Below are 109,608 nucleotides of genomic sequence, written 5' to 3' on the forward strand. Positions count from 1 at the left end.
CCCCTGCCCCGCCCCGGCCGGCGGTGCGCGCCGCCGTCCCCGACGAGGCGCAGGCCGCGCGGGCGCGCGCGCTTGCGCGCGAGGCGGGATCACTGGAGGAGTTGAAGGCGATCCTCGCCGATTTCGACGGCTGCAACCTGAAACACACCGCGAAGAACATGGTCTTCGCCGATGGCAACCCGGAGGCCGACCTGATGCTGGTGGGCGAGGCGCCGGGGCGCGACGAGGACCTGCAGGGGCTGCCTTTCGTCGGCCGTTCGGGAAAGCTGCTCGACCGCATGCTGGCGGCGATCGGCCGCGACCGCACGAGCGCCTACATCTCCAACGTCATCCCCTGGCGGCCGCCCGGCAACCGCGATCCCTCGCCGCTCGAAACCGAGATCTGCCGCCCGTTCATCGAGCGGCACATCGAACTGGTGAAGCCAAAGGTGCTGGTGACGCTGGGCAACCCATCCACCAAGCTGCTGCTCAACACGCAAACGGGCATCATGCGCATGCGCGGCACGTGGGCGATCCACGCCACCCCGGATGGGCACGAAATCCCGACGATGCCGACGCTGCATCCGGCCTATCTCTTGCGCAACCCGGCGCACAAGAAGCTCGCCTGGCGCGACTTCCTCGCCATCAAGGCGAAGCTCAAGGAGCTGGGCGGCTAGGGTGTGTCGAGAATAGTCGCATCAGGCGGCGCCGGCCGGCTACACGACGCCCTCAAGCGCTCTCTGGACTCCGAGAGCGGGCGGGGCAAGCGGTGGCTCACGCCGAAACGTTCAGAGCCACGGCGGCGCGAATGAGCGCTTTCAACGCCTCTTCATCGATCCTGCCGCCCTCGTGAAAATCGATGGCGCGGCGGGTGTTGCCTTCGAGGCTGGAGTTGAAGAGGGCCGAGGGGTCCTCAAGCGCGGCGCCTCTGGCGAAGGTCAGCTTCACCTTATCCTTGTACGTCTCGCCGGTGCAGATGATGCCGTCGTGCTCCCACACCGGCACGCCCAGCGGGTTCGACGGCTTTCGCCATTTCACCTCCTCGACCACTTCGGGGTCGGCCTCCCTGATGAGAGCCCGGACGCGCGCGAGCGTCTCGCCCCGCCAGTCGCCTAGCGCGGCGATTTTCGCGTCGATGAGCTGGGAGGGGGCGGCTTCGGCTGTTGCTTCTGTCGGGTCGCTCTTCTTCATGGTGTCATCACCTTCTTCATGGTTGTTGCCGCTCGCCCGCCATCCATTCCGCTCACAACTTCTCGCCGGGCAACGCGGCCGCCTGCTTCACCCAATCGGCGAACTGGGCTTCGTCGAACTGGCCTTCATAGATGTCGAGGTAGCGCACTTCCGGGTGTTTTGACGCGCCAGGCGGAACCGGCCGAAGCGACGTGCCGCGGAAGAAGGTCACCTTCACGTATTTCGTGAAGCAATGGTAGCTGAGGAACCAGACGTCATCCTCGATGCCGTAGAAGGGCGAGTTCCATTTGACCGCCTTCTTCACGCCGGGGACGGTGCGCGCGACGATCTCGTCGATGCGGCGCCCGACGTCGCTTTTCCAGCCCGGCATGGCCGCGATGTAGGCTTGCACGGGCGCGTCGCCGTAGCCCTTGGCGATCTGCGGGTTGCCGCCCGAGAGGAGAACCGGCTTTTCGGCCTTCGCCGAATTCTTGGACGTCTTGCCGGCCATCGCGTTCACTCCTGCCCGACGGTTCGTCCCTCGCCGCGCCACCTCGCCGCATACGGCAGCACGAACATGTAGAGGCCGGTGAACAGCTGCAGGAAGAGCGGCGGCAATGGCGAGTAGACCACCCAGGCCGGAGGCTCCCCCAGACCCATGGCGACGAAGTTTGCAATGACGGCCGCCGTGAAGACGATCGACGTCCATCGGTGAACCTGCCGAATCAAAATGTTCATTGGGACCTTCCTGTGAGACGCGCCCGCCCTACCAGCGCGCCAGCTGGGTGATTTGAACGAGGTTGCCGCAGGTGTCGTGCAGCTGGGCGATGGTCGAGCCGGTTACCTCGGTCGGCGGCATGGTGAACTCGGCGCCGCGCGCCTTGATGCGCTCGTGGTCGGCCTTGACGTCGTCGGTAAAGAACATGACGGCGGGCTGGCCCTGTTGGAATATGGCCTCCCGGTAGGCCTTGGCCGCCGGGTTGTCCGGCGCGAGTTGCAGCTCGGTTCCGTCCGGCTCTTCGGGCGAGGCCACGGTCAGCCAGCGAAACGGCCCATTGCTGAAATCGGCCTTCTTGGTGAAGCCCAGCACCTCGGTATAGAAGCGCAGAGCCTTTTCCTGGTCGTCCACGTACACGCTGGTCAACTTGATCTTCATCGGTATTCCTCCGTTGTCACGCGCGCGGTGAGTACCGCTTTGTAAACAGGGTCTTAGCTGCGATTGCTCCGGCGGGCCTCAATCCATCCGCGCCAGGACCTCTTCCAGGGCCGCGAAGAACCGCGGCCATCCGGCCTTGGCGCCCCGGTAGTAGGGCTGCTGGTCCGGCCGGAAGCCCGACTGCTCCATGCGCAGGAGGGTTCCCGTGCTCGTCGTGGTGAGCGTCCAGGTGACGACGCTCCTCAAATCCTTGGTGTCCCACGTGTAGGAGAGCGTCTTGTGCGGCTCGGCCGTCTGCACCTTTCCGTCGACCGTGCCCCAGTCCGCGCTGAGATTGAAACGGTCGCCCACGACAGGCTTGAAGTCGTTCTTCATGAGCCACTCCTCGATCAGGTGGGGTTGGGTGAGCGCGCGCCAGATCTTTTCCGGCGGATGCGAGATCTCGCGTTCGACGACGACGGAGAGCGTTTCGGGTTCGGTATTGGTCACTGGTCCATCCTATTGAGCAGATCTTCGAGGTCGTTGAACCGGCTTTGCCAGAACCCGGTCATCTGGTTCGTCCAGTCGACCAGCGGGGAAAGGGCGCCGAGCTCGGCGCTATAGTGCGTCTGGCGGCCTTCGTGGCGGTCGCGCACCAGCCCGGCCCGCTTCAGGACCCCGAGATGCTTCGAGACGGCCGGCTGCGAGATGCCGGCCTCGGCCGTCAGGGCCCGGACCGTCAGGTCTCCCTCGCGGCACAGCCGCTCGAAAATGGCGCGCCGCGTCGGATCGGCGAGCGTTCTGAAAAGGATATCGTGGGGCTGTGGCATTGCAATCGATAACCCGCTGGCTATTGATCGAAATCAATAACCGCCGGGATATGTGTGAGTCAAGCAGGCTTGTGGGGCGCGACGGGCGCCGGCGTCTCCTTGGTCCGGGAGACGCGCTATCGCCTCTCACCCACCCGGCGGCACGAACCTTCTGGCGGCGACGCGTTTTAGGCCGAGTTGGCGCTCGCGCCAGATGATGAAAAGGCCGGCGCCGACGACGATGATGCCGCCGACGAGCGTGTAGAGGGTGGGTATGTCGCCGAAGGCGAAATAGCCGACGACGATGGCGAGGATCATCGATGTGTATTCGAAGGGGGCGATGGTCGAGAGTTCGGCGTGGCGGTAGCACTGGGTCATCAGGATCTGCGCTACGCCGCCGCAGATGCCGGCGCCCGCCAGCGCCAGGAACTGCCAGCGCGTCAGCGCTTCCCAGCCGAAGGGGATCGTGAACAGCGAGACGACTGTCGCGGTGGCGGAGAACCAGAGGACGATGGTGGCCGTCTTCTCCGTCATCACCAGCCGGCGCACCAGAAGCATGGCCACAGCCGAGGCGGCAGCACCGCCGAGGATGGCGATGACGCCGAGGGCCTGGCCTTCCTCCATGCCGGTTGCCCCCGTCAGCAGCGTGAGCTTGGGCCAGGCGATGATGACGACGCCGAGGAAACCGACCAGCACGGCGCTCCAACGGTAGAGGCGCACCACCTCGCCGATGAAGACGGCGCTGAAGACGACGACGATCAGCGGCTGCGCATAGTTGAGCGTGATGGCGTCAGGCAGGGGCAGGCGCGTCAGGCCGAAGAAGCCGAGGCCCATGGCGGCGACGCCGACGAGGCCGCGCATGATGTGGCCGATGGGGCGCGTCGTGTGGAAGGCGGTCCGCAGCTCCTTCCGCCAGGCCAGCATGACGAGGATCGGGAAGATGGCGAAGAAGGAGCGGAAGAAGACGATCTGCCCGGCCGGGACGGTGCCGGCCGACTTGATCAGGGAGGACATGGCGACGAAGATCGCCACCGATATGATCTTGAGCGTTATGCCGACGAGCGGCCTTCGTTCGGTGGCAAGGTCTGTGGCGGCGACGGCCATGGCCACTCACCTGCCCGGCCGGGCTGGAACCGCCGGCCGGACGTTTTGCGTGCATTCGTCGGATGGCGGTGTCACCGCGTCCCTCGCGCCTCCGCGATCGCGTTCCACACGCGTGACGGCGTGGTGGGCATCTCGATGTGGGAGATGCCGTAGGCGCGGTAGAGCGCGTCCGTCACGGCGTTGAGCACGGCCGGGGTGGAGCCGACGGTGCCGGCCTCGCCGGCGCCCTTCATGCCAAGCGCGTTGGTGGTGGAGGGCACGTTGCGGGTCTCGAAATGGATGAGCGGCAGAAGGTCGGCGCGCGGCATTCCGTAGTCCATGAAGCTCGCGGTGATGAGCTGCCCGTCCTCCGAGTAGATCGCCTCCTCCGTCAGCGCCTGGCCGGCGCCCTGGGCGATGCCGCCGTGGATCTGGCCGGCAAGCAGGATCGGGTTGGCCGTGGCGCCGAAATCGTCGACCACCGTATAAGCCACGACCTCGGTCCTGCCTGTCGCCGGGTCGATCTCCACCTCGCAGATGTGGGTGCCGTTCGGGTAGGTCGGCTCCTCCTGGCGGAAGTCGCCGAGGCCCTTGATATCGTCGGGGTTCTTCGCCGCCTTGGCTATGCCTGAGAAATCCATCGCCCGGTCGGTGCCGACGATGCGGGCCGTGCCGTCGACCAGTTCGATGTCGGCGGGCGAGGCTTCCAGTTCGTCGGCGGCGAGCTTCCTGATCTTCTCTGCCAGGTTCTCGCCGGCGCGTGCGGCCGAGACGCCGCCGATGGGGATGGAGCGGGAGCCGCCGGTGCCGCCGCCCGATTCCAGTTCATCCGTGTCGCCCTGGTGGAGGTGGATCTTGTCGATGTCGATATTCAGCTTCTCGGCGATCAACTGGGCGTAGGCCGTGGCGTGGCCCTGGCCGTTCGACTGGGTGCCGATGGCGAGCGTCACCGTGCCGTCGCCGTTGAGGGTAAGGTGCGCGGGCTCGGAGCCGGGGAAGGCGCAGGCCTCGATATAGGTGGCCATGCCGATGCCGCGGATATGGCCGCGCTTCTTCGCCTCTTCGAGCCGCTCCTCGAAATCCGCCCAGCCGGCACGCTCCATGGCGAGCGTCATGTGCGCGTCCAGCTCGCACCGATCGTAGGTGCGGCCGCCGGGCGTGACATAGGGGAATTGCTCCGGCTTGATGAAGTTGCGGCGGCGGATCTCCTCGCGCGGGATATCGAGCTGGCGCGCGCACTCGTCGACCAGCTTCTCGATCAGGAGGGCCGCTTCCGGCCGCCCTGCCCCGCGATAGGCATCGACGGGACAGGTGTTGGTGTAGACGCCCTTCACCGTGGCGCTGAGCGGCTGGATGTCGTAGACGCCGGTCGCCATCGTCACCCCGCCGGTGGGGATGTAGGGGCCGAACTGGTGGATGTAGGCGCCCATATTGGCCAGGACCTCGATGCGCAGGCCGAGGAAACGGCCGTTGCCGTCGAGCGCCATTTCGGCGGTGACGACGTTGTCGCGGCCCTGGCTATCGGTCAGGAAATGCTCGCCGCGGTCGCCGTTCCACTTGACGGGGCGGCCGAGCTGCTTGGCCGCTTCCATCACCAGGGCATATTCGCGATAGGTGAAGGCCTTGGTGCCGAAGCCACCGCCGACGTCGGGCGTGATGACGCGCAGCTTCTCCTTCGGGAGCTTGAAGACCTGATCGGCCAGCACCGACTGCATCATGTGCACGCCCTGGGAGCCGGTGGTGAGCACGAAGCGGTCCTCGTCGTCGCGCCATTCGGCAATCGCCGCGCGCGGCTCCATGTAATTGGCGACGAGGCGGTTGTTGATGAAGGATACCTTGACGACGCGCTCGGCCTTGTCGAAGGCTTCCTTCGTCTTCTCCTTGTCGCCCTGGTGGTAGAGGAAGGCCTGGTTGGAGCCGAGCTCGGGCCACACAAGGGGTGCACCGTCCGCAAGCGCCTCGGCCGTACCGGCAACCGGCTCCTCGTCCTCGTAGTCGATCTCGATCAGCTCGGCGGCGTCCTGCGCCTCAGCCCGCGTGTCGGCGACGACGAAGGCCACCGCGTCGCCAACGTATTGCACGCGGTCGCGGCAAAGGATCGGGATGTCGCGCGTCGGGGCGCGGCTGCCGTCCGGCTGCTCCGGCATGGCGCCGGACGCAAGGTCGCCGAGATGGGCGGTGTCGGCGCCGGTCAGCACCAGGTGCACGCCGGGGGCGGCTTTTGCCGCGTCCACCGACGTTACGGTGAACCTGGCCTTGGCGACGGGCGAGCGCAGCACATAGCCGTGCAGCGTGCCCGCCGGGGTGATGTCGTCCGTGTAGCGGCCCTTACCGGTGATAAAGGTCTCGTCTTCCTTGCGCAGCACGGATGCACCCATGCCGAATTTCGGTGTGAGAACCGTCATGCCGGGATTCCTTACGATTTGTTGGGCGAGCGATTGGGCGAATGAATTGGAAACATCTGGAGACATTCCGATGCAGACAGTTTTGTCGACGGGCGGCATCGTGTAAAGAGCCACACTTGAAATTGTTGGGCCAGGCGGCGCGCGGTGCCAGTGGCCGGCAGGGGAGTAAAGCATGCGCACCGATACAGGCCAAGCATTCCACCTCGAAGACTATCGCCCGAGCGACTATCTCATTCCCGAATTGGAGATGACCTTCCGGCTGGATCCGGAAAAGACGCTGGTGACGACGAAGCTCCTGGTGGAGCGGCGGGAGGGCGTTGCGGCGGGCGCGCCGCTGGCGCTCGACGGCGACGGGCTGGCGCTGGAGACGCTGCTGATCGACGGGGAGGCCGTCGACGACGGCGCCTACGAGGCGACGCCGGACAGCCTGAGGATCACCGGATTGCCGCGGCAATCCCGCTTCGAGGTGACCATCGCCACGCGCCTTGCTCCTGCGCAGAACAAGGCGCTGATGGGTCTCTACGTCTCCAACGGGGTCTACTGCACCCAATGCGAGGCGGAAGGCTTCCGCCGCATCACCTACTGCCTCGACAGGCCGGACGTGCTCAGCACCTACCGCGTGCGCATCGAGGCGCGGGAGAAGGAAGCACCGCTCCTGCTTTCGAACGGCAATCCAGCAGAGAAGGGCGCGCTCGAGGACGGCTGGCATTACGCGGTCTGGCACGACCCCTTCCCCAAGCCCTCCTATCTCTTCGCTCTGGTGGCCGGGAGCCTGAGCGCGGTGCGCGACCGCTTCGTCACCATGTCGGGCCGCAAGGTCGACCTTGCCATCTATGTCGAACATGGAAAGGAGGAGCGGGCGGCCTATGCGATGGACGCGCTGAAGCGGTCCATGGCCTGGGACGAGGAGCGCTTCGGGCGCGAATATGACCTTAACGTCTTCAACATTGTCGCCGTCTCGGACTTCAACATGGGGGCGATGGAGAACAAGGGGCTCAACGTCTTCAACGACAAATACGTGCTGGCCGACCCGGAGACCGCCACCGACGCGGATTTCGCCAATATCGAGGCCATTATCGCGCACGAGTACTTCCACAATTGGACAGGCAACAGAATCACTTGCCGCGATTGGTTCCAGCTCTGCCTGAAGGAAGGGCTGACCGTCTACCGCGACCATGAATTCTCCGCCGACCAGCGCTCGCGCGCCGTCAAGCGCATCAGCGAGGTGCGCACCTTGCGGGCGCATCAGTTTCCCGAGGACCAGGGGCCGCTGGCGCATCCGGTGCGCCCGCGCGTCTACCGCGAGATCAACAATTTCTACACGGCCACCGTCTACGAGAAGGGCTCGGAGGTGGTGCGCATGATCCGCACAATCCTCGGGCCGGACGCCTTCCGCGCCGGCATGGACCTCTACTTCGAGCGCCACGACGGCGAGGCCGTGACCATCGAGGATTTCCTCGCCTGCTTCGAGGAAGCCTCGGGCAAGGACCTCACCCAGTTCGCGCTCTGGTACCACCAGGCGGGCACGCCGAATGTCACCGTCGCCACGAACTACGACGCGCGGGTGAGGGAATACATGCTGGAGATCGAGCAGGCGGTGCCGCCGACGCCGTCGGAGGCGCGCAAGCGGCTGATGCATATCCCCCTCGCCTTCGGCCTCGTCGGCCCGGATGGGCAGGATATGGCCTATGAGGGCGTCGATGGCGCGGAGGTGGAGGACGGCGTCATCCACCTCAAGAAGCGCCGCCACCTCATCCGCTTCAGCGGTGTGAAGGCGCGGCCCGTCGTCTCGCTCAACCGCGGGTTTTCCGCCCCCATCACGCTATCGCTGGAGATGCGTCAGAAGGACCGCCTGTTCCTTGCCCGCCACGACAGGGACCTGTTCTCGCGCTGGGAGGCGCTCAATACGCTTCTCACCGAGGCGCTGATCGAGGCATCGACGCGCGTTCGCGGCGGCAAGAGCCCGGGCTTCGACACGGTGCTGCTCGGCTATCCGGCGGAGATCGCGGCGGAGGAGAGACTGGAGGCTGCCTACCGGGCGCTGGCGCTGACGCTGCCTTCGGAAGCCGATATCGCCCGCGAGATCGGCAGCAACATCGATCCCGACGCCATCGGCGAGGCAAGGAAGGCGCTGCGAGAAGCGATCGCGCGGGAGGCGCAGGAGACATTCGCACGGATATACGAGGAGTTGGAAGACGGCGGCCCCTTCAGCCCGGACGCGACAAGCGCCGGCCGGCGGGCGTTGCGCAACGTCCTCCTCGAATACATGGCCGCGGGCTCGGGCGACCCGGCGTCCGCCGTGCGGCAGTTCGAGACGGCGGGCAGCATGACCGACCGGGCAGCCGCACTTTCGGTGCTGGCGCACCAGTTCCCGGGCAGCGATGCGGCTTGCCATGCGCTCGCCGCTTTCGAGGAGCGCTACGGCGACAATCCGCTGGTGCTCGACAAGTGGTTCATCGTCCAGGCGACCACGCCGGGCGACAAGACCGTCGACCTGGTGCGCGGCCTGATGGAACATCCGGCCTTCTCGCTCACCAACCCCAACCGCGTGCGCTCCCTCGTCGGCACCTTCGCCTCGAACAACCAGACCGGCTTCCACCGTGCCGACGGCGAGGGCTACCGCTTCCTGGCCGACATGGTGCTGGCGATTGAGAGGCACAACCCGCAGGTTGCCGCGCGCATCGCCGTCGCCTTCCGCTCCTGGCGCTCGCTGGAGAAGGGCCGGCAGGAGGAGGCGCGCAAGGCGCTTGCCCGCATTGCCGCCCAGAAGGAGCTTTCGCGTGACCTGCGCGATATTGTGGAGCGGACGCTGGCTTAGTGCAGGCCGTCGCCGTGCGCGCGTCGTCCCGGAAGCTGGAGCGATAGCGGAGGCTGTCCGGGATGACGCGCGCGGGTGGGGGATGATCGCCCTCACCCGTTCCGCCACCTCAATTTTCCCCGCCCCTCTGGACAAGGCGAATCACCTCTGATTCCTTATGGGTGATTCGCAGGGTCGGCGTAGGCGGATCAGTCAAGGGAAAAGAGAAGCGAGGGAGCCCTTCGGATGGCGAAGGCGGACACGTGGGCGATACCCACGGGGGGTATTTTCTCCAGGCGCCGGAACCGCCGCACGCATGGTATGGGGTTGGCCGGCAACGCCAAGATCATTGCCGCGCCCGCCTATGAGCGCCTGCTTGCCGTCGAGCCCTACCTGCGCCGCTCCATCCCCATCCTCGTCGTCATCTTCCTGCTGGTCATCGCCTCCGCCCGTTTCCTGTCGATGATGGAGTGGCGCGAGGAGATCGAGCGCGACACCAAGACGCTGCTCGGCATGGCGGCAAACAATCTTGCCCAGTCGATGCGGCTCGCCGCACCGGAAGGCCTGCCGCAGCCGCAGGAGGCGGGCGTGCTCATCGACGAGGTGAGCCGCCAGGGCGGCATCGGCAGCGACTGGATCCTGGCGGTGGCCGACCGGCAATTCATCGTCACCGCCGCCTCGCCGCGTGGGCAGAAGATGGCCGGGCAACCGCTGGACACCTTCGTGACCGGCGGGCAGCCGCTGTTCCTGTTCGGCGAGCGGGCTGGGGTGCTCGACGTGCGCCTCGGCGGCACGGACTGGCTGGCGGCGGTGGATATCCTGCCGGGTGGGGCGGGTGCGGCGGTGGCGCTCGCCGACCGCGACGCCATCTTCGCCGACTGGCGCCGCTCCGCCTCTCTCAACGTCACGCTCTTCGTGGTGACGGCGGGCGTTCTGATGGCCATCCTCTACGCCTATTTCAGCCAGGCGGCGCGGGCACTTGCCGCCGACCGCATCTATCTGGAGGCGCATCAGCGCGTCGACCTGGCGCTGGTGCGCGGGAAATGCGGCCTGTGGGACTGGGACATGGCGCGCGGCAAGATGTACTGGTCGCGCTCCATGTACGAGATGCTGGGCTATGAGGCGGCCGACGTGATGCTTTCCTTCGGCGACGTGTCGAGCATCATCCACCCCGACGACGGCGACCTCTTCACGCTCGCCAACCGCATCGTGGCGCGCGAGATCGACCAGATCGACCAGGTGTTCCGCATGCGCCATGCGGACGGCCGGTGGATATGGATGCGCGCGCGGGCGCAGGTGGTCGATGCGGACGCGCCGGAAATCCACCTCATCGGCATCGCCGTCGACGTGACCGAGCAGCGGACGCTGGTGCAGCAGTCGGAAGCCGCCGACCAGCGCTTGCGCACGGCGATCGAGAACATCACCGAATCCTTCGTCTTGTGGGACGCCGCCGAGCGCCTCGTCATGTGCAACACCAAGTACCAGCAGGACACGGGCCTCGACCTAAGCGAGATCGTGCCCGGCGTGCGCCGCCAGGACATCGAGAGGCGGATGAACGCCATCCGCTCGGAACGGCGGCTGATGAGCCAGGCAAACCCCGGCGCCGGCGCCACGTTCGAACGGCAGCTCGCCGACGGGCGCTGGCTGCAGGTGACGGAATTGAAGACGCGCGACGGCGGCACGGTGTCGGTCGGCACCGATATCACCCAGCTCAAGCAGCACCAGGAAAAGCTGGTCGACAGCGAGCGGCGGCTGATGGCGACCATCCACGACCTTTCCGTGGCGCGGCGCGCCGAGCAGGAGCGCGGGCATGAGCTCGTCGAGCTCAACCGCAAATACATGCGCGAGACCGAGCGGGCCGAAGCGGCCAACCGGGCGAAATCGGAATTCCTCGCCAACATGTCGCACGAGCTCAGAACCCCACTCAACGCCATCATCGGCTTTTCCGAGCTCATGCAGCAGAGCCTGTTCGGGCCGCTGGGTTCCGAGCGCTACGAGGAATATGTCGGCGATATCTATTCCAGCGGAACCTATCTCCTCGGCGTCATCAACGACATCCTCGACATGTCGAAGATCGAAGCCGGCCAGTTCTCCATCAACCGGGAGTGCATCGACCTTTGCCCGCTCATCCGTGAGACGGTGCGTGTGGTGGCGCTGCAGGCGGCCAAGAAGGACATCGAGGTGGAGACGGAAATCCCCGATTCGATCTCGCTGGTGGCCGACCGTCGCGCCATCAAGCAGATCGTCATCAACCTTCTGTCCAATGCCGTGAAGTTCACCGGCCAGGGCGGCAAGGTGACGGTCAGGGCGCGCAAGGTCTCCGGCGCGCTGACGCTGGCGATCGAGGATACGGGCTGTGGCATCCCGCGCGTGGCGCTGAAGAAGCTCGGACGCCCGTTCGAGCAGGTCCAGAACCAGTTCTCCAAGAACCACGCGGGCTCGGGCCTCGGGCTCGCCATCTCGCGCTCGCTCACGGAGCTGCATGGCGGGGCGCTGAAGATCCGCTCGAAGGAAGGCGTCGGCACCATCGTGTGCGTGCGCATTCCCGTGCTGGAGCAGGCCGAGGCGGCGTAAGGCGTAGACGAAACCTTGCCGCATTCGGCTGCTTATCTCCGCCGACTGCTCCTTCACACGATCCTATGGGGAACCCGGTCGGATGCGCACGCTGCTCACCCTTGCCGCCATTTCGGGCCTGCTCGCCTTCCCGGCGCCCGGCAGCGCGCAGGAGCCGGCGGACCCGAAAGCCGTTCTGAAGCGACTGTTCGAGGCGCCGGAGCTTGAGAGGGAGTGGTTCGCGCCGGATTTCCTGGCGCAGATACCGACGGCCCAAATCGTCGGCATCGTCGAATATCCCGAGAAGCGGTACGGCCAGCTTCGGTCGATTTCCGGCGAGGGGCAGCGCTTCACCATCGCGCTCGAGCGGGCCGAGATACCGACCCGCCTCGTGCTCGACGGGGAAGGACGTATCGCCGGGCTCCTGTTCGAGCCGGCTGTGGCGGCGGGGGCGCTGACCCAACAGGTCGATGCCGTTGCCGGACTTCCGGGCCGGACGGCGCTGCTTGTCCTGAGCGACGGAGAGGAACGGGCCGCACACAACGCCGATGAACCGCTGGCGGTCGGCTCGGCAGCCAAGCTCGCCATCCTCAAGGCGGTCACCGATGCGGTTTCGCAGGGGCGTCTGGAATGGGATCAGGTGGTCCCGCTCGACCCGGACTGGCGGTCGCTGCCCTCGGGCATCCTGCAAGCCTGGCCGGACGGGACGCCACTCACCGTCGCCACGCTCGCCAACCTGATGATCTCCATCAGCGACAACACGGCGACGGACGCGCTGATCCGGCTTGTCGGGCGCGAGGCGGTCGAGGCTATAACGCCGCGCAACACGCCTTTCCTCACGACGCGCGAGCTCTTCACGCTCAAGGCCGCGGGCAACGAGGAACTGCGCTCCGCGTGGATCGCAGGGGACGAGGAGGCGCGGCGCGATGTCCTCGAGCAGGTCGCCTCGGCGCCGCTTCCGGGCGAGGAGGCACTTCCCGCCGAGCCGACCGTCGATATCGAATGGTTCCTCTCGGCCCGCGAACTCTGCACGCTGATGGAGGAGCTTTCAGCCCTCCCCGCGCTGCACATCAATCCGGGGCTCGCGGCATCGAGGAGCTGGCGGAAGGTCGCCTACAAGGGCGGTTCCGAAGCTGGCGTCCTCAACTACACCACCTGGCTGGAAGATGGCGAGGGAACCAGCCACTGCGTTGTCGCGACGTGGAACAACGGCGATGCGGCGCTCGATGAGCGGCGGCTGGTGTCGAGTTATCGGGGGATATTGGGAGCGTTGCGGGAGGGGGAATGAGGCCGGAAAGGGCGCACCCTACCCCTTCCTCCGCAACAGCCGGTCGAAATGTCCCCTCACCCGCCGCGCGGTGTCGGCGACATGCGCCTCCAATACGCCGAGATCGGGCAGGTCGGCGCCGCGCAGGAGGGTGTCGGCGAGGCCGGGCGGTACGTCGTTGGGGTCGAGCGGGCCGGTGAGGCACAGGCGGATCACCTGGGTGAGCATCATGTAGAGCCGGTGCGCCTCCGCAAGTTCTGTGCGCGTCTGCTCATCGGCGAAGGCCGGCGCTAGGGATGAAAGGATATCGGCGGTGCCGGTGAGGGGCGGCTCGCTCGCGCAGCGGCCGGAAAGGACGGCGACCTGGGCGATGAATTCCAGGTCGATGATGCCGCCGGGGATGAGCTTGAGATCCCAGGTGTCCCTCGGCGGCTTCTCCTTTTCGATGAGATCGCGCATCTTCACCGCGTCGCGCGCCAGCTTCCCATACGAACGCGGCAGCGAGAGGATCGCCTCCACCTCCGCCCGCGCCTCCTCGCGGAGCGTCTCCTCGCCGGCCATGGGGCGCGCCCGCGTCAGCGCCATGTGCTCCCACGTCCAGGCGTCCTTGCGCTGGTATTTGCGGAAGGCGTCGATGTGGGTGGCGACCGGCCCCTTGTTGCCGGACGGGCGTAATCTCAGGTCCAGCTCGTAGAGCACGCCTTCGGCGGTGGGGGCGGAGACGGCGGCGATCAGGCGCTGGGTGAGACGGGCGTAGTAGTGGGAAGGCGCCAGGGGCTTGGCGCCGTCGGATTCGTCCGCCTCCGGCGCATGGTCGTAAAGCAGGATCAGATCGACGTCGGAGCCGGCGGTCAGCTCGCGGCTGCCGAGCTTTCCCATGCCGAGGATCGCCGCCCGCCCGCCTGGCACGCGGCCGTGGGCGAGCGCGACTTCCTCCTGCACCGCCTCGAAGGCGGCGCCGATGGTGAGGTCGGCGAGGTCTGAGAAGGCCTTGCCGGCGCGCACGGCATCGATGCTTCCCGTAAGAAGGCGGATGCCGATGAGGAACTTCTGCTCGGCGGCGAAGATGCGCAGACGGTCGAGCACCTCCTCATAGACGCGCGCCGCCTCCAGGAAGGCTTCCAGCCTTTGCGCCAGATAGGCGCGGTTGGGCAACTCGGAAAGCAGCGCCGGATCGAGAAGGCCGTCGAAGACGTGCGGGCGGCGCGTGATGACCGCCGCAAGGCGCGGGGCGGCACCCATGATCGTGGCGAGCAGTTCCAGAAGACGCGGGTTCGACTGCAGGAGGGAGAAGAGCTGGATGCCGGCGGGCAAGCCCGACAGGAACTGGTCGAAGCGCAACAGCGCCTCGTCGGCGCGGCGCGTGCTGCCGAAGGCTTCGAGCAGCGCCGGCGTGAGCTCGGTCAGCCGCTCGCGCGCTTCCGCCGAGCGGGTGGCGCGGTAGCGGCCGAAATGCCAGCCGCGGATGACGCGGCAGATATCGCTCGTCCGCTCGAAGCCGAGCCCGGAGAGGGTCTGCAGGGTGCCGGGATCGTCGACGTCGCCCGTGAAGACGAGATTGCCGACCCCGCGCGAAAGCTCCGGCGCGGTCTCGAAAAGCGCGGCGTAGTGTCCCTCGACCGTCTTCAGCGCCGCGCGGAAGGCGGCGGCGAAGGTCTCCTCGTCGGTATAGCCGAGCAGGAGGGCGATGCGCCGGAGTTCGGCGGCGTCCTCCGGCAAGGTGTGGGCCTGCTCGTCGGCGACCATCTGGATGGCGTTCTCGACGTCCCTCAGGAACCAGTACTGTTCGACCAACCCCTCGCCCACCTCCGCCGTGATCCAGCCGTGCTTGGCCAGTTGCCTCAGCATGGCTACCGTCTCGCGCTCGCGCAGCTCCGGGAAGCGGCCGCCGGCGATGAGCTGCTGGGTCTGCACGAAGAACTCGATCTCACGGATACCGCCGCGCCCCAGCTTGACGTTATGGCCGAACACGGCCACCTCGCCATGACCCTTGTGGGCGTGGATCTGCCGCTTGATGGAGTGCACGTCGGCGATCGCCGCATAGTCGAGGTACTTGCGCCAGACGTAGGGCTGCAGTTCGCGCAGGAAGGCCGCGCCCGCTTTAAGGTCGCCGGCGACGGCGCGCGCCTTGATCATGGCGGCGCGTTCCCAGTTCTGGCCGCGGCTTTCGTAATAGTTGAGCGCGGCCTCCACGGGGATGGCAAGCGGCGTCGAGCCGGGATCGGGCCTGAGCCTGAGATCGGTGCGGAAGACATAGCCGTCCTCGCTGCGGTCCTGCAGCATGCGCACCAGCCGCCGCGTCAGCCGCACGAAGAGGTCGGTCGCCTCCAGGGGATCGACGAGGGCCGGAGCGTGCGGGTCGATGAGCACGATGAGGTCGATGTCGGACGAATAGTTGAGCTCGCCGGCGCCGAGCTTGCCCATGGCGAGCACGATCCAGCCAGAGCCGGTGCCCGGCTTTTCCGGGTCCGGCAATTTCAGCTTGCCCTGGCGGTGGGCGTCGCGCAGGAGGAAATCGACCGCCGCCCCCACGCAGGCCTCGGCAAGCGCGGAAAGCCGCGCCACGGTGGCAGCGGCATCCGCTTCGCCGGCGAGGTCGCCGAGCCCGATCAGGAAATGCGCCTCGCGCTTCAGCCGCCTGAGCGCCTTCATCACCGACGCCTCGCTGGCATCCTCGGCGAAGGCCGCCGCACCGATGGCCGCGTTCAGGCTTGCCAGCCGGGCGTCGAGCTTTTCGTCGAACAGCGCCTCGAGGTTCGGCGGGTCCCGCCGGGCGCAGTCGCGCAGGTAGGGCGACAGGTCGAAGACGGCGCCGAGGAAGTTGGCGAGCGCGCTGTCGCCGGAGAGCAGTCGGGCAAGGCGCGGGCAGTCTTCTTCGGCGGCGGTTTCAGCAAGGGAGTCAAGTTCGGCGCCGGCGCGGTCGGCGTCGAGCGGAGAAAGCGCGCGGACCGGCGCGCCGAACCAGACGGAACCGTTCTCGCCTTTCAGGGTAATGTCGCTGGGCATAAGCCTCCTCATCTTCGGGGCGGCAACAAGCGCTGCCCCTTCTACCCATTCTTGCCTGCCGGAAACACCATCGCAACCGAAAGCCCCTCCCCGTCGCCGGAAAGCTCCAGCCGGCCGCCGTGGAAGGTCATCACCGCCTTGGCAAGGCTCAAGCCCAGCCCGGAGCCCGGCTGGGTGCGGCTTGCCTCCAGCCGCACGAAGCGCTCCGTCGCCCGCTCCCGGTCGGCTTCGGGAATGCCTGGGCCGTTGTCGCGCACCGTCAGCCGCACCGCGCCGGCATGTTTCTGCAACGTGACGGAGACGGCCGGACTCTCGTTGGCGCCGCCGGCGGAATATTTGATGGCGTTGTCGACGATGTTGGAGAGCGCCTGGCCGATGAGCTCGCGATTTCCGTCGATGCGCACCGCCACCTCCGCCTCCGCCTTCAGCTCCACGCCCATTTCCTCGGCCGCCGGCTCGTAAAGTTCCACCACGTCGGCAACGATGGCGCTCAGATCGACGGTCTTCGTCGTCTCCGCGGAATAGCCGGCCTCGAGCCGTGAGATCATCAGGATGGCGTTGAAGGTGCGGATGAGCTGGTCCGATTCGGCGATCGTCTGTTCCAGCGCCTCGCGGCATGCCGCCTCGTCCTCACGGCGATTGAGCGCCGCTTCGGCGCGGTTGCGCAGGCGCGTCAGCGGCGTCTTCAGATCGTGAGCGATATTGGCGGAGACCTGCTTCAGCCCCTCGTTCAAGGCGGAGATGCGGTCGAGCATCGCGTTGAGGTTTTCCGAAAGCCGGTCGAACTCGTCGCCGGCACCCGACACGGGCAGCCGGCGGGAAAGGTCACCGCCCATGATCTGCCTGCTCGCCGCAGACACGTTGTCGATGCGCTTCAGCGCCCGGCGGCCGACGAAAAACCAGATAAGAAGCGCGCCGAAGCCCATCATGCCGAGTGCCGCCATCAACGCGTTACGCACCACGTTGCGGAACCGTTCCGGCTCGCCGAGGTCGCGCCCGACGAGCAGGATCATGCGGTTGGGAAGGCGGATGACCTGCGCCACCGCCGTGTGGCGCGAATTCTCGCCGCTGTCCTCGCCATAGCGGCGGTAGGCGAAGGGGCGATCGGTCCAGCCGACCGTGTCGAGCACGCCGGGCTGAATGCTCTCCACATTGCCGGAAAGGATGAGGCCGTTGGGATCGGTGATGAGATAGAGGTTGGCGCCGGGCTGCCGGGCGCGCATCTCCATCGCCCGCACCAGCGTCGGCAGGCCGCCGCGCTGATAGGCGCGGCCGAGGCCGCTGACCTCCTCGGCAATCGCCTCCTGCGTCTGCGCGGTGATCATGCGCACGGAAAGCGAGGTGACGTAGATGACGAGTACGACGGCGCAGATGGCGAACAGGATGAGATAGAGCGCGGAAAGCCGCGCCGCAGTCGTCTTCATGATGGCCGGCATGGCAGGCATGCGGATATCAATCCGCCCGGAGCATGTAGCCGGCGCCGCGCACCGTGTGCAGGACGGGTTTGTCGAAACCCCTCTCGATCTTGCCGCGCAGGCGCGAGATGTGCACGTCGATGACGTTTGTCTGCGGGTCGAAGTGGTAGTCCCAGACGTTTTCGAGCAGCATGGTGCGGGTGACGACCTGGCCGGCGTGGCGCATGAGGTATTCGAGCAGGCGGAACTCGCGCGGCTGCAGCGTGATCTCCTGCCCGCCACGGCGCACGGCGTGGGACAGGCGGTCGAGCTCCAGGTCGCCGACGCGGTAGACCGTCTCGATATCCTTGGCGCCCGCACGGCGCTTCAGCACCTCGATGCGGGCCAGCAACTCGGAGAAGGCATAGGGCTTTGTGAGGTAGTCGTCGCCGCCAGCGCGCAGGCCCGTCACCCGATCGTCCACCTCGCCCAGCGCCGACAGGATGAGCGCCGGCGTGGCGTTGCCCTTGGAGCGCAGCTCGGCGATGATCGACAGGCCGTCACGGCGCGGCAGCATGCGGTCGATGACGAACACGTCGTAGCTGCCGGTCTCGGCAAGGGCGAAGCCGCTCTCGCCATCCGGCGCGATATCGGCGGTGTGGCCGGCCTCCGCGAAGGCCTTCTTCATGAACCCCGCCGCTTCGCGGTCGTCTTCGATAACCAGAATCTTCATGACAAGAGGTTTACACCGAACGGCCCCGCACAGGCGATAGATTCAGGCCGGTGAAAAGACGCGGCGGCGAGAGGGCCCGCCGCCGCGCTGGCTCAGGGGCGGTGGGAAAAGGGGCTAGCGCCCACCGCCCGTATCGCCAGAGGGAAATCCACGGCAGCCTGCCGATCAGCCGATCGGCAGAGCCATGAACCGGTTGGAATTTTCCCGCTCAACCTGCACCAGCACTGCACCGCGGCCCGCGTTGGAGGCCGCCTCGACAGCCGCCTTCAGGTCTTCCACGGAGCTCACGGGCTGCGAGTTGACCGAACGGATGATGTCGCCCGGTGCCACGCCGACATCCTCGGCCGCGCTGCCCGGCTCGACATCGGTCACGACCAGCCCCTCGCCATCCTCGGCCGGAGTGACCGAAAGGCCGAAGTCCGTCGAGGTGACCGAAGGTTCTGAGCTGTCGGGAGCCGCCGCCGCCAGCTGATCGGTGCTGGGCATCTCGCCGAGTTCCACATCGAGGTTGGTGGCCTCGCCGTTGCGCCACACGGTCACCTCCACTGTCTTACCGGGATCGTACTCGGCGATGCTGCGGGCCAAATCACGCGGTGAGGCGATGCTCTTGCCGTCAACGGCGACGACCACGTCGCCCGCCCGGATACCGGCCGAGCCCGCCGGCTCGTCCTTTTTGGCGTCGACGATCAGGGCACCCTTGGCCTCGTCCAGGCCGAGGGATTCGGCGATCTCGTCCGTCACGTCCTGGATCTGCACACCCAGCCAACCGCGCTCGACGGTGCCATCACGGATCAGTTCCTGGACAACCGAGTTTGCAAGCGAGGCGGGGATGGCGAAGGCAATGCCGACATTGCCGCCGGAGGGCGAGAAGATGGCCGTGTTGACGCCGACCACCTCGCCCGACAGGTTGAAGGCCGGGCCGCCGGAGTTGCCGCGGTTCACCGCCGCATCGATCTGGATGAAATCGTCATAGGGACCAGCGCCGATCTCACGGCCGCGCGCCGAGACGATGCCAGCGGTCACGGTGCCGCCGAGGCCGAAGGGATTGCCCACCGCAACCACCCAGTCGCCGACACGGACGGCGCCATCGTCGGCAAAGTCCACATAGGTGAACTTGCGGCCGTTTTCCTTGACCTTCAGCACTGCAAGGTCGGTGCGCGCGTCGGTTCCCACCAGCTCCGCATCGATCTCCGTGCCGTCATCCATGACGACCATATATTCGGAGCCACCCTGGACGACGTGGTTGTTGGTCACCAGGTAGCCATCCTCGGAGATGAAGAAGCCGGACCCCTGCGCGACGGGACGCTGGCGCAGACGGGGACCGCGACGCTCTGAGCGCCGATCCTCGCGGAACTGGTCGAAGAAGCGCTTGAGCGGATGGCCGTCGGGCAGGTTTTCCATGCCCGGCATGTCGAAGAAGGGGGAGGAAACCGTTCCCGTCTCCGCCGTCTCGCCCCTGACGCGGACGCTTACGACGGCCGGGGAGACGACCTCCACCACATCGGCGAAGCTCGGCGCCTGGACAGGCTTATCGAGCTTGACCGGCTCGGCCAGCACCGGCACCGTTCCCGTGCCTATCGCGCTGAGGCCAACGGCACTGGCGATGGCCACCGAGGCCACCGCACCGATCAGGCGCACGCGCGTTCTTGAAGTGGCTTTGTTTGAACTCATGTCGGAATTCGCTCCTTTTGCCAATCGAAGCCGCAATGACAGCGGTCTGCTCGGCACACTTTTCGTGCCGGGTTGGTTCGAAGGTAGGAGCATACACCTTACGGTGCCATTTCCGTGGCATGAAACTTTGGTAATGTTTCGCCGAGCGCGCGGCTTCAGTCGCGCTCGTCCAGAACGCTCTTGAGGGCCGCTTCCTCCTCTGCCGACAAGGTCGCGGCGCGGCGTTCCGTCCGCCGCCGCAGGTTGACGAAGGCGATGAGACCGCCGCCGATGAGGACGAGCACGGGTGTCGCCCAGAGAAGCGCGTTGCGGGCGCTCAAGCGCGGCTTCAAGAGCACGAACTCGCCATAGCGGGAGACGATGTAAGCCAGCACCTCTTCATCCGTGTCGCCCGCGCGGATGCGGTCGCGCACGAGAATGCGCAGGTCGCGGGCAAGGTCGGCATTGGAATCGTCGATCGACTGGTTCTGGCACACCATGCAGCGCAATTCGGCCGAAAGGTCGCGTGCCCGCGCTTCGAGCGCCGGATCGGCGAGCATCTCGTCGGGCTCCACCGCCGCGGCGGGCCAGGCAAGCGCCAGAAGCAGGAGAAGGAGAAGGAGGACCGTGCGGGTCACGAAGCCTCCTCGCCGGCGCTGGCGAGTGCGGCCTTGCGGCGGGCCGGTGCGCCGACACGCAATCTGCGGTCGAAGAGGGAGATGCCGCCGGCGCCCATCATCACCAGCGCGCCGATCCAGATGAGCGTGACCAGCGGCTTCCACCACATGTGCACGACAAGCCCGCCATTGTTCGTGGCGTCGCCGATGGACACGTAGAGCTGGCTGAGCCCGATGGTCCTTATGCCGGCCTCGGTGGTCGGCATGCCGCGCGCGGTGTAAAGGCGCTTGGAGGAGATAAGCTCGCCCAGCCGCAGGCTGTCGGCCCCGGTAAGGACGAAACGGGCGCGATCTTCCGTATAGTTCGGGCCCGTGAACGGCTGCAGCCCCTCAAAACGCAGCGCGTAACCGCCGATCTCGGCGGTCTGACCGGGCTGCATGGTCAAGATCCGCTCCGTCTCAAGCGTGGTGACGCAGACGACGCCGAGCGTCGTGAGCCCGAGACCAGCATGGGCCAGCGCTGTTCCGAACATGGAAAGCGGCAGGCCCCTGAACCGGCTGAATGCAGCAGCCGGCCCGACCTTGCCGACGCCGGCCTTGAGCGCCAGGTCGGTCATCGCGCCGAAGATGAGCCAGAGGCCGAGCCCGATGCCGAGAGCGGCGAAGGCCGAACCACGATTGATGAGGAAAAAGGCCAGAAACGCGCTGATGACGGCCGCCGCGAAGGCGAAATGCAGGCGCTGCGCCGCCCCCATCAGATCGCCCCGCTTCCAGGACAGGACGGGGCCGAAGGGAACGGCGGCAAGCAAAGGCAGGAAGAGCGGTACGAAGGTAAGGTTGAAGAAGGGGGCGCCGACGGAGATCTTCTCCCCCGTCACAGCCTCCAGCACGAGCGGATAGAGGGTGCCGACCAGCACCGTCGCCGCCGCGGTGGTCAGAAGCAGGTTGTTGAGGACCAGCGCCCCCTCGCGCGAGATCGGGTGGAACAGGCCACCGGGCGCCAGTGCCGCCGCGCGGAAGGCGAAGAGCGCCAGCGCGCCGCCGATGAAGAGTACCAGAATGGCCAGGATGAAGACGCCGCGGGTCGGGTCGGAGGCAAAGGCGTGCACCGAGGTCAAAACGCCGGAGCGCACCAGGAACGTGCCGAGAAGCGACAGAGAAAAAGTGAGAATGGCTAGAAGCACCGTCCAGATCTTCAAGGCCGAGCGCTTTTCCATGACGATCGCCGAGTGCAGGAGCGCAGTGCCCGCCAGCCACGGCATGAAGGAGGCGTTCTCCACCGGATCCCAGAACCAGAACCCGCCCCAGCCGAGCTCGTAATAGGCCCAGTAGGAGCCCATGGCGATGCCGCCCGTCAGAAACGCCCAGGCGGCCAGCGTCCACGGCCGTACCCAGCGCGCCCAGGCCGCATCGACACGCCCGTCGATCAGCGCGGCGGCGGCAAATGAGAACGAGATCGAGAAGCCGACATAGCCGAGATAAAGCAGCGGGGGGTGAATGGCGAGCCCGACATCCTGCAGGATGGGGTTGAGGTCGCGCCCCTCGATGGGCGCCGGCTGCAGGCGGGCGAACGGGTTCGAGGTTAGGAGGATGAAAAGCAGGAAGGCGCTGGCGATCAGCCCCTGCACGGCCAGCACATTGGCCTTCAGCGTCGGCGGCAGGTTGCGGCCGAAGGCGGCGACCAGCGCGCCGAAGAACGACAGGATCAGCACCCACAGGAGCATGGAGCCTTCATGGTTGCCCCAGGTTCCGGTGATCTTGAAGAGCAGCGGCTTGGCCGAGTGCGAGTTCTCCCACACGTTGACGACGGAAAAGTCCGACTGCACATAGGCAAGCATCAGCGCGGCGAAGGCGGCGGCGAGAAGGGCAAGGCCGGTGATGGCGGCGGGCTCACCCACGCGCATCAGCGAAAGGCTGCCGATCCGCGCGCCGACAAACGGCACGAAGAACTGCACCAGCGCCAGCGCCAGTGCCAGGACGAGAGCGAAATGGCCGAGCTCGACGCTCATGGATACCGCCTCATTCTTCCTGCCAAACGCCTCTCTCCTTCAGGCTGTCCGCCACTTCCCTGGGCATATAGGCCTCGTCATGCTTGGCCAGCACAGTATCAGCCAGGAGAACGCCGTCCTCTCCGAAGGCGCCTTCCACCACCACCCCCTGCTCCTCGCGGAAGAGGTCCGGCAGGATGCGGTCGTAGACCACGGGAACGGTATGCTCGTAGTCGGTGACGGCGAAACGCACGCGCGTCCCCTCGCCGCGCACGATCGAGCCCTTTTCCACCAGCCCGCCAAGGCGGATGCGGTCGCCGGCGCCGGCGGGCTGCGCCAAGAGATCGACAGGCATGTAAAAATAGGACGTCTGCTGACCGAGCGCATAAAACGTCAGCGCCGCTGCCAGGGCGAGGAAGCCCATCCCGGAGCCGATCACGGCCAGCCGCTTCTGCTTGCGCGTCACGTCACACCTACTCGTCTTGCGGGACGCCCAGCGTCTCCGCGTATTCCGTCAATGTCTCGGCTTCCTCGCTGCCGGCGCCGAATGCCGCCAGCGCGCGCTCCAACGCCTCGCTGGCCTCGCCCTTCCTGCCCAGAACGACATAGGAGCGCAAAAGCCGCCGCCAAGCTTCAATATCGGCCGGGTCCTCGCGCAGCCGCGCATCGAGGCTGGCCACCATTCCTTCTATCATCTCCTGACGCGCTGCGGGCGTCATCTCCTCAGCTGCAGTGATATCCGCCTCGGAGGGGCCCGGCGCCTCGCCTTCACTGCCGTTGAGGCCGGCGATTGCCTGCCCGGCGACCTCCTTCCACGGCGAATCCTCAGGAAGTCCTGCCGCCATCTTCTCCCAGATAGTGCGCGCTTCCGTCGTATTTCCCTCCTGCGCTCGCGCCATGGCGATGAAGAAGCGTGCACGAGGATTGGTCGCGTCGATCTCAAGCGCCCGTTCGAACGCCGCCTCCGCCTCCGCGGTGACGATACCGCCCGCTTCGCCCACCAGGGCCTCACCGAGAGCCGCCTCGCGCGCCGCGCTCGGTCCGGTGAGCGCGATCGTCTTGCGGTAGGCCGCCGCCGCATCGCCGTAGCGCCCCAGCCGCGTATAGATCGGCGCCAAGACCTCCCACCCCCGGGCATCCTGCGGATTGTCCGCGAGATGAGCCTCCGCGCGGGCGACCAACTCGTCGATCGAAGCCTGCGAGGGATCGACCGTCAGCCGCGCCTGCAGGGGAAGGGCAGGCATGCCCGGCGAGCCGAGGAATGCATAGAGGCCCCAGCTCACCAACGGCACCGCCAGCACGGCCGCCGCTGCGATGGTGCGGGCCGAGCGCCCGCCTCCTGCGGCGGCATCGTCCTTCCCAGTCTCGCTCAAGCGCAGGATGCGGCGCCCGATCTCGGCGCGCGCCTCGGCCGCGTCGGCCTTGGAAATCAGCCCGCGCCCGACCTCCTGCTCAAGCTCGGCAAGCTGGTCGCGATAGACGGCAAGGTCGTGCTCCATGCCCGCGCGCTGGTCCCCGCGCCGGCGCAGGAAGGGCAGCATCACCGCCAACGAGGCGATGAGCGTCAGAAGCGCGGCTAGAACCCAGAACAACATGTCTGTTCAAATATCCGTCACGCCGGGCGGTGCCAACTCCCTCGGCATGCGGCCTTTTGGCATGACCGGAGCCTTGCTGGTGTCAGTTGAGCAACGTCCAGCTTCCATCGGGATTGCGGCAGGCGGTGCCACGCACCGAGCGCGCCGATCCGCCCGCGTTCACCACGTGCGAATAGGGCCGGCAATCCTGCGAGCCCACGCGATAGGGCTGTGCCGCGGTCACCGTGCCGCCGTGGCCGGTCTTCTCGTCGCGCCAGGCCACCGGCTCGCCGGCAGGCGCCGATTCGAGCGCCCGGTACTCGGCATTGACAGCCTCAAGCCGCTCGCGCCGCGATAATTCGGCGCCTGCGCTCGCCACCAACCCGCCACCGACGATCCCGGCGACCGGCTCGCCGGAACCAGCGCCGATGGAGCGGGTGAGCCGCGCATCGGCGGTTCCGGGCAAGCCACCCATGGCGCAGCCCGAAAGCGCAAAAATTGCAAACATGACAAACGCCGGGAATTTCATCGCCGCATCAAGCCCTTCAACCCGCTCCACAAAAAGCGCCGTCGCCTATAGACCATGTTTGACGGAATTTTGTCCACCTTCCCGCCTTCCCAGTGGTCTGACCCAAACAGATGGTACCCATCTGTTTGGAGAAATCAGCCCACAAGCTATTAATCTGGTGGGGCGATTTGCCCTGACAGATGGGGACCATCTGTCAGGATCGCACCACTAGCCTCACGCGCTCAAAAGCGTCACTTCCGCTCTCAAGCCGCCAAGCTGCGAGCGTTCCAGCGAAAGCCCGCCACCGTACTCCTCCACCAGATCGGCGACAATCGCCAGGCCGAGCCCGGTTCCCGGCTTGGTTTCATCGAGCCGCCTTCCCCGCTTCAGCGCCTGCCGCGCCTGGTCTTCCGGTATCCCCGGTCCGTCATCCTCGACGACGATGCGGAAGCTGCGCTCTTCGCCCTCCTCTTGCGGCGGATGGAGCGACAGCGCGACGCGGCCGCGCGCCCATTTCATCGCGTTTTCCAGGAGGTTGCCGGTGATCTCCTCAAGGTCCTCCCGCTCGCCGGCGAACACCACGGCTTCCTCCGGCAGGCGAACCGTCAGCTTTTTCTCGGGATTGAGCTTCTCCGTTACCCGCACCATACGCTCCAGCGTCTCGTTCACCGGGCTGCGTTGGGCGAGTGCGCTGCGCTGGGCAGCAGCGCGGGCGCGCAGGAGATAGTGGTCAATCTGCTGCTGCATGGCCGAAGCCTGGGTGGAAATCAGCGTCCCCTGCCCACCGCCCATGGCGCGGCCCTCGTTCATCAACACCGCCAGCGGCGTCTTCAATGAGTGGGCGAGATTGCCCACCTGCTTGCGCGAGCGCTCGATGATACGGCGGTTGCTCTCGATCAGCGCATTGGTTTCATCCGCCAGCGGTGCGATCTCCCCGGGAAAAGGTCCGGAGAGCCGCTCCGCAGTACCGGCGCGTATATTGGCGAGCGCCCGGCGGATTCCCTGCAGCGGCCTGAGCGCAATCAGGATAGCGAAGGCGTTGATCGCCACCATGCCTAGCCCGAAAATGGCCAGATAGACAAAAAGCCGCCGCGCGAAATCGTCGATCTCCCGCTCCAATTCGCTGCGGTTGCCCATGACGCGGAAGCGGGCTATGCGGTCGGCCTCGTCGAGCACGATCTCCGCCTCCAGCACCTGGATATCGTCCCCACCCGGCCCTTTCGCCAGATAGCTGCGCTGAAATTCGCGGTTGAAGGGCACGACGTTCTGCGCCGGCGAAGGCACGCTCCCCACCAGCGACGGCGAACGCAGCAGATTGCGCAGAGCCTCGGACGCCGGCTCGACGGACCAGTACCAGCCCGATAGCGGTTCGGAAAAGCGTAGGTCCCCGAGGTTCGGACTGCCCACCAGGCTGCCCGCCCCGGACGCGCTCACCGAGGCGATCAGGTTGAAAAGATGGGCGGAGAGAACCTCCTCGAAGCCGCGGTTGCTGACCTGCCGGAACAACGTCGAGATCACGGTGGCGATAACCACCAGCGCGATGATGGCCCAAATGGAGGAGAAGGCGACGACGCGAAAGGTCACCATCCGCGGCAGCCGCCGAAGCCGCGACAAAAACGCCACCTTAGGCGATTTCACCCTTCGCTCAGCCCGTTCAGGCATTCGGCTCGCGCAAGCGGTAGCCCATTCCCCGGACGGTCTCGATGAGGTCCGAACCCAGCTTCTTACGCAGACGTCCCACAAACACTTCTATCGTGTTGGAATCACGATCGAAATCCTGATCGTACAAATGCTCGACCAGCTCGGTGCGCGAGACTACCGAGCCCTTGTGGTGCATGAGATAGGCGAGCATCCGGTACTCGTGCGAGGTCAACTTCAGCGGCACCCCGTCCACATCGGCCTTGGAGGCCTTGGTGTCGAGCCTTAGCGGTCCGCAGAAAAGCTCCGGCGAGGCATGCCCCGCCGCGCGGCGGATGAGCGCGCGCAGGCGCGCCAGGATTTCTTCCATGTGGAAGGGCTTTGTCACGTAGTCGTCGGCGCCCGCGTCGATGCCGGAGACCTTGTCGCTCCAGCGGTCGCGCGCCGTCAGGATGAGCACGGGCATCTTGCGCCCATCCTGGCGCCAGCGTTCCAGCACGCTGATGCCATCCATCTGCGGCAGGCCGATGTCGAGCACCGCGGCGTCATAGGGCTCCGTATCACCGAGAAAATGCCCCTCCTCGCCATCGAAGGCGCGGTCCACCACATAGCCGGCATCCTCCAGCGCACTTGAGATCTGCCGGTTCAGGTCCTTGTCGTCCTCGACAACGAGTATGCGCATGGTCGCTCGCTCCAGACAGAAAATCGGTGAACAGGATAGCCGATCCGCCGGAAACATCACCCCTGATTTTTATTGTGCCGGAACGGTGAACTCCGCGCGCCGCGGCCTTCCGCCGTCCTTGCCAGGCACCAGGACCACGATCCTGCAGACGGTTTGACCGCCGCGCGATTCCTCCGAGGCTTTCGCCAGTGTACCCCCCTGTTCGGCGGCGATCCGCTGGCCGATGGCATAGCAATCCGCGCCCTGGGCGAGGAGCATCGGCTTCCCGGCCTGCTCTTGGCCGGATGCACCCGTGGCAACGAACGCCACCGCCAGCGCGGCCGATGCGGTCAGAATGGATATGGAGCGAAGCTGTTTCATGCTGCCGTGTCTAGCTCACCAGGGCTGAACGGAGAATGAACAATGAAAGCGCGCCGATGCCAAGGTCGCAATTTTGGGCCGCATGCGCGGGAAGGTCCCCGCGCATGCGGCCCAGGCATCAGTTGATGCGGCGGTCGGCCGCCAGCCGGCCGAAAATCGCCAGCAGGCCGGATATGGCGGTGATCGCCTGCAGCAGCGTCTCCACCAGCGCCTGATTGTCGACCTCCTCGACAGGCATCCCCAAGAGACCGCCCGTACCGGCGACGACGGTCACCACGGACGCCCAGATGGTGCGCGACAGATACCAGGGTTTCGTTTCGTTCATAGCAAACTCCTTTCCAGCTGATCCTTACTTCCTCACGCCATTGCAACTGTCCGCCGCACGGCTAGGCCGGCGCCAATTGCAGCGCTCAGTTGACGCACCGTCACGTCGACCGCCGCCGGCAACTCGGCGAAATCCGCGGCGGCCATCGCCGCCGTGTAGGTCCATTGGGGGAGAGCCGTGTCGGTGCTGCGTACGGCAGCACCGCCCACTGGCGCGATCTCGACGCGGTAGCGCTCCTGTGCCTCTCCGAGAGGGATATCTGCACCCAGCCAGCCATCGGCATCCACGCGCCCGCGCCGCACCCAGGAAAGGGAAAGGTCGCCGCGCTCGATCCGCCCTTTAAGATGCACCGGCGACAGCGGCAGCAATGCCCGCACGCCGCCGGTAACCCGCTCAAGCAGGAAATTTTCTTCCGACGGGTTGAACCCCGCCGGCCCCACCCGCCAGTTGAGATCGAGGCCGATCTCCCCCGCCCTGAGTCCGGCCGGAGCCACCGCCTCGTCGAGAAGCACGAAGGGTGCTCCCTCCGCGGCGCCCGCCGCCATCGCATCGTTGGTTCCGAGTTGACCGCGCAGCAAGCCGGCAAGCCGCCATACCGAGGGCGAGATCTCCTCCGCCGTGTCGAACTGAAGGATCTCCCACCCCCCCGCCAGCGAGCGTACGGCCGCCGCGTTCCCACCATTCAGCACTTGAAGCCGCGACAAGCTCTGCAACTCGCCATCATAAAGCCGCACCGTCACCGCAGTCGCACTGTCCCGCCTTCCTTCCGCCGCCCCGCCGGGCAGCGCCACGACAAGCGCGCCGATCACTGCTCTAAGGCCCACGGTCGAGCGCAGGACAAATCCCGTCTCCTCCGGCGAAGCCAGCACCGCTTGGCTGCGCCAGGGCTTGGCCCGTAGGGCGAGGCGCAACTGATCCTGCGGAGCGTCCTCGCTCGTGCGCACCGGCAGGTCGAGAAAGAGCGCGTGCGGGCGCCCCGGCGCGAAGCTCTCTCCGGTCTCGCGCCGGGGAATGCCGGCCCCGGAGGCGGGTGCTGCCGCCACACGCACGATGCGCCGTGCCCTGACCAGCCGTGCCAGCCCATCTTCGATCTCCGTCGCCAGATAATCCGGCCCTTGCGGCGCATTCGGCAGCCGGAAAACGCTTCCCACCTCCAGCCGCTGTTCCGTCAACGGTATGGAAAACGCCACGCGCTCGCGCCCGTCCCAGCTGCGGCGCAGGAGGTCGCGCACCAGCCCGTTCGCCTCGTCGGCGGAAAGCACGCCGGGAAAGCTGACGAAGCTCGTCCCGCTCCCCTTCGCGCCTACATAATTCGCCGCCGCCGTTGCCGACTGGTGGTCGTTTAGCGGATTGCGGAAATCGAGTTGGGCGAGTGCCGGCAGCGCATGATCGGGTGTGCGCACCCGCTCCACCATCTCACGCCCCTCCTCCACCACCAGTTCATCGAGCAGCAGCGTTTCGCCCGCCCCCGCTCCTTCGGTGGCGAATATCAGCCCCTCCTCTCCGTCGCGCGCGCCGACGCCGAACAGTGTCGCCAGCGGCTCGATGGCCGCGCGAGCCGTTGTCGGATCGGTGACGACATAGCCCGCCACCGTCCCGTCCGCCCGCGTCGCATCGGCGGCCGGAAGCCCGTGGTCGGCAAGGATCGCCTCGATCAGCGCGCCCACCGAAACGCCGCTCAGCCGGCCGTTCAGCCAGTGCCCGTGCGCCCAGTTCTCGCCGTCACCCCAGACATCTGCGTAGGTCGGAAAGGCCGGAAATGGCCGCGCATCCCACGCCCACAGGCTGATCGCGCCGACATCCACCATCGGCCCGCCATAGACTGCCGAGATCGGGTTTGCTGCCGCTCCGCCATCCGCCCAATGCGCGTAATGAGCGGCCAGGAACCGCTGCTGCGCCAGGTCAGAGCGCCCGCCGCTGGAAAAGTGCGGAAGCACGTTCTCCGAAGACTTCGGGTCGGGAAACACGTTCGGCTGGTTCGGACCCTTGTCCACCGCGGCGCAGCCAAGCTCGGTGAAGTGGAACGGCTTCGACTGCGGCACCCAGGCCGTGGGCTCGGCTTCCTCCACCCCTCCGATGCGGTTGAAGTGGCGGTTCGACCACCAGCCCACCAGATCCTTGTAGCGGAACACCCAGTCTTTGCCGTAAGCCCCATCGCTGATGGGTGAGCGTAGCCTAGCCGCCCGATCCGCCTCACTCGCATAATACCAGTCGAACCCCTCGCCCGAGGTGATCGCGGCGCGCAGTCCCTCCAGGTCGTAGGGCCCGGCAAACCCGTCGGGGTTTTCCCCTCCCACGTCCGAATCCCGCCAGTCGGAGAGCGGCATATAATTGTCGATGCCCACCGCATCGACGTCGGCATGCGCCCACAGGCTGTCCAGGTGAAAGAACACGTCCCCCGACCCATCCGCCGGCTGATGCCCGAAATACTCGCTCCAGTCCGCCCCGTAGGTGATCGTCGTCGCCGCTCCCAGAACGCCGCGCACCTGGCCCGCGAGCTCTTGCAGGATCTCGACAAAGGGGAACCTGTTCTCCCCATCACGCACCGTCGTCAGCCCGCGCATCTCCGAACCGAGAAGAAACGTGTCCACCCCGCCGGCGGCGGCCGCCAGGTGCGCATAGTGCAGCACAAGCCGCCGGTAGCTCCATTCGTCCGGATCGCCCGCGAACCGAATCGAATCCGCCTCCGGCGAAAACTGCCCCGGCGAGGCCAGCCCCGCCAGCTCCTCGATCTGAACCCGTGCAAGGGCCGTTTTGTCGGCGGTCCCCGGCTGGCCGGGGGCGGGATAGCAGGTGATACGCCCGCGCCACGGGTAGGCCGCCTGCTCGGTGCCGCCATAGGGGTCCGGCAGGTCGTTGCCCGCCGGCACATCCATCATGATGAAGGGATAGAGCCCCACCTTCAGTCCGCGCTGCCTGATGGCGGCGATCGCCTCCATCACCGAGCGGTCCGTGGGCGTCCCGCCAAAAGCGGCCCTCCCGTCAACCTGCGAGACGACCTGTGCCTCCTCCCGGTCGATGCCCGAAACGCGCCACGGCTGCGAAAGTCCCGCCGGGTTTGTATGCGTCACCATCGGCCGGATGGTGCAGTGCCCGGCATTCAGGTCCGTCCCGAACCACGCGACCACCAGCGACACGCTCTCAAGGTTTGGGCATAGTGCCTGCAGCTCGTCGAGCGCGGCTTCGAAGTCCGTCGCCGCCGCCCGATTGTGCCGGTTCACCGCCCTGGTCTCGCCGGGATCGCCTGTCTGCTTCACCAATGTCGGCGACAGACCGTACTCGGTCGCGCCCGGTATCAGCGACACTGACCGGACGCGCCGGTTGAGCCCATCCACCGGCCGCATCACCTCGAACTGGAACTGCGGAATGCGGCGCCCGTAGTCATCGATGGGAAAGCGCTCGATCACCAGATAGGCCGTGCCGCGATAGGCCGGCGCATTGCCTGTGCCCTGCTTCGCCTCGATCAGCGGGTCCACCGGCTGGTCTTGCGAGCCCTGATAGACCCGTATCTCCAGCCGCTCGCGGTCGACCTCCTGCCCGTCGGCCCATACCCGCCGCACGCCTGCGATCTCGCCCTCGCACAGCGCAAAGGCCGCGTTGGCGAAATAGGAATAGGTCGTGACCTTCGGTCCCCCTTTTCCGCCCTGCCGCTCCGTCCTGCTCCTCTCCTCGAAGTGCGTCGCCCAGATCAGCGTCCCGCCCACACGTACAGTTCCGTAGACCCGTGGCAACGGCGCTCCTTCCTCCGCCGTCAGCGGCCGCGCCGCCGCGAGCCGCGGCCCCTCGTAGTGCTTGGTCGAGTCGATGATCGCCCGGTCGATCACGTAGCCCGCCATGGCTCCCGCTGCCGAGCCGATCGCCGAGCCAACCGGCCCCAGCACCCCGCCCAGAAAGGCGCCGGCGGCCTGCAGAACGATTGTCGCCATCTGGCCTATCTCTCTCCCGTTGCAGGAAACGCGAACACGCCGGCGATCCGCCGCCGCCACTGCGGTACGAGTTGAGACACCACCACCGCCTGCCCTTCATAGGCATGGACGAACGCGTCCTCGCCAGCGAGAATGCCCGCATGCTTGGCCGGCAGATGCGGCCGCCAGCGGAAAAGCACCACCCGCCCCGCCTCCAGCCCACCGTCCGCGCATTCCACGAAATGCCGTCGGGCAGCCGCAAAAAGCCGCTCCCCGCCCCCGGTCTCCGCCCAATCCATGCTGTAGGGGCCAGCTGCCTCCGGCTCCGCCCCATAGAGCGCCCGCCAGACCCCGCGCACCAGCCCAAGGCAATCGCAGGCAATCCCCTTGCTGCTTGCCTGGTGCCGATACGGTGTGCCCACCCAGGACAACGCCTCGTCCACCACCGCCTCGTCCAAGGCGGCCCTCTCCGCTCTGCTCATTCCACCAACGGACCGCCGTCAAACGTCTGTTCCTCGGTGACGTAGCTATAGGCAGCGTCGTTCCCCGGTAGATGCGGAAAGCCGCGAAAATTCGCGCTGTTGGCAAATTTCGCCTTGCAGGTCGAAAACCGCTTGTCGCAGCCCGCGACGACCGTCAGCGCATCCCCCGGCGCCACCGCCGCCGCCGCGTCCCACCAAAGGTCGAGCACCACGCCGTCCACCCCCTTGCGATGCGCCGCCACGCGCTCGCGGCGCCCGGCGCTCGCGCCGGACATCCAGGTCACAACCCCATTCGTGAACCAGCCCGTTTCAAACGCATCGAGCCCGGAGACGATGACGCTGTTGCCGTTCACCCCCTCCAGAATTCCGTTGCCCTGGAATCCCCCTGCATCGAGATCGACCCCGCACCGCGCATCCCCCAGTTCCGCATCGCAGCTCCGCCGTACGGTGCGCCCGTTGGTCTGGTCCAGCGCCCGCTCCGGGCTTTCCAGTTCCGCCACGAAGCGTCCGTCGCGCCGGGCGATCTGCCCGATCACCGCGCGGCGCAGCCGCGCGAACTGGCTGGCGTCCTGCCAGTTGACCAGCAGCGTCTCCACTCTTGCCCCGTCATAGACCCCCGCCAGGATGTCGGCCTCCTCGATATCCAGTGCCGACAGCGCCCCCTCCACGTCCACGGTGTCCACCGCCAGCCCCAGTGAACGCCGCGCTTCGCTCGCCGAAAGCCCCGTCTCCGGCATAAACGCCATGCCGTCGCAGACGACCTCGCGGTCATGATCGGTAAAACCCATTACGGTGCCGTCGCTGCGGGTCAGCCGCCAGCAATGGCACAGCGTCGTAACCTCGCCTTCCAGATGCGCCGCAAGGGCCGCCGCCACGGGCATCACAACACCTCCACCAGTGGAATGGATGGGATCTGCCCCGCCTTGAACGTCGTCACGCTCGCCGATAACCGTTCGATGTCGAAGCGCACCGGAACGTCGAACTCGTATCCCGCCGTCACTTCCTCGCCGTCCGCCGGAACGGCTCCGGCAACGAAGACCACCTCCCCCGTCTCCGCGTCGATCGAATAATCGGCTGAGATCACCTTCGGCTCCCCCGCCACCGCGACAAGGACGCTCCCCGCCACCGGCCTGGCGATCACCCGCTCATAAGCGTCTGCTCCCTCTCCATAGGTCTTCACCATGCGAAATCGCTCCCGCACCCCATCGCCCACGCCAATCACCTGATCGAACGCGGAAGGCGCCTCCTGCGGACCGCACGACCTCCAATCGAACGGATCGCGAAACCGAAAGGCATGCAACGATCCCCGCCGCGCCTCGAAGAAGCCCAGCACCGCGTACAGGTCCTCGATCGAGCGCACTCCCGTTCCCGCATCGTAATGCCGGCGCGAACGGCTAACTCGCGCATTGCGCTTCTCCCGCCCCGAGGAAAGCTGCACGATTTCGTTGCGCCGCTCCGGCCCGCCGGTCGCGCCAAAAGAGACGCCGAGCGGAAAGCGGACGTCGTGAAAGCTCTGCATTGGCTCCTGCCTCACTTCAGATATGCATTTTTTAGGAGGCTGTTTTCCGTACGGTTTGAATCCCTTGGCCACGGATCCTCAGATCTGACCCGAGGATAAGCGGCCAAGAGATGGAAGCGCCGACTCATCCGCCTCACAACCCACGTGTCCCCCTTGTGACCACCCGCGTCAGCATTCCCGCGACCTGTGCCTCCGACTTGCGGAAGGAGGCCGCATCCTGCGTCGTCACATTGAACACGATGGTCGGCGCCGCCGCGCCGCCGCCCGACGCCACGCCAAGCCGTCCGTCCGCCGTCCTTTGCAGGGGCAAGATCGCTTCCGCCCCCGCCTCCCCCATCAGCCCGATGTTCCGCCCGGCCGGAAAATAGGTCGGCGCCGAAACCACACCCCCGCCCGCAAAGGGCACGACCCCGCCCTTGGCAAAAGGCAGCACACCGCCGAGGAGCCCACCGAGCAGCCCGCCCGCCAGGCTCTGCAACGGTCGCAGTCCCTGCTCCAGCGCCATGCCTGCCAGATTGAGCCCGATCTTGCGCAGCACGTCCTCCAGCGACTTGCCGCTCACCACCGCGCCCTTCAGCGCCCCCGTCAGTTGCGTCCCAAAGCTCTCCGAAAGCCCTGTCAGGTTCTCCAGTGCCGCCTCGAATGGCGCCGTATCGGCGACGATCGGCACCCGCACTTCATCCGCCATCCCATGTCTCCTGATTGTCCGGGAAAAGCCGCATCAGCCGGTGAAGCTCCGCCCGACCGGGCGCTTGCTCCCTTGCAAGCCCCAGCGCCTCCAGCGCGGCGTTGAATTCGAGCGGCGTCATCGCCCAGAAGGCGGCCGGCGACAGCCGCAGCAGGCCGAAGGCCGTCCCCATCACCTCCCGCCAGGGAAAGGGGGGCCTCCTTGCTCCCGCTGCGGCGTCTAAGGGTTTTCGCCCCGACCTCCCTCCGGCGCCCCCGCCCCGAACGTCACGGAGAGCAATTCTCCGACAAGCGCTGCAAAACCCGCCGCGCCTCCCTCGCAGCGCATGGCCCGCACGTCCTCGTCGCTCACCTCGTGGCCGCCGCCGCGCAGACCCGCGGCAATCACCGCCGCCATATCCCGTGCCGAAAGCCGGCCGCTCGAAAACCGCTCCACCAGCCGGTTCAGGTCCTCGGCTTCGAATGCCGCCTCCAGCTCCGCCAGCGCCCCCAGTGTCAAGCACAGCCGATACTCACGTCCGTCGAGCCTGGCCGCCACCTCGCCGCGCCGCCTGTTCACGCTCATGGTGCCACCGCGAAGCTCACCGGCCCCGCCGATTCCAGCGCGATCTCGAACGTCACTTCCCCGTCGTGACTGCCCGAATACTCAAGCGCGGTGATCTGAAAGCCCCCTGAAACGGTTCCGAAATCGGGAATGGCGAACTGCCAGGCCGCGATCTCGCCGGCAAAGAACCGGCCCCTGATCATCGCGTCCGATTGTGCGTCCTTAAATATCCCCGACCCGCTGACGGAGGCCCGCTGCACGCCACTACCGGCGAGCAGCTCCCGCCACCTGCCCACCGAATCCGCATCGGTGATGTCCACCGTCTCGCTGTTGAAGGCCAGCCTCTTCGTCCGCAGTCCCGCCACGGTGACGAAACGCCCCTGCCCGTCCTCGTCCAGCTTGAGGAGCAGGTCCTTCCCCTTCTGCGCACCCATCCATGGGCCTCCTTCGATGTGAGTGAAATGCTCTCAAGGGTGGCGCGGGAAGCTACGCCTCCACCACCGCCCGAAAATGCAGCGCCCCGTGATAGGCGCCGAGGTCCTCGTCGTACCTGACCTCCGAGGACTCCAGCCGCAGATTGACAAGCCGATGCCCCGCCAACCCCAACTCCTCCCCGTGCAGCGCGCCGCGCACCAGTTCCATCAGCGCCAGCACCTCCCGCCGCCCCTTCCTCTTCGACCAAGTGTTGAGCGTGAAGAAGTGCTCGCTTCCCTCCTCCGTTCCCGTGCTCCAGTCATAGGCCGTCGCTCGACCGAAGGTGACGTACGGAAAGGAAAGCCCCGCCGGCGTCAGGTCATGAAACCGCACCCCGCCAAGCGCGGCCACCAGCGCGGCGTCGTTCGTGAGCGCGGCGAATACCGCCTCCTGCAGATCAAGTGTCGCTGCGCTCATGCCTTCCTCCCCGCCTGCGCGTATTCGCCCGCCGGAGCGCTTCGCGGCGCATCCGCACCGCCCTTCCGGCGTCCGGCCGTGCCCCGCTCTCAACAGTGCCCGCCACGGTGTGCACTTTCGTCCGCATAGCCCGCACCAGCCCGTCCAGCGTCAGCCGCATCGTCACCTTCATCGTCCCTCCTCCCGCACACGACAGACGAGATAGCGTCCCGTCTCGTCGGCATCCCGCACCGTGACGATCTCCAGCACCCGCCCCTCCTTCACGAAACGCATGCCGCTTGCCACGTCGTCGCGAAAACGCAGCGTTACCCGGTGCGTCACCTCTTCATGCGCCTGCCCGGCGCCGAAAAAGTTTGTCGCCCTTACCGGCTCGACATGCGCAAACACCGTCGCCACCTCCTGCCAGCTTTCCGTGTGTCCGCCGGCGCCGTCCGCCGCCGTCACCGCTGCCTCCAGCACCAGCTCGGTGCGCAGCCGTCCCGGATCGATAAACATGACACCCATCAAAGCCTCGGCCCCCGCCAGGCGGCGATCAGCCGCCGATATTCGTCGGGAATGGACACGGGTTGGCCATCGGCGCCGAAAGCACCTCGGAACTCATACCAATGCGCCATCAGGATCAGCATCGCCCGCTTCAGAAGATCCGGAACGTCCGTCCCCGCCTCGCCGAAACCTGCCGAAAAATCGATCTCGATCCCGTTCAGCGCCAGCCCCGGCGCTGGCCTTTCCTCGAGATGGAGCCGCGCCGGAGAAGACACCGCGTCGAGCTGATGGTCTTCCGGCGCCAGCACCGTCGCCGCCCCGTCGCCGTCGAACACGGTCACCGACAACACCTCCCGCACCGGCGTGCGCCTGAGAAGCACGATCCCGCCTAGTGGCCACCGGTCGAGCACCAACCGCCAGGCCTGGTCGATCAGTGCCATGCCTGCCACCCGCTCCACCTCTTCGCGCGCAGCGCGGATAAGCCCGGAAATCAGCCCGTCCTCGCTGTCGTGGGCAATGCGCAAATGCGCCTTCGCCTCGACAAGCGAGACCGGCTCGGCGGCCGGCTCGACCGTTCGAAACAGCGTCATAAAATGTCTCTCTTTGGGATGATCGAATGGATGACGGCCCCGGCGGGAGGAGACCGGGGCCGTCAAGGGCAACTCACCGCTCCGGCGCCGTCATCCCGGAAATCGGAGCAAAGCGGAGACTATCCGGGACCCATTCTCGCCTCGCTGAAGCTCCGGCGAAGCTGGCCGGAACCTCGACGTCACGGAATGGACCCGGCTCTCGCTTCGCTCGGCCGGGATGACGCGCGCCGCAGGCACGAGCGCCCACCTGCATCGCCGCTAGGCTTCCACCTTCAAGAGCTTGATCGCCTCAAAGTTCTGGATGCCCCCGCCCACGCGCTTGGTCGTGTAGAACAGCACGTAGGGCTTCGCCGAATAGGGATCGCGCAGAACCCGCACGCCCGTCCGGTCGACCACCAGATAACCGCGCCCGAAGTCACCGAAGGCGATCGGCGTGGCATTCGCCGCAATGTCCGGCATCTCCTCGGCCTCCACCACCGGAAAGCCGGCCAGCATCGCCCGGCTGCCGGGGGTAGCCGGCGGCTGCCACAGGTAATTGTCGTCGGCGTCCTTCAGCTTGCGCAGCGTGGCTTGGGTTTTGCGGTTCATCACCCAATCCGCGTTCTGGCGGTAACCCGCCTTCAACGCATAGATCAGGTCGATGAGCTTGTCCGACGGTGCCATCGACGGCAACCCGGCTGCATTCCCTGTCGCCAGATAACCGACATTCCCCCAGTTCCAGGCCTCGTCCGCAACCTGCGGATAGTCGAGGAAGCCGCGCGGCTTGTTCGTCCCGTCTCCGTTGACGAACGCCGCCCCCTCCTGCTCGGCGAACGCTGTCTCGATCTCGCCTGCGATCCACGCGTCGAGATCGACCACGCTGTCCTCCAGAAGGGCGGCGGTCGCCGCCGGCATGGCGTAAAGCTCGGCCGTCGGGAAGGAAAGCTCGTCCAGCGTGCTCGACGCCGTCTCCGGCCGAGGCGCCGTCTCGCCCACCCAGCCCGTCGCCGGCCCGGTGACGGCGAACGGCTTCTTCAACACCGCCGTGGACACCTTCCGCACGGAAGCGATCGAGCGGATCGGCGAAATCTCGGCAAGCCTCCTGCCGATCATCGCCTCCGTCTCCTCCGGCACCAGATAGCCGCCGTCCTGGCCGGAGCCGTAGGACATCGCCTTCTCCTCGAGTGCGCGCAGCTGCCGCTCGTCGCCGGTGCGGATGTAGCTCTCGAAGCCCTGCTTGTGCTCCAGATGCTCAAGCGCGCCGACGGCATCGCGCTGCCCGAGCGCCGGCCGCGCCCGCTTCAGTACGACCCGGTCCAGCACCTTCTTATGCTCGTCGAGCGCCTGCGAGATGCGGTCCACCTTTTCGCTCGTCACCGGGTCAGCGGCAGAGCGCCGCTCGATCTCGGCCAACCGCTCATCGTTCGCCTCCCTGAAGGCCTCGAAGGAGGTCATGAAGTCCTCGAAGGCGCCGCTCACGTCGCCGATCGGCCCCGCCGACTTCACTTCCAGGACGCCCTTGTTCGTCTCAGTCATTTTCCGATCCTCGTTGGTGAAAAAGTCTGGCCGCCCGGCGGATGGTCGCCGCCAGGCGCTCCGGCGTTCCCGGCGCGGCGTCCCGCTCGCGCAGGAGATGGGCGAAGCCGCGCGCAATCACCGTCTTGGCCTCGCTCCGCGTCAGCCCCGCATCCCGCGTCAGCCAACGTTCGAATTCGCGCGGGCTCGGAAGGCCGGTGAAATCCTTCACCGCCTCCACCCGCGCCTCCGGCAGCATGGGAAACGTCACCACGGAAATCTCCCAAAGGTCCGCCTTTTTGATGCGCCTGATCCCAGTCCGCGGCTCGTTGACGGCCCGCACCGTGCGGAACCCGATGGAAAGCCCGTCCAGCGCCCCGTCGCGCATCAGCTCCAGCACCTCGCGCGCCTTGCTCACCCCGGCCGCCAGCTTGCCGCGCACGAACAATCCCCGCGCGTCCTCGCGGATCTCCTTCCAGGCTCCGATCGGCTGGTTCGGATCGTGCTGAAACAGCATCCTGATCCCGCCTGCCCCGCGCTTTTCGAGGGATTCGGCGAACGCCCCCCGCTCCACGACGTCGCGGCCCAGATCCACGCGCCCGAACAGGCTCGCATAACCGGAGAACGATCCGTCGCGCTCCACCTGCTCCACGTCGAGCCCCGCATATTTGCGCTCGTCCGCCCCGATAGAGATGCTCATCGCACGTTCCTCGCTTCCCGCCGTCTCGCGGCGTTCGCAAAAAGCCGCATCACGAAGCCGATGGCGCTCCAGGCGCACAAGCTCGCCGCCGCCGAGCCTATAAGCACCACCTCGCCCGGCGCCAGCTTGCCGGCAAGCCCCAGCTCGGCGGCGATCTTCAGCCCCGCCGCGCCGCCGAAGATAACGCCGCAGACCACGCCAACGGCGAAGCGGATCGCCGCCTCCCGCCGGCCGCTCGGCAGCAGGTATGCGAGGGAGATCGCCGATCCGGCAATCGCCCCTCCGGCCTTGGCCACCCACAGCCAGGCCGCCTCGCTCAGTCCGATCATCCCTTGATCCTTCATTTCGTCATCCCAGCCCCACGAACGCCCTTGCTCTTACGCTCAACCGCCCACAGCGCCGTACCCCACGGCCTCGCGCTTCTCGTCGTCGCTCAGGAAGCTCGCCTCGCTCACCCGCGCCCACAGCGCCTCGCGCTCGGCCGAAAGCCCCTCCACCTGGTCTGCGTCGAACCACAGCCGCACATCGCCGCCGAAGCGGGGCGCGAGGAACCCGCCCAGCTCCTTGGCTATCCTTCCGACCAGCGGCAGCACGGTCAGCCGGTAGAAGGCGCGGTTCGCCTCCTGGTAGTTCGCGTAGGTATTGTCGCCGGGGATCCCCAAAAGCATTGGCGGCACGCCGAGCGCCAGGGCGATGTCGCGCGCTGCGCCGTTCCTGGCCTCCATGAAGTCCATGTCGCGTGGGGAAAGGCTCATCGCCTTCCAGTCGAGCCCGCCTTCGAGCAGCAGCGGCCGCCCGGCCTTCGCCGCCCCGGAGTACCCGTGTTCGAGTTCCGCCTTCAGCCGGTCGAACTGCTCGTTGGAAAGGTTTGCGCCTTCCTTCGTCGCATAGACCAGCGCGCCGGAAGGCCGTGCCGAGTTGTCCAGGAGTGCCTTGTTCCACCGCGCCGCGGCATTGTGGGTGTCGAGCGCCTGCAGGGCGGCCGCCAGCGGCGCGAATCCGTAGTGGTCGTCGAGCGGATGAAAGAGCGTCAGATGCAGCCCCGCGCCTTCCTCCTCCAGCGACACCCGCCGCTTGACGGTTCCCGCCCGATGCTCCAGCGCCACCGGCCAACCGGCGCTGTCGGCGACCACCGTCACCCGGTCCGGGCGCAGCAGGTGCATCTCGCGTGCGCCCGTCGCCGCCTCGACAAGCTCCACATAGGCGTTGCCGGAAAGGACCAGGTGCCCGTAAAGCACCTCCATGAACGTCGTCCCCGCTTGGCCGTGGTTCGGCCGCGCCAGAAGCTCGAGCAGCGGATGCCGGTCAAGCTCCGCCTCCCCCTCATATGCCAGCCACGGCACCGCCGCAGCGGCTTCCGCGATCAGCCGCACCGCCCTGTGGGCGACGGGATTGCGCATGAACCCCTCGCGTGCCAGCGAGGCATAGTCGCGCCGCGTCCACAGGGCCTCACCCTCCCGGTGAAGTGCCACGAAGCCGTAGCCTGCCGCCTGCTTGCGCTCGACGGCAACTTCCTTCTCCCCCCGGATTCGTGCCCAGGGCCAATTCCAAGCCATATGCGGTTCCTATCGGATTAGATCGGGTCGGCGCCGGCAGGCCGCGCTTCAGACCTGCACGGCCACGCCGGCGCTCGGGCAGCGCGTCATGCGGGCTTGGGCGCTCCCGTCCCGGCATCCGCCTCCGCAGCAGGTTGCTTCAAACCCTGAGAACGCACGTCGAGCGCCTGACCGTTAACGGTCTGCCCGTCGCCCTTCGCCGAGTTCGACGGCAGCGGCACGATACCCGCCCGCACCGCATTCACCGCAAAACGTTTTCCGCATCCACAACCCATGTGAGACTCCTTTCCTGGTTAGTTCACGAAGATTCCGATCAGCAGCCCGAGCGCAAACCCGCCCACCGCGCCGATCGTCATGAAACGAAACCCGAGACAACACGGGCAGTCCGCCCACAGAAGCTCGGTCATGCGCACCGTCCAATGGCTTTCGACGGCGCACCAGCGGGGCAGCGCGTGCACGGCCGCCCATGCCATGAAGTTGGAGAGGCGGTTGTCCGCCCAGTCCTCTTCTCCATCCGCCCCCGGCCGATGCTCGGGCCGGAAGCGGAACGGATCGGTCATCGGGAAATGACGGCTCACGGCACGCGCGCGGCAAGATGCGCGGAAACCCCGCGGAAGGCGCTAGGCGCACCCAGATCCATGACCCCGAGCGGCGACACGCCGCCCGCACACGGGACGCTGCGGGTTTTGTCGCCGGGAAGAAAGCCTTTCCCTTCATGCATACGGAGGGCCTCTGCCATGTCCTCTCGCTCCTTTCAGCTGAGAATGATCGATGAGCCGGGCCGCCTGTCGTCGGCCCGGCGATGCTCTCGTTTCAGGAAAAGTTGCCTGTGCGCGGCTCGCCGGGGCGGCCGGCATCAGTTCCCTGCTGGCTTGAACGGGGGCGTCCACCTGTCAGGCGAACGCCCCGCGATGGCCATCAACGCTAAAGCCGCACGTCTCGTCCCGCGATAAGGAACGGCGCCGTGTGGCGCGATGGCCCTTGCCCGCTCAATCGCAGAACTGGACCTGACCGCGTGGATGGTACGGGGCGCCATCCAGCCACACATCTGCGGTAGAAAGAACGTTTCCACCGCAATCGAGCGTGGTGTGCCGCAGGAATTGCACGGGATCGGGAGTGATGACCGCTGGCGTCACCGTCAGTCCGACCATCGCCCAGCCGTTCAGCGTGGTACCGGGGCTTGGAGAGAGGTCAAGGCTTAGGGTATTCCGAAGCCGGAACCGGTTGGAACGTTTGATGTCGGCTCCGCTGCCGGGTTGGCGGTGCAGCCGGTGCGTGGTAGCGTCCCAGAAGACAAGCGGCTGCGTCACCTCGAGCATTTCCACGTCCACCTGAAACTGCAGGTATTTGGGATCTACCCCAAACTCGATCTCGCGAATATCGAATTCCAGATCGACCGGCCCGTTGTGGAAGTGCCACACATGGTGATTGGTCTCGTCGCCCAAGAGAAAGAGGCCTGGGGTGACGGTTGCTGGGCCAAACCATATGCCCTGATTGATCGAATATACCACCCCGTTTTCGGCGGTGGCCTCCGTCACGGGCGTGGATGTTATCCCTTCGTTGTTCGTGGCAAAATCAAATGTATACGGGGCAACAGCGGGCGTGGGCAGCACATCGCAAAGCACCTGCGTCGTCGTCACACAATCGCTGCAAAGCTGAACCTGCCCCTGCGGCTGGTACTCGCTGCTGCCGTCCAGCGTCCAGTCCGTCACGGCAAGCACATTCCCACCGCAATCGGTGGAGGTATGCCGCATGAACTGTACGGGCGCGGGAGTGTCGACCACCGGCGTCATCGTGAGGCTCATCATCCCCCACTGGCTCAGCGTGGTCTGGTCGCCTGCAGTGAAGGCAAGGCTTGTGACATTCCGAAGCCGGAACCGGTTGGGATAATGGATGTTGGTCGCGCCGCCGGATCGGCGGTACAGCCGGTACGTGACAGGGTCCCAGTAAAAATACGGCTGTGTCACCTGCATCGCTTCCGTGCCTTCCGGAAACTGCAGATATTTGGCGTTATTCGAAACATGCATCCCGCGAACATCGAATTCCAGATCGACGGGCCCGTTGTGGAAGGTCCACAAGTGCTCGGGGTCCTTGCCGCTGCCCAGGATAAACGCGCTCGTTTCAGTGTCGAACCATATGCCCTGGTTGATCGAATATACCACCCCGTTGGGGGCGGTGGCCTCCGTCACCGGCGTGGATGTTATCCCCGCATCGCTCTCAGTGAAATCAAATGTATACGGGGTGACAGCGGTGGCGGGCTGCACATCGCAGAGCACCTGCGTCGTCGCCGTCACACAATCCGATCCGCCCCCGCCGCCGGAGCAGCCGCAATTGCAGTAGGGGCCGGAAGCGTAAGTCAGACCCTGGAAAGCTGCGGCATGGCAGGCGACGCCGCCGCCCGCATTGCGGTAGAGGTGCGTGATGGTGGCCGGCGGATTGTCGTAGTAGGCACGTGCGGTGATGTTCTGGACGAGAGCATCGATGTCGCCGGTTCCAGGCACCCATACGCCTTCGCCGTCGATGAACTCCACGCGGTCTGGCACCGGATCGAGGCTCCGCACGCCCTCCCAAGGGTCGATGTCGATAAAGTCGAGGCGCAGGCTCGTCATGCGCTGCGCCACCTCGTCGAGCGTGAAAGTAAATCGGCTTTCGGGATTTGCATGGCCGAGCGGCGCGTTCACCGACACATTCTGCCCGGGTTGCCAATTGGCGCCGCAAGGAGTGCTCCCACCCGGGGCCGTTACGGTGTTGAACTTGATCCGCGCTTCCTCGCCCGTCCTGGGATTGGTCACGGTATAGATGTAATCGTGTCCTTCCTGCCCATCCGGGTCAGCGATGACATTCGTCTGTGGCCATTCAAGCTCCACCAGGGACGGTATGCCATCAGTGGTGTCGGCGACCGCGATCGGCGTATATGGTTGCCCTTCGGCATCCGTGTCGTAGTGCCGTACGAAGTTGCCTTCACAGTCATAGACATAGTTGCGGAAGAACGGCACCGCGCAGCGCTGCCCCTCTTCGTTGGGCTCGACATCGGGCCTCAGGTCGCGCATCTCGCGGGCGTGCACTGTCGAGGCACAGGCCGGCGGCTGGGGCACCACTTGCCCGTTGGGGTCGACTACATAGTCCTGCCCGTCGAGCGTGGTGTCGTTGGAAGACAGAATGTTGCCCTCGCAGTCCACTACCGTGTCGCGCCGGAACGGCACAACCGTGCCGTCGGCACGGATGTCGTAGAGAAGCTGCGTTGTCGCCGTCGGCTCACAGTTTTCACACTCGATGCAATTGCAGGCGGGGCCGGAAGCGTAGGTGATGCCCTGGAAGGCAGCGGCATGGCAGGCGAAGCCGCCTCCCGCATTGCGGTAGAGGTGCGTTATGGTAGCCGGCGGATTGTCATAATAGGCATGTGCCGTGACGTTCTCGCCAATAGCGTCGATGTCGCCGGTCCCAGGCACCCATACGCCTTCGCCGTCGCTGAAATCCACGCGGTCTGGCACCGGATCGAGGCTCCGCACGCCCTCCCAATGGTCGAGGTCGACAAAGTCGAGGCGCAGGCTTGTCATGCGCTGCGCTACCTCGTCGAGCGTGAAAGTGAATCGGCTTTCGGGCTCTCCGTGGCCGATCGGCGCGTTCACCACCACATTGTTCCCGGGCTGCCACGCTTCACACTCCCCTCCTGGGGTTGTGGAGGCAGCCGTGACCGTGTTGAGCTTGATCTGTGCTTCCTCGCCCGTCCTGGGATTGGTCACGGTATAAATGTAATCGTGTCCTTCCTGCCCAGCCGGGTCAGCGATGACATTCGTCTGTGGCCATTCAAGCTCTACCAAAGATGGTGTGAGGCCGTTGGGGCAGTCGGCCCCCGCGACCGGCTGATATGGTTGTCCTTCGGCATCCGTGTCGTAGTGCCGTACAAAGTTGCCTTCACAGTCATAGACATAGTTGCGGAAGAACCGCACCGCGCAGCGCTGCCCCTCCTCGTTGGGCTCGACATCGGGCCTCAGGTCGCACATCTCGCGGGCATGCACCGTCGCGGCACATGGCTCCTCCGCCGGCGGCTGGGCCACCACCTCGCCGTTCGGGTCGACGATATAGTCCTGCCCGTCGAGCCCGGTGTCGTGGGTCTCGATGACATTGCCCTCGCAGTCCACCACCATGTGCCGCAGGAACGGCACAACCGTCCCGTCGGCACGGATGTCGTAGAGAAGCTGCGTCGTCGGCGTCGGCGCGCATTCCGCATCCTGCGGGCATGGGCCGACGCTCACCGCCGCGGTCGGGGCGTAGGCCACGCCGTCAAGGTCGGTGTCGAAGAACTGGCCCGTCGGCTGCCCGTCCTGCGATACATACCAGCGCAGGAAGCTCACCGTCCCGCCGTCGCACATGACCTTCATCTCAAGGTCGGTGCCGTTCTCGCAGCTTCCGACCGCTCCCTGCACCTGGTAGGCGGCGCCGTCCAGATCGGTGTCCTCGGGCGGCTGGATGGTGCCGTCGGCATCCCTGCAGATCCTGCGGATGAACGGCGTCGAGGCCGTCCCCACCTTGTCGCACAAAAGGAGGGCCTCGCACTTCGGCGCCCCCGGCGCCTGCGCCGCCACCTCGCCGTTGGGGTCGACGACATAGTCCTGCCCGTCGAGCCCGGTGTCGTGGGTCTCAAGGACATTGCCCTCGCAATCCACCACCATGTGCCGCAGGAACGGCACAACCGTGCCGTCAGCCCGGATGTCGTAGAGGAGCTGCGTCGTCGGCGTCGGCGCGCATTCGGGGTCCTGCGGGCACGGGCCGACGCTCACCGCCGCGGTCGGAACATAGGCCACGCCGTCAAGGTCGGTGTCGAAGAACTGGCCCGTCGGCTGCCCGTCCTGCGATACATACCAGCGCAGGAAGCTCACCGTCCCGCCGTCGCACATGACCTTCATCTCAAGGTCGGTGCCGTTCTCGCAGCTTCCAACTTCACCCTGAATCAGATAGGCCGCGCCGTCGAGATCGGTGTCCTCGGGCGGCTGGATGGTGCCGTCGGCATCCCTGCAGATCCTGCGGATGAACGGCGTCGAGGCCGTCCCCACCTTGTCGCACAAAAGGAGGGCCTCGCACTTCGGCGCCCCCGGCGGCTGCGCCACCACCTCGCCGTTGGGGTCGACGACATAGTCCTGCTCGTCGAGCCCGGTGTCGTGGGTCTCAAGGACATTGCCCTCGCAATCCACCACCATGTGCCGCAGGAACGGCACAACCGTGCCGTCGGAACGGATGTCGTAGAGGAGCTGCGTCGTCGGCGTCGGCGCGCATTCGGGGTCCTGCGGGCATGGGCCGACGCTTACCGCCGCGGGGTCCGAGGGGGTATAGGCCACGCCGTCAAGGTCGGTGTCGAAGAACTGGCCCGTCGGCTGCCCGTCCTGCGATACATACCAGCGCAGGAAGCTCACCGTGCCATCGTCGCACATGACCTTCATCTCAAGGTCGGTGCCGTTCTCGCAGCTTCCGACCGTACCCTGCACCTGGTAGGCGGCGCCGTCCAGATCGGTGTCCTCGGGCGGCTGGATGGTGCCGTCGGCATCCCTGCAGATCCTGCGGATGAACGGCGTCGAGGCCGTCCCCACCTTGTCACAAAGCAGGAAGGTCTCGCATTCGGTGTATACGCATGTGGTCCTAGCCATTTCGGGCCGCTCCAGTAAATTGGGGGAGAAATTGGAAAGGGCGGCACTCGGGCCGCCCAGCTCGGATTGCTTGCGATTGGAAAGTCACGATACCGGCGCGGGCTATCGGGCAGCCATCGCGCGGTCGTCGATCTTCAATCGTCATAGTGATATTGCCGCAGGGATTTCCCTTGCGCGGCTAGCCGCAAAGCTGAACCTGCCCCTGTACCTGGTAGGCCGTGCCGTCCAGATTCACATCCACGACAGAAAGAACGTCTCCACCGCTGTCGAACGTGATGTGCCGCAGGAACTGCACCGGATCAGGGCCGCTGCTCCGTGGCGTAACCGTCAGCCCGAACAATCCCCAGGAAGCCAATGCATTGGGGGCGCTGAGAGCAAGACTGGTGACATTCGTCAGCCGGAAACGATTGGGGGATGCGGTATTCGTGAAGAGGGGGTCGCGGCGCAGTCGTTTGGCGACGTCATCCCAGGTAACATTGGGTTGCGTCACCTCCAGCATCACCGTGTCCTGTGGGAACTGCAGATACTTGGAAAGCAGCGTAAGCTGCGTATCACGGATATCGAATTCCAGATCGACGGGCCCGTTGTGGAAGGTCCACTGGTGCGTATCGGTGTTGTTGCCAAGGGAAAAATAGCCCGGGTCACCGCCGTTGGGCGACCAGGAGCCCTGGTTGATCGAATATACGACCCCGTTGGGGGCGGTGGCCTGCGTCACCGGCGTGGATGTTATCCCCTCGTTGCTCGCGGCGAAATCAAATGTATACGGGGCAACAGGGGGCGTGGGCAGTACATCGCAAAGCGCCTGCGTCGTCGAAGTGATACCGTCGGAATCGCTGGAACTGGAGCACTCGCCGACGTTCACCTCCCCTTGCGGAGTATAGTCACTACCGTCAATCGTGGTGTCGGTGAAAGAGAGCACGTTGCCATCGCAATCGAGGCAGAGATGCCTTAGAAATTGGATAGGCCCAGATGCTGCGGGTGCTACGGTCAGCCCAACCAGCCCCCACGAGGCCGCCCCCAAATCAAGCGCGTTGAGAGTAAAGCTGGTAATATTCTCAATTCGAAAGCGGTTCGCTGCTCTAAACGATGTGTTGGCGGTGCTGCACGCCTGCCTGGTGGCCGGGTCCCATGTCATGCCCCCTACCGGATCAAGCTGTACAACCTCGGTCCCCGGCGGCAACTCGACGCAGCCAACAGCGCCGGATGTCGAGGGGCGCAGGTCGAATTCCAGATCGACCGCGCGGTCGAATGTCCATGTCTGCACTGGACCGTCACCTGCCTGGCCGAGAAGCAGTATTTCCGTCGGGGGCTGGCCGATCTGGGTGGAGTCGCACTGGTCCACCTGCCAATTGACGCTGTTGGACGACGTCCCGTTTGCTGGGCAGGACAGCCCAGAGAGACTGAGGTTAACCGGCTCTTCCGCGGGTGTCCCCGCATCGCACATCGGTTGCGTCGTCGAAGTTGCGCAACCGCAGCAATCGCCCACCTTTACGGGATCGGTGGGCACGACGTCGGCGCCGGCAAGATCGGTATCGAAGAATTCGCCGGTCGCCTCCCCGTCACGCGTGACGTACCATCGCAGGAAGGTCATCCCCGCGCTGTCGCACATGACCTGCTTTTCAAGATCGTGCCTGTCTCCGCAAGCGCCGATCTCGCCCTGAATAGTGTAGACACTTCCGTCTAGATCGAGATCTTCGACCCGAACGCTCCCATCGGCTTCCTCGCAGAACCTGCGGATGAAGGGGGTCGTCGACGATGCTGTTTTGTCGCAGAGAAGAATGCTTTCGCACTCCTCATGCGTACAGATGACCTCTGCCATTTCAGATCGCTCCTTTGGGTAAGTGATGGACAATGCTCCAAGCCCGCACGAGATCGGGCTTGGCTTTCACCTTTGATTTCAAAGAAAATTCCGTATGCGCGGCACGCCTGTGCGCCCAAGCATGAGTTCCGTGATCGCCCAGACAAGCGCATCCACCCGGTCGGGCGAGCGCCCCTGCGACAGGCCGTCCGTGCCGAAGTCGCACATCTCGTCTTCCAGTTCGGGAAGCCGCCGCGCATGCCGCACCCGCCCCTGCGCGTAAAGCGCTGCCACCGGCTCGGCCCTCAGCCATTTCCCCCGGTTCGCCCGCACCGCCTTCACGGGGACGGTGGCATCCACCGTGCCGATCACGCTTCTCACCATGTCGCCGCCCTGGTTCACCTCGGCAACGATCATGTCGGCCTGGAACCGGCGATAGAGCGCGACCGCCCGCGCCGCCCAGACCTCGGGCTTCACCGCCCGCACCGTGCCGTCTTCCAGCACCCAGGCCGCCCCGTCAGCGCCGAGCCCGGCCACCACGATCCCGCAGGCATCCGAGGTGCGCCGCCCGCTCGCTGGCGGGTCCACCGCCACGACGATGCGGCGCAACGGACCCGCCTCGCCCCAGCGCCCCGTCGCCGTCTCTATTTCCGCGCGCGTCCACAGCGCGTCCTCGCGGTCCTCGATCAGTTCGCCGTCCAGTTCCTGCCGCCCCAGCCGCGTGCCGGCATAGCTCCGCTCCACCGAGCGCAGGAACCGCCGCGCCAGGTTCTGCGCATTCTCCTCCGTGCGCATCCGCGTCACGGTCACGTCCGGGCTTGCCAGCAGCCGCCGGATCAGCGGCACCGGCTTCGGCGTCGTCGTCAGCATCTGCACGGGCCGGCTCCCCAGCCGCAGCCCGAACTGCAGCATGTCGAAACACGCTTCCCCGTTCTTCCACTTGGCAAGTTCGTCGCACCATGCCGCCTCGAATTGCGGCCCGCGCAGGCTGTCCGGGTCCTCGGCGGAAAACACCTGCGCCACCGCCCCATTGTCCCAGACGAGCCGCCGCCGGCTCGGCTCATAGCGCGGCCGGTTTCCGCGCGAGATCGAAAGCAGCCCCGAAGTCCCCTCGATCATCACCTCGCGCACGTCCGCAAACGTCTCCCCCACCAGTGCGATGCGCTTATATTCATGGTTTGAAAAAGGCGGCAGCCCCCGCACCAGCCCGTTCACCCATTCCGCCCCCAGCCGTGTCTTGCCGGAGCCGCGCCCGCCCATCACCAGCCAGGTGTCGCAAAGCCGCGCCCCCACCGGATATTGCGGCAGCCGTCCAAAGCCGAACCACTCAGCCAGCGCCCTCTCCGCCATCGGTTGGGTCAGGTTCTCCACAGCCCATGGTGGCAGCGAGTTCACAAGCAAGCTCCACGATACGGGCATCGATAAGGGCGAGCGTGGCGGCCAGTTCTTCATCGCTTTTCTTCTGCCTTTCCGCCGCGCGCTCGGGCACGCGGGTCATCTCGCCGATCTTCTCGACCATCCTCAGCATGGCAGACAGCGCATCGATCCTCCCCTTGTCGTAGCTGCCGGACGCCCGCCCCTCGCCGACCGCCACCTCCAATTCGCTCACCAGCTCGTCCGAGAGCGCCAGCAGCCGCGTCTCCAGCGCCTCCGGGTCCGTCTCGGCAGGTGGCTCGGGGGCCTTCTCGTCAGGCCGCTCGGCATTCGCCATGCGCCAGCCCTCGACCCTGGCGACGTTCAGCCAATGCTTTGCCGACCGTCCGGTAAGTTCGGCCAAGTCCTCGGGCGTTATCCGCCCACTCTCCATGACCTTCCTCGCCCTCCTGCTCACGCGCATCGACGGCACATATCTCAACGGCATCCCGTCTCTCCCCGAAATCCGCGCAACAAAAAAGCGCCGGAGCCCAAGGCGCCGACGCTCACGAAAACCCAGCCGAAAAGAAGATCGAGGCCCGGCCACCGACCGAACCCCCAAAAGCGGCTCCCGCCGCCGAACCCACTTTTCCGACGATGCCTGAACCCTAGCAAAGGGCCGTTACGGTGTCAAGGACTAAATTCCTAATTATATACTTGACGTACCACTGCTGATTTGTTATGGTTAAGTCAACTGGTCGGGAGTGCGTCATGTCAAACCGAGAGACCTCAATACGCTACGAAGCAACCGACGCGGAAGTTGTCGTTGCTGGCGATTTGACCGTGATCGTATTTGAGACTGTGACTCACGGTCGGGTTGGCGTGCAGATGCCGCGCTCTGCCTGCGAGCGTCTAAGCGAGCAATTGCAATACGCTCTAGCTCAAGCAAACGATCCTTCTGCTCAGGGGTAAAAATCGTAGCCATGTTTGACATCACCAATCCAATTTACACCGACGCCGACAAGGCCCGCGAGCATCTGGAGGCCATCCATTGGCCGAACGGTCCTATCTGCCCGCATTGCGGTAACGTCGATCCTGCCCGCATCACGAAGATGCAGGGAAAATCCACGCGCCCCGGCGTCTACAAGTGCAATGAATGCCGCAAGCCGTTCTCCGTGACGGTCGGCACCGTCTTCGAGCGCTCCCATATTCCGATCAACAAATGGGTGCTGGCTTCGCATCTCATGGCCGCATCGAAGAAGGGCATGAGCGCCCATCAGCTACACCGTATGCTCGGCGTCACCTACAAAACCGCTTGGTTCATGGCACACCGCATTCGCGAAGCCATGAAGGAGGACAACGACACGTCCGGCCCACTTGGTGGCGAAGGTAAAACCATCGAAGCCGATGAGACCTACATCGGCAAGCGCGAGACACCACGCAACTATGCTCGCCCGCGTGCTCGCAAGAACTGGAAGCCAACAAAATCAGGCAAGGCCGGTGGCGCACAGAAGCGCATCGTGGTTGGTCTTGTCGAGCGTGGCGGCAAGTCCCGCATGTTCCATCTGAATGACGCCACCAAGGCCACTGTGCGCGAAGTGCTGGTGCGCAACGCTGATCGCCAGTCCATCCTCTACACGGACGAAAGCCGCCTCTACACAGAGACCGGCGCGGAATACGCCAAGCACGGCACCACCAAGCATTCCGCCGGGGAATACGTTCGCTACGAGGACGGCGCGGTCATCCACTCTAACACGATTGAAAGCGTCTTCTCCGTCTTCAAGCGCGGCATGGTCGGCGTCTACCAGCATTGCGGCGAGGCTCACTTGCACCGCTACCTTGCCGAATTCGATTTCCGCTACAACCGCCGCGCCGCGCTCAAGATCAGCGATGCAGAGCGCGCCGAAGACCTGCTCCGTGGTGCCCGCGACAAGCGTCTTACTTATCGGCGGATTGGTGAAGCCACGTACTCGTAAGCAGAAAGCGCGCAGGCTTCTCCACAAGCGCAAGTCGAAGCGATTCGACTCCAAGAAATAGAGCGGTGTACCATCCGAATCACTGCGACGGTCTGCTTGATCCAGAGCGGCACTCTGGGCAACCAAGCGGGAAGTGATCGCAGCCTGTGCCGGTCATGGCGTCAGGACTCGGCCCACGAAGTGAGGCAGAAACCCCGGCCATGAAGCGGGGCCACACAGGGGTACCGGATGTGGCACGTGACGCGGATGGTACACCGATGCTGCCATGAAGGACCGGGTGAATGTCCTTCGATGGACCGGATGGTTTCAACCTTTTGGGGTTGTCACCGGTGATACCCCGATAGGAGCCTTCCCGATGCGGAAGCGAATATCGGTCAACATAGAGGTGACAGTGGATGCCGCAAAATGCCTTCGGGTCTTAGCGTTTGTCCTTTTTGTCATTCTCATCTGAAGCGGGGCGGCGGCTTCGGTCGTCGCCCTTTTTCTTCCCGCCTCTGGGATCAGGCGGGGTCTTCAGCAGGCGGCGCAATATCTCATCGCCCTTTTCCTGGTCTTTGTCTTTGGGGGGGTTCGACATGGCTCATGATCCAGAAACGGAAGCGTTGATCCAGCGCATCGGAAAAGAGCAAGACGACATCATAACTGGGATTGGTCTCGCAACAACTGCATGGTCAGCGCTCGAATCAGGGTTAAGCGATTGCTTCTCACTTATGGCGTTCAACGCGTACGGCAACGACAAAGCCGGCATCATCTTTTACAGCCCGAGCAACTTCGAAACTAGGCTCCGTTTGGTCGGCGATCTAGTAGCTTTCACGTTGGCGGGCAACGAAACCCTCGCGTCGCGTTGGGCAACGATCAAGGGACGCATCCAGCGAAAGCAGGGAGTGCGAAATGCAATTGCCCACGGCTCGCTGATAAACTCCGGCAACCGCATGCTTCTCACCCCGGCATTTGGTGACAGACTACGCTGGCAAGGCGGACGGGGTAAAACCGGGATGAAGGGCACGGACATTCAGCAGTTCGCCGCCGCCGTTTGGCACCTGTCCGGCATCATGGTGCACTACAATCGAGCCCTTGCGCGATATCTTGGGGCTCCCAGTTACTATCAGCCGGACCTTGGCGAAACATATAGCGAACTAGTTCGCGAACTAGATAATCAGATTCAGGCCCGAAGTAATCAAAATCCCAACTCGCCAGAAAGCGGCTCCCGCGCCTAATCATCTCTGGCGTGATCTCGATCTCATCTTCGTTTTGTGCCGGCCTGTCAGCCGAATCAGTACTCATTTCATCCTCGGTACGTCAAGTATATAATTAGGACTAAATTCCTAATTGTGTGCGTGACCTACCGAGATTGGAAATGCGCGATTATTCGCGACAGGCTGGCACTGAGCATCGCGGGGCCCCCTGCTCGAAGGGATATCGATGAACTGGCAAGGATTATCAACCGCCACCAACGGGACGATAACGACGACTTGGACGCGGAATGCGCGATCAAGGTGTTCGCAGTTGTGCGAGCGCATCTTTCGTGAAGATGGCCTGTGAGATCGTGGATAGGTAGCGGTTGGACATTGCGGTCAATTCGGCAACGGTCTCGATCCCCTCAATCGTATATTCATGGTTCGAGAGATTGAATTCGTCGTCGCCGATGAATTTTAGAGTTCGCAGCACGCACGTTTTGGTGGCGGCATCCCAACTGTCAAGCACGCCATGAATCAGGTTGTTCCTGTGCGGGCTCAGTTCCTTCAATTTGGTCGTCAGTGTGCGAATGTCCACGGTCAAGTTCGCGAGGGCCGGGTGCTGATTAAACCAGCGCTTCAGCAGCTTGATTTTGGCCTGAAAACTGATCGGGTGTTTAGCATCGAAAATGGTGTCTGAGTGCTCGCGGTTGTTGACGTGGATTAGGACCGCATCAATATGTTGCTCTAGTCGCGCCCACTGAGCGGAAGCGAAGCCAAGAGCGCGGAAAAGGTCGTCCAAACCATCGGGCGCATCAAGCGGCCCGCCGACAAAAACGAAATCGCGGTTTAGGCCGCCCTTGTCCAAGGTGACGCGGTATTCTTCCATGATAGAATCCCCCATGGATAAAGACCAGGAAAAGGGCGACGAGGTGTTGCGCCGCCTGTTGAAGACCTCTTCCGATCCGAGGAAGGCACGAACGGATCGAAAGGGTGCGCTTCCAAAGGACCTGGATGTATCGGCCCCGGCTGGTACAACTGGAACCAGCCGGGGCGACACAAAGTCCTAGCTCGGGCCGTTCTGTGTTTGGATCAACAGCTTCCAGCGTATCGCACCCGTAGAGGGGTTGTGTTGGCGATGGTTTTGCGGAGGCAACGGATCGCCCGCATTGCAGGCATATTCGTCTCTGCAATTGGCGCAGATGTATATGCCGGAATAGGGCGCGGCGGTGCCCGGCGAGTGCACCTTGTCGAAACAGGCGTCCACCTTGTGGGCCAGTTCGTCGCCATTCTGATAAAGTGCCATGTCATAATTTTCCTGTATGAGGCCACAGGAAGGCTTGACGGAATCACCTGGAGAATTAGTGTGGTGATTGTTCTTCAAGGTCGAGCCTCTCAGTGGCTTGGTTGACGATAATGGCGGTGATTCGTGGTCACCGCAGCCATCCATTTGAGGGGAGTCCAGAGCGTGAAAGCAAGGACGTTCCCGTTCCGTCCACTGGAATCAGAGGTTGTTCCCACGCTTTTTGCGCAACCAGAGAGAGTCGGTGCGCTTTCTGCTTAGGCGTAACCGGTCTCACCAATCCGCCGATCGGTGACGCGCTTGTCGCGAGCCATGAGATTAAATTCCTAACTACGTGCGTGACAAACAAGGGAGCAAGCCGGTCAGGCGGCGTTAAGCGTCGGAAGGTCGCTGACATCAACTTCGCGCTCCGCATGCCAGGCGTCGTAAGCGGCCTGCATGCGCAGCCACGAGGCGGCGCCTCCGCCAAATACCTTGCCAACCTTCACGGCAATAGTCGGGGAAAGCGGCTTGCGCTCGGCAAGAATGTCATGCAGGTGCTGGCGCGAAATGCCAAGCATGCCGGCAATCTCGCTCTTCGTCACATTGAGATCGATCAGGATATCATCCAGGACCGCCCCTGGATGCGAGGGGCAGCGATCAGGGTCTCTGATAGCGGGATACACAGTCATGGCAGTGCCTCCTAATGGTACTGTTCGAAATCGACGTGGAGCGCATCACTGTCTTCGAACTCGAACGTGATGCACCACGGCCCGTTCACATGGATCGTGTACCGCGTCGGGTTAACGCCCTTGAGGGCGTGGAAGTCAAAGCCGGGATGGTTCACATCCTCCGGCGCTCCGGCTGCCTCAAGCCTTTCAAGGCGCAGAAGGATGCGCTTGTGCATTCTGGCGTCAATCTTCGCTGTACGGCCCTTCGACCACAGTTCCGCCAGCGCCTTTGATTTGAACGACTTGATCACAAGTGTAAGCTATCAGGCTACACATCAATGTCAACAGATAGCTTACACACAGCAGGAGATGAGTCGAGATGTCTTCTTCTGCCTGCGCAGCGCGGCGGTTGTAGCGGAAATCGAACTCGGCAAGGTAGGTGGCTTCACCGCGATGCTGCTGGACGCCGATCACGCTTTGGCGATATTTACCTTCTCGTACACAGTTTAGCTTACCAACAATTTCCCCAACACCCCATTCCCCAAAATGTGCTAAACCTCTCCCAGGGGGACGACTTTGCGCACTTGCCGCGGCTTTTTCCGCGGCAGGTCGACAAGCAAGGGGAAGAGGCCGGGCGGTCCAGCAATGGAAGAGAAGCGCACGAAAAAGGGGCGGGCGCCGAGGGCAACGAGGCTCCTCGAGGTCGATGCATGGATCGATTCCACGCTCTATGAAGCGGGCTTCAAGCTTTCGGAAGCCTGGGAAAACGTCACCATCTTCTTCCGCCGCTTCCGCCTTTACGGGGCAAAGCGCGCCGCGATCGAGCTCTTCAGCGAAAGCCTTACCCTTGCCACCGTCGGCGCCGTCCTCATGCTGGCGCTCGCCATCCCCGCCTTCGAGGAGACCTCGGCCAACTGGCGCGCCCAGGACGACTATGCCGTCACCTTCCTCGACCGCTACGGCAACGAGATCGGCCAGCGCGGCGTCATCCAGCGCGATTCCGTCCCCGTCGACGAGATGCCCGACCATGTGGTCAAGGCGGTGCTCGCCACCGAGGACCGCCGCTTCTTCGAGCATTTCGGCATCGATTATCTCGGCCTCGTGCGCGCCATGACGGAGAACGTGCGCGCCAACACCATCGTCCAGGGCGGCTCCACCCTCACCCAGCAGCTGGCCAAGAACCTCTTCCTCACCAACGAGCGCACGGTCGAGCGCAAGGTCAAGGAAGCCTTCCTGGCGCTGTGGCTGGAGGCGAACCTTTCCAAGAAGGAGATCCTGCAGCTCTATCTCGACCGCGTCTATCTCGGCGGCGGCACCTTCGGCATCTCGGCCGCGGCCGATTTCTATTTCGACAAGCAGGTGCAGGACCTGACCCTCGCCGAGGCGGCGATGATCGCCGGCCTCTTCAAGGCGCCGGCCCGCTATGCCCCGCATATCAACCTGCCGGCCGCCCGCGCGCGCGCCAACGAGGTGCTCACCAACCTCGTCCAGTCCGGCCTCATGACCGAGGGACAGGTGCTGCCGGCCCGCCTCAACCCGGCCAGCGCCGTCGACCGGGGCGAACGCGACAGCCCGGATTATTTCCTCGACTGGGCGTTCGAGGAGGTCAAGAAGATCGTCCCCGACGGCGCCACCCATTCGCTGGTGGCACGCACCACCCTTGATCCCGACCTGCAGCAGGCCGTCGCCGAATCGATGGAGTACCACCTGCGCCAGCACGGCAAGGATTACGACGTCACCGAAGGCGCTGCCGTGGTCATGGAGACCGACGGCGCCGTGCGCGCCATCGTCGGCGGGCGTGATTACGGCCAGAGCCAGTTCAACCGCGCCACCCAGGCGCTGCGCCAGTCCGGCTCCTCCTTCAAGCCCTATGTCTACGCCGCCGCCATGGAAGCCGGCTTCGAGCCCGGCTCGGTGATCTCCGACGCGCCGATCTCGTGGGGCGGCTGGGCGCCGCAGAACTACACCCGCCGCTATGCCGGCCGCGTCGACCTCGCCACCGCGCTTATCCATTCCTACAACACGGTGCCGGTCCGCCTCGCCCACGACCATCTCGGCCTCGAGCCGATCGAAAAGCTGGTGGTGGCGATGGGCGTGGAGTCGGAATTGAACGGCCACAAGACGATGGTGCTCGGCACCTCCGGCATGACGGTCATGGACCAGGCCACCGGCTACAGCGTCTTCGCCAGCGGCGGCTATGCCGGCATCCGACACGGGATCCTGCAGCTCACCACCCATTCGGGCACGGTCCTCTACGATTTCGCCCGCGACGCCACGCCGCCACGCCGCGTCCTTTCCGAAAAGGCCGTCTCCGCCATGAACAGCATCCTCGTCCAGGTGCCCGAGCGCGGCACCGGGCGGCGCGCCGCCCTTCCGGGCGTGCGTTCGGCCGGCAAGACCGGCACCACCCAGTCCTACCGCGATGCCTGGTATGTCGGCTACACGGGCAACTACGTCGCCGCCGTCTGGCTCGGCAACGACGATTACCGCCCCACGCGCCGCATGACCGGCGGCTCTCTGCCGGCCATGGTGTGGCAGCGCTTCATGGCCTACGCGCATCAGAACGCGGAACTCAGGCCCATCCCCGGCATAGACGACCCGCTACCCGAACTCGACGCCACCACGGTTGCCACCGCCAGCGAGGCGGAAGGCCAGATAAACGGCCTCGCCCGGCCGCCCCGCACGATGCCGACAGCCACCAGCAACGTCTTGAAGGGCATGGCGGAACATTTCCGCCGCGCCCCACCGCTGAAACCGACCGCCGGACCGGAGACCCTGTCGGCCCTTTGAGGATATTGCACCGGGCAGGGTGAGGTTTCGGTTGAATCGGAAAGGTGCATGAAAGTATCACGAGCGTCGCCCACCACCGCAGATACCGGCCTCCCATGCTGAAGACGCTTTTCCTGACCCTCCTCGCGCTCACCATCGCGGTCGGCGGCGGTGCCGCCAGCGTTTGGATGATGCTCGAGGAAGCACGCCCCGTGGGCGCCGTCAACGCCGGCCCGTGGACGGCGTTTCCGAGTGTGGGAACGCGCGAGGCCGATCCCTATTCGCGCGCCCGCTTCGCCCGCCAGGGCGGCATTCCGCTGGGCCGCTCGGAGGGCATCACGTTCACCGCCCGGCGGGATTCGAACGGCCGTAGTCTGCGGCGCGAGTGCGCCTATAGGATCGAAGGGCCGATGCCCACCTCCCGTTTCTGGACCCTTTATGCGGCCGGCCCGGAAGGCGCGTTGCTGCCGCCCTTCAAGCGTCGCCGGGCCGCTCTTCATTCGCAGATGGTGCTGCGCCATTCCGACAACGGCTTTTCCATCGCCGTCTCCCGCCATCCGGTGCCATCCAACTGGCTGGCCGTCACCGGCGACGGGCCGATGCAGCTTGTGCTGACCCTGTTCGACACCCCTGTCGCTTCCGGCGCGCGGGTCGAGGAGCTCTCCCTGCCGAGGATCACCAGGACGGCTTGCGATGGCTAGACTTCCCTACGCCCTCCTCCTCGGTCTCGTCGGCGCCGGCATCGTTCACCTCGCCATCCTTTTCCTGTTGCCGAGCTATTCGGTGCGCGACGCGTGGTCGCGGCTTTCGGCGGTCGCCGAGCCCTATGATACCGTGCGGTTCGACCGCGAAAAGCTCGCCCAACAGGTGCCCATCCCCGCCGATCCCTTTATCGAGGCAGCCGCCTGCCGCTTCGACCTTTCGCGCGGCTCGCTCCATGTGCACGGCGAAGGCTCGGTGCCCTTCTGGTCCATGTCCGTCTATGACCACCAGGGCCTCAACGTCTACTCCATCAGCGACCGGGCGACGCCCGACGGGGCGCTCGACTTCACGGTCCTCACGCAGGCGCAAATGCAGCGCATGCGTACCAACGTTGCCGCCGACCTCGGCCAGTCCGTCTTCATCGAGACCGATGTTGAGGAGGGCATCGTCTTGTTGCGCGTCTTCGTGCCCGACGAAACCTGGGAAGGTGCCGCCACCGCCTTCCTCAACGGCATAAGCTGCGAGCCGCGGCCCTTGGGCTGAAATTCAGCGGCGCTTGCACTCCTGGTGCGGGCGGAAGGGGGTTTCCTTGCCGCCGTCCCTGCGCTCGTAGCGCACACCGGGAAAAATGATGATCGCCGCACCGCCCTTCGGGACTGGCAGCCGCCGGTTTGGCCGCGGCGCCACGCGCTTGAAGTTCAGGATAGTTGCCATGCTTACGTCCCCCGCTTCGGGCCGGAATGGTACGCAACGCCTCCCTCGCCATGAAACGCCTCTCATGGTTAACGGCTCCTTAACGCCAAATAGTGAACGCAACCCTTAATTTCGCGGTTAATGGGTCGCTAACGCATTACCGATAATTTGAACGACGAGCCGGGAGGCCGCCTGCGCAGAAAGGCCGCATCCCACCGACACAAGTGTTCTTGAGTATCAGGCGTTAAGCGTGTCCACCGCGGACTTCAGGCATATCGCGTTCGGAGGGGGCCCGCGCAACTGTGAGCGGCTGTTTCGTGCCGCCGTCTCCGCCTTCTGCACGCTCTCCCGTCCCACGAAGCGCGAGCTCGCGCAACTCGACGATCTGGCGCTCGGCCTGTTCGACGCCGTGCCCGCCGAGGCGCGCCGGTACGCCGCCGCCGCACTTTCCGAGTGCGACCCCGCCCCCAGGGACCTCGTCCGGCGGCTCGCCGAAGAGCCGGTGGAAACTTCAGCCCCCCTCCTCGTGCGCTCAGGTGCGCTCTCCGACGTCGACCTCATTGCCCTGATCGGCCGCCACGGCCTGCCGCACGCCAAGGCCATTGCCCGCCGCGACGGCCTCAACCCGGTCATCGCCGCCCTCATCCGGGCGCTCGTCGCCCGCGCCGAAAGCGAAGCCGAGATCGCCGAAAGGGCAGAGCCGGAAGTCGATGCGCTGGAGGCCATCCGCTGCCAGCTCCGCGACCTGATGCAGGAAGCACCGCCGGCGGGCGATCCGTCAGAGAGTGGCAAAGCAGGTGAAGAACAGCCAGCCCCCGACCCTGACCAGACCTATACCGCGCTGCGCGAGGCCGCGCTTTCCGACGACAGGCAGGTCTTCGCTACCACTCTCGCCCGCCTCCTCGGGGTCTCGGCGGAGCGGACCCGTCGGCTGACCTCCGGCATCGGCTACGCCGATCTGCTCACAGGCCTCTGCGCACTGAAATTGACCGTGGAGCAGGCTTTCCTCGTCACCGCCGCCGTCTTCCCGGGCCAGGTCGCCCACGCCGCCGCGATTCGCCTCTTCATCGAGCGCTACACCACCATCAGCACGGAGGCGGCCCGGAAAAAGGTCGAGGACTGGCGCTGTCAGGACCGGCCGGAAGACCGGCGCCCCGCTGCAGCTCACTCGGTGGCAACCGCCAGATAGCCGTCGATCTCGTCCGCCGTCTCCACCTCCACCACCCAGACATCCGGATCGAAGCGCATCTCGCGCTCCAGCCGCTTCTCCACCGCGTCCTCCTCGGTGGCCGCCGCCACACGAACGAACTGCCGTTCGCTGGGCCGCGCATCATCGTAGCTCGTCTGTGGCGCGGGAGCATAAAACTCCAACTCCCCCAGCCGCGTGCGCCGGATGATGAAGATCGCCCCCGCCTCCCGCGCTCCCTTGCGTCTCACCGCTGCAAAGCCGCCATCGGCGAAAACGCGCCTCACCAGCGCTGAAACCCACAATTCGCTGGTCACACGCATGACGACGCGGTCTTCCCGTTGGTGCTCGCTGATTTAAGCATGTGATCCAGGATACCGGCTGCACTTGCAAGGCAATTCCGGCAGCGAACGGAGGCGCCGACGCGCTTGGCCAAAGCCTGAATTGTCCTTGCGGTAGAATCATTTATCCACATATCTTCAACTTCACCCTTAGGTTGAATGTACGCAGATAACTGCAACCATAGATACAGGTACCGCTCATCAATTCGTCAGGCCGATCTCCCGCATCTTGGCCAGGAACGCCTGGTCGGGTTCGCCGGTCACCGGCAGGCCGAACAGCGATTGGAACTCGCGGATCGCCGAGCGTGTGTTCTCGCCCATCACACCATCCACTTCGATGCCGTCATTGCCGAAAGCTTTCAGCCCGGCCTGGACGCGCTTGATCACCGGGTCGCCGCCGGCTGCTGCTACAGCCCCGCCGTCGAGCGAAGCCGTCTGCACCGGATCGCTCTGCTCGCGCGGCCGTGGTGCCGGCTTTGGTGCCGGCACTGCCGCTTCCACCGTCGCCGCCGGCCCTTCCAGCCCGAGCTGGCTCAGCAGAGGCGAATCGATCTCCGTACTGGGCTCCAGCCCGACGATGCGGCGGTAGTTTTCCACTGCCCCACGCGTTTGTGGCCCCGTCAGCCCGTCCACGGGTCCGCGATAAAGCCCCAGATCGCTCAGAACCCTCTGAACGGAGCGCACGGTGGCATCGCCGCTGTCCTCCGCCACCGAACCCGTCGATTCCGGTGCCGGCTCAGCCTCGACCTTCGGCGCTCCCTCGCCATCCGTCACCGCGCGCACCTCCTCGCGGGGGGCGGCGGCAGGACGCGGCGTCTCCTCCGGCGCGATCTCCGGCGCGGGCGCCGCGGTGAAAGCCGGCGCCCGCGTCGACACGAAAGCGCTGGGGTGCACCTGCGGCTGATACCAAAGCGCATTTGCCGAAACGAAGGCCAGCGACACAAAAAAGGCCGTCGTCCCACCGACCGCAGCCGGATTGCGCGCGACCACCGCACCCAGTCCGGAAAGCCCGGCGCGCAGCCATCCCCCTTCGTCTCCGCCGTGTTCAGGCCGTCTTGCGTAACGCGTCATCGTTCCACTCACTGTTGAAGTTCGCTCCGCCTATCGCGGTGTATTCTTCCTCCCCGCCATCGTCCTCCACGCCGCCCGCCGGCAGCGTGACGTGCACCCGCGTGCCCGTGCCCGGCGCGCTCTCGATGCTCATGGCACCGCCGGAGAGCTTCACCAGCCCCTTCACCAGCGCCAGACCGAGCCCCGTGCCCTGGCGCGTATAGCTGTTCTGTACCTGTGTGAAGGGCGTGCCGACACGCTCCAGGTCCTCCGCCGACATACCAATGCCCGTATCGCTTACATCGAGCTCCAGCCGGCCGCCGCTGCGCCGCGCCGTCACCCTTACCTCGCCCGCCGGCGTGAACTTCACCGCATTGGACAAAAGGTTGATGAGCACCTGCTGGACGGCGCGGCGATCACAGTTCACCACGCCGATGTCTTCGGCGATATCGGCCTTCAGCGCCACCGACTTCGCCTCCGCCTCACGCGCCGACATCGCAAGGCAGAACTGCAACGCTTCCTCGAAGCGGAACGGATGCGACTCCAGCGCATAGGCGCCGGACTGCAGCTTCGAGACATCCAGAATGGCGTTCACCACCGACAGGAGGTGCCCGCTCGCCTCGCGGATGAGGCCGACATACTCGCGCTGCCTGTCGTTGGCGAAACGGCCGAACATCTCGTTCGCCAGCACATCGGAGAAGCCAAGAATGGCGTTGAGCGGCGAGCGCAGTTCATGGCTGACGGAAGCGAGATAACGATCCTTCGCCAACGTGGCGCTATCGGCGGCATCCTTGGCGCTCGCAAGTGCGGCCTCCAATTCGGTCGTCGCGGCGTCGTCGCGCACGACGGCGACAAGCCCGCTCCCGTCCGGCTCGGCGGCGATATCGGCGATCAGCGCACGAAAGCAAGCTCCCGCCGGTACGCCGGCTTGTGCCGGTGTGCGCATGCGCATGCGTACAACGCGCCGGTCTGCCCCCTCGCGCAGGTCGGCCAGCGCTTGCAGATAGGCGATGCGGTCGGCCACGTGGATACGGTCGAAAAATCCTGTTCCCAAAAGCATCTCCGGCGCCACGGCAAACAAGTCTTCCGCCTGCGGCGAAGCCTCAACCACGTCGCCGCCCTGCTGCATGCGCAGGACCGCCGCGCCAATGACCTCCTCGACAGACCGGCCCTTCGGTCCGCCAGCGGCCTCGCGCTCGCCGGCTAGCGGCAGCCGGGCGAGAAGTGTCGCCATATAAAGAAGCGGCACCGCCCACAGCCACGCCGAGGCAGGCACCGCGCCGGCAAAGACCGTCGCGCTCAACGCCGCGCCGAACCCGATGGCCGAGCCGGCCGCCATCAACCCGAAGCCGAGCGCCCTCTTCGTTCGCCCAATCCAGCCCGCCTCGACGGCAAGTGCAGCCGCCATCGCCGTCAGCGGCGAGGAAAGCCCGCCGCCGGCGGCCGTCAAGACACCGACCGCCACAGCCGCGAGCACGAGCGAGGCAGGTTCGACCAGCCGTCGGCGGCCGGTGACGATCAGCGCGAAGGCCGCCAGAAGGCCGGCACCGAATACCATGAATACGGAAGCGAGCGCACCTGCTCCACCTCCAATGAGCGGCATCGCCTGCGCGGTGGCGATCGCCGCAAGCACCGGCCCCACCAAAAGCGCTGCCAACAGCCGCCGCTGCCGCGCGCGCTCATCCGCCCCCATGACGGAGGGATGCAGCAGGCGTTCGCAGGCCGCTTTCAGGCTCTCGGGCCAGTTCGTGGAAAGGGACGCTCGTGTACTCAACTCGACGCGCTCGCTCGTGTCCGTTTGACGGGCTCTTGTTCTGGTCGGACACTCGCATCCAGCCTTTAAGGAAAGGATAAACGGGCGCCCGGGAAAGGCACCGCAAGGCCTGAAACGTGGCCGATCTGGGGAAATGCGGGCAAGGGAATGCGTACATGGTTAACAAAAGATCGCCGGATTCGGGCTGTCACGCGCCCACCTCCGCCACTCGCGGAGAAGCCGCTCGGGCCGAATCCCGCAATCCGCGCAATTCCTTAGATGCTTACGCAGAGGTTGCAGCCACGACGCGTCTTTGAAAGAAATTCGTTTCGAATCCCGACATTTTCGAATTTTCCAGCCATTTGCCTCCAATTTTAGCCAATTTCTCAAGAGCTCTTTTGCGCGCCGATGCCATTGTCGCTACCAGGGAAGCCCCGGATCCAAGGGGCGGCTATTGAGGACTGAAGCCATGGGATTCCTGATCCGTTGTGCCTTCTGGCTTTCGCTGGTGCTTCTTTTCATCCCGCTCAACACGGGTGAAGGGCCGGAGGCCGAAAAGGTCGGTCCGCTGCAGGCACTGGCGGCGGCCCGTGACGCGGTGCGCGACGTCGCCGGCATCTGCGAACGCCAGCCCGAGGTCTGCGCCACCGCCAAGACCGCCGTGCACACCATCACCGCGCGAGCAAGGGAAGGCATGCGCATCGCTCAAGGCCTGATCGACGACAAGGCCGTGCCCCAGGCGGACATCGTCGAAGAACCGGGGGAAGAACCGCAGGTGACCGCCACCGGCAGCATCGCCCCGGCCGAATAATCCGGCCTCACGCGCTTCAAAAACCGGACTTTTCCCGTGACGCCCGCCCGCATAATCACTATATGCGGGCTATGACGACTGGTATCGACACCATCCGCGACGACTTCGCCTTCCTCGACGATTGGCAGGAGCGCTACCGCTATATCATCGAGCTCGGCAACGACCTGCCGGTGTTTCCCGAAGCCTCGCGCGACGACCGCCACAAGGTGCGCGGCTGCGTCAGCCAGGTCTGGCTTCATACCGAGATCGGCGAGGGCCGCGATCCGCTTATCACCTTCAAGGGCGATTCCGACGCGCACATCGTTCGCGGGCTGGTGGCGATCATGATGGCGCTCTTCAGCGGCCGCCGCGCCAGCGAGATCCTGACCACCGACGCCGAGGATACACTGCGTGCGCTCGGCCTCGACGAACACCTCACCCCGCAGCGCGCCAACGGCCTGCGCGCCATGATCCAGCGTATCCGCCAGGAGGCGGAGATGGCGATGGCCGCGGCGTAGCGGTTCGCACGTGGTGCGTCCCTTCATCCTTGTTGCTCGACATTCGGCAAGCTCAGAGAACAAAGGATACGAGGGTGCTTGGCCTCACCGCTCCTCGAAATCCAGCGCGTGCCCGTTCATGCAGTAGCGCAGCCCCGTCGGCTCCGGCCCGTCGTTGAAGACATGGCCCAAATGCGCGTCGCAATCCGCGCAGCGCACCTCCGTGCGCGTGGAAAACCATGAGCGGTCCTCGTTGAGCGATACCGCCTCATCCTCCACCGGCGCATAGAAGCTCGGCCAGCCCGTGCCGGAATCGTATTTCGTCTTAGAATCAAAGAGCGGCCGTCCGCAATTCACGCAGTGATAAAGGCCCGGGAGCTTGTTGTCCCAGTAAGGGCCGGTAAAGGCACGCTCGGTGCCGTCCTCCCGCGTCACGTGATACTGCTCGGGCGTAAGCTGTTCGCGCCACTCGGCGTCCGACTTCTCAACCTTCAACCGCGTTTTGCTCGTCATGATCGATGCTCCCGTTCGTGCCGCCGCTTATATGGGGTCCAAACACTCGCTTTTGCAGCCGTCCATCTTGCAATTGGCGCCGACAATTCGTGAATAACCGCGCGGATTGCCGCGCCCTCCTTGCCCCGCTTGACGCGAACGTCTATGTCACGGCGGCGATCGAAGCGTATTCATCGGCTTACCCGGATCGCAGGCTGCAAAAACATCGAACGAGGGGAACCAATGGCAGCGGACGGGCAGTGGTTGACATTCCTTGTGCTGATCCTGCCCTTTCTCGGCGCCGCTGCAGCCCCGTTCCTGACCCGCGCCTTCGGGCATAACGCCGCCTGGGTCCTGGCGCTCGTTCCTGCGTTCATCTTTTACCACTTCACCGGCTTCCTGGGGGCGGTCTCGGAAGGGGAGACGGTCGCCGGCGGCTACGCCTGGATCGAAAGCCTCGACGTCGACTTCTCCTGGTATCTCGACGGCCTGTCGCTCACCTTCGCACTCCTGATCTCCGGCATCGGCACGCTCATCGTTCTCTATTCGGGCGGCTATCTCAAGGGCCACCCGCATCTGGGGCGCTTCTTCTCCTTCATCCTCATGTTCATGGGGTCGATGCAGGGGCTGGTGGTGGCCGATTCCTTTCTGACGCTGTTCGTCTTCTGGGAACTCACCTCGATCACCTCCTTCCTCCTGATCGGCTTCGACCATTCGCGCGAGGCCGCGCGTCGCGCCGCGCTCCAGGCGCTGGTGGTGACGGGGCTCGGCGGGCTGTCGCTGCTGGCGGGGCTTCTGGTCATTGCCAACATCACCGGCGCCACTTCCCTCTCGGCGCTCCTTTCCGAGGGCGAGGTCCTGCGTGCGGCGCCGCTCTACATGGCGGCGCTGCTCCTGGTTCTGGGCGGTGCGTTCACCAAGTCGGCGCAGTTCCCGTTCCATTTCTGGCTACCCAACGCCATGGAAGCGCCCACCCCGGTTTCCGCCTACCTGCATTCGGCCACCATGGTGAAGGCGGGCGTCTATCTCGTGATGCGCCTTAACCCGGTGATGGGTGAAACGCTGGCTTGGGAGACGATCCTGCCCGTCTTCGGCGGTACGACGCTCATCATCGGCACACTTCTGGCGCTGCGTCAGACCGACCTCAAGCTGATGCTCGCCTATACGACGGTCGCTTCGCTGGGGCTGCTCGTCGTGCTGACCGGCTTCGGCTCCGAGGTCGCGGTGGAGGCCGCAGTGCTCTATCTGGTGGCGCACTCTATGTTCAAGGGCGCGCTCTTCATGATCGCCGGCGCCATCGATCATGAGACGGGCTCCCGCGACATCACCAAGCTCGGCGGCATCGGCCGTGCCATGCCTGTCACCTTCGTTGCGGCCGTGCTCGCCGCGCTTTCGATGGGCGGTCTTGGCCCGTTCTTCGGGTTCCTGGCCAAGGAAGAGATCTATGCCGGTCTCGGCTTTGCCAGCGGCTGGAGCATATTGCTCACGCTCACCGCAGTGCTGGGCAACGCCCTGATGTTCGCCATCGGTTTCGCGGTAGCGCTCAAACCCTTCACCGGCGTGCGGGTGAAGATGCCGAAGACGCCGCACGAAGGGCCGGTGTTGTTGTGGCTTGGACCGCTGGTGCTGGCCGCGGACGGCCTCTTGGCCGCGCTTTTTTCGGACCTTAGCCACCGTTTCGTCTCCAGCCCCATGGCTAGCGCCGTGGCGGGTGAACCTCTTTCCGTGTCAATTTCCGTGATCCCGCATATCGGCCTGCCGCTTCTTCTGTCGGTGCTCACCATTGCCCTCGGCATCGCCTTCTACCTGACGCTGGAGCGCGGACGCGCGGCGATGGCAGCGACGCTCACCGCCATCGGCTGGGGCCCGGACCGCGGCTTCGACCAGGCCGTGCGCGGCACGGTGCGGCTCTCGACCTTCGTCACCGGCATCGTCCAGGGCGGGCGCCTCGATGTCTACATGACCGCGACCTTCATCGCGCTGGCCGCCGCCCTTTTCCTGCCGATGGTCATCTTCGACGAATTACCGGCGATGCCCGTGCTACCCTCCCTGCCGTTCTACGAACTGGCGGTGCTCGCCATCGGCTTCATCGGCCTTGCCGCGGTCCTCCACGCACGCGACCGGTTGACGGCCATCGTCTCGCTCGGCATCCAGGGCTTCGCCGTGGCGCTGATCTTCATGCTGCTCGGCGCGCCCGACCTCTCCTTCACCCAATTCATGGTGGAGACGTTGTCGGTGGTCATCCTGGCCCTCGTGATGACGCGGCTAAGGCTATCGCCGGCCGATCACCGGCCGACCGGCCAAAAGATGCTCGACATCTCGATCGCCGCCGTGTGCGGCGCCGGCCTCGGCCTCATCCTGCTGCGCGTCACGCAGGTACCGTTCGACGACGCCCTCAGCGTCTTCTTCGCCGAAAACGCCCGCGTCATCGCCCACGGCCGCAACATCGTCAACGTCATCATCGTCGACTTCCGCGGCCTCGACACGCTGGGCGAGATCGCCGTGGTGATGATCGCCGGGCTCGCCATCCTGGCGCTGGTGCGCATCCGCCCGGGGGTTGCCCCTATCAAGGCAGAAAAAAAGCAGCGGGCCAGGGCCGTGGAAAAGGTGGAGGCGTGACATGCACACCCTGATCTTCCGCACCATCGCGCCTTATCTCGCCAGCCTCATGGTGCTGTTCTCCATCTTTGTGCTCCTGCGCGGTCACAACGAGCCGGGCGGCGGATTCATCGGTGGCCTGATCGCCGCCTCCGCCTTCGCCATCTACGGCATCGCCTGCGGCGTGGCGCCGGTGCGCCGCGCGCTCTACTTCCACCCGATGGCCATCTCTGGCTTCGGCCTGCTCGTTTCGGCGCTGTCGGGAGCGGTGTCGCTGTTCATGGACATGCCCTTCCTGACCGGCCAATGGACCGAGATCGACGTTCTGGGGCTGCCCGTCGACATCTCGACGGTGCTTGCCTTCGACGTCGGCGTCTATTTCGTCGTCGTCGGCTCGATCACCTCCATCGCGCTGGCGCTTGAGGAAAGGGAGCACGCGTGATGGAAACCATCCTTGCCGCCACGGTCGCCGTCTTCTTCGCAGTATCGATCTATCTGATGCTGTCCAAGCACATCATCCGCATCCTTCTCGGCGTGTCGATCTTCTCGAACGCCGTGAACCTGACGATCTTCACGGCAGGCCGCGTGGTGCGCGAAGTGCCGCCCATCATCCCCGAGGGCCTCGACATACCCGACAGGGTGACGGCCAACCCACTGCCGCAGGCGCTCATCCTGACGGCGATCGTCATCTCCTTCTCCATTTTCGCTTTCCTCCTGGTGCTGGCCTTCCGCGCCTATCAGGAACTCGGCACCGACGACACCGACGGCATGCGGGTCGCCGAGCCCGAGGGCGAAGACCTCCCGCCGCTCGGATATTGAGGCGCCAATGGCAATCGAACCCGGTCAAGCAGTCGATCTTTCGGGAGCCATGGTGCTGGCGCCTGCCACGCCCGCCGATTGGCTGGTGGTGGGGCCGGTGGCAATCCCCATCGTCACCGGCGCCATCCTGTTGATGGTGCGTCACGAGACGCGGCTGCATGCGGGCCTTGCCGTGGCCGGCCTCCTTGCCGCCCTTCTGTGCAATATCGGTCTTCTGGCGCGCGTCCTCGACCAAGGCCCGCTGGTGATGACCATGGGGCGCTGGCTGCCGCCCTTCGGCATTTCGTTCGCGGCCGATGCGCTCGGCGCATCCCTTGCCCTGGTCGCCACGCTGGTGGCAGTCGTCTGCGCGCTCTTCGCCACCGCCGACATCGGAGCGGTGGGCCGGCGCTACGGCTTCTATCCCTTCATGATGCTGATGATGGCCGGCGTCAGCGGCTCTTTCCTGACCGGCGACATCTTCAACCTATACGTGTGGTTCGAGGTCTTCCTCATCTCCTCATTCGGCCTCCTGGTGCTGGGCTCGCAGCACAAGCAGCTCGACGGGGCGACCAAATACGCCATCCTCAACCTCGTCGGCACAACGCTGTTCCTCACCGCCACAGCCCTCCTCTACGGCACCTTCGGCACGCTCAACATGGCCGATATCGCCCGCAAGGCGGACGGGCTGCGGGAGAACGCGCCACTCACCACGCTTGCCGTACTCTACCTGCTCGCCTTCGGCATGAAGGCGGCCGCCTTCCCGGTCAATTTCTGGCTGCCCGCCTCCTACCATACGCCGCGGATCGTCACCGCCGCGCTCTTCGGCGGCGTACTGACCAAGGTCGGCGTCTACGCGCTGCTGCGCACGCTGGTGATGCTCTTCCCGCCGGAACTCGAGCTCCTGTCCGGCCTCATCGCCTGGGTGGCGGCGGCAACGATGGTGATCGGCATCATGGGCGCGCTCGCACAGACGGATTTGCGCCGCGTGCTCGGCTTCGTCGTCATCTCCGGCGTCGGCGTCATGTTGGCGGGCCTCGCACTCGGCACCTCGGAGGGCCTTACCGGCACAATATTCTACGCTTTCCATTCGATGATCGTCATGACGGCGCTTTACCTGCTCGCCGGGGTGATGAACGGCCTTGGCGGCAGCTATTCGCTCAGCAAGCTTTCCGGCCTCTACACCTCAAATCCACTGGTCGCCGCCTTTGCGCTGCTCTTGATGCTGGCGGTGGCCGGTCTGCCGCCGGCCTCGGGGCTGTGGCCGAAGGTGATGCTGGTGCGGGCCTCGCTCGATTCCGGCCAGCCCTGGCTTGCCTTCGCTATCCTGGCCACCGGCTTTCTCACCACGCTGGCGCTCGGCCGTGTCTTCATCCTCGCCGTCTGGCGGCCGCGGGTGGCGGCGGACCCAGAGGCTCCGGCCTCGCCGTATCTGGGCTATGTGGCGCTTGCCGCGCTTTCCCTGCCGGTGGTGGTCATGGGCCTTTATCCCGACCCGGTGATCAGCGTAGCGGAACGGGCGGCGAACGCCATCCTCGACGCGCCGGCCTATATCGGCACTGTCTTCCCCGAGGAGGCGGCGCAATGACCCTTTATCTCATCAACATCCTCCTGGCGCTGATCTGGACGGCGATCACCGGCTCTTTCACGCTCGCCAATATCGTCTTCGGCTTCCTGCTCGGCGCGCTGGCGCTTTATCTCATACGCGAGCAGGTGGGTTCGCTCGGCTATTTTCGGCGCGGCTTCAAGCTGATCGCGCTCGCCGCCCTGTTCCTCTACGAACTGGTGCTTTCGGCCTGGCGGGTGGCGGTGCTCGTGCTTTCGCCGCGCATGGAGCTGAAGCCCGGTATTTTCGCCTTTCCGCTGAAGGCCGACCGCGATTTCGAGATCACGCTTCTCGCCAACCTCATCACGCTGACGCCGGGCACGTTGTCGGTTGACGTCTCGGAGGACCGCAAGTTCCTCTATATCCACGCCATCGACTGCTCCGATCCGGATGCGCTCAGGCGCGACATCGCGCAGGGCTTCGAACGCAGGATCATGGAGGCGTTCCGATGATTACCGGACAGGATTTCCTTGCCTTCGCTGAGCAGGCGGCGCTCGCCATACTGAGCCTGTCTTTCCTGCTCACCGTGCTGCGCGTCGTCATCGGACCCAGCCTGCCCGACCGGGTCCTGGGGCTCGACATGCTGGTGTCGATCGCCATCGGCTTCATCGTCGTCATCGGCATCCGCACCGGCTACACACTCTATCTCGATATCGCCATCGCGCTCGGCCTCGTCGGCTTCCTGGCCACCGTCGCCTTCGCCCGCTTCGTAATGAGCCGACGTTTCGAGGAAGAGTTCATCTCGGACGAGGCACGCGGGCAATTCGTGGAGAAGAGCGATGATTGAGCTTGTGCAAAACCTCCTCGTGGGCTCGCTGATGCTCGTCGGCTCCTTCTTCACCTTCGCCGCCGCCATCGGTCTTCTGCGCCTGCCGGATCTCTATTCGCGTATGCATGCCGCCTCGAAGGCAGGCATGCTGGGCGCCGGCGTGCTTCTGCTGGCCCTGGCGCTGTTCGCGCAGGATCATTCGACGGTGACGCGTGCGCTGGCGGCGATCGTCTTCCTCCTGCTGACGGCGCCCATCTCCGCCCATCTCCTGGCCAAGGCCGCCTATGCTGCCGGCTACCGCCTGTGGGAAGGTTCGGTGCACGACGAAATGGCCGAAGCGCCGGACGGAAAGAAACAGCCCAAGCGCCGCTCTTTCTGACCCGTCGCGGCCACAGTCCGGCTCTAATCGTAGAGATGTTGGCCAATGCCAAGGCAACGGCCAAACCGAAATTCATCAAAACTGGAAGCAAGTATAACAAATATAGAGCATGCCGGTGCCCGATAGAAATTGTGAGTTGACGGGATATATCAAAGCGTGAATAACCCGTTGTGCTTGTATGCTGGCACTGATAAGACTAAGTAAATGGGTGTTTGAATGCCGCCGTATGTAGAAGGCGCGGTGTCGGATCATTGATGACATTGGGGTAGGGTAGTGAACATGGACGAACCACAGACAAAAAATGATGAAGTGCTTATCGAACTGACGGCAGATGTTGTCGCTGCTTATGTCAGCAACAATCCTGTTCCCGTTTCGGAGCTATCGAACCTGATTGCCGACGTTCATACGGCGCTGGGCAAGGTGAACCGCACCAGCGAGCAGGCACCGACTGAGAAGCCGAAGCCGGCAGTCAATCCGAAGCGTTCGGTGCACGACGATTACATCATCTGCCTTGAAGACGGTAAGAAATTCAAGTCGTTGAAGCGCCACCTTATGACGCACTACAGCCTGACGCCGGAGCAGTATCGCGAGAAGTGGGGTCTCGACCCCAGTTATCCGATGGTTGCTCCTAGCTATGCCGTGGCCCGCTCGCAGTTGGCGAAGAAGATGGGCCTCGGGCGCAAGCCGAAGAAGAAGTAGCGCTTCATCGCAGCTGAGTGCTTTCGAAAGGCGGCGCCTCAGGGTGCCGCTTTTGCCTTTTTTGAGCCCGCACCGAGCTAAATCGGCGCCGGGGAGGTTTTTTTTCAGCCTCCGATTCCCTTGCCCCGGCGACGCCCGCCTTCAACCGGTCATAGACCTGCTTGAGAGCGATGTGGCGGTTGAGGTCATAGCTCCAGTGCCGCCGCATGCCCTTCAGCCGCTCCCGTTCGATCAGCCGGGTAAGCCGTGCCAGGATCGCCGCCCTTTTCTTTCCCGAGGACTTTAGGGCCGCCGCCAGGTCTATCCCCGAAACGAGGAAGAATACCGCGCATTGACGCGCCTCCGCTGCCTCGAGTTCCTTTACTTGCCGGAATGCCTTGGCCTCTTCCTGAAACACGCTCATGCACGCACCTCCATCTGTTGGAGCCCCAGTGTGCGAGGGATGCGCGCCGCGGGGATAAAATCGCTGTATTTTTTTCGCAAAAAAATAAAATTCCCTTCTAAAACAATAGGATATGATAACACGCTTCGATTTTTGTTCCTTTTTTGTTCACGCCCGCAGCCGGCAACGGTATAAGGAATTTATTCCTTTTTTTTCAGCGGGAGGGATCCGTTCCGTGCTTTTGACTGCCGCAAGCCCGATACCGGACGAAAACGAATTGCAGGATCCGACTGCGCTCGCCCAAGCCTATACACGCAAGCTAAGCCCGGTGACCGACGAGCGGGTGATGGACGTCTGCGAATGCGTGATGGACATCGTCGCCGCCCTTTTCAATGTCAGCGGACGCGAGCTGCGCCGGCCCGGCAGGAGTACTGAAAGCGTGACACGGGTGCGGCAGATCGGCATGTATGTGACCCACGTGGTGCTGGGGCTTTCAATGACGGAGGTCGGCCAAGGCTTCGGGCGCGACCGCACCACGGTCAAGCATGCCTGCCACTTCGTCGAAGACATGCGTGACGACGCAGATCTCGACCGCATCATCCACATGGTCGAGCGCGTCACGGCGGCGGCCTTCCGGCAGACGGAGGTGTTTCCTTGAGACGGGCGGAGATCGGTTCGGCGCGTGCGCGCAAGGAACGGGCGCGTGTTGTGCGCTTCCTCGCCGCGGGTCCCGTCGCCCTGCGCGCGGCAGCCAAGGAGGGCGCGGTCCTGCTCGACGGCGGCGAGCGCGGCATGGTATCGGCCACCTCGGCAACGCTGGCCGCGCTGGTGCGTGACGGCGTGATACGGAGAGAAGGTGCGGGGCTTGCGCTCTCACCGGAGGGCCGGGCGCTCGCAAAACGCACGGAAGCGGGCGATACGCCTTTTCGCGCTCAGCACATGGATCTCGGCACCCGCACGCTGCAGACCGAGACAGGTGCGCATACGGTCCAGGTTGATTTCTCCGAATCCCCATTGGCGCAACTGGCCCGGAGGCGGACGAAGAACGGCACACCTTTCCTCGACGACAACGAGTTCCGCGCCGGCGAACGCCTGCGCGCCGACTATACGCGCGGTCGCATCATGCCGCGGCTTGGCGCCAACTGGAGTGCGGCGGTGGCGGATGGCCGGCGCGGCGGCGGCGACAACGGCATCGCCGACCTCACGGACGCCGCCCTTGCCGCGCGCCAGCGGGTCGACCAGGCGCTTGTCGCGGTGGGGCCGGAGCTCTCGGGTGTGCTCGTCGATGTCTGCTGTTTCCTGAAAGGGCTGGAGCGCGTCGAAGCCGAACGCGGCTGGCCGGTGCGCTCCGCCAAGGTGGTGCTAAAGACCGCGCTTGCCGCTCTCAGCCGCCATTACGAGCCACAGTCCCGCCCGCGCAGGCGCTCGGTACTGCACTGGGGGGCGGAGGACTATCGGCCGAGGATAAGGCGGTAGTGCTGGGCGTGATTGAGTGGGGTGACGAAGCTTTGAGCAACCGCGCCCCCTCTTCGGGCCTACCGTCTTGCACCTCTCACCCTCGCCACAAATCTCGCGCATAGCCCCTTGAACCGAAGCCAAAGGCCCTGTTCATTCTCATACGACTCGGCACCTCAGATTGTCCCCTTCGACAAGGATCCCACCCACCATGCCGCAGAAGGCCGCCTTTCCCTCTCTCCCCGCGCCCCGTCCGGAAAAGCGCCCGCGCCAGGACACCCGCCACGGCATCACCCGCACGGACGACTATGGCTGGCTGAGGGCCGAGAACTGGCAGGAGGTGCTGAAGGACCCGTCCCTGCTCGCTGCCGACATCCGCATGCATCTGGAGGCGGAGAATGCTTATCACGAGCAGCTCATGGCCGGCACCGAGGCGCTGCAGAAGACGCTCTTTGCCGAGATGAGAGGCCGCATCAAGGAGGACGATTCCTCCGTTCCCATGAAGGATGGCCCTTATGCCTATGGCAGCGCTTACCGGGAGGGCGGAGAGCATCCGCGCTTCTTCCGCACGCCGCGCGAAGGCGGCGCGGAGGAGGTGTTGCTCGATGGCGACAAGGAGGCTGAAGGCAAAGCCTATTTCCATATCGGCGGCATCGGCCATTCGCCCGACCACAAGCACCTTCTGTGGGGAGCGGACGAGAAAGGCTCGGAGTTCTACACGCTCAGGGTCCGCGACCTCTCCTCTATGAGCGATCTTGAAGACCGGGTGGAAAATGCCAGCGGCTCCGGCACCTTCAATGCCGACGGCGGCGGCTTCTACTATACGCGGCTCGACGACAACCACCGTCCCTCCAAGGTCTTCTTCCACGCGCTGGGCGAAGATGCCGCAAAAGACCGGCTCATCTACGAGGAAGCCGATCCCGGTTTCTTCATGAACGTCTTCGGCAGCCGGCTCGACGACTGGATATTCATCAGCGTTCACGACCACGAGACAACCGAGTACCGCATTCTGCCGGCGAACGATCCGAGCGCTGCTCCACGCGTTGTGGCGGCACGCGAGACCGGCGTGCAATACGACATGGAGCCGGCGGGGGAGGAATTCTTCATCCTCACCAATGCAGACGGCGCCAAGGACTTCAAGGTCATGACCGCGCCTGCCGCCGACCCGTCGCGCGCCAACTGGCGCGATGTGGTGGCGCACGAGCCGGGGCGGCTGATCCTGTCGATCCTCGCCTTCAGGCATTATCTCGTGCGCCTCGAGCGCAAGGACGGCCTGCCGCGCATCGTCGTGCGCGAGCGGGAAAGCGGCGACGAGCATGTGATTGACTTCGGCGAGGAGGCGTATTCGCTGGGCCTCGGCGGCTCCCTCGAATACGACACGGAGACCTTCCGCTTCACCTACTCCTCGATGACGACGCCGGCGCAGGAATTCGACTACGACATGCGCACACGCCAGCGCACTCTCCTGAAAACACAGGAGGTGCCCTCCGGCCACAATCCCGAGGACTATGTCACGCGCCGCCTGATGGCGGCGGCACCCGACGGCGAACTTGTGCCGATCTCCCTCGTCCACCGCCGCGGTATTGAGCTCGACGGTACCGCCCCCTGCCTGCTCTACGGCTACGGTGCCTACGGCATCACCATCCCCGCCGCCTTCCGCACCAACTGCCTGTCACTGGTCGACCGCGGCTTCGTCTACGCCATCGCCCATGTCCGCGGCGGTAAAGACAAGGGCTATGCCTGGTACGAGGAGGGAAAACGGGAGAAGAAGCCGAACACCTTCACCGACTTCATCGCCTGCGCCCGCCATCTGGTGGCGGCAGGCTACACCGGTCACGACCGGCTCGTCGCCGAAGGAGGCTCGGCCGGCGGCATGCTGATGGGCGCCATCGCCAACATGGCCCCGCAGGACTTTCGTGCCATCGTGGCGGCCGTGCCGTTCGTCGACGTGCTCGAGACCATGCTCGACGACACGCTGCCGCTCACCCCGCCAGAATGGCCCGAATGGGGAAATCCCATCGCCAAAGAGGAAGACTATCGGACCATCGCCGCCTATTCGCCCTACGACAATTTGCGCGAACAGCCCTACCCCGCCATCCTGGCGCTGGCCGGCCTCACAGACCCGCGCGTGACCTATTGGGAGCCGGCGAAATGGGTGGCGTGCCTGCGTGACAACAATACGGGCGACAATCCGATCATGCTGAAGATCAACCTCGACGCCGGCCACGCCGGCGCCTCGGGCCGTTTTTCAAGGCTGGAGGAGGTGGCGTTCAGCTATGCATTCATGCTGAAGGCGGTGGGAAAAGAAGTGAATAGCGAATAGTGAGTAGTGATTAGTGAACGGGCACCGACGCTGAACACTACTCACTACTCACTACTCACTACTCACTCTTCCCCACTTCCGGCACCGCTTTCAAATACGCCGCAATCGCTTCCCGGTCCTCCGCGGGCAGCTTCGCCAGGTTCTCCTGCACAGCGGCCATGGTGCCGCCGACGGAATCGAAGTCGGGTGTGAAGCCGGTTTCGAAGTAGTAGACGATATCGGCAGGGGACCACGAACCGAGGCCGTCCCGGCTCGGCGTGATGTTGGGCACGGTCCCTTCCCTCTCCAGTGCCGGCGCACCCGCAAGCCACCGATCATCCTTCAAGCCGCCGATGAAGGAGCGCGGGGTGTGGCACTCGCCGCAGTGCCCCGCCCCCTCCACCAGATAGCGCCCGCGCAGCACCTCTTCCGGCGCGCCGGTGGCAAAGCTGATCACCGGCTCCTCGCTCAGGTATAGGCGCTTCCACAGCCCGAGGCCGCGCCGCAGCGTAAAAGGGAAGGAAAGCGTATGGGCCGCCGCATTCTCGGCGACCGGCGGCAGCGTCTTCAAGTAGGCGAAGAGGTCGGCCACGTCCTGCGGCTCCATGCGCGCGTAGGACGTATAGGGAAACGCCGGATAATAGTGCTCGCCCTCGGGTGAGACGCCGCGCATCACGGCGTTGATGAAATCAGCTTCCTCCCAGGTGCCGATGCCATGCTCCGGGTCCGGCGATATGTTCGGCGCCACGAAAGTGCCGAAGCTGGTCTCGAGCGCAAGACCACCGGCAAGCTCCAGTTCCGCCGCGCCCTTGGCGCCCCGGCGTGCGTGACAGGAGGCGCAGCCGCCGATCTGGAAAATGCGCTCTCCGCGCTCAGGATCGCCCGGCCGCAGACCGGCAAGGGTTGCCGCGTCAAGCCGCTCCGGCTCCGTGACAAGCCAGAACACGCCGCCCGCGACCAGAATCAGGGCAACGGCATAAAGCAGCTTGCGCAGCATGGGTCATCAGTCGTTCTGGATGCGGAAATCCTCGTGACAGCTTCGGCAGTTGGAAAGCACCGGACCGACCGCTTGCTGAAAGGCGGCAAGGTCCGCAGGGCCGCCCTTGCCGGAAGCCTCGAGCGCCGCAGCCACATCCGCCTGAAACTTGCCCAGCGCCTCCTGATATCCTTCCGGATCTTCCCAGATCGCCGGTGCGGCCGTCGTGTCCCCGCCGTTCTCCGAGCCTTCAGGGAAATAGTCGCCATAGGCTTGCGCGGTTGCGTTGAAAGTGGCGAGCGCGGCCTTCGCGACGGCCGGGTTGTAGTCGAGCTCCCCCTTCAGCATGGCGCCCGATGCCGCCGCCGAGGCCGCATTCGACTGCATCAACGCCTTGCGCACCGCAATGGGATCGTCCGCAGCCGTCACGGCGGCGGCAGAAATGAAGAGGGCGCAAAGCGCCGAAGCGTAAACCACGAATCGTTTCATCAGCAATCTCCGAAGGTCACCCCATCGCAACCATACCGACCGCTGCGTGGGATTGGCTCAAATGTGGGCCTGTCTCAATCACGCTTTCGTGAGATGCCGATGAATGAGGCCGCTCAAATACCAGCAAAAGAAAACCCGGCGCAAAGGCCGGGTTTTGCAAACACTCCGCTGGCGCCTCGCGCTCAGATCGCCTTCTCGTAGCACTCCAGGACATAGTCCCAGTTGACGAGGTTATCGACGAAGGCCTCCAGATATTTCGGCCGCGCGTTGCGGTAGTCGATGTAGTAGGAATGCTCCCAAACGTCGACGCCGAGGATCGGCGTGCCGCCGTGGACCAGCGGGTTCTCGCCGTTGGGCGTCTTCATGATTTCAAGCTTGCCGTCCTTCACCGCAAGCCATGCCCAGCCGGAGCCGAACTGGGTGACGCCGGCGTTGATGAAGTCGGCCTTGAACTTGTCGTAGCCGCCAAGGTCGCTATCGACGGCCTTCTGAAGCGCACCGGGCAGGCTGGTGCCGCCGCCGCCCTTCTTCATCCACTTCCAGAAGTGAATGTGGTTGAAGTGCTGGCCGGCATTGTTAAAGAGGGTCTGGTGCTTGCCGAAGGACTGCTTGACGACCTCTTCCACCGACAGGTTGTCCATGCCGGCTTCCGCCGCCAGCTTGTTGCCGGTGTCGACATAGGCCTTGTGGTGCTTGTCGTGGTGGAACTCGAGCGTCTCCCTCGACATGTAGGGCTGCAACGCCTCGTAGTCATAGGGCAGGTCTGGCAGTTCAAAGGCCATATTCGGTCTCCCTCGTAACAGCAGTTGAAAATCTAGCGACTCGCAGATGGGGTCGGGTGTGCGCTTTGACAACTCCGGCCCGCGCCGATCGTTCCTAACAGGTCAGCCGGCAGGCGTCGAATGCGCCCATTCCCAATAAAGCTCGCGCGCCTTCTTGGCCACAGGGCCCGGCTGAAGTTCCCGATCCTCGATGCGGGTGACCGGCACAACCTTCGAGTGGTTGCCGGTGGAGAAGATTTCATCGGCGTCGAGAAAGTCCTGAACGCTCAAAGTCTTCTCAACCACCGGCGAGCCGGCATCGGCAAGCAGGGTCATGACGCGGGCGCGCGTGATGCCGGAGAGAAATGTGCCGTTCGGCGCCGGGGTGAAGACCTGGCCATCCTTGACGAGGAAGATGTTGGAGGTGCCGGTCTCGGCGACGTTGCCCAGCATGTCGAGCACCAGCGCATTGTCGAAGCCGCGCGCCTTGGCATCGAGGATCGCTCGCCCATTGTTCGGGTAGAGGCAGCCGGCCTTGGCGTTGGTCGGCATGGTCTCGAGCGTCGGGCGGCGGAAACGGGAGACGCCAATGGAGAAGCCTTTCGGCGAGATCATCGGCGCCTCGTAGAGGCATAGGCAGAAACGCGTGGAGGAAGGTTCCGCCGGCACGCTCATGTAGCCGCCATGCTCGGCCCAGTACATGGGTCGGATATAGACGGCCGTCTTGCCGTCGAACTTCTTCAGCCCTTCCCAGGTCAGCCCAAAGATTTCCTCCGCCGGCTTCAGCGCATTGAGGCCCATGACGCGCGCCGAGGCGTTCACCCGCGCGGCGTGGCGGTCGAGATCGGGCGCGACGTCCTCGAACCAGCGCGCGCCGTCGAAGACGGACGAGCCCAGCCACATGGCGTGGGTGCGCGGCCCGGCGATTGCCACGTTGCCCTCGTGCCAGTCTCCGTCGAGGAAGGTCCAGGTGGTGGATTGCGCCTCCGGCAGGGCATTCATGGCGTTTCGCCTCCTTGTTCTTTCCATGGGCGATAGGGATAGCACCCGGAAAGGCGCCGTCAATTGTCACATCCACCCACGCGTCGGTCCAGCCGTTCTTGACCGCAGGCGGCACTTGCGGTCAAGTGGGGTTGTTTCCAAAGGTTTGGACATGCGCTTTTCCACTTTCGCTTTCGATGCTTACGGCACGCTATTCGACGTGCACGCCGCCGTGCGCAAGCACGCCGGCGAGATCGGCCCCGAGGGGCAGCTTCTTTCTGATATATGGCGCGCCAAACAGCTGGAGTATTCCTGGGTCGGCACGCTGATGGGCGAGCATGTCGATTTCTGGACGCTCACCGAGCGGGCGCTCGACTACGCCTTCCGCAAGGTCCCTTCGGCAGACACCGGCCTCAGGGACAAGCTCCTGGAGGCCTATTGGCATCTCGATTGCTATCCGGAGGTGCCGAGCGTACTCAGGGCGCTGAAGGCCGCGGGCGCGCGGCTTGCCATCCTTTCCAACGGCTCCAAGGCGATGCTCGAGGCGGCTGTGCGCTCGGCGGCGCTGGAGACCGTTCTCGACGACGTCTTCTCGGCGGACGATGCCCGCAAGTTCAAGACGGATCCCGCCGTTTACGACTTGGTAACCATGTCGTGGCGTATTTATCCGAGCGCCGTCTCCTTCCAGTCATCGAACCGTTGGGACATTGCCGGTGCCACCCGCTGCGGTTTTCGCACCGTGTGGATCAATCGCACACAACAGCCGGACGAATATGCCGACCATCAACCGGAGCTCATCCTGCCCTCTCTCGAGGGCCTTATCACGGCAAGTTGATGGAGATCGGCCTGCATCAACGCGTTACAAATCGTAAGCGGTCGGATCGATAATGCGGCGCTGCCTTGCCAAATTCACCCTCCCGCCCGAATTACAGGCTTATGCTTGTTCGCTTAGCCGACTCAGCCGTTCCTTGCGTAGGTTTCCACCGGATTGCACGAAGCCTTTTTGACCGAATAGAAGAGACCCATGTCCACCTTTGAGCCCTTCTCCCCCGCCATGACCCGCCGCCGGTTCCTTTCTGCCACGGCGGCCAGCGCCGCCACAGCGGCACTTGCCGGCTGCGTTTCGGTGCCTTCCACCCAGACGGCGTATGCGCCGGCCCGCCTGGCGTCGTTGCGCCCGCCGCCGGCGCCCGGCGTCTCCGATTTTCGTGCCATGTACGGCGCGAGGGTGGATAACGGCAACGAGATCCCCCCCGTCCCCATCGAGAAGCTGGACCCACGGCTCTACCGCCAGGAAGTGGCCGACCCGACGGGCGAACAGCCCGGCACGATCGTCGTCGATACCTCGCAGCACTTCCTCTACCTCGTGCGCGGCGGCGGCCGGGCCTTGCGCTATGGCGTCGGCCTTGGACGCGCCGGATTCGCCTGGGCGGGCCGGGCGGACATCGAAAGAAAGCGGGTGTGGCCGAAGTGGCACCCGCCGGAGGAGATGATCGAGCGGCAGCCGGAGCTGGAGAAATACCGCACGGAGTTCGACAAGGCCACCGGCGAATGGAACGGCGGCATGGAAGGCGGCATCATGAACCCGCTCGGCGCCCGCGCGCTCTATCTCTACGAGGGCGGCAAGGACACGCTCTACCGTATCCACGGTTCGCCGGAGTGGTGGACGATCGGCAAGTCCGTGTCATCGGGCTGCGTGCGCATGATGAATCAGGACGTGATCGACCTTTATGACCGCGTTCCGGAGGGAACGCCGGTCCTGGTAACCGACGGGGTCTACGCGGTGTAGCCGGGTAATCCCCTCCCCTTCCTGACCTTGTCGATGGAGGGAGGGCTTCAACGCCGCCTCAAACTCCCCAGAACCCCGCGGATAATTTCCCGCCCCAGCGTCGTACCGACCGAGCGGATGATGGACTTGACGGCGGCTTCCGTCACCGATTGGCGCCGGTAGGAGCTCTTGCTGCCGGACGAGCGGCCGCCAAAACCCGGCAGTGACCAGCCCGATCCTCCCGCCTCCGCGGTTTCCTTGGGCGGCTGCTCCTCTTCCATGGCCTTCTCGGCAGTGCGCTTCTGCAGCTTCTCGAAGGCCGACTCCCGGTCGACCTCCTTGTCGTACTGCGCGGCGACCGGGCTTTGTCCAATAACCGTCTGACGTTCGGCATCGGTGATCGTGCCCATGCGCGAGGACGGCGGGCGGATGAGCGTGCGCTGGACGATCGAGGGAACAGCCTTCGCCTCGAGCGTGGAGACCAGCGCCTCCCCTACGCCCAGCTTCGTGATCGCCTCGAAACAGTCGAAGTCAGGATTGGGGCGAAAAGTGTCGGCCGCTGTCTTCACCGCCTTCTGCTCGCGCGGGGTGTAGGCACGTAGCGCGTGCTGCACGCGGTTACCGAGCTGCGCCAGAACGCTGTCGGGCACGTCGAGCGGGTTCTGCGTGACGAAGTAGACGCCCACGCCCTTTGAGCGGATGAGGCGCACCACCTGCTCGACACGATCGATCAGTGCCTTCGGCGCCTCGTCGAAAAGCAGGTGCGCCTCGTCGAAGAAGAAGACGAGATTCGGCTTGTCCGGATCGCCCACCTCGGGCAGTTCCTCGAACAGCTCCGACAGGAGCCACAGCAGGAATGTGGCGTAAAGCCGCGGATTCATCATCAGCTTGTCGGCGGCAAGCACGCTGACATAGCCACGCCCGTCGCGGGTGGTGCGCATCAGGTCGGCGATCTGAAGCGCCGGCTCGCCGAAGAAGTGCTCCCCACCCTGCTGTTCGAGCACCAGGAGCGAGCGCTGGATAGCGCCGACAGACTGCTTCGACACGTTGCCGTAGCGCGCGCCGATCTCGTCGGACCGTTCGGCGATATGGGCGAGCAGCGCCTGCAGGTCCTTGAGGTCGAGCAGCAGCAGCCCCTCTTCGTCGGCAATGCGGAAGGCGATGTTCATGACACCCTCCTGCGCATCCGACAGGTTCATGAGCCGCGACAGAAGCAGCGGTCCCATCTCGGAGATGGTGGCGCGAATCGGGTGTCCCTTCTCGCCGAACAGATCCCAGAAGATGACCGGCGTCTCGCGGAACTCGTATGGTTCCAGCTTAATCGTCTCGGCGCGCTTCAAGAGGAAATCCATCTCCTCGCCCTTCATGGCGATGCCGGAGAGATCGCCCTTGATGTCAGCACAGAAGACGGGAACACCGGCATTGGAGAAGCCCTCGGCCAGGATCTGCAGCGACACGGTCTTGCCTGTGCCGGTGGCGCCGGTGACGAGGCCGTGCCGATTTGCGTATTTCAGCAGGAGCTGCTCGGCCTGCTGATAGCTATCGTCGTTGTGCCGACTGGCGCCGAGAAAAATGCTATCTTCGCCGCTCATGCCCTCTCCTTTTTTCTTTCCCATGCCGCAGCCGGCATGCGGTCAGGTATAACATGCGGTCAGGTATAATCGGCGGTGCCCGATGCCACAATGTCTTGTTCTTGAGGGGGTCTTGTTCTTGAGGGGGCCTTCTCACGCCCTATTTACGACGTTCAAGAAAAGCGATTGCAGGCCGAAGGGTGCATTGCGGCAAAAGGTACGTCATCCTAAACTCAGAACATGGCCGCGCGCATACGAAGGGACAGGGGACAAAGATGGATCGAACGATCCTGACAGAGTCGGAATTTCCCGATGTCGACAGGAAGCAATGGCTGGAACTCGTTGCCCGCTCGCTGGGCAAGGACACCGACTATAGTTCTCTTGGCCATCGCAGCGACGACGGCATCGGCATCGAGCCGCTTTACGAGCGCGCCGCTGGCGCATCGCCCCTGCCGCGTCTCGAACCGGGCGCCTCCTGGACGCTCGTCCAGCGCATGGATGACCCCGACCCGGCACGGGCCGCAGCCCAGGCGAAGGAGGACCTGGCGCAGGGCGCTACCGGCCTCTCCCTCATCTTTGCCGGCGCACCCAACGCCTTCGGCTACGGTCTGCCGGCAAGCCCGGAAGGGCTGCGCGCCGCGCTTACCGACGTGCTTTTGAGGAACGTCCATCTGCGCATCGATGTGCATCCGAACAGCCGCGCCTCCATCGACTGGCTGGTGCAGGTGCTGCGCGACAAGCGCGCCGATCCCGCCCGCCTCAGCCTCTCCTTCGGTATCGACCCGGCCTCGCTCTTCGCCGGCACGGGGAGGCTGCGCATGTCGATCGAGGCGCTGGAGGCTTCGATGCCGCAGTCGCTGGCCGGCTTCTTTGCGCTGGCGCTGCCCGGCATCCTGCTCGAGGCGGACGGGCGCGTTTTCCACAATGCCGGGGCGACCGAGGCGCAGGAGCTCGGCATCATGCTGGCTTCCGCCGTCTCGCACTTGAGGATGTTCGAAGAAGCGCGCCAGCCGCTGGTCTATGCCGCCCCGCATATCGGCTTCGCGCTCAGCGTCGACCAGGACCAGTTCCTGTCGATGGCCAAGATCAGAGCGCTGCGCAAACTATGGACACGCATGCTGGAGGCCTGCGCCATCGACCCTATGCCGGTCGCCATCCACGCCGAGACTTCCTACCGCATGATGACGGCACGCGACCCCGAGACAAACATCCTGCGCACCACCATCGCCGCTTTCGCGGCGGCCACGGGGGGTGCCGATTCCATCTCGGTCGTGCCGCACACCATCACCCACGGCCTGCCCGACGCCTTCGCGCGAAGGCTGGCGCGCAACACGCAGCTTATCCTCGAAAAGGAATGCCGGCTTGATTTCGTCGCCGATCCGGCCGCCGGCTCCGGCGGTATCGAGGCGCTGACGGACGGGCTGTGCGAGAAGGCGTGGGAGGAGTTCCGCCGCATCGAGGCCGAAGGCGGGGTCTTGAGAAGCCTCGCCGCCGGCCATATCCAGAAGCGCGTCGCGAGCGCCCGCATGGAGCGGCTCGGCAAGGTTCGCGAGGGCGAGCACAAGATCATCGGCACGACGGTCTACACGATGGACCGGGAGCGCCCCGTCACCACGCTTGCCGCCGAGAGGCAGCCCATGCCGCGCGACGGGGCGGTGGCCTGCGATCCCTTGCCCGCCTCGCGCCTCGACGAGGGGCTTGGAGAACCGAATGATCCCTGACTTCTCCGCCCTTGCCTGGTCCCCACCGGCGAAGGCGAGTGGCGAGCGGCCGCAAGGCCGCCGCGACACGCCGGAGGGCATCCCCATCCGCCGCGCCTATGGCGAGGACGACCTGAAGGACCTGCCCTTCCTCGACACCTATCCAGGCCTGCCGCCATTTGTCCGCGGCCCCTACCCTACCATGTATGTCCGCCACCCGTGGACGATCCGCCAATATGCGGGCTTCTCGACGGCGGAGGAATCGAACGCCTTCTACCGCCGCAACCTCGCCGCCGGCCAAAAGGGCCTTTCCGTCGCTTTCGACCTTGCCACCCATCGCGGCTACGACAGCGACCATCCGCGCGTGGCTGGCGATGTCGGCATGGCGGGCGTGGCGATCGATTCCATCCTCGACATGCGCCAGCTCTTCGACGGCATCCCGCTCGACAAGATGACGGTGTCGATGACCATGAACGGCGCCGTGCTTCCGATCATGGCGCTCTACATCGTCGCCGCGGAGGAGCAGGGCGTCGCCCAGAAAGACCTTGCGGGCACCATCCAGAACGACATCCTCAAGGAGTTCATGGTCCGCAACACCTATATCTACCCGCCCAAGCCCTCGATGCGGATCATCTCGGACATCTTCGCCTATACGGCGCAGCACATGCCGAAATTCAACTCCATCTCCATCTCCGGCTACCATATGCAGGAAGCCGGCGCGACGGCGGACCTGGAGCTGGCCTACACCATCGCCGACGGCATCGAATACGCCCGCGCCGGCCTTGCCGCCGGCCTCGACATCGACCACTTCGCCCCGCGTGTTTCCTTCTTCTGGGCCATCGGCATGAACTTCTTCATGGAAGTGGCCAAGATGCGGTCGGCGCGGATGCTGTGGGCAACCCTCGTCAAGAAGAATTTCGCACCGAAGGACCCCCGCTCCCTGTCGCTGCGCACCCACTGCCAGACGTCCGGCTGGTCTCTCACCGCGCAAGACCCCTACAACAACATCGTGCGCACCATGGTGGAGGCAATGGCGGCCACCCAGGGCCATACGCAGTCGCTCCACACCAACTCCTTCGACGAGGCGCTGGCGCTGCCGACGGACCATTCCGCCCGCATCGCGCGAAACACGCAGCTCGTGCTGCAGGCCGAATCCGGCACCACGCGCATCGTCGATCCGTGGGGCGGCTCGGCGTTCGTGGAGCGGCTGACGCATGACCTCGCCGCCCGCGCGCTTTCCCATATCGAGGAGGTGGAAAGCCTCGGCGGCATGGCCGCGGCCATCGAGAAGGGCGTGCCCAAGCTGCGCATCGAGGAGGCGGCCGCCCGCACCCAGGCGCGGATCGATTCCGGCGAGCAGGCCGTCATCGGCGTCAACCAGTTCCGGCCCGCGAGCGACCACGAGGTTGATGTTCTCAAGATCGACAATGCCGAGGTGCGTGCGCGCCAGCTCTCCAAGCTGCAGCAGTTGAAGGGGACGCGCGACGTGGCGGGCGTGGAAAGCGCCCTTAATGCGCTCACCAAGGCTGCCGAACAGGGCCAGAATCTGCTCGAATTCGCTGTTCGCGCCGCCCGCGCCCAGGCAACGGTCGGTGAGATCTCTTCCGCGCTGGAGAAGGTCTTCGGCCGCCACGTGGTGGAAATCCGCACCATCTCCGGCGTCTATCGAAAGGAGATCGGCGAGAACGAGGCTGTCGCCGAGGTCGAGGCGAAGGTCGCCGCCTTCCGCGAGAAATCCGGCGGGCCGCCTCGCATACTCGTCGCCAAGATCGGTCAGGACGGCCACGATCGGGGCCAGAAGGTCATTGCCACGGCCTTCGGCGATCTCGGCTTCGACGTCACGGTGGGCGCCATGTTCCAGACGCCGGAAGAGGTGGCGAAGCTCGCCGACGAGAAGGACGTGCACGTCATCGGCGTCTCCTCGCTGGCCGCCGGCCACCTCACCCTCATCCCCGAGATGAAAGAGGTGCTGCAAAAGCGCAGCCGCGGCGATATCCTGATCGTCGCCGGCGGCGTCATCCCGCCGGACGACCTTGACGCCGTACGGCAAGCCGGTGTGGCCGAGATCTTCCCGCCCGGCACCGCGCTCGCGGATGCGGCGGGACGGTTGGTCGATAGGTTGCTTGAACGTCTCTGAAACTTTCAGCCGCGATAATGGTCTGATATTCAGCCTCGGCGCGTCTTTCGAGGAGACAACGCCATGATCCAGGTCTTTTGCATCGAAGGCGACCACCTTCGCCGGGTCGACCCGAAGCCGGGCGAGGCCCTCCCCGCCGGCACGTTGTGGATCGACCTCCTCAACCCCTCCGCAGAGGAGGACAAGGCGGTGGAAGCCTGGACGGGGGCCGCCATCCCGACCACCGAAGACATGGCCGAGATCGAGGAATCGAGCCGCTTCTACACGGAAGGGGGCGTGAAGTATCTGACCGTGCCCATCCTCCACAAGGTCGACATGGGGCACCGGAAGATCGCCCCCGTTTCCTTCGTGCTCACCGATAGGCTGCTTGTCACCGTGCGCTACAGCGAGCCCAAGGCAATCGATCTCTATATCGGCCGCGCCACGAAACCCGGCAGCGGCCTTCTCGGCCCCAGGTGCAGCGGCCGCTCGGTCATGCTCGGCATCATCGAGGCGACCACCGACCGGCTGGCGGACATCCTGGAAGGCGTGACGGAGGAGATCGAGACCGCCTCGCAGGCGATCTTGCATAAACAGGCCGCTGAACGCCCCATGAGCACCAAGGAGTTCCGCCGCCTGCTGACGCGCATCGGCAGCCAGGGCACCTTTCTGTCCAAGGTGCGTGAGAGCCTGTCGGGAATCAGCCGGCTGCTCGCCTATATCCAGGTGGGCGTTGAGGCCGGTGAGCCCCGCAAGGAGACGCGTGCCTGGATCAAGTCGCTGGAGCGCGATACGCAGTCGCTGGAAAACTATGTCGACTTTCTATCGAACAAGATCACGTTCCTGCTCGACACCGTCGTCGGGCTCATCTCGGTCGAGCAGAACGCGATCATCAAGATCTTCTCTGTCGCCGCCGTCGGCCTGATGCCGCCGACGCTGATCGCCTCCATCTACGGAATGAACTTCCATTTCATGCCGGAACTCGGCGAGCCCTGGGGTTATCCAGTAGCGCTGGGGATCATGGTCCTGTCGGCCATCCTGCCGCTGTTCTACTTCCGCAGGAAAGGATGGTTGTGAGGAAGGCGCATGCCTTCCCCTCGCGCTTCGACAAGCTCGGGTGAGGGCGAGGCGCAACGGTATGCGCCTCCCTTCCCCTCACGCCGCCAGCGGCTCCACCTCTATGGTCACATGGGAGAGTTCGCGGATGGGTCGCATCGCGACGCATTTGCGCCGCCATGGCGGCGCCCATGGCATCCGTGACGACAACGCCCTCGAATCAGCGCTTGCGCGTGCCAAGAACAAGGCTGTCTATGGCGAGCCAGATATTTTCGCGCTGGCGGCGGCTTATGCTTTCGGCCTTGCACGCAACCATGCATTCGTGGACGGCAACAAGCGCACGGCAATCGTTGCGGCAGGCACTTTCCTGCTCCTGAACGGCTACCGCATGACCGCTGATAACGGCACGGTTTACGCATTTGCCATGTCGCTGGCGGCCGGCGAGGTCGATGAGGATGGCGCGGCGGCTTTCTTCCGCGACTATGCAGTTGCCGCGAGTATCGACCTAGACCGGTGAGATGCAGTGGGGGTGACCCTCGCCGCCCCTACTGCAGCATATTCTTGACGATGCCGCTCGCCTTACCAAGGTCCATGCGGCCGGGGAACTTTTCCTTGAGCGCGTTCATGCAGCGGCGCATGTCGCGCAGCCCGTCGGCGCCCACCTCGTGGACAACTTCGGCGCAGGCCTTCTTCATGTCGTCCTCGCCAAGGGGCCGGGGCAGGAATTCGGCAATGATGCCGATTTCCTCGCGCTCTTGCTCGGCGAGTTCGAGGCGGTTTCCCTCCTCGAAGCCCTTGGCCGATTCCTTGCGCTGCTTCACCATGCGGATGAGGATATCCATGATGTCCTCGTCGCTCACCGGGTCCTTGCCGGCTCCGCGATTGGCGATGTCGCGATCCTTGATGGCCGTCTGGATCAGACGCAACGTCGAGATGCGTCGTTTGTCCTGTTCCTTAACGGCGTCTTTCAGCGCCTGGGCGATTTTCTCGCGCATGGCATTCATCTCCCGTCGCAGTGGCGACCATACCGCCGACTGACTTGTGACGCAAACCGTTTCGCTATCTTGTAAGTTGCTGGGATTCTTATGTTAATCGGACACAAGCAATTCCAGGGCGGTAATTGACCGCTTGCTGGCCTTCGTCTATCGTCCGCGCCTTGCATGGACATTAACTGTGTTGGCAAGGGACTGCGGCTTTACGCCATCTCCCTTCGCATGTCGCCGGGCGATATGGCGCACGGCGGAACATATTTCAAGGCCTCCCTGTAGATGGAGATTCTAAATGGCAATGACAAGCGCGCCCTGGGGTGAGACCAAGCCGACGGCGCTGCTCGTCTTGGCCGACGGTACGGTGATCGAAGGATACGGGCTCGGTGCCGTAGGCTCCGCCGTGGGCGAGGTGTGCTTCAACACGGCGCTCACCGGTTACCAGGAAATCCTCACCGATCCCTCCTACGCCGGCCAGATCGTCACCTTCACCTTCCCGCATATCGGCAATGTCGGCGCCAATCGCGAGGACATCGAAGACCTGACGCCGGCTGCCCGCGCCGGCGCGGTGGGCGCCATCTTCCGTGCCGACATCACCGAACCGTCCAACTACCGCTCGGCCGAACACCTCGACGAATGGCTGAAGCGCCGCGGCATCGTTGCCCTGTCGGGGGTGGATACGCGGGCGCTGACCGCGCTCCTGCGCGAGAAGGGCGCCGCCAACGCGGTCATCGCCCACGCGCCGGACGGAGCGTTCGACGTCGAAGCACTCAAGGCCGAGGCGAAGGCCTGGAGCGGGCTCGTCGGCCTGGATCTCGCCAAGCAGGTCACCTCCGGCCAGTCCTCCACCTGGCGCGAGACGCCCTGGGTCTGGGACGAAGGCTTTGGTACCACCGGTGAGACCGCGCTGCATATCGTCGCCGTCGATTACGGCGTCAAGCGCAACATCCTGCGCCTGCTTTCAAGCCTCGGCGCCGAGGTAACGGTGGTGCCGGCCACCAGCACGGCCGAGGACATCCTGGCCATGCATCCGGACGGTATCTTCCTGTCCAACGGGCCGGGCGATCCGGAGGCGACGGGCGAATATGCCGTGCCGATGATTCGCGAGCTCTTGAAGAGCGACGTTCCCATCTTCGGCATCTGCCTCGGCCATCAGATGCTGGCTCTGGCGCTCGGCGCCAGAACCGTCAAGATGCACCAGGGCCACCATGGCGCCAATCATCCGGTCAAGGATTTCACCACCGGTAAGGTGGAGATCGTCTCCATGAACCACGGCTTCGCGGTCGACAGCGACAGCCTGCCCGAAGGCGTCGAGGAAACACATGTTTCGCTCTTCGACGGCTCCAACTGCGGCATCAGCCTCGTCGGCCGTCCCGTCTTCTCGGTCCAGCACCACCCGGAAGCTTCCCCCGGCCCGCAGGATTCACACTATCTCTTCCGCCGCTTCGTCAACCTGATCCGCGAGAAGAAGGGCGAGCCTGCGCTGGCCGAGCGTTAGCTTCTAACGCTCTGCAACTCGCGCCGCCCGGCGGCGCCTGAAGGGGAAGGCCAGCGTCTTGTAAAGGCCGAAGCCGGCGAGCAGCCCGGAGACAGTCCAGATCATGCCATGCGCCGTCAGCGGCACCGCCGGCTCGAAGTCCTCTACCGCGCCCTTCAAAACGTCACCATCCGGATTGACGAAAACCGCCAGGGGGCGCAGCGAGAGCGGCCACTCGGCGAGGCGCACGGCCTGCTGTTCCAGATGCTCGAAGCGCTCGATGACCCGGCGCATGGACAGGCCGCGATCGCGCAGGAAGGGCTCCTCGGCATCGCTGTAGGCGGCCAGCGCCTCCTCGCGCCGCATCTCGTGGCGGGCGGCATCCTCCTCGAACCGCGCCACGACCTGGGCCAGCTCCTCCAGCGCCCCGTGGAGCCGCTGGCGATACTGCTGCGCCAGTTCAGGCGCCTGCGAGGTCGCCGCCCCACCGGCGAGCGAGACCAGGAGGGCCAGAACCGTTCCAACTCTCATCATTCGGCAATCCCCCTTCGGAGTAATCGATGATCAAATGGGTCCGTTGAACGTGTCGCAATCCGTCGGCCGGCCGCTTTCGATCCCGCGCGCGAACCAGCGCTGCCGCTGTTCCGACGTACCGTGATTGAAGCTTTCCGGCACCACATAACCCTGGGTTCGCCGCTGCAAGGTGTCGTCGCCGATCTGGTTGGCCGCGTTCAACGCCTCCTCGATGTCGCCCTCCTCCAGAAGGCCTTTCTGCGCCGTGTGATGCGCCCAGACGCCGGCGAAGCAGTCGGCCTGCAGTTCGACGCGGATGGACATGGCGTTGGCCTCGGCCTGGCTCATGCGCTGGCGCATCTGGTTGAAGCGCGGCAGCACGCCGATCACGTTCTGCACATGGTGGCCCACCTCGTGCGCCACAACATAGGCGCGGGCGAAATCGCCGGCCGCGCCGAAGCGGTTGGCAAGTTCGCTGAAGAAATTGAGGTCGAGATAGACCTTCTTGTCGCCTGGGCAATAGAACGGGCCGCTGGCGGAAGAAGCGAAGCCGCAGGCCGATCTGATCTGCCCTCCGAAAAGCACCAGCGAGGGTTCGGGATAGCTGTTGCCTTCGGCCTCGAAGAGGTCGGTCCAGACATCTTCCGTCTCGGCAAGGACCACGCGCACGAACTGGCTCATCTCATCGTTCGCGGTACTGCTCTCCACGGTCCCGCCACTGGGCGCGCCGGGGCCTTCGGCCAGCATCTCCATCGGATCGATGCCCAAGGCGCGCAGGCCGAAAAACAGGACGACGAGAATGATGAGGGAGGACAAGGACAGACCGCCCCCACGCCCCGCCCGCCCTATGGGCAGGCGTATCCGACCGCCGGGAAATGCACTTGCGCCGGACCGCCCTCGCCGGTCCTCGACATTCGCGCTTTGGCGGCGCCCTCTCCAGCGCATTAAGATTACTCCCGATTTCCACGCCCGCCGCCCGACGGGGTGAAGGTTAGCCGAAGCGGCTTACGAAGTCATGGCCGTTGTTTACCTCACCCGCTCAAGCCGGGCGGCCGCGTTTGGCGCGATGTCGTGCAAAGCGGAGACGGGCTTCCACATGGCGGCATGGACCTCCTCGCGCTGCGCTCTCAACGGCAGGCGCGGGTCGGCCGTGAAAAGATACTGCAGGTCGTGGTGGAGATGTGGTGCCTCGCCGCGCGCGGCCTTGCCCGGCACCTCATGACTGTCGATGTTGAAGGGCAGATCCCCATCCCGGTGCCAGCCATGCAACGCAAGGCCGGCGATGCCGGTCTCCTCCACCGCCTCGCGCGCCGCCGACCGGCAGAACTGTTCCGCCGGCTCATAGTGCCCGCCCGGCTGCAGCCAGCGGCGGAGGTGGATGTGGTCGATCAGGAGAACCTGCGCATGGTCGGGCGAGACGACGATGGCGCTGGTGGTCACATGCCCTGGCATGGTGGCGCGGTCGTCGAGCGCATGCCGCTCGGCCATCTGCCAGCGCAGCACGGCCAGATGCTCGTGCGGCGCGGCAACTTCAGCGCAATAGCGGGAAACGAGGGCTTCGAGGCGGCTGAGGAAGTCGGAGGTGGAGGCCATTGCCGGTTGATAGCCGATTCTGTCGCGGCGGGTGAATTGATCGATGTTATTGCGATGGCTGTCTCTTCACCTAACCTTCCAAAACACCGTTCTGTGGGAGACAACAAAATGGAGATGTACAGTGTCCGGCTACTGGTGCAGGATTTCGGCGCCTGCTTCAGGTTCTACCGAGACGTTATCGGACTTGCGCCGGTTTGGGGAGATGAAGCGGGACCCTATGCCGACTTCCCGGCTGGGGACGAAACTATGATCTCCCTATTCTCCCGTGATTTGATGGCAGAAGCCGTTGGCACGACGGACCTTCCGTCCGCAGCACGCGAACAGGATCGTTTCGTGGTCGTTTTGCAAGTCGATGATGTGGATGCCGTTCACAAGCGCCTTGCAGAGAAGGGCGCCGATTTCGTGAACGGGCCGAAAGACTACCCCGCCTGGACGATCCGGGCGGCCCACTTGCGCGACCCGGATGGCAATCTCCTGGAACTGTTCTCCCCTCTTGCGCGCCAGCAGTGGACTGAAGAGGTCGAGCAGAAGGATCCGCAGACGGTGATCCAAGGCTGATCCACGGCGAACCGCTGGACATCTTGATCCGGCAGTCTGCGTGTCTCATCCACGCATTGCAGCGGTTCGTGTGAATGCTCTCTCACCCGCCCAGCGCCCCCGCCGGCCTGAGAGCACCGACCTCGATGCCGCGCCAGTTCTTCAGCGCCGGGCGCGCCATCGCCGCAAGTACGGCGCGCAGCGGGTCGCCCTCGGGAAGGAGGTCGTGCAGCACGGCGGCCACCATCACTTCGGCCGCACGTCCGGCACCGTCGTCGCATTTGAGCGCGATGCCGAGGCCGCGTTCGGGGATGGCGGCACAGAAGACGCCCTCCGCACCCCCCTTGGTGAAAAGACGCCCCCTGCCCGCCTCCATCATCGCCGTGTCGGCGCGGCCCGTGCCGGCGACGTAGAAGGGCTCGGCCGTGCAGGCGGCGAAGATGCGCCTTGCAGCGGCGGCACGTGTGCTGGAAAGGCCCTTGCCGGTCGCCATGCGGGCGAAGCCCTGAGCGAGGTTCTTCAGCGGCACCGCATAGGTGGGTATGGAGCAGCCGTCCGTGCCGCAGGCGTCGACGCCGTGGGCTGCGCCCGTCACCGCTTCCAGCGCCTCGCGCACCATCTCCTGAACCGCATGATCGTGGCCGACATAGCCACGGTGGTCAATGCCACTGTGAACACACGTGCACAGGAAGCCGGCATGCTTGCCGGAGCAATTGTTGTGGAGTTGCGTCGGCGCGCCGCCTGTGCGGGCGAGCATGAGCGTGGTCTCATGGTTCGTCGGCCAGTGGGCGCCGCATTCATAGGCCGTCTCGTCGAGACCGGCCCTCGCGAGCATCGCTTGCGCCAGTTCGATATGCGCCGGCTCGCCGGAATGGGAAGCCGAGGCGAGCGCGATTTCGCGGTTGCCGAAGCGATAGGCATCGGCCGTGCCGCTCTCGATGAGCGGCAGAGCCTGGATCGCTTTCACCGCCGAGCGGGGGAAGACGGGCCGCTCGACGTCGCCAATGGCGACAACCTGCCCGCCGTCGGCATCGACCACCGCCACCGCGCCGCGATGCCTGCTTTCCACCACGCCGCCGCGCAGCGCCTCGACCAGAACCGGATTTGCCATGCTCTTACCAATATTGCCGGGATCAATTGTTGCCGGGATCAATCACTGCCGCACCATCGGCGGTTGGGGTTAAAGAGCGGGCGTCGTGCGGAAAATCAAGCATCTTGCCAGTTTTATTTTTGTCGCCTTCCTCCTGCCTGCCGGCGTTTTCGCCGGCTGGTGGTGGCTCGAAGAGCGGCCTTCCTCCTGGGGCGCCGCCGACTGGAGCGCGACCGGCATGCTGCCGCCGGCCTCGATAAGCGGGGAAGCGGCCATCTATGTGCTCGCCGCCCGCACCGGCGGCATGAAAGGCGCCCTCTCCGTTCACACCTGGATCGTGCTCAAGCCGGAAGGCGGAGACTACGAGCGCTATGAAAAGGTCGGCTGGGGTATGCCCGTGCGCCGGAACGCCTATCCGCCGGACGGGCGCTGGTATTCCAACCCGCCCTATGTGGTGAAGGCGCTTTACGATGCCGAGGCCGAACGGCTGATCCCCGCGGTGCGCGCTGCCATCGACAGCTATCCCTATTCCCACAGAGGCGACTACGTCATCTGGCCGGGGCCCAATTCCAATTCCTTCGTCGCCCATGTGGCAAGCCAGGTACCTGAACTCGGCGCCTCGATACCGCCCAACGCCATCGGCCGCGACTACCGGCCCGGCCTGTTCGTCTTCGAGCACGATGCGGACTGGACGGACTACCGCCTCTTTCTCGGCGGCTATGCCGGGCTGGCGCTCGGGCGGGATACGGGGCTGGAGCTCAACCTTCTGGGCCTCGTCGCCGGCTTCGACCTCCTGCAGCCGGCGATCAAGCTTCCCGGCTTCGGCCGTATCGACTTCTGGGCCACCGCCTCGGCTCAACCGTCACGCGGCAATCCAGCGACCGAGAATCCTCCGTCCACCACCAATGTGTGGCCCGTGATGAAGCCGGCCTCCGGCGAAAGCAGATAGGCCACCGCCGCGGCGATGTCGCGCGGCTCGGCGGCGCGGTGCTGCGGCGTCGCCTCCAGCCAGGCACGGCGGCGCTCCATGTCCTCGTCGAAGGCGGCGGTGGACGCTTCCACAAGGCCCGCCGCCACGCAATTGACACGCACGCCACGGCCGGCAAGCTCCAGCGCCATCACCTCGCTCATCAGCTTCACGCCCGCCTTCGAGGCACCATAGGCAGCATGGCCGCCATTGGCGCGCAGGCCGCTGACGGAGGTGAGGTTGACGATGACAAGCCCCTGGCCCATGCGCGCGAGCGCCGCCTGGGAGGCAATGAAGGCGCCCGCCAGATTGATGTCGAGGACCTGCCGGAAAAGCTCCGCGCTCGTTTCCTCGAACGGCGCCTCGCGCCGTATGCCGGCACAATTGACAAGGGCGGCAAGAAGCCCCTGCGCGCCCACGGCCGCGTCGAAGGCCTCGGCGACCTCATCCTCGTCCGTAACATCGGCGGCAAGGAAGATCGCCTCCTCCCCGGCCAGAAGATCCTCCGCCTCGGCCAAGGCCGTACGGTCGCTGTCGACCACCGCGACGTACCAGCCATCGTCCAGAAGGCGCTCGGCCACAGCAAGGCCCACGCCCGAAGCGCCGCCGGTGATGATGGCCGCCGGGTTCATCCTATGCGTCCCCCAGCGGAGAACCGTACCGCTGTCGCCATTGCCGACTCCTTAGCCACCCCATTGATAGCACATCCTGAGGAGGCGGTCGCGGGGGCTGAAGTTGGAACGGATGGCCGGCATGCACCGCTCTTCATACTTCTCAATATTTTTCTTGATTGATCACTCAATCAAAAATAGACTGCCCTCCATGCCTAAGATCGGAATGGAACCCCTGCGCCGCCGGGCGCTCATCGACGCCGCTATCCACGCCATCGGCGAGCGCGGCTCTCTCGATGTCACCATGTCGGAGATCGCCGGCCGCGCCGGTGTCTCGGCGGCCCTTGCACACCACTATTTCGGCGCCAAGGAAGACCTGCTCTTCGCAACCATGCGCCATATCCTGGCCGAACTCGGGCGCGACCTGAGCCAGGCGGTGGAGGGATGCGCCGGCCTTACCCGCGTGCGCGCCATCATCGCCGTGAACTTTTCGCAAAAGCAGTTCCGGCCGGAGATCATCGCCGCCTGGCTCGCCTTCTATGTGGAGGCGCAGCGCGCGCCGGCGCTCAGGCGCCTCTTGCGCGTCTATGCGCGACGGCTCCACTCCAACCTGATCTTCGCGCTCACACCCCTTCTGCCGCGCGCGGAAGCCGAGCGCACGGCCGAGGGCATCGCCGCGCTCATCGACGGGCTCTACATCCGCCGCGCCCTCAAGGACGGCCCGCCGGACGCGGCGTCGGCCATTGCGCTGGTGGAGGATTATGTGACGCTGCGGCTCGGAGGGCGGCATCATGCTTGAGGCCGACTACGTCGTCGTCGGCGCGGGCTCCGCCGGCTCCGCGCTCGCCTACCGCCTGTCGGAGGGCGGCAAATATTCGGTGATCGTCATCGAGCATGGCGGCAGCGATTTCGGCCCCTTCATCCAGATGCCGGCCGCCCTCTCCTTCCCCATGAACATGGCCCGATACGACTGGGGCTTTCGCACCGGGCCCGAGCCGCATCTCGCCGGCCGCTCCCTCGCCACGCCACGCGGCAAGGTCGTCGGCGGCTCCTCCTCCATCAACGGCATGGTCTATGTGCGCGGCCATGCCCTTGACTTCGACCACTGGGCCGAAGCCGGCGCCAAGGGCTGGGCCTTCGCGGACGTGCTGCCCTATTTCAAGCGCATGGAAAACACGAAGGACGGCGAGGATGGCTGGCGCGGCACCGATGGGCCGCTGCACGTACAGCGCGGCCCGCGGCTCAATCCGCTCTACCAGACCTTTGTCGAAGCGGGCCGCGAAGCGGGCTTCGAATTGACCGAAGACTACAACGGCGCCAAGCAGGAAGGCTTCGGGCCGATGGAGCAGACCATCCATCGCGGCCGTCGCTGGTCCGCCGCCAACGCCTATCTGAAGCCGGCGCTCAAGCGGCAAAACGTGAGTCTCGTCAGAGGCTTCGCGCGGCGCATTGTGATAGAGAATCAACGCGCCGTCGGCGTAGAGATCGAAGTTGAGAAAGTGATTCAAGTTGTTAAAGCACAACTTGAAGTTGTTGTTGCCGCCTCCGCGATCAACTCGCCGAAACTGCTCAAGCTGTCGGGCATCGGCCCGGCCGAGGAACTTATCCGCAACGGCATTAGGGTTGTCGCCGACCGGCCGGGCGTCGGCCAGAACCTGCAGGACCACCTGGAGCTCTATATCCAGCAGGAGTGCGTCAAGCCGATCACGCTCTATTCCAAGCTCGGCCTCTTTTCCAAGGCGCTGATCGGCGCCGAGTGGTTGCTCTTCAAGACCGGGCTCGGCGCCTCCAACCATTTCGAGGCGGCTGCCTTCGTGCGCTCCCGCCCCGGCGTCGACTATCCCGATATCCAGTACCACTTCCTGCCCGCCGCGATCCGCTACGACGGCAAGGCCGCGGCCGAGGTGCACGGCTTCCAGGCCCATGTCGGGCCGATGCGCTCGAAGTCGCGCGGCTCGGTCACCCTTGCCTCGCCCGATCCTTGGCAGGCGCCGAAGATCCGTTTCAACTACATGGCGCATGAGGAAGACTGGGCCGACTTCCGCCACTGCATCCGGCTCACGCGCGAAATCTTCGCCCAGGACGCCTTCGCACCCTATCGCGGGCAGGAGATCTCGCCGGGCGGGCACGTGACATCCGACGAGGCCCTGGACGATTTCATCCGCGAGCACGCGGAGAGCGCCTACCACCCCTGCGGAACCTGCCGCATGGGCGACAGGGGCGACCCCATGAGTGTCGTCGATCCGGAACTGAAGGTGATCGGCGTGGAGGGCCTCAGGGTGGCCGATTCCTCTGTCTTCCCGCGCATCACCAACGGCAACCTCAACGCGCCCTCGATCATGGTGGGCGAAAAGGCCGCCGATCATATCCTCGGCAAGCCCCTCCTGCCGCCGTCGAACCAACAGCCGTGGATCAACCCGCGCTGGCAGGTTTCCGACCGCTAACCCCGTGGAGAAGAATATGCGCGCCCAGCCAAAGGCCTCGCACTACATCAATGGCGACTTCGCCGAGGATACGCGAGGCGCAAGCCTCGATGTCATCTACCCCGCGACGGCCGAGACGATCGCCCGGCTGCATCTGGCGACGCCCAATGTCGTCGAGCTGGCGGTGGGCTCCGCGCGCGCCGCCCAGGCTGCCTGGGCGCGGCTGAAGCCCATGGAGCGTGGGCGAATCCTGAGAAAGGCGGCGGACATCCTGCGCGCCCGCAACGCCGAGCTGGCGCGGCTCGAGACGCTGGATACCGGAAAGGCCATCCAGGAGACGCTGGTTGCCGACGCGGCGTCCGCCGCCGATGCGCTGGAATTCTTCGGTTGCGCCGTCGCCGCCCACAATGGCGAGCATATCGAGCTCGGCGGCCCCTTCGGCTATACAAGGCGCGAGCCGCTCGGCGTCGCCGTCGGCATCGGCGCCTGGAACTACCCCATCCAGATCGCCGCCTGGAAGGCGGCCCCGGCGCTCGCCGCCGGTAACGCCATGGTCTTCAAACCGTCGGAGAACACCCCGCTTTCCGCCCTGGCGCTCGCGGAGATCCTCACCGAGGCCGGCCTGCCGGACGGCCTCTTCAACGTCGTGCAAGGGGCGGGCGAGGTGGGCGCGCAACTGGTAGGCCATCCAGCGGTAGCGAAGGTCTCCCTCACCGGCTCCGTCGCCACGGGCAAAAAGGTGATGGCGCTTGCCGGCAGCCAGATGAAGCACGGCACCATGGAGCTCGGCGGCAAGTCGCCCATCATTATCTTCGACGACGCGGATGTGGAAAACGCCGTCGGCGGCGCCATGCTCGGCAATTTCTGTTCCACCGGCCAGATCTGCTCCAACGGCACCCGCGTCTTCCTGCAGAAAGGCATCTACGATCGCTTCCTCGACCGGCTGAGCGAGCGCACGCGCGCCATCCGGCTGGGAGACCCGCTCGATCCGGACACGCATCTGGGCCCGCTCGTCTCCGCCGAGCAGCGCGAGCGCGTCTTGTCATACATCGCGCTCGGTGTGGAGGAAGGCGCGCATCTGCACCTCGGGGGCGGCGCTCCCAGCCTGCAGGGCTTCGAGAAGGGCTTCTTCGTGGAGCCCACCATCTTCACCGGGGTGCGCGACGACATGCGCATCGCCCGCGAAGAAATCTTCGGGCCAGTGATGTGCGTCTTCTCCTTCGATACGGAGGAAGAAGCCATCGCGCGAGCCAACGACACGGAGTTCGGGCTGGCCGCCGGCGTCTTCACGCGCGACATGGCGCGCGCTCATCGCGTCGTCGGCCAGTTGCAGGCGGGAAGCTGCTGGATCAACGCCTATAACCTGACACCGGTGGAGCTTCCCTTCGGCGGCTTCAAAAGTTCCGGCATCGGCCGAGAGAACGCCCTTGCAGCGCTCGACCACTATTCCCAGATCAAGGCGGTCTATGTGGAAACCGGAAATGTCGAAAGCCCCTATTGAGGGCACGGTTTCAGCTTGCGAAGGCGCGGCGTGCCCGTTATAAGCCGCCGTCGGGTCACGGAGTGTAGCGCAGTCTGGTAGCGCACCTCGTTCGGGACGAGGGGGTCGCAGGTTCGAATCCTGCCACTCCGACCAGCCAAATCAAGCGCTTAGCGACCCTCCGCAAAATCCACGGCAATGAAACACGTTGCCCCTCCCTGCTCTACTGCTGGTGAACGCATCTCCAATCTCGGCATAATGGCCGGGATGATGGTGTCCATAAGACATCAATGCGAAGCCTTGGCCCGATTTCACAAATCATTTCCTGTGCCAAGATTGCTGAAACGGGGTCATTTTCCAAGGCTGCGCGTGAACTGAACCTGACACCATCAGCAGTCAGCAAATCGCTTTCGCTACGAGCAGGCCCGCCTGGAGGCGGCGTTTGCCTGCGGCTCAGCCCAGTTGCTCGTAGGCTTGCGTCGCGATCTCGCGCAGCCGGTCGCGGGAAAGGTCGCCGACGAGCGCGCAACTGATCCCCTCGTCCGTCCAGAAAAATGCCTCCAGCCGATCGAGCGAGACATAGCGGAACGCGGTCTCACGTCCCTCTTCGGCGGTGATGATGTAGAGCGTCACCCGATGCCCGGCCTCGTCCTCGTACATGAACTGCGCGGCCGGCCCTCTTGCAGACGGCAAAAGCCGTCCCCCGACGAGGTTGAGCCCGTCATCCCTGAGGTCGGGCACGTTGATTGACCGGTCGAGGCGCTTGGAAAGCCATGTCTGCAAATGGTCTTTCTCATCCGCCCAGACCTCCACGGGATGGATGACCTCGCTGGCATAGATCCTGTGGGCTTCCATCGCCGTGGCGGCGAGGTCAGCCCGCGTCGATATGGAGGGCGCCAGTATATCGCGTCCGTACCAGCCTGCCGTTCCGCTGATGGCCACCAGAATCACGGCAGCCGCGACCGCCCGGCCCCAACGTCCGGCCGCTGCCCGGCGCTCCCGCTCGATGCGGTAGACGCCGAGCCGCGGCGGCATCGGCTCGGCCGCCATGTGTCCGTAGAGTGCGCGCAGTGTCTCGTTCTGGTGCCGCCAAGCCTCCACCTCCCCGGCCACTGCCGGATTCTCCGCCAGATAAGCCTCGACCGCCGCGCGCGCCCGCCCGTCGAGCGCGCCGTCGACATAGGCGTGCAGCTCGTGCTCTGTGATCTTGCGCTGCTCCCGGCTCATTTCACGGACCTCAGTCTCGGCGTTCCCGTTTCCGTCAAGCGGCGCAGCGCCGCGCGCGCCCGCCCCAAGCGCGACATCAGTGTGCCGATGGGAATGGCAAGTACGGCCGCCGCTTCCGCATAGCTCATCTCCTCGACGGCCACGAGAAGCAGCGCCTCGCGCTGCTCCATGGGCAGTTCCTGTATCGCCCGAGCCGTCTCGGCAAGCGCCAGCCGGCCAGGCTGAGCATCAAGGCCAGGTGGATCGCCCGGCAGGGCGTCGAGAGGAAGCGGAGCGGGCGCGCGCCTTCTCCTCCTCGCCTCGTTGCGGTGGATGTTCAGGAGGATCCGGAACATCCAGGAGCGGACGGAGCCCGACGGCCTCCATAGGCCGCGTTTGCGGATCGCCCGCTCCAGACAGTCCTGGACGAGATCGTCGGCAAGATCGGGATCGTGCGTAAGGGCCCGCGCATAGCGCCTGAGCGCCGGCACGCATTCCTCGATCTCATCCAGGAACTGCGACATCGGCTACTCTTTGGCGACGTGCCAGACATCGCCCACGCCGTCTCCGGTCATGTCGCCCGGTTTCTGGTCGTTCACCCACAGATAGAGCGGCTCGCCCTTGTATGCCCACTGCATTGTGCCGTCCTTGCGCTCCACCAGCGTGTAATCTCCTTCCGCCGTCGCGCCCGCATCGGCGATGAGCGGCGGCCATTTCGCGGCGCAGTCATCATAGCAGTTCGACATGCCCGCCGTATCCTTGTCGAAGGTGTAGAGCGTCATGCCGTTGGCATCGGTGAGAATCTCGCTGCCTTCGGTTTCCATCGACTTGATGGCGCCGCCGGCATAGTCGTCGGCATAGGCGAGCGGCATTGCAATCGCCATCGCGGCGGCGGTCAGTATGAGAGAACGCATGATCTGAAACCCTCTGTTTTGATCCTCAAACGTGCGGACCTTGTGCCCGCATTACGAAGAACACCTTTGGACAGCAAATAATCCCGGCGGAAGAAAACTTTCCGGTTACGCAAGCGGCTGCCGCACCACTCAAGGAACATTGATGGAGGCTCCAGCTCGGCAGGAAGTCAAGGCGGAGGCGACCACTAGCCGGGTCACCCGATAGAGTGACGGCCCCCGCGCCGATGCCGAGCACCATCACGAGGACTGCGCCAGTCGACGCGCCGGCCGAGATGCCGAGCAAGTAAGGCTCCGCCAGCTGGTTGCGCAGCACCCTGAGGACCTCGGCCGGCATCACCAGCGGGGTGGAGGCGCTGATGCTGACGAGCGGCCTGACGTCGCGGGCCGCTCGTGCAAACAGCGCTACATGGCTTGCAGAGGTACACCACGAATGCGACGCCACAGCAGCGCCGCCAGCGTGATCGCCGCCATGACGGCTGAATAGGCGGCCAAGGGCCAAGCGGTGTCGCCATTCAGCACAATAACGAAGCTGGTGCCGATAACACCGACAATGAGGCTCTGGATGCAGAAATGCAGAGCGACGGCGGTGCCGGCGATGTCACCGAACTCCCGCAACGCGCCCTCGGCCGTCACCGAGATGGTGAACACAATTCCGACCGCCATCAGCCACATCGGCAGAATGAACGACCAGAAGGATGGCGGCAGCGAGAGTTGACCCAACAGCAGCGCACAGGCACCCAGGATCAGAAGCGCCATGCCACGGACAGCACTCCCGGCTATTCCCCACCGCTCCACGAAGAACTTCGCGAAACGTGTCGTGGCGATCATGACGAGAGCTACCGTCGCGAAGGCCAGGCTGAAGCCGAGCTCGGAGAATCCAGCGCCGTCGATCAAGACACGCGGTGCCGTCGAGAAGAACACGAAGAACGTGCCCATCGCTGTGCCGAAGCCCAACGTGTAGGTCCAGAAGGCAAGGCTCTTCACCACCAGGCCGAACGACGCCCTACGCGGCGTTTCATCGACCGGTCGCGTTTCATGCCACGCGGGCAGCGCGCAGACCAGCATCACCAAGGCCGGGAGGCCCAAAGCCACGAAGATGAAACGCCATCCTAGCGAACCGGCAATAACCGCTCCGGCAATGGGTCCGAGCGCCGGCACGAAGGCCAGCATCGCGTTCATGAGGCTGTAGACGACAGCGCTTTCCGGCCTTTGTGCGTAAACATCGCGAACGGTCGCGAACAGGGTGACCAACGTTGCCGACGCGCCTACCGCCTGGACCAACCGCAGCGTCACGAATAGATATGACGAGGACGTCGTTGCCAAGGCAAACGAGGACAACGCAAACAACACTGCGCCGCCGATCAGGACGGGACGGCGGCCAGCCCGGTCGGAGAGCGGACCGAAGGCGATCTGCCCGACGCCGAGCATGATCATGTAGAAGGTGAGGGTTAGCTGGACCACTGCCGGCGTGGTCCCCAGGATTTCCGGCATTGCTGGGACAACCGGCAGATATATGTCCATGCCGAGCGAGGCGAGGATGTTGAAGGGTGCCAGAAGCATCAAGGCAACTGGCAGGCTGTACGTCCACAGCCGTGGATTCCGAGTAGGCATGACGAAGCATCCGCTCAAATGAGTGACATCTGGCGGCGGTCTGCGCTGTCATGATTTGAAAGAAGTGGAACCGTGCAGACTGCCGCAACAACTTGGCAAACGTTGTTGCGGCCTAACGGTCGGATTGCTTCGGTTCCATGGGATCGAGCCTCAGGGATGTGGTCGATAAGCGGTGGCTATCCCTTACCAATCGTGATTTGACCTGGCAACCGCCAGCTCCGGTCGTGGCGATACTAGGCACCAACACCGCTAATTGCTCGACACCGCTGCCGGTTTGGCGGCAGAACGCGCACTGAAGACGATGCGCTCTACCGGAGGGCCAGGGGCGCGGGTATTATCAGTGCGCTAAACGTCACGAGGAGGGAAACTTGGACCTGCAAGCCTTTAGAGAATCCATTGCGAAGCCGCAGCCGCCCGCCGGTTTGAGCCATGCTCTGCAGGCGCTGTGGTGGGATGCGAAGGGTGATTGGCACAAGGCGCACGAGCGCGCGCAGGAGCGCGACGACAGGGCGGGCATGCTTGTGCACGCCTACCTCCATCGCAAGGAAGGCGATCAATCAAACGCGGAATATTGGTATCGCCGCTGCGGCGCGACGCCGTCGACATTGGCACTTGATGATGAATGGGAAGAGTTGGCGCGGGCACTTTTGGGGCAAAGCTAGGGCTTCTGGGCGCAAGGGGAGCGCCTGCTGAAATCCTCGCGATAGGCTATGGCCCCGCAGCGGCTGAAAGCTGGCTCGCTCCGGTATCCGTCAATGCTGTTCAGCCGCTGCCGCGATGTCCTCCAGGAGCATATCGACAAACAGCTTGCAAGGCGGCGAAAGCGATCGTCCCTTCTTCGTTACCAGCGCCATCGTACGTTTGACTTCCGGTTCCACCAGCGGCCGCGTCACCAATCCGTTGCCGGCTCGAAGCCGGGCAAGCGCGGCCGGCAGTATGGTTACGCCAAGCCCGCTGGCTGCCATCCAGGCGGCAGTGTCGAGAAAGCCGACCTCGTGCACAATCCTGGGCTCGAAGCCGGCCTTCATCACCGTCGCATCGAGCAACTGCCTGACGCCATAGCCATTGCGGAAGGCGATCAGCGGCACACCCTTGAGATCGGCCCATCTTACCTGGTCCTCGGTTGCGAATGGATGATCCGCCGCGCAGACCAGCAGCATGCGGTCCTCCAGGATCGGTCGCGAATCGAACTCCGTCCCGGCCGGCGCCGGCACGCCGATCCCCAGTTCGACGCGGTCGGACGAGATGAGCGGCAGGAACTGGTTGGGCGCGCAGTCGTCCAGCACCAGCTCGATATTGGTGTAGCGCCGGCTGAACCGGCGCGCGGTTTTCGGCAGTATGGCAACCGCCGTACCAGGCGTTGCCGCCAGCCGCACGCGGCCACGGCTGCCTTCCGACAGGTCGCGGAAATTGCTGCCCAGCGTGGCGACATCCTCAAGGATGCGCTCAGCGATGCCGAACGCTTCCTCTGCGGCCGAGGTCGGCACCAACGACCGCGTGGTGCGGTCGAAGAGGCGCGTGTTCAGCGTTTCCTCCACCTGGCGGATGAGCACGCTGACGGCCGACTGGGTGACGCCCAGCTCCTCCGCGGCGGAAGCGAGCTTTCCATGCCTGTAGACGGCGGCGAAGGCGCGCAACTGTTTGAGCGTGAGCTGGTTTTCTATTTTCACTTTAGATAACTTCATGAATGATGCTGAATTTTTCGATTTTATTTAGAATGCACTTCCTCTTCAATGTCCGGGCGCAAACAATCCGCACGGCAGCCATGGGCCGCTGGCGGATAACGCAACTGGGAGGATTGTCATGAACTGGCGTCGCTATGCCGCGATTGCCCTGGCCGGAGCCATGGGCCTTCTCGCAAATTCGGCCATATCCGCCGATCGTTATACGCTTGGCACCAACCCGCAGGGCACGATCTATTACACGATCGGCGGCGGCATCGCCGCCGCGCTGCAGGACAAGCTCGGCAAGCAGATCACCGTACAGCCCTATACCGGCTCGTCCGTCTACCTGCCACTGATCGCCGCCGGCGAGGTGACAATGGGGCTCAATTCGAGCCTCGATCTCGGCGGCGCCCGCGCCGGGGATTTCGGAGAGCCGATGACCGATCTGCGCGTGCTGGCGCGCATCTGGCCGCTGCGTGTCGCGCTCGTCACCCGCAACGATCTCGGCATCACCAGGGTGTCCGAACTGGAGGGCAAGCGCGTCGTCACCGACCTCAGCGCGCTGAAGGCCATGAGCGCGCTCTCAAAGACCATAGTCGAACTGTCCGGGTTGAGCGTTGACGACGTCGAGCAGGTTTCGGTTGCCGGTCTCGGACCGGGCATGGAGCAGCTTACCGAGAACAATCTCGACGCCACGCTGATCGCGGTTGGCATTCCTCTCACCCAGCAAGCGCACGCCTCGATTCCCGGCGGCATCCGCTACCTCGACATCGACGGCGAAAACGCCACGACCGAGAAGGCGGACGAGATGTACCCTGGCCTCTACCTCACCGAGGTCGAGCCGAATCCGCGCATGCCCGAGGTAACGGAACCGGTGACGGTGACGGCCTTTGACGTCTATCTCACCGTGAACGCCGACCTGCCCGACGAAGACGCGACGGCCATTCTCGAGGCGTTCCACGAAATCCTGCCGCAGCTCAAGCAGGACTATCCGCCGCTTGGCGGCGCGGCGCAGGAAAGGCTTTCCGCGCCGTCGAACTCGGTGCCGTATCACCCGGCCGCGGTCGAGTTCTACAAGGCAAAGGGCATGTGGAGCGAGCAGAACGAAAACCGCGATTCCGCGATGCGGAACTAGCCTGACGTGGCCAGGACAGCGCATCGTATGAAGGCGAACCGCCTGGCGGTGCCGATCACCGTCATCGGCATTGCGTGGCTGCTCGACGTACCGCGCCGGCTCGGCCATGTCGTCATCACGGAGCAGTATCTCGCCCTTATGATCGGCATGGCCGTGCTGGTTGGCCTCGTCGTCGCGCCGCTCAGGGGCCGCTGGCAAGTGCTGGACTGGCTTCTCGGCCTAGCGGCGCTCGCGTCGTGGCTTTGGCTCGCCTGGAACTACGAAGTTTGGCTGCTCGATCCGGTCAATCGTGGGCCGGAGAAATGGGTGCCGGCGCTGCTTGCGATCGTCGGCGTGGTCGAGGCCACCCGGCGGCACTGCGGCGCCGTCCTGGCCGCCCTTGCGCTCGCCTTCATTGCCTATGGCCTGTTCGGCACCTACGCGCCGGGCATATTCGAGGCCGCCGAAATCGCGCCGGCGCGGTTTCTGCTCTACCTCTACACCGACACCAACGGCATACCCGGGCTGGTGCTCGGCGTGGGCGCCACGCAGATACTGGGCTTCATCGTCTTCGGCGCGGTGCTGAACGCGGTGGGCGGAAGCCGCATCCTGACCGATCTCGCCATGGCCGCGATGGGCCATCGCCGTGGCGGCCCGGCCAAGGTCGCGATTCTTGCGTCCAGCCTGTTCGGAACCTTGTCCGGTTCCACCGTCGCCAATGTGATGAGCACCGGCGTCGTCACCATTCCGATGATGAAACGGTCGGGCTTCCCTGCCCGACACGCTGCCGCGATCGAGGCTGTCGCCTCCAATGGCGGCCAGATCGCTCCGCCCGTCATGGGCGCGACCGCCTTCGTCATCGCGGAATTCCTGCAGGTCTCCTATGCGGAAGTGGTAATGGCCGCCCTGCTGCCGGCGGTCGCCTACTATCTGATGCTTTATCTGCAGGTCAATCGCTATGCGGCCGTGCACAGGCTGGAAGGCGCGCCGCGCGCGGAACTGCCGCCAATCGGGGCCAGTCTTGCCAAGGCCTGGCCGCTGCTGCTGCCGCTCGGCGTGCTGATCTACTTCCTGTTCGGGCTGGGCTATGCGCCAGGCAAGGCCGCGCTCTATTCGGCCTTCGTCTCCTACGCGCTCCATGTCGTGACCCAGCCGCGCAAGGCGCTGAGCCTGTCGCTGCTGGACGAGATCCTTCGCAACGCCGGGATCATTCTGATTCCCGTTCTATTAGTCTGTGCCATCGCAGGCATCATTATCGGCACGATCAACGTCACCGGACTGGGCTTCGCCCTCACGCTGGCGCTGGGCGGGATCGCCCAGCTCGGCGGCGTTCTGGCGCTTCTCGCCGTCACCGCCCTCATCGCCATCATCCTCGGCGTCGGCATGCCGACGACCGGCGTTTATGTGGTGGTCTCGGTGCTTCTGGCGCCGGCGCTGGTCAAGGCCGGCATCGGGCAGATGTCGGCGCATCTGTTCATCTTCTATTTCGGCCTGCTTTCGATGCTCACGCCGCCGGTGGCCATCGCATCCTATGCCGCCGCCTCGCTTGCCGGGAGCGACATGTGGCGCACGGGGATCACCGGCATGCGGCTGGCGGTCGTCGCCTACCTCATCCCCTTCGTGTTCGCCTTCAACCCGGCGCTACTGCTCGCCGGAACGTGGTTGGAAATCGCCGTTTCCTGCGTCAGCGTCGCGGCGGCGGGTGTCATTCTCGCGGAAGTGCTGGCTTGGCGAGGCGCCTATGGCGGCGGCTGGCGACGCGTCGCAATGGGCGCGATCGCGCTTTTCATCGGCGCCAGCACCGCCGTCTTCGGCCCGTCGACGGTCGCCGCCATGGTCGCGACGGTAGCGGGCATCGCGCTCGTGGTCGTGACGAAACGCATTACTTCCGCGCCGGCACCGGTCCCGCCTTCAGGAAAAGACACATCAAACCCATTGGAGGAAACATGAACCAGAAGAACCCCAACCCGCCCTACAAGCGCATCGCCACCGAGGAGGCCTGGGCATCGGATGAACTGATCCGGCTCTACCGCAAGGAGATCGAGGAAAAGACGATCGGCGATCCGGGCTTCCAGAGCCTGTGGGGGTTCTTTTCGGGCGATTCCGAAAAAGCCCGGGCGCATAACCGGCGCATCCAGGACCTGGATGACGAACGCCTCAAGGACATGGACGATTCCGGCATCGACATCGCCGTGCTGTCGCTGACCTCGCCTGGTGTGCAGATCTTCGACCCAGCCACCGCCTCGTCCCTGTCGGAACGCTTCAACGATGAGCTTGCCGAAGGCATCGCGCGTCATCCCGACCGCTATGTCGGGCTCGCCGCCTTCAGCCCGCTCGATCCGGCCAATGCGGCAAAGGAGCTTGAGCGCAGCGTGAAGAAGCTCGGCCTGCGCGGCGGCATCCTCAACTCGCACACGCTGGGCACATATCTCGACGACGAGCAATATTGGGAGGTTTTCGAGGCGGCGGAAGCGCTCGAAGTGCCGATTTACCTGCACCCGCAGACTCCGTCGGCGAATATGATCGAACCATTCCTGAAGCGCGGCCTCGATGCGGCGGTCTACGGGTTCGCATGCGAGACCGGGCTGCACGCGCTGCGCCTCATCGTCTCGGGCCTGTTCGACCGCTTCCCGAAACTGCAGATCGTGCTCGGTCACTGCGGCGAGGCTCTTCCCTACTGGCTGTCGCGGATTGACTTCATGCATGGGCATATTTCGGTGTCGAAGCGCTATCCACATGTGCATCCGCTGAAACGCAAGGCGAGCGAGTATCTAAAGGAGAACTTCCACTACACCTCGAGCGGCGTCGGCTGGGCGCCGCCGGTGATGTTCGTACGCGACGTGATCGGCCCCGACCGCATGATGTATGCCATGGACTATCCTTGGCAGTTCGTCCCTTCGGAAGTCGGCGAGCTGGAAGCCATGCCGATCGGCGAGGCGGGCCTGAAGCAATTCTTCGAGGACAATGCACGGGCGCTTTTCAAGATCGGAAAATCGTGACGCGCAGCCGATGGCCGGCAAGGGTTTTCACGACGTCTGACGCTGAGCACTGAAATTTCCACTGCGCGGCGGACCTGCCAGACGCCACGGCGCATTACCCGGCGAGGCCGCCCTGATTGGCAGACATCGAAAGGAGATTGAGTTCGGAGCGCAGACGATCCGGGTCTGAAAGCACCGTTTCGATCTCCGCATGGAGGCGCCGCCAGATCGGCGCCGCCTCGACTAGAGCTGCCTGGCCGGCCGGTGTCAGCCGCAGCAGTCGGGCGCGCCTGTCCGTCGGATCGGTTACCGTCTCGACCAGGCCGCGGCGCTCCAGCGGCTTGAGATTGGCAGTCAGGGTCGTCCTGTCCATCGCCAGCAGCGCCGCCACGCTGCCGAGGTTCGGCGGTTTCAGCCGATTGAGCGACATGAGGAGAGAGAACTGCCCGCTGGTGATGCCGGCGGGCTTCAGCGCGATGTCGAAACGGCGTGCGAGCGCACGCGCCGCCCTCTGCGCATGCAGGCACAGGCAGGTGTCACGCACCAGAAGTGTGGTTTCGAAGGCAAGGTTGGCAGGAGTGTGCATCTGGAAGGTTGACATCCATGGGCTCTTTACATTGATATCAACATAGATGAGGAGAGGTCAATCGACGGCCGCCTACACGCTGGCAGAAGGGTGAGCAGGGCGCGGAGGGCAGCATCACGCTCGCCCGCTTCAGGGCCGCCGGGCAGAGCGTGCTGGCCAGCAACAGCCTGGTAAAGCACGCCTTCGACTTCACGCCATCCTGACATGCATCGAAGCACCAATCAGAAAGGAGACGACCATGAAGATCGTGACCAGCCTGAGCTTCCAGGGCCAGTGCCGCGAGGCGTTCGAGTTCTACGCCAAGGTCCTGGGCGGAAAGATCACCGCCGCCATGCCCTACAGCGATGCGCCTCCCGACATGCCGATCACCGACGAGAAGTACAAGACCTGGCTGATGCACTGCTGGCTCGAGGTCGGCGACCAGGCGCTGATGGGCGCCGACATGGACGTCGGATGGGCACCCAACATCGACAAACCCAAGAACGGCTTCGACGTCACCCTGCACACCGAGGACAAGACCGAAGCCCAGCGCTGGTTCGATCAACTGTCCGAAGGTGGCAAGGCCGTCATGCCATTCGGCGAGACCTTCTGGTCACCGGGCTTCGGCTCCCTAATCGACAGGTTCGGCGTCCCGTGGATGATCAACGTCGTTCCATCGGCTGACTGGAAGCCGTCGCAGGGCTGATCCCATGCCCATCAAACACCGATAGAAGAATGCACCGGATATAAGCGCCGGCAGCGCCGGCGCATGCCCGTGT

114 protein-coding genes and 1 tRNA gene are annotated in these 109,608 nt (G+C 64.9%); 43 read left to right on the forward strand and 72 right to left on the reverse strand.

Going from position 1 to position 109,608, the window contains the following annotated elements; genetic code table 11:
• Positions 1-656 (forward strand): uracil-DNA glycosylase (locus GPJ75_RS14100; protein ID WP_163268978.1); only part of this gene is annotated, 656 nt, incomplete at its 5' end.
• Between the two features lie 97 nt (positions 657-753).
• On the opposite strand, the gene GPJ75_RS14105 is transcribed toward GPJ75_RS14100, so the two are convergent.
• The 8 genes from GPJ75_RS14105 to GPJ75_RS14140 form a co-directional block, all read right to left on the reverse strand.
• Complete coding sequence (locus tag GPJ75_RS14105; protein WP_163268979.1) at positions 754-1,170, reverse strand: DUF1801 domain-containing protein; 417 nt, start codon at positions 1,168-1,170, stop codon at positions 754-756.
• Between the two features lie 52 nt (positions 1,171-1,222).
• A complete protein-coding gene (locus GPJ75_RS14110) occupies positions 1,223-1,660 on the reverse strand; it encodes a DUF1801 domain-containing protein (RefSeq protein ID WP_163268980.1) in 438 nt (145 codons plus the stop codon).
• 5 nt (positions 1,661-1,665) lie between these two features.
• Positions 1,666-1,887 (reverse strand): hypothetical protein, encoded by a 222-nt coding sequence (locus GPJ75_RS14115; RefSeq protein ID WP_163268981.1) that lies wholly within the window; start codon positions 1,885-1,887, stop codon positions 1,666-1,668.
• 28 nt (positions 1,888-1,915) lie between these two features.
• Complete coding sequence (locus tag GPJ75_RS14120) at positions 1,916-2,305, reverse strand: VOC family protein (RefSeq protein ID WP_163268982.1); 390 nt, start codon at positions 2,303-2,305, stop codon at positions 1,916-1,918.
• 78 nt (positions 2,306-2,383) lie between these two features.
• Positions 2,384-2,794 carry an SRPBCC family protein gene (locus GPJ75_RS14125; protein ID WP_163268983.1) on the reverse strand — a complete coding sequence of 137 codons (411 nt, stop codon included), beginning with the start codon at positions 2,792-2,794 and terminating at the stop codon, positions 2,384-2,386.
• Complete coding sequence (locus tag GPJ75_RS14130; RefSeq protein ID WP_163268984.1) at positions 2,791-3,114, reverse strand: ArsR/SmtB family transcription factor; 324 nt, start codon at positions 3,112-3,114, stop codon at positions 2,791-2,793. Before GPJ75_RS14130 ends, GPJ75_RS14125 begins: the two co-directional genes overlap by 4 nt.
• Before the next feature lie 126 nt (positions 3,115-3,240).
• Positions 3,241-4,197, reverse strand: a complete 957-nt coding sequence (locus GPJ75_RS14135; protein ID WP_163268985.1) for a DMT family transporter — start codon at positions 4,195-4,197, stop codon at positions 3,241-3,243.
• A gap of 71 nt (positions 4,198-4,268) precedes the next feature.
• Positions 4,269-6,581 (reverse strand): xanthine dehydrogenase family protein molybdopterin-binding subunit, encoded by a 2,313-nt coding sequence (locus tag GPJ75_RS14140; RefSeq protein WP_163268986.1) that lies wholly within the window; start codon positions 6,579-6,581, stop codon positions 4,269-4,271.
• A 172-nt stretch (positions 6,582-6,753) separates the two neighbouring features.
• Between GPJ75_RS14140 and pepN the strand changes: the two genes are divergently transcribed.
• The 3 genes from pepN (at position 6,754) to GPJ75_RS14155 (ending at position 13,219) form a co-directional block, all read left to right on the forward strand.
• A complete protein-coding gene (pepN, locus tag GPJ75_RS14145) occupies positions 6,754-9,399 on the forward strand; it encodes an aminopeptidase N (protein ID WP_163268987.1) in 2,646 nt (881 codons plus the stop codon).
• Positions 9,400-9,624: 225 nt separating this feature from the next.
• A complete protein-coding gene (locus GPJ75_RS14150) occupies positions 9,625-11,952 on the forward strand; it encodes a PAS domain-containing sensor histidine kinase (protein ID WP_163268988.1) in 2,328 nt (775 codons plus the stop codon).
• 82 nt (positions 11,953-12,034) lie between these two features.
• Positions 12,035-13,219, forward strand: coding sequence for a serine hydrolase (locus GPJ75_RS14155; protein ID WP_163268989.1), 1,185 nt, complete (start codon positions 12,035-12,037; stop codon positions 13,217-13,219).
• 18 nt (positions 13,220-13,237) lie between these two features.
• Here GPJ75_RS14155 and GPJ75_RS14160 read toward each other — a convergent pair whose 3' ends face one another.
• From GPJ75_RS14160 to GPJ75_RS14335, 36 genes are all read right to left on the reverse strand, one after another.
• A complete protein-coding gene (locus GPJ75_RS14160; RefSeq protein ID WP_163268990.1) occupies positions 13,238-16,204 on the reverse strand; it encodes a bifunctional [glutamine synthetase] adenylyltransferase/[glutamine synthetase]-adenylyl-L-tyrosine phosphorylase in 2,967 nt (988 codons plus the stop codon).
• 41 nt (positions 16,205-16,245) lie between these two features.
• Positions 16,246-17,649 (reverse strand): sensor histidine kinase, encoded by a 1,404-nt coding sequence (locus tag GPJ75_RS14165; protein ID WP_163268991.1) that lies wholly within the window; start codon positions 17,647-17,649, stop codon positions 16,246-16,248.
• A gap of 7 nt (positions 17,650-17,656) precedes the next feature.
• A complete protein-coding gene (locus GPJ75_RS14170) occupies positions 17,657-18,331 on the reverse strand; it encodes a response regulator transcription factor (RefSeq protein ID WP_163268992.1) in 675 nt (224 codons plus the stop codon).
• A 165-nt stretch (positions 18,332-18,496) separates the two neighbouring features.
• Positions 18,497-20,002, reverse strand: coding sequence for a Do family serine endopeptidase (locus GPJ75_RS14175; protein WP_205602537.1), 1,506 nt, complete (start codon positions 20,000-20,002; stop codon positions 18,497-18,499).
• Between the two features lie 155 nt (positions 20,003-20,157).
• On the reverse strand, positions 20,158-20,619 hold the full coding sequence (locus GPJ75_RS14180; RefSeq protein ID WP_163268994.1) for a cytochrome c-type biogenesis protein: 462 nt from the start codon (positions 20,617-20,619) through the stop codon (positions 20,158-20,160).
• A complete protein-coding gene (locus tag GPJ75_RS14185) occupies positions 20,616-22,607 on the reverse strand; it encodes a heme lyase CcmF/NrfE family subunit (protein WP_163268995.1) in 1,992 nt (663 codons plus the stop codon). The genes GPJ75_RS14180 and GPJ75_RS14185 overlap by 4 nt, the downstream gene beginning before the upstream one ends.
• Before the next feature lie 10 nt (positions 22,608-22,617).
• A complete protein-coding gene (ccmE, locus tag GPJ75_RS14190; RefSeq protein WP_163268996.1) occupies positions 22,618-23,052 on the reverse strand; it encodes a cytochrome c maturation protein CcmE in 435 nt (144 codons plus the stop codon).
• Between the two features lie 7 nt (positions 23,053-23,059).
• Positions 23,060-24,181: a c-type cytochrome biogenesis protein CcmI gene (ccmI, locus tag GPJ75_RS14195; protein ID WP_163268997.1), complete on the reverse strand. Its 1,122-nt coding sequence runs from the start codon at positions 24,179-24,181 to the stop codon at positions 23,060-23,062.
• An 82-nt stretch (positions 24,182-24,263) separates the two neighbouring features.
• A complete protein-coding gene (locus tag GPJ75_RS14200) occupies positions 24,264-24,668 on the reverse strand; it encodes an RT0821/Lpp0805 family surface protein (protein ID WP_246249060.1) in 405 nt (134 codons plus the stop codon).
• Positions 24,669-24,902: 234 nt separating this feature from the next.
• Positions 24,903-26,255 (reverse strand): ATP-binding protein, encoded by a 1,353-nt coding sequence (locus GPJ75_RS14205; protein ID WP_246249061.1) that lies wholly within the window; start codon positions 26,253-26,255, stop codon positions 24,903-24,905.
• 67 nt (positions 26,256-26,322) lie between these two features.
• The gene (locus GPJ75_RS14210; RefSeq protein WP_163269000.1) at positions 26,323-26,988 is read right to left on the reverse strand and encodes a response regulator transcription factor; all 666 of its coding nucleotides are present in this window, start codon (positions 26,986-26,988) and stop codon (positions 26,323-26,325) included.
• Positions 26,989-27,057: 69 nt separating this feature from the next.
• Positions 27,058-27,348, reverse strand: a complete 291-nt coding sequence (locus GPJ75_RS14215; protein WP_163269001.1) for a hypothetical protein — start codon at positions 27,346-27,348, stop codon at positions 27,058-27,060.
• A gap of 118 nt (positions 27,349-27,466) precedes the next feature.
• Positions 27,467-27,673, reverse strand: coding sequence for a hypothetical protein (locus GPJ75_RS14220; RefSeq protein WP_163269002.1), 207 nt, complete (start codon positions 27,671-27,673; stop codon positions 27,467-27,469).
• A gap of 32 nt (positions 27,674-27,705) precedes the next feature.
• Complete coding sequence (locus GPJ75_RS14225) at positions 27,706-31,599, reverse strand: baseplate multidomain protein megatron (RefSeq protein WP_163269003.1); 3,894 nt, start codon at positions 31,597-31,599, stop codon at positions 27,706-27,708.
• Between the two features lie 5 nt (positions 31,600-31,604).
• The gene (locus tag GPJ75_RS14230) at positions 31,605-32,060 is read right to left on the reverse strand and encodes an NlpC/P60 family protein (protein ID WP_163269004.1); all 456 of its coding nucleotides are present in this window, start codon (positions 32,058-32,060) and stop codon (positions 31,605-31,607) included.
• Complete coding sequence (locus GPJ75_RS14235; RefSeq protein ID WP_163269305.1) at positions 32,057-32,941, reverse strand: DUF2163 domain-containing protein; 885 nt, start codon at positions 32,939-32,941, stop codon at positions 32,057-32,059. The genes GPJ75_RS14230 and GPJ75_RS14235 overlap by 4 nt, the downstream gene beginning before the upstream one ends.
• Positions 32,941-33,579 (reverse strand): DUF2460 domain-containing protein, encoded by a 639-nt coding sequence (locus GPJ75_RS14240; protein ID WP_163269306.1) that lies wholly within the window; start codon positions 33,577-33,579, stop codon positions 32,941-32,943. Before GPJ75_RS14240 ends, GPJ75_RS14235 begins: the two co-directional genes overlap by 1 nt.
• 133 nt (positions 33,580-33,712) lie before the next feature.
• Positions 33,713-34,267, reverse strand: a complete 555-nt coding sequence (locus GPJ75_RS14245; protein WP_163269005.1) for a phage tail tape measure protein — start codon at positions 34,265-34,267, stop codon at positions 33,713-33,715.
• On the reverse strand, positions 34,257-34,589 hold the full coding sequence (locus tag GPJ75_RS27600; protein WP_343036232.1) for a phage tail assembly chaperone: 333 nt from the start codon (positions 34,587-34,589) through the stop codon (positions 34,257-34,259). Before GPJ75_RS27600 ends, GPJ75_RS14245 begins: the two co-directional genes overlap by 11 nt.
• On the reverse strand, positions 34,487-34,831 hold the full coding sequence (locus GPJ75_RS14255) for a gene transfer agent family protein (RefSeq protein WP_163269007.1): 345 nt from the start codon (positions 34,829-34,831) through the stop codon (positions 34,487-34,489). The genes GPJ75_RS27600 and GPJ75_RS14255 overlap by 103 nt, the downstream gene beginning before the upstream one ends.
• Positions 34,828-35,244, reverse strand: a complete 417-nt coding sequence (locus GPJ75_RS14260) for a phage major tail protein, TP901-1 family (protein ID WP_163269008.1) — start codon at positions 35,242-35,244, stop codon at positions 34,828-34,830. The genes GPJ75_RS14255 and GPJ75_RS14260 overlap by 4 nt, the downstream gene beginning before the upstream one ends.
• Before the next feature lie 52 nt (positions 35,245-35,296).
• Positions 35,297-35,701 carry a DUF3168 domain-containing protein gene (locus GPJ75_RS14265; RefSeq protein WP_163269009.1) on the reverse strand — a complete coding sequence of 135 codons (405 nt, stop codon included), beginning with the start codon at positions 35,699-35,701 and terminating at the stop codon, positions 35,297-35,299.
• Complete coding sequence (locus GPJ75_RS14270; RefSeq protein ID WP_163269010.1) at positions 35,682-35,873, reverse strand: hypothetical protein; 192 nt, start codon at positions 35,871-35,873, stop codon at positions 35,682-35,684. The genes GPJ75_RS14265 and GPJ75_RS14270 overlap by 20 nt, the downstream gene beginning before the upstream one ends.
• Positions 35,870-36,205: a phage head closure protein gene (locus tag GPJ75_RS14275; protein ID WP_163269011.1), complete on the reverse strand. Its 336-nt coding sequence runs from the start codon at positions 36,203-36,205 to the stop codon at positions 35,870-35,872. Before GPJ75_RS14275 ends, GPJ75_RS14270 begins: the two co-directional genes overlap by 4 nt.
• The gene (locus GPJ75_RS14280) at positions 36,205-36,774 is read right to left on the reverse strand and encodes a head-tail connector protein (protein WP_163269012.1); all 570 of its coding nucleotides are present in this window, start codon (positions 36,772-36,774) and stop codon (positions 36,205-36,207) included. The genes GPJ75_RS14275 and GPJ75_RS14280 overlap by 1 nt, the downstream gene beginning before the upstream one ends.
• A gap of 258 nt (positions 36,775-37,032) precedes the next feature.
• Positions 37,033-38,289 (reverse strand): phage major capsid protein, encoded by a 1,257-nt coding sequence (locus GPJ75_RS14285; RefSeq protein WP_163269013.1) that lies wholly within the window; start codon positions 38,287-38,289, stop codon positions 37,033-37,035.
• Positions 38,282-38,968, reverse strand: coding sequence for an HK97 family phage prohead protease (locus GPJ75_RS14290; RefSeq protein WP_163269014.1), 687 nt, complete (start codon positions 38,966-38,968; stop codon positions 38,282-38,284). The genes GPJ75_RS14285 and GPJ75_RS14290 overlap by 8 nt, the downstream gene beginning before the upstream one ends.
• A complete protein-coding gene (locus GPJ75_RS14295) occupies positions 38,965-39,312 on the reverse strand; it encodes a DUF6107 family protein (protein WP_343036209.1) in 348 nt (115 codons plus the stop codon). Before GPJ75_RS14295 ends, GPJ75_RS14290 begins: the two co-directional genes overlap by 4 nt.
• 39 nt (positions 39,313-39,351) lie before the next feature.
• The gene (locus tag GPJ75_RS14300) at positions 39,352-40,524 is read right to left on the reverse strand and encodes a phage portal protein (RefSeq protein ID WP_163269015.1); all 1,173 of its coding nucleotides are present in this window, start codon (positions 40,522-40,524) and stop codon (positions 39,352-39,354) included.
• An 86-nt stretch (positions 40,525-40,610) separates the two neighbouring features.
• Positions 40,611-40,799, reverse strand: coding sequence for a hypothetical protein (locus GPJ75_RS14305; RefSeq protein ID WP_163269016.1), 189 nt, complete (start codon positions 40,797-40,799; stop codon positions 40,611-40,613).
• Between the two features lie 18 nt (positions 40,800-40,817).
• Entirely contained in the window at positions 40,818-41,102 is a 285-nt protein-coding gene (locus tag GPJ75_RS14310; protein WP_163269017.1) for a hypothetical protein, read from the reverse strand.
• The gene (locus GPJ75_RS14315; RefSeq protein WP_163269018.1) at positions 41,099-41,263 is read right to left on the reverse strand and encodes a hypothetical protein; all 165 of its coding nucleotides are present in this window, start codon (positions 41,261-41,263) and stop codon (positions 41,099-41,101) included. The genes GPJ75_RS14310 and GPJ75_RS14315 overlap by 4 nt, the downstream gene beginning before the upstream one ends.
• A 250-nt stretch (positions 41,264-41,513) precedes the next feature.
• Positions 41,514-46,166, reverse strand: a complete 4,653-nt coding sequence (locus tag GPJ75_RS14320; protein ID WP_163269019.1) for a hypothetical protein — start codon at positions 46,164-46,166, stop codon at positions 41,514-41,516.
• Positions 46,167-46,344: 178 nt separating this feature from the next.
• On the reverse strand, positions 46,345-47,985 hold the full coding sequence (locus GPJ75_RS14325; protein ID WP_163269020.1) for a hypothetical protein: 1,641 nt from the start codon (positions 47,983-47,985) through the stop codon (positions 46,345-46,347).
• Between the two features lie 78 nt (positions 47,986-48,063).
• Positions 48,064-49,224, reverse strand: a complete 1,161-nt coding sequence (locus GPJ75_RS14330) for a terminase large subunit domain-containing protein (RefSeq protein WP_163269308.1) — start codon at positions 49,222-49,224, stop codon at positions 48,064-48,066.
• Between the two features lie 67 nt (positions 49,225-49,291).
• Positions 49,292-49,825, reverse strand: coding sequence for a hypothetical protein (locus tag GPJ75_RS14335; RefSeq protein ID WP_205602538.1), 534 nt, complete (start codon positions 49,823-49,825; stop codon positions 49,292-49,294).
• 475 nt (positions 49,826-50,300) lie between these two features.
• Here GPJ75_RS14335 and GPJ75_RS14340 point away from each other — a divergent pair, with 475 nt between their 5' ends.
• Together GPJ75_RS14340 and GPJ75_RS14345 are read left to right on the forward strand one after the other, a co-directional pair.
• Positions 50,301-51,293, forward strand: a complete 993-nt coding sequence (locus GPJ75_RS14340) for an IS1595 family transposase (protein ID WP_163269021.1) — start codon at positions 50,301-50,303, stop codon at positions 51,291-51,293.
• Positions 51,294-51,868: 575 nt separating this feature from the next.
• Positions 51,869-52,510: a hypothetical protein gene (locus GPJ75_RS14345; protein ID WP_163269022.1), complete on the forward strand. Its 642-nt coding sequence runs from the start codon at positions 51,869-51,871 to the stop codon at positions 52,508-52,510.
• Between the two features lie 274 nt (positions 52,511-52,784).
• Here the strand turns inward: GPJ75_RS14345 and GPJ75_RS14350 are convergent, their stop codons facing one another.
• From GPJ75_RS14350 to GPJ75_RS14365, 4 genes are all read right to left on the reverse strand, one after another.
• Complete coding sequence (locus tag GPJ75_RS14350) at positions 52,785-53,357, reverse strand: hypothetical protein (protein ID WP_159590363.1); 573 nt, start codon at positions 53,355-53,357, stop codon at positions 52,785-52,787.
• 177 nt (positions 53,358-53,534) lie between these two features.
• Complete coding sequence (locus GPJ75_RS14355) at positions 53,535-53,774, reverse strand: protein L (RefSeq protein ID WP_159590362.1); 240 nt, start codon at positions 53,772-53,774, stop codon at positions 53,535-53,537.
• Positions 53,775-54,133: 359 nt separating this feature from the next.
• Complete coding sequence (locus GPJ75_RS14360; protein WP_159590360.1) at positions 54,134-54,442, reverse strand: HigA family addiction module antitoxin; 309 nt, start codon at positions 54,440-54,442, stop codon at positions 54,134-54,136.
• Positions 54,443-54,453: 11 nt separating this feature from the next.
• Positions 54,454-54,732, reverse strand: a complete 279-nt coding sequence (locus GPJ75_RS14365; RefSeq protein ID WP_163269023.1) for a type II toxin-antitoxin system RelE/ParE family toxin — start codon at positions 54,730-54,732, stop codon at positions 54,454-54,456.
• On the opposite strand from GPJ75_RS14365, the gene GPJ75_RS27175 reads away from it, so the two are divergent.
• The 4 genes from GPJ75_RS27175 to GPJ75_RS14385 all read left to right on the forward strand — a co-directional run bounded on the left by GPJ75_RS27175 (position 54,650) and on the right by GPJ75_RS14385 (position 58,435).
• On the forward strand, positions 54,650-54,931 hold the full coding sequence (locus tag GPJ75_RS27175) for a hypothetical protein (protein WP_205602554.1): 282 nt from the start codon (positions 54,650-54,652) through the stop codon (positions 54,929-54,931). The genes GPJ75_RS14365 and GPJ75_RS27175 overlap by 83 nt on opposite strands.
• 135 nt (positions 54,932-55,066) lie before the next feature.
• Complete coding sequence (locus GPJ75_RS14375; protein ID WP_163269024.1) at positions 55,067-57,211, forward strand: transglycosylase domain-containing protein; 2,145 nt, start codon at positions 55,067-55,069, stop codon at positions 57,209-57,211.
• A gap of 95 nt (positions 57,212-57,306) precedes the next feature.
• Positions 57,307-57,891: a DUF1214 domain-containing protein gene (locus GPJ75_RS14380; RefSeq protein ID WP_163269025.1), complete on the forward strand. Its 585-nt coding sequence runs from the start codon at positions 57,307-57,309 to the stop codon at positions 57,889-57,891.
• Positions 57,884-58,435 (forward strand): DUF1254 domain-containing protein, encoded by a 552-nt coding sequence (locus GPJ75_RS14385; RefSeq protein ID WP_163269026.1) that lies wholly within the window; start codon positions 57,884-57,886, stop codon positions 58,433-58,435. Before GPJ75_RS14380 ends, GPJ75_RS14385 begins: the two co-directional genes overlap by 8 nt.
• Positions 58,436-58,438: 3 nt before the next feature.
• Here GPJ75_RS14385 and GPJ75_RS14390 read toward each other — a convergent pair whose 3' ends face one another.
• Positions 58,439-58,606 carry a hypothetical protein gene (locus tag GPJ75_RS14390; protein ID WP_163269027.1) on the reverse strand — a complete coding sequence of 56 codons (168 nt, stop codon included), beginning with the start codon at positions 58,604-58,606 and terminating at the stop codon, positions 58,439-58,441.
• A 229-nt stretch (positions 58,607-58,835) separates the two neighbouring features.
• Between GPJ75_RS14390 and GPJ75_RS14395 the strand changes: the two genes are divergently transcribed.
• A complete protein-coding gene (locus GPJ75_RS14395) occupies positions 58,836-59,774 on the forward strand; it encodes a hypothetical protein (protein WP_163269028.1) in 939 nt (312 codons plus the stop codon).
• On the opposite strand, the gene GPJ75_RS14400 is transcribed toward GPJ75_RS14395, so the two are convergent.
• The 3 genes from GPJ75_RS14400 to GPJ75_RS14410 all read right to left on the reverse strand — a co-directional run bounded on the left by GPJ75_RS14400 (position 59,750) and on the right by GPJ75_RS14410 (position 62,936).
• Positions 59,750-60,094: a DUF1491 family protein gene (locus GPJ75_RS14400; protein WP_163269029.1), complete on the reverse strand. Its 345-nt coding sequence runs from the start codon at positions 60,092-60,094 to the stop codon at positions 59,750-59,752. The genes GPJ75_RS14395 and GPJ75_RS14400 overlap by 25 nt on opposite strands.
• 219 nt (positions 60,095-60,313) lie before the next feature.
• A complete protein-coding gene (locus tag GPJ75_RS14405; protein WP_163269030.1) occupies positions 60,314-61,183 on the reverse strand; it encodes a peptidoglycan-binding domain-containing protein in 870 nt (289 codons plus the stop codon).
• Positions 61,158-62,936, reverse strand: a complete 1,779-nt coding sequence (locus GPJ75_RS14410; protein WP_163269031.1) for a sensor histidine kinase — start codon at positions 62,934-62,936, stop codon at positions 61,158-61,160. Before GPJ75_RS14410 ends, GPJ75_RS14405 begins: the two co-directional genes overlap by 26 nt.
• A 448-nt stretch (positions 62,937-63,384) precedes the next feature.
• Between GPJ75_RS14410 and GPJ75_RS14415 the strand changes: the two genes are divergently transcribed.
• Positions 63,385-63,726 carry a DUF5330 domain-containing protein gene (locus tag GPJ75_RS14415; RefSeq protein WP_163269032.1) on the forward strand — a complete coding sequence of 114 codons (342 nt, stop codon included), beginning with the start codon at positions 63,385-63,387 and terminating at the stop codon, positions 63,724-63,726.
• A gap of 71 nt (positions 63,727-63,797) precedes the next feature.
• Positions 63,798-64,223, forward strand: coding sequence for a SufE family protein (locus tag GPJ75_RS14420; RefSeq protein ID WP_163269309.1), 426 nt, complete (start codon positions 63,798-63,800; stop codon positions 64,221-64,223).
• Between the two features lie 84 nt (positions 64,224-64,307).
• Here the strand turns inward: GPJ75_RS14420 and msrB are convergent, their stop codons facing one another.
• On the reverse strand, positions 64,308-64,715 hold the full coding sequence (gene msrB / locus GPJ75_RS14425; protein ID WP_163269033.1) for a peptide-methionine (R)-S-oxide reductase MsrB: 408 nt from the start codon (positions 64,713-64,715) through the stop codon (positions 64,308-64,310).
• 222 nt (positions 64,716-64,937) lie between these two features.
• Between msrB and GPJ75_RS14430 the strand changes: the two genes are divergently transcribed.
• The 8 genes from GPJ75_RS14430 (at position 64,938) to GPJ75_RS14465 (ending at position 71,543) form a co-directional block, all read left to right on the forward strand.
• Positions 64,938-67,313: a putative monovalent cation/H+ antiporter subunit A gene (locus GPJ75_RS14430; protein WP_163269034.1), complete on the forward strand. Its 2,376-nt coding sequence runs from the start codon at positions 64,938-64,940 to the stop codon at positions 67,311-67,313.
• Between the two features lies 1 nt (position 67,314).
• Entirely contained in the window at positions 67,315-67,734 is a 420-nt protein-coding gene (locus GPJ75_RS14435) for a Na+/H+ antiporter subunit B (protein WP_163269035.1), read from the forward strand.
• On the forward strand, positions 67,734-68,111 hold the full coding sequence (locus GPJ75_RS14440) for a Na+/H+ antiporter subunit C (RefSeq protein ID WP_163269036.1): 378 nt from the start codon (positions 67,734-67,736) through the stop codon (positions 68,109-68,111). The genes GPJ75_RS14435 and GPJ75_RS14440 overlap by 1 nt, the downstream gene beginning before the upstream one ends.
• Before the next feature lie 7 nt (positions 68,112-68,118).
• Positions 68,119-69,678: a Na+/H+ antiporter subunit D gene (locus tag GPJ75_RS14445; protein ID WP_163269037.1), complete on the forward strand. Its 1,560-nt coding sequence runs from the start codon at positions 68,119-68,121 to the stop codon at positions 69,676-69,678.
• A complete protein-coding gene (locus tag GPJ75_RS14450; RefSeq protein ID WP_163269038.1) occupies positions 69,675-70,148 on the forward strand; it encodes a Na+/H+ antiporter subunit E in 474 nt (157 codons plus the stop codon). The genes GPJ75_RS14445 and GPJ75_RS14450 overlap by 4 nt, the downstream gene beginning before the upstream one ends.
• Positions 70,145-70,483, forward strand: a complete 339-nt coding sequence (locus GPJ75_RS14455) for a cation:proton antiporter (protein ID WP_205602539.1) — start codon at positions 70,145-70,147, stop codon at positions 70,481-70,483. Before GPJ75_RS14450 ends, GPJ75_RS14455 begins: the two co-directional genes overlap by 4 nt.
• Positions 70,476-70,844, forward strand: coding sequence for a monovalent cation/H(+) antiporter subunit G (mnhG, locus tag GPJ75_RS14460; protein ID WP_163269039.1), 369 nt, complete (start codon positions 70,476-70,478; stop codon positions 70,842-70,844). Before GPJ75_RS14455 ends, mnhG begins: the two co-directional genes overlap by 8 nt.
• 279 nt (positions 70,845-71,123) lie before the next feature.
• A complete protein-coding gene (locus tag GPJ75_RS14465; protein WP_201285552.1) occupies positions 71,124-71,543 on the forward strand; it encodes a Ros/MucR family transcriptional regulator in 420 nt (139 codons plus the stop codon).
• Between the two features lie 4 nt (positions 71,544-71,547).
• Here the strand turns inward: GPJ75_RS14465 and GPJ75_RS27385 are convergent, their stop codons facing one another.
• Complete coding sequence (locus GPJ75_RS27385) at positions 71,548-71,946, reverse strand: hypothetical protein (protein WP_246249063.1); 399 nt, start codon at positions 71,944-71,946, stop codon at positions 71,548-71,550.
• Positions 71,947-72,160: 214 nt separating this feature from the next.
• Here GPJ75_RS27385 and GPJ75_RS14475 point away from each other — a divergent pair, with 214 nt between their 5' ends.
• The 3 genes from GPJ75_RS14475 (at position 72,161) to GPJ75_RS14485 (ending at position 75,703) form a co-directional block, all read left to right on the forward strand.
• Complete coding sequence (locus tag GPJ75_RS14475) at positions 72,161-72,583, forward strand: helix-turn-helix domain-containing protein (protein WP_246249064.1); 423 nt, start codon at positions 72,161-72,163, stop codon at positions 72,581-72,583.
• Positions 72,580-73,401 (forward strand): DUF6456 domain-containing protein, encoded by an 822-nt coding sequence (locus tag GPJ75_RS14480; protein WP_246249065.1) that lies wholly within the window; start codon positions 72,580-72,582, stop codon positions 73,399-73,401. The genes GPJ75_RS14475 and GPJ75_RS14480 overlap by 4 nt, the downstream gene beginning before the upstream one ends.
• A 190-nt stretch (positions 73,402-73,591) precedes the next feature.
• On the forward strand, positions 73,592-75,703 hold the full coding sequence (locus GPJ75_RS14485) for a S9 family peptidase (protein ID WP_163269040.1): 2,112 nt from the start codon (positions 73,592-73,594) through the stop codon (positions 75,701-75,703).
• 58 nt (positions 75,704-75,761) lie between these two features.
• Here GPJ75_RS14485 and GPJ75_RS14490 read toward each other — a convergent pair whose 3' ends face one another.
• The 4 genes from GPJ75_RS14490 to GPJ75_RS14505 form a co-directional block, all read right to left on the reverse strand.
• Entirely contained in the window at positions 75,762-76,679 is a 918-nt protein-coding gene (locus tag GPJ75_RS14490) for a cytochrome c (RefSeq protein ID WP_163269041.1), read from the reverse strand.
• A gap of 6 nt (positions 76,680-76,685) precedes the next feature.
• Positions 76,686-77,147 carry a c-type cytochrome gene (locus tag GPJ75_RS14495; RefSeq protein WP_163269042.1) on the reverse strand — a complete coding sequence of 154 codons (462 nt, stop codon included), beginning with the start codon at positions 77,145-77,147 and terminating at the stop codon, positions 76,686-76,688.
• A 182-nt stretch (positions 77,148-77,329) separates the two neighbouring features.
• Positions 77,330-77,929, reverse strand: coding sequence for a superoxide dismutase (locus tag GPJ75_RS14500; RefSeq protein WP_163269043.1), 600 nt, complete (start codon positions 77,927-77,929; stop codon positions 77,330-77,332).
• A gap of 102 nt (positions 77,930-78,031) precedes the next feature.
• A complete protein-coding gene (locus tag GPJ75_RS14505; protein ID WP_163269044.1) occupies positions 78,032-78,910 on the reverse strand; it encodes a branched-chain amino acid aminotransferase in 879 nt (292 codons plus the stop codon).
• Positions 78,911-79,061: 151 nt separating this feature from the next.
• Between GPJ75_RS14505 and GPJ75_RS14510 the strand changes: the two genes are divergently transcribed.
• Complete coding sequence (locus GPJ75_RS14510; RefSeq protein ID WP_163269045.1) at positions 79,062-79,724, forward strand: haloacid dehalogenase type II; 663 nt, start codon at positions 79,062-79,064, stop codon at positions 79,722-79,724.
• A gap of 189 nt (positions 79,725-79,913) precedes the next feature.
• Positions 79,914-80,678, forward strand: coding sequence for a L,D-transpeptidase (locus GPJ75_RS14515; protein WP_163269046.1), 765 nt, complete (start codon positions 79,914-79,916; stop codon positions 80,676-80,678).
• A gap of 47 nt (positions 80,679-80,725) precedes the next feature.
• On the opposite strand, the gene GPJ75_RS14520 is transcribed toward GPJ75_RS14515, so the two are convergent.
• Entirely contained in the window at positions 80,726-82,249 is a 1,524-nt protein-coding gene (locus GPJ75_RS14520) for a helicase HerA-like C-terminal domain-containing protein (protein WP_163269047.1), read from the reverse strand.
• Positions 82,250-82,503: 254 nt separating this feature from the next.
• Here GPJ75_RS14520 and GPJ75_RS14525 point away from each other — a divergent pair, with 254 nt between their 5' ends.
• From GPJ75_RS14525 to GPJ75_RS14540, 4 genes are all read left to right on the forward strand, one after another.
• A complete protein-coding gene (locus GPJ75_RS14525) occupies positions 82,504-83,949 on the forward strand; it encodes a methylmalonyl-CoA mutase family protein (protein ID WP_163269048.1) in 1,446 nt (481 codons plus the stop codon).
• A complete protein-coding gene (scpA, locus tag GPJ75_RS14530) occupies positions 83,939-86,065 on the forward strand; it encodes a methylmalonyl-CoA mutase (RefSeq protein WP_163269049.1) in 2,127 nt (708 codons plus the stop codon). The genes GPJ75_RS14525 and scpA overlap by 11 nt, the downstream gene beginning before the upstream one ends.
• Positions 86,066-86,128: 63 nt before the next feature.
• Positions 86,129-87,121, forward strand: coding sequence for a magnesium transporter CorA family protein (locus tag GPJ75_RS14535; protein WP_163269050.1), 993 nt, complete (start codon positions 86,129-86,131; stop codon positions 87,119-87,121).
• Positions 87,122-87,248: 127 nt separating this feature from the next.
• Entirely contained in the window at positions 87,249-87,617 is a 369-nt protein-coding gene (locus GPJ75_RS14540) for a type II toxin-antitoxin system death-on-curing family toxin (RefSeq protein ID WP_246249066.1), read from the forward strand.
• A gap of 28 nt (positions 87,618-87,645) precedes the next feature.
• Here GPJ75_RS14540 and GPJ75_RS14545 read toward each other — a convergent pair whose 3' ends face one another.
• The gene (locus GPJ75_RS14545; protein WP_163269051.1) at positions 87,646-88,095 is read right to left on the reverse strand and encodes a GatB/YqeY domain-containing protein; all 450 of its coding nucleotides are present in this window, start codon (positions 88,093-88,095) and stop codon (positions 87,646-87,648) included.
• A gap of 286 nt (positions 88,096-88,381) precedes the next feature.
• Between GPJ75_RS14545 and carA the strand changes: the two genes are divergently transcribed.
• Positions 88,382-89,584, forward strand: a complete 1,203-nt coding sequence (carA, locus tag GPJ75_RS14550) for a glutamine-hydrolyzing carbamoyl-phosphate synthase small subunit (protein ID WP_163269052.1) — start codon at positions 88,382-88,384, stop codon at positions 89,582-89,584.
• 3 nt (positions 89,585-89,587) lie between these two features.
• On the opposite strand, the gene GPJ75_RS14555 is transcribed toward carA, so the two are convergent.
• From GPJ75_RS14555 to GPJ75_RS14565, 3 genes are all read right to left on the reverse strand, one after another.
• On the reverse strand, positions 89,588-90,097 hold the full coding sequence (locus GPJ75_RS14555) for a DUF2937 family protein (RefSeq protein ID WP_163269053.1): 510 nt from the start codon (positions 90,095-90,097) through the stop codon (positions 89,588-89,590).
• A gap of 30 nt (positions 90,098-90,127) precedes the next feature.
• Positions 90,128-91,021 carry a KPN_02809 family neutral zinc metallopeptidase gene (gene ypfJ, locus GPJ75_RS14560; protein ID WP_163269054.1) on the reverse strand — a complete coding sequence of 298 codons (894 nt, stop codon included), beginning with the start codon at positions 91,019-91,021 and terminating at the stop codon, positions 90,128-90,130.
• Between the two features lie 81 nt (positions 91,022-91,102).
• Positions 91,103-91,669 carry an NUDIX hydrolase gene (locus GPJ75_RS14565; protein WP_163269055.1) on the reverse strand — a complete coding sequence of 189 codons (567 nt, stop codon included), beginning with the start codon at positions 91,667-91,669 and terminating at the stop codon, positions 91,103-91,105.
• Between the two features lie 108 nt (positions 91,670-91,777).
• Between GPJ75_RS14565 and GPJ75_RS14570 the strand changes: the two genes are divergently transcribed.
• Complete coding sequence (locus tag GPJ75_RS14570) at positions 91,778-92,227, forward strand: VOC family protein (protein WP_163269056.1); 450 nt, start codon at positions 91,778-91,780, stop codon at positions 92,225-92,227.
• An 82-nt stretch (positions 92,228-92,309) separates the two neighbouring features.
• Here the strand turns inward: GPJ75_RS14570 and GPJ75_RS14575 are convergent, their stop codons facing one another.
• The gene (locus tag GPJ75_RS14575; RefSeq protein ID WP_163269057.1) at positions 92,310-93,317 is read right to left on the reverse strand and encodes an asparaginase; all 1,008 of its coding nucleotides are present in this window, start codon (positions 93,315-93,317) and stop codon (positions 92,310-92,312) included.
• Between the two features lie 85 nt (positions 93,318-93,402).
• On the opposite strand from GPJ75_RS14575, the gene GPJ75_RS14580 reads away from it, so the two are divergent.
• Complete coding sequence (locus GPJ75_RS14580; protein ID WP_163269058.1) at positions 93,403-94,245, forward strand: DUF3750 domain-containing protein; 843 nt, start codon at positions 93,403-93,405, stop codon at positions 94,243-94,245.
• Here the strand turns inward: GPJ75_RS14580 and GPJ75_RS14585 are convergent.
• Positions 94,152-94,895 carry an SDR family NAD(P)-dependent oxidoreductase gene (locus GPJ75_RS14585; protein WP_163269059.1) on the reverse strand — a complete coding sequence of 248 codons (744 nt, stop codon included), beginning with the start codon at positions 94,893-94,895 and terminating at the stop codon, positions 94,152-94,154. The genes GPJ75_RS14580 and GPJ75_RS14585 overlap by 94 nt on opposite strands.
• Positions 94,896-95,085: 190 nt before the next feature.
• Between GPJ75_RS14585 and betI the strand changes: the two genes are divergently transcribed.
• The 5 genes from betI (at position 95,086) to GPJ75_RS27735 (ending at position 99,310) form a co-directional block, all read left to right on the forward strand.
• Positions 95,086-95,673 carry a transcriptional regulator BetI gene (betI, locus tag GPJ75_RS14590; RefSeq protein ID WP_163269060.1) on the forward strand — a complete coding sequence of 196 codons (588 nt, stop codon included), beginning with the start codon at positions 95,086-95,088 and terminating at the stop codon, positions 95,671-95,673.
• Positions 95,666-97,318, forward strand: a complete 1,653-nt coding sequence (gene betA, locus GPJ75_RS14595; RefSeq protein WP_163269061.1) for a choline dehydrogenase — start codon at positions 95,666-95,668, stop codon at positions 97,316-97,318. Before betI ends, betA begins: the two co-directional genes overlap by 8 nt.
• A 16-nt stretch (positions 97,319-97,334) precedes the next feature.
• Entirely contained in the window at positions 97,335-98,798 is a 1,464-nt protein-coding gene (betB, locus tag GPJ75_RS14600; protein WP_163269062.1) for a betaine-aldehyde dehydrogenase, read from the forward strand.
• A gap of 58 nt (positions 98,799-98,856) precedes the next feature.
• Positions 98,857-98,933 (forward strand) — tRNA-Pro (locus GPJ75_RS14605).
• Positions 98,934-99,067: 134 nt separating this feature from the next.
• Complete coding sequence (locus tag GPJ75_RS27735) at positions 99,068-99,310, forward strand: helix-turn-helix domain-containing protein (protein ID WP_163269063.1); 243 nt, start codon at positions 99,068-99,070, stop codon at positions 99,308-99,310.
• Here the strand turns inward: GPJ75_RS27735 and GPJ75_RS14615 are convergent.
• The 5 genes from GPJ75_RS14615 to cml form a co-directional block, all read right to left on the reverse strand.
• Positions 99,231-100,004 carry an anti-sigma factor family protein gene (locus tag GPJ75_RS14615; RefSeq protein WP_163269064.1) on the reverse strand — a complete coding sequence of 258 codons (774 nt, stop codon included), beginning with the start codon at positions 100,002-100,004 and terminating at the stop codon, positions 99,231-99,233. The genes GPJ75_RS27735 and GPJ75_RS14615 overlap by 80 nt on opposite strands.
• Entirely contained in the window at positions 100,001-100,507 is a 507-nt protein-coding gene (locus GPJ75_RS14620; RefSeq protein ID WP_163269065.1) for a sigma-70 family RNA polymerase sigma factor, read from the reverse strand. Before GPJ75_RS14620 ends, GPJ75_RS14615 begins: the two co-directional genes overlap by 4 nt.
• A gap of 3 nt (positions 100,508-100,510) precedes the next feature.
• Positions 100,511-100,897 (reverse strand): COG4315 family predicted lipoprotein, encoded by a 387-nt coding sequence (locus GPJ75_RS14625; RefSeq protein ID WP_163269066.1) that lies wholly within the window; start codon positions 100,895-100,897, stop codon positions 100,511-100,513.
• Between the two features lie 25 nt (positions 100,898-100,922).
• Entirely contained in the window at positions 100,923-101,231 is a 309-nt protein-coding gene (locus tag GPJ75_RS27740; protein ID WP_205602540.1) for an iron chelate uptake ABC transporter family permease subunit, read from the reverse strand.
• A 68-nt stretch (positions 101,232-101,299) separates the two neighbouring features.
• Positions 101,300-102,508, reverse strand: a complete 1,209-nt coding sequence (gene cml, locus GPJ75_RS14635) for a CmlA/FloR family chloramphenicol efflux MFS transporter (RefSeq protein WP_163269067.1) — start codon at positions 102,506-102,508, stop codon at positions 101,300-101,302.
• Between the two features lie 368 nt (positions 102,509-102,876).
• On the opposite strand from cml, the gene GPJ75_RS14640 reads away from it, so the two are divergent.
• Complete coding sequence (locus GPJ75_RS14640) at positions 102,877-103,170, forward strand: hypothetical protein (RefSeq protein WP_163269068.1); 294 nt, start codon at positions 102,877-102,879, stop codon at positions 103,168-103,170.
• 90 nt (positions 103,171-103,260) lie between these two features.
• On the opposite strand, the gene GPJ75_RS14645 is transcribed toward GPJ75_RS14640, so the two are convergent.
• Positions 103,261-104,178 carry a LysR family transcriptional regulator gene (locus GPJ75_RS14645; RefSeq protein WP_163269069.1) on the reverse strand — a complete coding sequence of 306 codons (918 nt, stop codon included), beginning with the start codon at positions 104,176-104,178 and terminating at the stop codon, positions 103,261-103,263.
• Positions 104,179-104,311: 133 nt separating this feature from the next.
• On the opposite strand from GPJ75_RS14645, the gene GPJ75_RS14650 reads away from it, so the two are divergent.
• The 3 genes from GPJ75_RS14650 to GPJ75_RS14660 are packed head-to-tail and all read left to right on the forward strand — an operon-like array spanning position 104,312 to position 108,285.
• Positions 104,312-105,307: a TAXI family TRAP transporter solute-binding subunit gene (locus tag GPJ75_RS14650; protein ID WP_163269070.1), complete on the forward strand. Its 996-nt coding sequence runs from the start codon at positions 104,312-104,314 to the stop codon at positions 105,305-105,307.
• Between the two features lie 27 nt (positions 105,308-105,334).
• Positions 105,335-107,236, forward strand: coding sequence for a TRAP transporter permease (locus tag GPJ75_RS14655; protein ID WP_163269071.1), 1,902 nt, complete (start codon positions 105,335-105,337; stop codon positions 107,234-107,236).
• Positions 107,233-108,285 carry an amidohydrolase family protein gene (locus GPJ75_RS14660; protein WP_163269072.1) on the forward strand — a complete coding sequence of 351 codons (1,053 nt, stop codon included), beginning with the start codon at positions 107,233-107,235 and terminating at the stop codon, positions 108,283-108,285. Before GPJ75_RS14655 ends, GPJ75_RS14660 begins: the two co-directional genes overlap by 4 nt.
• A gap of 94 nt (positions 108,286-108,379) precedes the next feature.
• On the opposite strand, the gene GPJ75_RS14665 is transcribed toward GPJ75_RS14660, so the two are convergent.
• Positions 108,380-108,865: a MarR family winged helix-turn-helix transcriptional regulator gene (locus tag GPJ75_RS14665; protein ID WP_246249067.1), complete on the reverse strand. Its 486-nt coding sequence runs from the start codon at positions 108,863-108,865 to the stop codon at positions 108,380-108,382.
• Positions 108,866-109,088: 223 nt separating this feature from the next.
• On the opposite strand from GPJ75_RS14665, the gene GPJ75_RS14670 reads away from it, so the two are divergent.
• Positions 109,089-109,535: a VOC family protein gene (locus GPJ75_RS14670; RefSeq protein ID WP_163269073.1), complete on the forward strand. Its 447-nt coding sequence runs from the start codon at positions 109,089-109,091 to the stop codon at positions 109,533-109,535.
• Positions 109,536-109,608 lie beyond the last annotated feature (73 nt).

The organism is Chelativorans alearensis, from assembly GCF_010993735.1.
In the GTDB taxonomy this organism is placed as follows: Bacteria; Pseudomonadota; Alphaproteobacteria; order Rhizobiales; family Rhizobiaceae; genus Chelativorans; species Chelativorans alearense.

Bases quoted from the DNA above. Each gene is read 5' to 3' on its own strand.
- GPJ75_RS14265 (WP_163269009.1), bottom strand. From the start codon at position 35,701: ATGAGCGCAGCGACACTTGATCTGCAGGAGGCGGTATTCGCCGCGCTC.
- GPJ75_RS14245 (WP_163269005.1), bottom strand. From the start codon at position 34,267: ATGGCGGATGAAGTGCGGGTGCCGATCGTCGCCGATACGGCGCCATTC.
- GPJ75_RS14360 (WP_159590360.1), bottom strand. From the start codon at position 54,442: ATGACTGTGTATCCCGCTATCAGAGACCCTGATCGCTGCCCCTCGCAT.
- GPJ75_RS14350 (WP_159590363.1), bottom strand. From the start codon at position 53,357: ATGGAAGAATACCGCGTCACCTTGGACAAGGGCGGCCTAAACCGCGAT.
- GPJ75_RS14485 (WP_163269040.1), top strand. From the start codon at position 73,592: ATGCCGCAGAAGGCCGCCTTTCCCTCTCTCCCCGCGCCCCGTCCGGAA.
- betB (WP_163269062.1), top strand. From the start codon at position 97,335: ATGCGCGCCCAGCCAAAGGCCTCGCACTACATCAATGGCGACTTCGCC.
- GPJ75_RS14380 (WP_163269025.1), top strand. From the start codon at position 57,307: ATGCTGAAGACGCTTTTCCTGACCCTCCTCGCGCTCACCATCGCGGTC.
- GPJ75_RS14175 (WP_205602537.1), bottom strand. From the start codon at position 20,002: ATGAGTTCAAACAAAGCCACTTCAAGAACGCGCGTGCGCCTGATCGGT.
- GPJ75_RS14110 (WP_163268980.1), bottom strand. From the start codon at position 1,660: ATGGCCGGCAAGACGTCCAAGAATTCGGCGAAGGCCGAAAAGCCGGTT.
- GPJ75_RS14620 (WP_163269065.1), bottom strand. From the start codon at position 100,507: ATGTCGCAGTTCCTGGATGAGATCGAGGAATGCGTGCCGGCGCTCAGG.
- GPJ75_RS14660 (WP_163269072.1), top strand. From the start codon at position 107,233: ATGAACCAGAAGAACCCCAACCCGCCCTACAAGCGCATCGCCACCGAG.
- GPJ75_RS14130 (WP_163268984.1), bottom strand. From the start codon at position 3,114: ATGCCACAGCCCCACGATATCCTTTTCAGAACGCTCGCCGATCCGACG.
- GPJ75_RS14375 (WP_163269024.1), top strand. From the start codon at position 55,067: ATGGAAGAGAAGCGCACGAAAAAGGGGCGGGCGCCGAGGGCAACGAGG.
- carA (WP_163269052.1), top strand. From the start codon at position 88,382: ATGGCAATGACAAGCGCGCCCTGGGGTGAGACCAAGCCGACGGCGCTG.
- GPJ75_RS14565 (WP_163269055.1), bottom strand. From the start codon at position 91,669: ATGGCCTCCACCTCCGACTTCCTCAGCCGCCTCGAAGCCCTCGTTTCC.
- GPJ75_RS14205 (WP_246249061.1), bottom strand. From the start codon at position 26,255: ATGGTGACCTTTCGCGTCGTCGCCTTCTCCTCCATTTGGGCCATCATC.
- GPJ75_RS14210 (WP_163269000.1), bottom strand. From the start codon at position 26,988: ATGCGCATACTCGTTGTCGAGGACGACAAGGACCTGAACCGGCAGATC.
- GPJ75_RS14665 (WP_246249067.1), bottom strand. From the start codon at position 108,865: ATGTCAACCTTCCAGATGCACACTCCTGCCAACCTTGCCTTCGAAACC.
- betA (WP_163269061.1), top strand. From the start codon at position 95,666: ATGCTTGAGGCCGACTACGTCGTCGTCGGCGCGGGCTCCGCCGGCTCC.
- GPJ75_RS14345 (WP_163269022.1), top strand. From the start codon at position 51,869: ATGGCTCATGATCCAGAAACGGAAGCGTTGATCCAGCGCATCGGAAAA.
- GPJ75_RS14230 (WP_163269004.1), bottom strand. From the start codon at position 32,060: ATGAGCAGAGCGGAGAGGGCCGCCTTGGACGAGGCGGTGGTGGACGAG.
- GPJ75_RS14525 (WP_163269048.1), top strand. From the start codon at position 82,504: ATGGATCGAACGATCCTGACAGAGTCGGAATTTCCCGATGTCGACAGG.
- GPJ75_RS14435 (WP_163269035.1), top strand. From the start codon at position 67,315: ATGCACACCCTGATCTTCCGCACCATCGCGCCTTATCTCGCCAGCCTC.
- ypfJ (WP_163269054.1), bottom strand. From the start codon at position 91,021: ATGCGCTGGAGAGGGCGCCGCCAAAGCGCGAATGTCGAGGACCGGCGA.
- GPJ75_RS14280 (WP_163269012.1), bottom strand. From the start codon at position 36,774: ATGACGCTGTTTCGAACGGTCGAGCCGGCCGCCGAGCCGGTCTCGCTT.
- GPJ75_RS14455 (WP_205602539.1), top strand. From the start codon at position 70,145: ATGATTACCGGACAGGATTTCCTTGCCTTCGCTGAGCAGGCGGCGCTC.
- GPJ75_RS14295 (WP_343036209.1), bottom strand. From the start codon at position 39,312: ATGAAGGATCAAGGGATGATCGGACTGAGCGAGGCGGCCTGGCTGTGG.
- scpA (WP_163269049.1), top strand. From the start codon at position 83,939: ATGATCCCTGACTTCTCCGCCCTTGCCTGGTCCCCACCGGCGAAGGCG.
- GPJ75_RS14520 (WP_163269047.1), bottom strand. From the start codon at position 82,249: ATGAGCGGCGAAGATAGCATTTTTCTCGGCGCCAGTCGGCACAACGAC.
- GPJ75_RS14320 (WP_163269019.1), bottom strand. From the start codon at position 46,166: ATGGCTAGGACCACATGCGTATACACCGAATGCGAGACCTTCCTGCTT.
- GPJ75_RS14575 (WP_163269057.1), bottom strand. From the start codon at position 93,317: ATGGCAAATCCGGTTCTGGTCGAGGCGCTGCGCGGCGGCGTGGTGGAA.
- GPJ75_RS14260 (WP_163269008.1), bottom strand. From the start codon at position 35,244: ATGGGTGCGCAGAAGGGGAAGGACCTGCTCCTCAAGCTGGACGAGGAC.
- GPJ75_RS14510 (WP_163269045.1), top strand. From the start codon at position 79,062: ATGCGCTTTTCCACTTTCGCTTTCGATGCTTACGGCACGCTATTCGAC.
- GPJ75_RS14385 (WP_163269026.1), top strand. From the start codon at position 57,884: ATGGCTAGACTTCCCTACGCCCTCCTCCTCGGTCTCGTCGGCGCCGGC.
- GPJ75_RS14140 (WP_163268986.1), bottom strand. From the start codon at position 6,581: ATGACGGTTCTCACACCGAAATTCGGCATGGGTGCATCCGTGCTGCGC.
- GPJ75_RS14340 (WP_163269021.1), top strand. From the start codon at position 50,301: ATGTTTGACATCACCAATCCAATTTACACCGACGCCGACAAGGCCCGC.
- GPJ75_RS14545 (WP_163269051.1), bottom strand. From the start codon at position 88,095: ATGCGCGAGAAAATCGCCCAGGCGCTGAAAGACGCCGTTAAGGAACAG.
- GPJ75_RS14450 (WP_163269038.1), top strand. From the start codon at position 69,675: ATGACCCTTTATCTCATCAACATCCTCCTGGCGCTGATCTGGACGGCG.
- GPJ75_RS14465 (WP_201285552.1), top strand. From the start codon at position 71,124: ATGGACGAACCACAGACAAAAAATGATGAAGTGCTTATCGAACTGACG.
- GPJ75_RS14325 (WP_163269020.1), bottom strand. From the start codon at position 47,985: ATGGCAGAGGTCATCTGTACGCATGAGGAGTGCGAAAGCATTCTTCTC.
- GPJ75_RS14215 (WP_163269001.1), bottom strand. From the start codon at position 27,348: ATGAAACAGCTTCGCTCCATATCCATTCTGACCGCATCGGCCGCGCTG.
- GPJ75_RS14225 (WP_163269003.1), bottom strand. From the start codon at position 31,599: ATGGCGACAATCGTTCTGCAGGCCGCCGGCGCCTTTCTGGGCGGGGTG.
- GPJ75_RS14335 (WP_205602538.1), bottom strand. From the start codon at position 49,825: ATGCCGTTGAGATATGTGCCGTCGATGCGCGTGAGCAGGAGGGCGAGG.
- GPJ75_RS14185 (WP_163268995.1), bottom strand. From the start codon at position 22,607: ATGAGCGTCGAGCTCGGCCATTTCGCTCTCGTCCTGGCACTGGCGCTG.
- GPJ75_RS27740 (WP_205602540.1), bottom strand. From the start codon at position 101,231: ATGCCGGCCGAGGTCCTCAGGGTGCTGCGCAACCAGCTGGCGGAGCCT.
- GPJ75_RS14430 (WP_163269034.1), top strand. From the start codon at position 64,938: ATGGCAGCGGACGGGCAGTGGTTGACATTCCTTGTGCTGATCCTGCCC.
- GPJ75_RS14415 (WP_163269032.1), top strand. From the start codon at position 63,385: ATGGGATTCCTGATCCGTTGTGCCTTCTGGCTTTCGCTGGTGCTTCTT.
- GPJ75_RS14515 (WP_163269046.1), top strand. From the start codon at position 79,914: ATGTCCACCTTTGAGCCCTTCTCCCCCGCCATGACCCGCCGCCGGTTC.
- GPJ75_RS14305 (WP_163269016.1), bottom strand. From the start codon at position 40,799: ATGGGTTGTGGATGCGGAAAACGTTTTGCGGTGAATGCGGTGCGGGCG.
- GPJ75_RS14330 (WP_163269308.1), bottom strand. From the start codon at position 49,224: ATGGGCGGGCGCGGCTCCGGCAAGACACGGCTGGGGGCGGAATGGGTG.
- GPJ75_RS14235 (WP_163269305.1), bottom strand. From the start codon at position 32,941: ATGCCCGTGGCGGCGGCCCTTGCGGCGCATCTGGAAGGCGAGGTTACG.
- GPJ75_RS14615 (WP_163269064.1), bottom strand. From the start codon at position 100,004: ATGAGCCGGGAGCAGCGCAAGATCACAGAGCACGAGCTGCACGCCTAT.
- GPJ75_RS14555 (WP_163269053.1), bottom strand. From the start codon at position 90,097: ATGATGAGAGTTGGAACGGTTCTGGCCCTCCTGGTCTCGCTCGCCGGT.
- GPJ75_RS14275 (WP_163269011.1), bottom strand. From the start codon at position 36,205: ATGGGTGTCATGTTTATCGATCCGGGACGGCTGCGCACCGAGCTGGTG.
- GPJ75_RS14115 (WP_163268981.1), bottom strand. From the start codon at position 1,887: ATGAACATTTTGATTCGGCAGGTTCACCGATGGACGTCGATCGTCTTC.
- GPJ75_RS14105 (WP_163268979.1), bottom strand. From the start codon at position 1,170: ATGAAGAAGAGCGACCCGACAGAAGCAACAGCCGAAGCCGCCCCCTCC.
- GPJ75_RS14500 (WP_163269043.1), bottom strand. From the start codon at position 77,929: ATGGCCTTTGAACTGCCAGACCTGCCCTATGACTACGAGGCGTTGCAG.
- GPJ75_RS14155 (WP_163268989.1), top strand. From the start codon at position 12,035: ATGCGCACGCTGCTCACCCTTGCCGCCATTTCGGGCCTGCTCGCCTTC.
- msrB (WP_163269033.1), bottom strand. From the start codon at position 64,715: ATGACGAGCAAAACGCGGTTGAAGGTTGAGAAGTCGGACGCCGAGTGG.
- GPJ75_RS14445 (WP_163269037.1), top strand. From the start codon at position 68,119: ATGGCAATCGAACCCGGTCAAGCAGTCGATCTTTCGGGAGCCATGGTG.
- GPJ75_RS14405 (WP_163269030.1), bottom strand. From the start codon at position 61,183: ATGACGCGTTACGCAAGACGGCCTGAACACGGCGGAGACGAAGGGGGA.
- GPJ75_RS14165 (WP_163268991.1), bottom strand. From the start codon at position 17,649: ATGCCTGCCATGCCGGCCATCATGAAGACGACTGCGGCGCGGCTTTCC.
- GPJ75_RS14670 (WP_163269073.1), top strand. From the start codon at position 109,089: ATGAAGATCGTGACCAGCCTGAGCTTCCAGGGCCAGTGCCGCGAGGCG.
- GPJ75_RS14170 (WP_163268992.1), bottom strand. From the start codon at position 18,331: ATGAAGATTCTGGTTATCGAAGACGACCGCGAAGCGGCGGGGTTCATG.
- GPJ75_RS14270 (WP_163269010.1), bottom strand. From the start codon at position 35,873: ATGAAGGTGACGATGCGGCTGACGCTGGACGGGCTGGTGCGGGCTATG.
- GPJ75_RS14355 (WP_159590362.1), bottom strand. From the start codon at position 53,774: ATGGCACTTTATCAGAATGGCGACGAACTGGCCCACAAGGTGGACGCC.
- betI (WP_163269060.1), top strand. From the start codon at position 95,086: ATGCCTAAGATCGGAATGGAACCCCTGCGCCGCCGGGCGCTCATCGAC.
- GPJ75_RS14200 (WP_246249060.1), bottom strand. From the start codon at position 24,668: ATGTTTGCAATTTTTGCGCTTTCGGGCTGCGCCATGGGTGGCTTGCCC.
- GPJ75_RS14540 (WP_246249066.1), top strand. From the start codon at position 87,249: ATGGGTCGCATCGCGACGCATTTGCGCCGCCATGGCGGCGCCCATGGC.
- GPJ75_RS27735 (WP_163269063.1), top strand. From the start codon at position 99,068: ATGCGAAGCCTTGGCCCGATTTCACAAATCATTTCCTGTGCCAAGATT.
- GPJ75_RS14290 (WP_163269014.1), bottom strand. From the start codon at position 38,968: ATGAGCATCTCTATCGGGGCGGACGAGCGCAAATATGCGGGGCTCGAC.
- pepN (WP_163268987.1), top strand. From the start codon at position 6,754: ATGCGCACCGATACAGGCCAAGCATTCCACCTCGAAGACTATCGCCCG.
- GPJ75_RS14300 (WP_163269015.1), bottom strand. From the start codon at position 40,524: ATGGCTTGGAATTGGCCCTGGGCACGAATCCGGGGGGAGAAGGAAGTT.
- ccmI (WP_163268997.1), bottom strand. From the start codon at position 24,181: ATGTTGTTCTGGGTTCTAGCCGCGCTTCTGACGCTCATCGCCTCGTTG.
- GPJ75_RS14655 (WP_163269071.1), top strand. From the start codon at position 105,335: ATGAAGGCGAACCGCCTGGCGGTGCCGATCACCGTCATCGGCATTGCG.
- GPJ75_RS14495 (WP_163269042.1), bottom strand. From the start codon at position 77,147: ATGAAACGATTCGTGGTTTACGCTTCGGCGCTTTGCGCCCTCTTCATT.
- GPJ75_RS14625 (WP_163269066.1), bottom strand. From the start codon at position 100,897: ATGCGTTCTCTCATACTGACCGCCGCCGCGATGGCGATTGCAATGCCG.
- GPJ75_RS14585 (WP_163269059.1), bottom strand. From the start codon at position 94,895: ATGAACCCGGCGGCCATCATCACCGGCGGCGCTTCGGGCGTGGGCCTT.
- GPJ75_RS14420 (WP_163269309.1), top strand. From the start codon at position 63,798: ATGACGACTGGTATCGACACCATCCGCGACGACTTCGCCTTCCTCGAC.
- mnhG (WP_163269039.1), top strand. From the start codon at position 70,476: ATGATTGAGCTTGTGCAAAACCTCCTCGTGGGCTCGCTGATGCTCGTC.
- GPJ75_RS14390 (WP_163269027.1), bottom strand. From the start codon at position 58,606: ATGGCAACTATCCTGAACTTCAAGCGCGTGGCGCCGCGGCCAAACCGG.
- GPJ75_RS14220 (WP_163269002.1), bottom strand. From the start codon at position 27,673: ATGAACGAAACGAAACCCTGGTATCTGTCGCGCACCATCTGGGCGTCC.
- GPJ75_RS14535 (WP_163269050.1), top strand. From the start codon at position 86,129: ATGATCCAGGTCTTTTGCATCGAAGGCGACCACCTTCGCCGGGTCGAC.
- GPJ75_RS14315 (WP_163269018.1), bottom strand. From the start codon at position 41,263: ATGGCAGAGGCCCTCCGTATGCATGAAGGGAAAGGCTTTCTTCCCGGC.
- GPJ75_RS14160 (WP_163268990.1), bottom strand. From the start codon at position 16,204: ATGCCCAGCGACATTACCCTGAAAGGCGAGAACGGTTCCGTCTGGTTC.
- GPJ75_RS14285 (WP_163269013.1), bottom strand. From the start codon at position 38,289: ATGACTGAGACGAACAAGGGCGTCCTGGAAGTGAAGTCGGCGGGGCCG.
- GPJ75_RS14400 (WP_163269029.1), bottom strand. From the start codon at position 60,094: ATGCGTGTGACCAGCGAATTGTGGGTTTCAGCGCTGGTGAGGCGCGTT.
- GPJ75_RS14135 (WP_163268985.1), bottom strand. From the start codon at position 4,197: ATGGCCGTCGCCGCCACAGACCTTGCCACCGAACGAAGGCCGCTCGTC.
- GPJ75_RS14120 (WP_163268982.1), bottom strand. From the start codon at position 2,305: ATGAAGATCAAGTTGACCAGCGTGTACGTGGACGACCAGGAAAAGGCT.
- GPJ75_RS14505 (WP_163269044.1), bottom strand. From the start codon at position 78,910: ATGAATGCCCTGCCGGAGGCGCAATCCACCACCTGGACCTTCCTCGAC.
- cml (WP_163269067.1), bottom strand. From the start codon at position 102,508: ATGCCTACTCGGAATCCACGGCTGTGGACGTACAGCCTGCCAGTTGCC.
- GPJ75_RS14440 (WP_163269036.1), top strand. From the start codon at position 67,734: ATGGAAACCATCCTTGCCGCCACGGTCGCCGTCTTCTTCGCAGTATCG.
- GPJ75_RS14255 (WP_163269007.1), bottom strand. From the start codon at position 34,831: ATGAGCGTGAACAGGCGGCGCGGCGAGGTGGCGGCCAGGCTCGACGGA.
- GPJ75_RS14490 (WP_163269041.1), bottom strand. From the start codon at position 76,679: ATGCTGCGCAAGCTGCTTTATGCCGTTGCCCTGATTCTGGTCGCGGGC.
- GPJ75_RS14150 (WP_163268988.1), top strand. From the start codon at position 9,625: ATGGCGAAGGCGGACACGTGGGCGATACCCACGGGGGGTATTTTCTCC.
- GPJ75_RS14570 (WP_163269056.1), top strand. From the start codon at position 91,778: ATGGAGATGTACAGTGTCCGGCTACTGGTGCAGGATTTCGGCGCCTGC.
- GPJ75_RS14240 (WP_163269306.1), bottom strand. From the start codon at position 33,579: ATGCAGAGCTTTCACGACGTCCGCTTTCCGCTCGGCGTCTCTTTTGGC.
- GPJ75_RS27385 (WP_246249063.1), bottom strand. From the start codon at position 71,946: ATGAGCGTGTTTCAGGAAGAGGCCAAGGCATTCCGGCAAGTAAAGGAA.
- GPJ75_RS14650 (WP_163269070.1), top strand. From the start codon at position 104,312: ATGAACTGGCGTCGCTATGCCGCGATTGCCCTGGCCGGAGCCATGGGC.